This is a genomic window from Marinilabilia salmonicolor (genome assembly GCF_003003035.1).
GTDB classification, from domain to species: domain Bacteria; phylum Bacteroidota; class Bacteroidia; order Bacteroidales; family Marinilabiliaceae; genus Marinilabilia; species Marinilabilia salmonicolor_A.
On record NZ_PVTS01000013.1, the window covers coordinates 1 to 115,343 of the forward strand.

The window sequence follows — 115,343 nt, forward strand, 5'->3', positions numbered from 1 at the left end:
ATCCACATCACACCTGCCGAAAATTTCAAAGAACTTTTGCCGCAATTTATTGATAAAAAATTACTCCAGGAATAAGGTTTTGCTGGGGTGGATACGTTGAAGACTCTTCTGAAATCGATATTGATCTGATTTCCCAACGTAATTTATTGGAGGAAGATGATTTTCTGCTAAAAATCAAAAGACTCTCCTCTACTGGAAAACCAATGAACGCTTTAACAGTGAAAGAGTTGGTCTCTCAAGAAGAAATAAAACCTTCTGAAAATAAAAATTCTTCTGAATGTGTGACATCGGAGTATGTATCATCGAAAAATGTTCATACGTCTTCCCTCAGAGTATCTTCCGAAAAAATAGATGAATTAATTAACCTGGTGAGTGAACTGGTGATTTCTCAGGAGCGACTTGGGTTGATCTCTTCTCAAAACAATATTCCTGAACTGAACCTGGTAGCCAATACGATTCAGAACCTTACTGCCCAACTTAGGGACAGCACTTTTAGCATAAGTCTGCTTCCAATAGAAGCCCTTACGATGCGTTTTCGGAGAATGATCAGAGATCTCAGCAGTGAATTGGGAAAGGAGGTTGTCTTTATTGCGAATGGTGAGGATACGGAATTGGATAAGTCGATGATTGAAACATTGACAGATCCTCTGTTACATATTCTCCGGAATTGTATTGATCATGGAATTGAAACTCCGGAAGAGCGCGAACTGTCGGGAAAGCCAAGAGTTGGGACAATAACTTTGAAGGCTTTTTATTCCGGAGCTAATGTAACAATAGAGGTTGCCGACGATGGTCGTGGATTGAATGCTACAACCATTCGCCAAAAAGCGGTGGCCAAGGGATTAATTGATGGAAACGCCAGTCTGACAGATCGGGAAATTTTCGACCTGGTTTTTCTGCCCGGATTTTCTACCTGTGAACAGGTGAGTGAAATTTCCGGCAGAGGTGTAGGGATGGATGTGGTGAAGAAAAATATTGCCTCCATAAGGGGTAGTGTAACAATCGATTCTATACCCGGGAAAGGAACCACTATTTCTATTCATTTGCCAATGGTGCTGTCAATTATTGATGGTTTGCTGGTTTCTGTTGGAGATAACAAATTCGTATTCCCACTGGCTGTTGTTGAACGGATCTTCTCGCTTAAAAAGCAAGACGTGGAAGCCGTTTTCAATAATGTTATAGCTCTCGAAGGAACGCAATATCCCTTCTTTAATCTTCGCGATTGTTTTTCTGTTGAGTGTGAATTGCCCGGCAGAATGCAGGCTGTTTTGGTCAATAACAGTGATGGCCAGGCCCTATTCTCTATCGATAAAGTGGAAGGGAAAATTCAGGCTGTTCTCAAACCTCTCGGTAAGTTTTATCAGGATAATAAATTCTTGTCAGCTGCTACCATATTGGCGGATGGATCCATTGCTCTGGTGCTGGATCCCAATGCCATAATAAAAGAATGCTGATCAAGAGAAAAATAGGTGTTTTCAGAAATTAAAATAAGCTGTTTATGGACAAGAAAGACAATAAGAACATTTCTTATCTCTCTTTCCGGCTTGGGGATGAAGTTTTTGCCCTGCATGTCGGGAAAGTGTATAAGATTTTGGAGATGACTCCGGTTACGGAAGTACCTCGCTCCCCGGACTATATGAAGGGAGTTATCAACCTGCGGGGGAAAGTGCTTCCGGTTATCGATACCCGAATTAAGTTTGGCATGTCTCCGACAGAAACAACCAAATCTACCTGCCTGCTCGTCATTGATGCAGAAATTGGAGAGGAGACTGTAATGGTGAGTATGTTGGTGGATGCCGTGCAGGCGGTAATGAAAATTGAAGATGATAAAATTCTTCCGCCACCATCTATAGGGAACAGATATCAGTCAGATTTTATTTTGGGAATGACAAAGGTTGATGAAAAGTTTGTGATGGTATTGAATATTGATGCTGTGCTTACCTCCGACGATCTTATCGATCTTAAAGCAATAAATGCAGCCCGCCAAACAGCGGAGAAAGAAGAAGCAGCAACTAATTAAAAATAGTCTGAATATCAAAAATAACAAATTATGAATTTAAGAAATTTGAAAATAGGTCAGAAAATTGTTGCCGGTTTTTCTTTGGTGGCATTTATTGCTCTGGTGATAGGAATCACAGGTATTGTTGGGATGAATAGCATGGGCAACTCATTTAGAAAAGTAGCCAATGTAAAAATGTCGGCCGTCTATTATGTGGGAGAAATGGATGTTGCAGTGGAGCGGATCTACCAGAATTATGTACGGTTATTGGATCCTAAACTTAGTCGGAATCAACGGGAAGAAATTGTTGCCAAAATTGCTTTAAATCGGCAGAGTTTGGGGGAAGCAATGGCCAATTATAATAAATTAGATAAGACCGAGGAAGAGAGTCGGATTTACAGAGAATTGGAAAGTATAATTGCTCCATGGCGGACAATTAATCAGCAGATAGAACGCAAAAATGCCCGGTTTATTGAAATTGATCTGATGCATCCTTCCCAGTTGGTAGCGAAGATTGAGATGTTTATGAAAGATCATTATGAGCTTGAGCTAAAAGTGATCAATGGCATTCAGGATAGAGCAACTTTTGAGGGCGGAGAGGATTCAAAGAAGTGTAGTTTTGGTGAATGGTTCAAGGAATTTAGCTCTCAGAATGCGGCTTTTAATAACAATCTTCGCGAGATAAGACAAAATCATGATTTGTTCCATGAGTCAGTTCATACGATTAAGAGTTACATAAGTCAGGGGCATATTGATGCTGCACATAATCATTATGACCAGGTTTTAAACCCGGCTGCTAAAAAAGTGTTTGCAGTCTTTGATCTATTGCTTGAAGAAGCTGAACAAGCCCAGACACTTCTGGAAGATATGAGTGACGGAATTACAGTGGAATCGGCTGAGTATCATAAAGTATTTGGAGAAAAGTTTAGTCAGCTCAAAGAGTTAAACCAACAGGATGCTGTAGCTGAAAGAGAAAGTGGTGCTGCTACCTTTAGGAACAGTATAATTATGATCGTGTTTGTAATTCTTTTGGGAGTTGCTATTGCCATTGTTTTGGGAATAGTAATTACACGCAATATTACCAGAGGGCTAAATAACGGTGTCACTTTTGCCGAGAGAATTTCTAAGGGTGACCTTACGATGAATTTGGATGACGAGATTCTGCAACAAAAAGATGAGGTTGGGAAACTAGCCCGTGCTCTTCAACATATGGTAGAGCAGCTGAAAAATATTATTAGGGATGTGATGACGAGTACCGACAACATCAATGCTGCCAGTGAAGAGCTTAGTTCCGGTTCTCAGCAGGTATCTCAGGGGGCTAGTGAACAGGCATCGTCTGCGGAGGAGATTTCTTCCTCTATGGAAGAAATGGTTTCGAATGTTCAACAAAACACCGATAATGCACTGCAAACGGAGAAGATTGCAATCCAGGCGGCAGATGGAATTCGTAGAGTAAGCGAGAATGCGATTGCTTCTACAAAGGCAATAAAAGATATTGCGTCCAAAGTATCTATAATTGGGGATATCGCTTACAAGACAAATATTCTGGCGCTGAATGCTGCTGTGGAAGCGGCTCGTGCCGGTGAGCACGGTCATGGCTTTGCAGTTGTCGCTGATGAAGTTAGAAAGTTAGCAGAACAAAGCCAGGTTGCGGCAGATGAAATTGATGAGTTGTCGATCAATAGTGTAAATATGGCAGATCAAGCTGGCAAACAATTGATGGAAATTGCTCCTGAAATTGAAAAAACAGCCAATCTTGTTCAGGAAATCGCTGCTGCAAGTATGGAACAGAATTCCGGGGCAGAGCAGGTGAATAGTGCAGTGCAGCAGCTTAACCAGGTGGTTCAGCAGAATGCTGCTGCATCAGAAGAGATGGCTTCCAGTTCAGAAGAACTCTCCAGTCAGGCTGAGCAGATGAAAGAGGTTATTTCTTATTTTAAGGTAGGAGAGGGATCCCGCCGCGTTGAGAAAAGGAAAAGTGTCAAAAAGAAAATTTTAAATGAATTAGAATCTGAAGAGAAATCAAGATTCTCCGGCAATCCGGGCATAAAGTTGGATATGAATGGTGCTGGTGCGCATTTAGACGATTTTGAAAAGTTTTAAAGTATTCTGATTTTGGAAAGAGGTGGCTTGCTTGCAGGTCACCTCTTTTTTTCGCTATTAAATTAAGAAAAGTGTTACTTTTATGGATAATCATGCATGTGTAATCTATTGAATTTAATAATATTCCATGAAAAGTAATACCCACCCAACAAATATTCGCTTGCGGCCCTTTCGGGAAGAGGATGCCCCAGTGCTGGCCCGGCTTTTAAACAATAAAAAGATCTGGAATAACATCCGGGATTTTGTTCCTCATCCATATTCAGAGCAGGATGCACGTGATTTTATTGCCATTTGCCGAAAAGAGGATCCTCTTTATACCTTTGTGGTGGAGTATGAAGGACAGCTGGCAGGAGTTGTGGGGGTGGTGCCGCAAAAGGATGTGTATCGTATTTCGGCTGAGATTGGTTACTGGCTCGGAGAGCCTTTCTGGGGAAAGGGGATTATGACTGAAGCGGTTAAGCGGATGGTCGATTATGGCTTCAATGACCTGAATCTAATTCGAATATTCACGGGCGTTTTTGACTTTAATAAAGGGTCTCATCGCGTCCTTGAGAAAGCAGGGTTTCAGTTGGAATGTATATTTCGAAAAGCTCTGATAAAAAACGGGGTGGTTTGTGATGAATACCGATATGCTATTATTAACGAGGAATAGTGGTGATGAAATGAGCATCATATCGGTTTATTGGTCGCGTCGCGACCAATAAACCGCGGGGCTGGGGGGGACTGCAACCTCAGGGCGTTGCCCTGGGCTATTGCTTTCAGGCTTTCAGCTTGTTTCCGTACTGCCTGCTATATTGTTTTATGTATAAGGTAGATTAAATTAACCTGAAATGTGAAATATGCTTTTTTTAAGGAGGATTATTTTTATTGCATTTGTTATTTTCCTGTCTCATGAATTGATGGGACAGACTGCTGTTGGTGAATTCTATTCAAGTCACTTACAGACCCAAAGCAGAGGGATGATGATTCTGGGTTCATGGGCAGTAGGCAATATTGCTGTAGGCGCTTACGGTTGGAGTCGTTACAGTGGTGAAAAGAAATATTTTCATCAGATGAATCTGTTTTGGAATACCGTCAACCTTGGCATTGCCGGATTTGCTCTATATAACAATATGCAAACGGATCCGTTGATGTTTGGGGTAGAAGAAGCTTTGGGTGAAGCCCGGAAAATAGAAAAAATACTGTTGATCAACAGCGGGTTGGATGTGGCCTATATTGGCACCGGCTTTTTGCTCAGGCATCTTTCATCCAATTCCGACAAACGTAAAGATTTACTGAAAGGCTATGGAAACTCTTTAATTCTTCAGGGCAGCTTTTTGCTGGTGTTTGACCTGATCCTTTATGGAGTATTGCATTCATCTCGAATGGATTTTATGGAAGGAATCTCCTTTTCCATGGGAGAAAGTTATTGGGATGTTTCCTGGTGTTATCGATTTTGAATGAGGAGATTCCGGCACGTATTTTGGTTGTTTTTTGAATGAGAAACTAAAATAACAGGAAAGATATGAGGAGTTTAGTTACATTTTTTCTTGCAGGTGCTTTTATTTTCGGAGCTTTACCTTCTGTTGAAGCTCAACAGAAAATGACCACAGCTCAAAAGCGGCAACAGCAGTTTGAAGAAACAAAAAAGCTGGTAGAGAGCCGGAATTTTATTTTTGTGGCTGACCGTGCTTTTCCTTCAGGTGGAGCGTCTATTGATCTTACTACCAATTACGGATATCTTAAAGTAAAAGAAGACTCAACTGTTGTGGGTGATCTTCCTTTTTTCGGGCGGGCTTTTAGTGTTGATTACGGAGGAAATGGGGGTATTAAGTTTTCTGGTAAAATGGACGAACAAGAGTATAGCGTCAATGAGGAGAAACAAAATATCTCATATTCATTTAAGGTCAAGGATGATGATTATTTCCAGTTGAGGTTGGATGTTTACTACAATGGAGATGCCTCCCTGAATGTAATTAGTCACAATCGAAGTGCAATCAGGTATCAGGGGGATATATCCAGGATTGAGGAAAACTGATGTGCGTTTTTGTTTGGAATCTCTATCTGATGGATTTAAGGCACTGTTAATTAGGATGATCGTTTCCATTCTGAAAAGTCAGAATAAAATCAGTGAGATCGGTATCTGGTGAAAGATCCAGTTTTTTGCGTACCCTGTAGCGGTGGTTTTCTACCCCTCGCACCGAAATTCCAAGCAAGGGTGCAATCTCTTTGGAAGTGAGGTTGATGCGTAGAAAGGCGCATAGTCTCAGATCGCTGGGGGTAAGATCGGGGTATTCGCTTTTTAGTGATTGCAGGAAAGTCTCATGTGCCAGATTGAAATTGTACTCAAAGGTTTTCCAGTCATCATCGCCTGTAATGTTACTGTCAATTTTCTTAATCAATTCGTTGTAGTATTTGTCCGGATACCTTGTGCCCAGTTGCTCTTTGTGGCGTTTAAGCTTTTCTTTCAGAGAAATCAGGAATTCATTCTTTTTGATGATGCCCATGGTAGAGGTGGCCAATTCTCTGCTTTTGAATGAGAGTTCCGATTGCAGTTTCTCGTTTCTCAGTTGTATAAGTTCTTTTTCTTTTTCTTCATTTTTGTGTTTCTCGTTCATCTTCACCCTTTTGACCGTTATATATTTCCCAAGGAAAATCAACCCACTAAAGATGAGTGCATAAGCCATGATTGCCAGAGTGCTTCGGTACCACGGAGGGTTGACCGTAAACGAGAGCTCATGTGTTTGGGAGGTATTTCCCCAACTGTTGGTTGCCCTTACCCTGATGGTGTAGTCGCCGGCGGGGATACGGTTGATTACAAATTCAGGATATTTCACAGGTTCTGTCCATTCGTTATTCAGTCCTTCGATCTTGTATTGATAACTGATTTTTTCTGATGAATAAAGTGGAAAGGAGTAGCGTAGAGCGATGTTGTTTTTATTGTAAGGGATTCTCAGTCGGGAATTGAATGGCGATACAGCTTCAGCGTCTCCTTCCTGCCCTCTGATCTCAATTTTTCGAATGTGTAATTGTTTGTTTTCAATTTCGCTGCCACTTTCCGGAGATGTAGCGTCCAACAAAGCAAATCCGTTTTCAAGACATAGCAGACCTGTTTTCTGATTCAGCGGAATGAGATTTTCCTCTTTGGGAATCATTTCGCTGCGAAACAAACTCATAGGGAATTCTTTTATTTTTTCCACATCTGTTCCTAAAATCCTGAACAGAGCGATACCCGCTGAGTTCATAAACCAATAGTGGTGGTCCGGTCCGGAGGCAATAAAGAAAGCAGAAGAATATTCTCCCAGGTGATTATTCAGGAAGGTGTAGGGAACAATGGCATCTTTGAGGTCATCGTAGGTGTAGATGGAATCTTCATTGGTGAAAACCACCCTGTTCTCAACGGAGAAGGTTCGGATGCTTGCACCTTGTCTCCATATTTTGGACTCCTTACCAAAATGAGTTATCTGAACGGCAGAGTCAAGTGCCTCATTGAGCCTGATTTTATATATGCCCTGATATAAATGTGAGGCCCACAGATTGTTGCGGTGATCAAATTCAACAAACCGGATGAGGTCGCTGAAACCTTTTACCAAATGATCTGCCTGCCACCGGTTGTCTTTTCGTGAAAAAACTACCAGATCATTGTAGGTGCTCTGTAACAGATGGTTCGGATGGTCAGGGATTTTGGTGATAGAATACCCGCCGGCATGATTTGAAATCATCTGCGCTTCCTGGTCTTTAATCAGAAAGGTGCCAGAGTTGTGTCCCACCAGCAACTGGTTGTCGATTTTTTCGCAATCCCAGACCTGTCGCTGTGTACCGGGAACCAATTTAAAAGGTTCAGTGCGCTTTTCCCATTTGCGGTGAAATACTCCCTGATTTGTGCCTGCATACAAAACCCCGTCCAGAAGGGCTGCAGAGTAAACTGCTCCCAGCTCAGGATGTCGATAAATGGTATAGGATTCATTGGAAGAAAAGGAGAGGAAATCCACGCCTTTGTCGGATGCAACCCAGATGTTTCCCTGTTCGTCACATTTCATAGAATGGACGGTGTTGCTTTGAAGGCCGGATTGTATGTTGATGTTCTGAACAAGGGTTCCTTCTTTGTCTATTACTTTGATTCCATCCAGAATGGTTCCCACGATGGTGTGCCCGTCTTTGGTGCGAAGGGCATTGTTGATGTTGTTGCGAATGAAACTTTGATGAAGTTCGCCGGCCCAGATATTATGACCGGCTGTCTCTGAATCATAAATATAAAATCCGCTACTTTCGGTTCCCAGCAGAAAATTGTTGTTGGAAAGTTTTTCAATATATGTGATTGATTTACCTGTGAAGAATTCACCTTTTAAAACAGGACTGTAACCCTTTTCAGTTACTTTGTAAATCCCGTCGGAAACCAATGCGATCAACAATTCATTGTCAACCACCGCTGCACTGGTAATAAATCCGTTAACACGAACAACAGAGAATTTTCCGTCGGCATAAATGTAAATGCCCGAAAATGACTGAAAATACACTTTATTGCCGATAACGAAAACATGCCAGAATTCTTCATTCTTAGGAAAGTGATCCTCCACCATTGAAGTGAGGGAATTGTATTGCAGCTCGCCCAGGTCATTGCGTTCCCAAAATCCTAACTCCCGATAGCCTCCGGTGTAAATTTTGTTATCCTCATCCACTGCAATGCATCGGACAGCAAAACCATTGGGTGAGTTGTAGAGATGCCACGATACTCCGTCGAATTCTATCAGCCCGATGCTGTTACCAATATAGGTGTATCCATTATCGTCCATAGCGATGGACCAATTCTTGTTGGAGCCGCTGAACTGTTGTTTGTTAAAGTTTATTACATGTGGATTCCGAAAGTTGCCGGCATTGGCAACCCCTATGAGCGAGATGAGAAAGATGAGCAATTTCAGGGATTTCCTCATTTTTTCTTTATTAGATGTAATCGGTTTTTGTTTCTCGGGTGGAATTGTCCGGCGAATTTAATCCATATAATGCAAAAATGTGTTTCGGGCCAAGGGGTTTTACTCTACAAATTACCGTTTTTGGCCTTAAAACACTAAAATATACCTCATTTTTTTGATTAAAATTGATTTAATCTGTTGGGTTTTTTTACGTTGAGTTTTTTTTAACTTGCTAAAAAACAGGTATATGTTGTTTGTTTTTTTGTGACGATGAGGTGATTGTGAAAAAGAAAATCACATTTTTTAACAATGGGAGTTGTTGGTGTACCTGATTATTTCCATCAGGGATGATGTTGGCCGTAATTTTACATCAGCAAAAACAAAAAAAATCAAAGTCATGAGAAAAACTCTGTTGTTTATCTGTTTTTTATTTGTGTCTGTATTTGTCTTCGGTCAGGATGAAATATCCGTCAGTGGCAAAGTGACAGACTCGGATGGTCTTGGTATCCCCGGGGCTTCAATAGTAATTGAGGGAACCACTACAGGTACCATTACCGATATGGATGGGAATTACAATCTCTCTGTACCCCCTGATGCAACACTAACTTTTAGTTTTGTTGGGCTGCAAGCACAAACGGTACCGGTAGATGGGCGTACTATTATAAATGTGCAAATGACCGAATCCACGGTTGATCTGGAGGAGGTTGTAGTGGTTGGTTATGGAGAGATGAAAGTTAAAGATCTCACTTCATCGATTACCACTATAAAATCCGATGACCTGGCAAAAACTCCGACCGGACAAGCGATGCAGGCCATGCAGGGAAAAGTGGCCGGTATGCAGGTGGTGAGCAGCGGTGCTCCCGGTGATGCGCCAACCATCAGGGTGCGTGGTATCGGGTCCTATCCCGGTCAGGGGAATGAGTCTCCATTGTATGTAGTGGATGGGATGTTTTTTGATAACATCGATTTCCTGAACTCTTCAGATATTACCTCTATTTCTGTGTTGAAAGATGCCTCTGCTGCTGCCATATATGGTGTTCGTGCTGCCAACGGTGTTGTCCTGATAGAGACCAAATCGGGAAGTTACAACAAAGAAGCCGAAATTACTTATGATGGTTATTATGGGGTTCAGGTGGCTCAGGATATATTAAAGATGGCCAACGCAGAGCAGTTTACCACCATGGCAATGGAGTCCGGATCCGCTGCTGATGCGCAATACATCCAGAATGCAATGCAGCGTTATGGAAGGAGCCGTATTAATCCGAATGTTCCTGATGTGAATACCGACTGGTACGATGAGATCTTGAGGCCTGGAGCCATTCAGAATCATAGTGTGGGCGTTTCAGGCGGTGGAGAAAATACTACCTATTCACTGGGAGCCAACTATTTTGCCCAGGAGGGTATTCTGGATATGAAAAACGATTACGAACGTTTTAATTTGCGTTCAAAAATTGACTATAGAGCTACCGATCGTTTGACTGTCGGTGCCAATGTCATTTTCAGTAATTCGACTAAATACATGCAGGATGGAGCCGCTTGGTTTGAAGCTTATTACGCGGTGCCTGTAATGCCTGTATATGATGAACAAAATGAGGCTGCCTGGCCTGATAAGTTTGCCAGTGCTCAGACCCTTGGTTATCGGGGTGGTAAAAACCCTTTTACAGCCATGACCTATTCGAATAATCGTGACAAACTAAGGAAAACAATGGCCAGCTTTTATGCTGAACTGGACATTATCCCTGATATGCTGAGTTTTAAAACTACTTACAATCATGATTTTACATCTTCCGAGAAACGTGAGGTCAGATTGCCTTATTATTTGACAGAGAACGCACAACGAGAAAATTCTTCTGTCGCAAAAACAGCCGCCAATTGGTCCAATCAGAGTTGGGATAATGTGCTGACTTTCCAACAGGATTTTGGTCCGCATGATCTGACAGTGATGGTTGGTACCTCCTATCGTGACGAATCTTATCAGGGACTCTGGGCTACCGGACTGGATTTTCCGGTTGATCAGGAACAGGCCTGGTATCTCAATCAGTCAGAAACAAAACCTGAAAATTCTGTGAACGACAATGGCCTTCGTCAATACGGGATGTCTTATTTTGGAAGGATTTCGTATAACTACAATAACAGGTACCTGCTTTATGGAACAATGCGGGCTGACGGAAGTTCCAAATATCAGGAAACCTGGGGATATTTCCCTACCATTGGCGCAGGCTGGGTTGTTTCTGAAGAATCATTTATGGATGATGTTTCATTTATCAATTATTTGAAAATCCGTGGTAGCTGGGGAGAGCTTGGAAATGATAAAATTCAGGCCAGTGACGGAGCCCGTACCACTTCCGTAATTAATACGGCTATAAATGACAACCTTGTGGCCGGAACCATTGCCAGCAGTACATACAGTGAGTTGGAATGGGAACTTACAGAAGAGATAAATGTTGGTGTTACTTCAAGGTTTTTGAACAGTAACCTCTCTGTAGAGGCCGATTATTACATCAGAGATACCAAGAATGCAGCCATATATGTAAATATTCCCTCTGTGGGGCAGACTGTTTTACGTAATGTGGGTGTCATTCGAAACTCCGGATTTGAGTTGGCTCTTAATTATCGCAATTCTATCTCAGACGATTTGAGCTATTCTGTAGGTGCTAACATCTCTACCTTGGAAAATGAAGTTCGCGACCTTTACGGGCAGCCCTATATAGATGGTGGTTCGGCAGAGTTCCGTCAGCGTTCCATTGTCGGAGAGCCATTGCTGGCATTTTTTGGTCATGAGGTAACGGGAGTTTTTCAAAATGAGGAGCAGATTGCCAATAGCGGTCTTACAGAGCAATTTATAGATGAGAGTGGCATTGAACCCGGTGATTTCATTTACAAAGATCAGAATGGCGACAATGTAATTGACGACAAAGACCGGGTAGTGCTGGGATCCTATTTCCCTTCATTTATGTATGGAGCCAACCTGGGCGTCAACTACCGGAATTTTGACTTTTCATTAAGTCTTACCGGACAAACAGGAAACAAAATTCTGAATCGTAAACGGGGAGAGATTATCTGGACCAACGATGGAAATATGGATGCAGATCTTGCCATTAACAGATGGCATGGTGAAGGAACTTCCAATAAATATCCCTCATCTGCAGGATTGAGAAAAGGATACAACCAAAAAATGAGCGACTATTTTGTGGAGGATGGATCTTTCTTCCGCATTCAGAATGTGCAGTTGGGATATACTTTTGATACAGAAAACTGGTTGGGAGGACAACTTCCCGGGGCACGGATTTATGTGACTGCCGAGCGACCTTTGACTGTATTTGACTACAACGGCTTCAACCCCGAAGTTTCCGATGGTATCGACCGTCAGACTTATCCCATTCCTGCAGTTTATACTGTTGGTCTGAATTTGAAATTTTAATCTCAAAATGCATTGATTATGAAACCAGTTAAATATATTTTATTCACTTTTTCGGTTGCAGGAATGTTGTTTGCTACGGCATGTCACGACCTGCTTGATGAGCCTGCCGAAAACCGGGCTTTCACCGAAGAGACAGATTATACCATATCTGAAAATATGGTGTTGCCGCTTATCGGGGCTTATGCAGATTTCTACCAAAGGGGCTGGGAGGATATTCCGTTGCTTGCTGTGCGTGGAGATGATGTGAATCACGGAGGCGAAGGCGATCAGCAGGATTATGCCAACACAGATTATTTCAATTACAATCAGAATTTTTGGATGTTCAATTCGGTGTGGCAAAATATGTACAAGGATATCTTTACTGCTCACTCGGCCATGGAACAGATTGAACTTTATATTGCCAATGGGGCCTCTGCTTCGCGTGGTGATCAGTATATCGCAGAAGCGAAAGTACTTCGTGCATGGTTGATGCTTCAACTGTCCAGAATGTGGGGAGATGTCTTTATTACAGAAAGTTCTGATCCGGCTCAGCTGTACACATTGGCACCCTCTCCCAAAACTGAGGTGATGCAACATATTTCGGATCAGATGGATGAGGCTGTTCCCAATTTACCTGACATGCGTCCCAATGAGCGGACTGATATCCCGGGAGGTGTGACCCGTTATACAGCCCTGGCGATTAAAGCTATGGCTCACCTAGAGATGGAGAACTACCAAGGTGTAGCTGATGCTACCGGATCCATTATCTCTTCCGGGCTTTTCACTTTGGAACCGGACTTTTACAACCTCTTTAAAATCCCCGGAAAGCTGAATGATGAAAACCTGCTTGAATTGCAATACTCCGATTTCGGACAGGGCTCCGGAGATAATATCAGTCACTTGTTTGGTTTTTACGGTCCTCAAAACTGGACCCCTGCAGTCGATGGAGCAGGAGGTGGATGGGGATTCTTCGAACCCAGTCTGAAATGGATTAAGTTTATGCTGGACAGAGGGGAACAACTTCGACTGGAGACCAGTGTGCTTTTCACCAACCGGGGAATTGCCGAAATACAGGAAGACCCGGAGTACGCTGATCTTCCCGAATGGATTTCAAATACCACTCCTTCGGGCGATGTTATCAACGACTTTCCTCGTGGTCTGTTTTCCAGCGGTAAGCAATATCTGCCTTCCAATCAGCTTACAGAAGGTCGCACAGCCTATGGAACCAATAAAAATTATATCATTACCCGTTATGCAGAGATTTTGTTGATGCATGCTGAGGCGCTCACCAGAGGGGCCACCAGCTCAGTGATGACGGCCGATGAGGCAGTGAACGAGGTGCGTGATCGTGCCGGTTTGTCCCCACTTAGTGGTGTGACCACTCAGCAGGTGATGGATGAGAAATTTGCCGAACTGGCCATGGAACTGGGAATTCGTTACTACGATATGATCCGCATCGATAACTACAATGCATTGAGTTACGACGGGCGTCAGTTTACAGCCGACAAAGAATATCTGCCTTATCCTCAGGCCCAGGTTGATCTGCTGCCTGTTTTGGGAGAAGACGCAGAATAATTGTTTTTCAAATTATAAAAAGACAATCTCATGAAGGTTTTAAAGAATATATTGGTTTTTTCAATGCTGCTTCTTTTTGCTGCATCTTGTGAAGAGGGCATTGATTCCATTTCACGCGTTGAACCCGGAGCCGATGAAACAGCTCCGCAGATTACCCTTAATTATCCCAAAGAGGGCACCCGTATTCAGGTTACTGAAGCGGAAACCACCATTGTTATTGATTTTGAGGTCACCGATGATATCGAAATCGGCACGATAAAAGTTGTTCTTGATGGGACTGAAATCGGCACTTTCAATGATTTTATTGATTACCGCAGGTTTCTCCATGAGCTGACTTATGAAGGGTTAGGAAATGGTGAACATACACTTAAAATTACCGCGACAGATATAGACGGTAAGAGTACAGACCTGTCGGTAACCTTTGAAAAGGTACCTCCTTATGAACCCAAATTTGATGGGGAAATTTTCTATATGCCATTTAATGGTGATCTGATGGAGCTCATATCTCAGGAGATGGGCACCAAAGTTGGAGATCCCGGGTTTGTTGATGACGGAATATCCCTCAAAGCTTATCAGGGCGCTGAAAATTCTTATGTTTCTTATCCTGTTGATATTTTGAATACGGGTGCTTTCACTGCTGCTTTCTGGTACAAAGTGAATCCAGTGCCGGGCAATGCCGGTGTGATTTCCATCAGTCCTGAAGGAGAAGACCGCACTAAAGGTTTGCGCTTATTCCGTGAAGGAGATGCTGCCTCTCAACGGTTTAAGCTGAATGTGGGAACCGGAAGTGGTGAAGTCTGGAACGACGGAGATGTGATTGATGCCTCATCAGATCAGTGGGTGCACATCGCATTTACGATTTCCGAAGCTTCCACCATTATCTATTTCAACGGAGAACCGGTGAATTCTACCGATGGTGGTATTATCGACTGGACAGGGTGTGAAGGTATTTCCATTGCCTCAGGTGCACCTAATTTTAGTTACTGGGGGCATAATTCAGATGAAAGTTTGTATGATGAGTTGCGTATTTTCAACAGGGCCCTGTCTCAGGAAGAACTACATGCTGTAATGGCTGATGAGGGAGAAGTACCTCCCTATGAGCCGCAATACGAGAATGAAATATTTTATATGCCGTTTGATGGTACTTATGAGGAGAAAATCAGTGAAACGATGGCTGCTGAAGTTGGCACACCTGGGTTTGCCGGTGAGAGTGTAGAAGGGATCAATGCTTATGCAGGAGCGGCTGATTCTTACCTGACTTATCCTACTGAAGGGTTGACCTCCGGTGAATTCAGTGCTGCATTTTGGTACAAGTCAAACACCGAGGCTGCACGTGCCGGAATACTTGTGGCTGGTCCTGAAGATACCGACAACCCGGATGCACAGAATGTTCGCACCTCAGGGTTCCGTTTCTTCCGTGAAGGAAATGAAACAGAGCAGCGGTTTAAGTTGAACATCGGTACCGGAGATGGGGAAGTCTGGAATGACGGAGGTACGATTGATCCCACTCTAAACGAATGGGTACACCTTGCCTTTACGATATCCGATACTCAGACAATAATTTATATTAATGGAGTAGAGGCTATGGCCGTTGATTCCAGCCCTATCGACTGGACCGGTTGCGACATCATGTCCATTATGTCGGGAGCACCACGTTTTTCAGGTTGGGATCATCTCTCGGATTTGAGCTATATGGATGAGCTCTACCTCTTTGATAAGGCGCTCTCCGCAGAAGAGGTGGAGTCTTTGATGAATGATGCTTTGTAGATTACACAACCGATAAAACCTCTGTTGGCCCGCCGGAAGTTTCCGGTGGGCCATCATGTACTTTTGGGAAAAAGTAATACCGGATGGTCCTTAGTTTATTTGATATGCGTTACTTTCTGCTGCTTTTGTTATCAGGACTCATGTTCTTTCCGTCCTGCAAAGATGATGAACCGGAGTCTGAAGATAAACCGGAAAATCTTACAGTGACCTATGTGCGGGTAGGAGAACAGATTCTCTCTTCTTCAGGAGACAATCAGGATGTTTTAACTGATGAGCCTGTTGAAATAAGATTTAGTCACTCTGTGGATCCCGTTGAGGCAGAGAAGAATATTGAATTGTCAGGTGCTGCCGGTCAAATGGTTGACTTGACTTTTTCTTCGGTAAATGAAGATAAACTCTTTAGCATCAGTCACCCTGTTTTGGATGAGAATAGTAGTTACACGCTCAGTGTTTCCGGTTCTCTCAAAGGGGTAAATAATGAATCTTTTGAGGAACAGGTTTACAATTTTACCACATTTACCACTCCTTTGATTTTGGAAACTATCAAAATCAATGATGAGGAAATTAATCCTGCACAAAGAATTAAAGACGTTAATCGTAATCTGAAAGTCGATTTTTATTTTAATGGGGCCATTTCATCTGATGATCTTTCCGGATATACTTCGTTAAGAAATAATGGTTTTCCGGTGGAATATTCTTTAAGTCAGATTGATGACCATATCATTGCTCTTTCTCCGGATCAAACGCTGAATGATTACCAAAAATTTCGGTTGACTGTCTCTTCAGATATTGAAAACCGCATTGGCCGACCTTTCGAAGGCCTGGATCTGGAGTTTTATACCCAATTGGATTCTACACCTAAATTCCCTCAGATTCCTGATGAAGAACTACTGACCAAAATTCAGCAGCAAACATTCCGGTACTTCTGGGATTTTGCACATCCCGTTAGCGGGATGGCCAGGGAGCGGGATACTTCCGCTGAAATTGTAACAACAGGAGGCTCGGGCTTCGGTGTTATGGCGCTGATTGTCGGTATGGAACGCGGTTTTATTTCCCGTGAACAGGGTGTTGTCCGGCTGCACAAAATTATTGATTTTCTGGCATCTGCTGACCGGTTTCATGGCGCCTGGCCTCACTGGCTGAACGGCACTACAGGAGAAGTGCAACCCTTCAGTACTTATGATAATGGGGGCGATCTGGTGGAGACTTCTTTCATGGCTGCCGGACTTCTGGCTGCCCGTCAGTATCTGAATGCAACCGATCCGGATGAGAATACTCTGATCACCAAAATAAATCAGTTGGTGGAGACCATTGAATGGGACTGGTACACCCGGGATGGACAAAATGTACTTTACTGGCACTGGTCGCCAAATCACGGTTGGGAAATGGATATGAAAATCCAGGGATACAATGAAGGTCTGATCACTTACGTTATGGCAGCTTCATCTGATACTCACCCGGTTTCTGCTGATGTCTATCATGAGGGGTGGGCCCGTAACGGTGGCATCGTCAACGGGAAGGAGTTTTACGGGATTAATCTTCCTGTGGGATATGATTACGGAGGGCCATTGTTTTTTGCCCATTACTCATTTTTGGGGATTGATCCGCGGAACCTTTCCGATCAGTATGCCAACTATTGGGAGCAAAACCGCAATCATACGCTCATCAACCGGGCTCACTGTATCAGTAATCCAAATAACTATGTTGGCTATAGTGAGGAGTGCTGGGGGCTTACCGCCAGCGACAATCATAAAGGGTATTCCGCTCATTCACCAACCAACGACCTGGGCGTGATAACTCCGACGGCTGCCATTTCGTCCATTCCGTTTACACCTGACGAGTCGATGGCTGCCATCCGGTTCTTTTATTACCGGTTGGGAGACCGCCTCTGGGGTGAATATGGATTTTATGATGCGTTCAATGTTACGGAAGAGTGGACTGCAAACTCCTACCTGGCCATTGACCAGGGGCCAATCATTGTGATGATAGAGAACTACCGTACCGGACTGATATGGGATTTGCTGATGTCATCTCCCGAAGTTCAGACTGGGTTGTCGAAATTAGGTTTTAATTATTAATCTTATGAGAACTACCGCTATATATTTTTTGAAGCTGGCAGTCGTTTTTTCTTTTACGCTGCTTGCTGCCTGTAACTCCGGGAGGCAAAACAACGAAAAATATTCCACTGGCAATGTCAGTGAAATCTCAGATGATTCACTGCTTACACTTGTGCAGTACCGGACATTCCAATATTTCTGGGAGGGTGCCGAGCCTAACTCAGGGTTGGCAAGGGAACGACTGCATATGGATGACATTTATCCTCAGGATGACAAGCATATTGTAACCACAGGAGGCAGTGGTTTTGGTTTGATGGCCATTCTGGTGGGCGTAGAACGGGGATTTATCACTCGTGAAGAAGCTTTTCAACGCTTTCAAAAGATTGTAGATTTTCTGGAAAAAGCCGATCGTTTTCATGGTGCCTGGCCACATTGGTTGAATGGTGAAACGGGGAAAGTAAAGCCTTTTTCTCAATATGATGATGGTGGCGACCTTGTGGAAACAGCTTTCCTGGTTCAGGGATTACTGGCAGTGAAACAATATTTTGTTGATGGCAATGAGGAAGAGCAACAATTGGCACAAAAGATTGATCAGTTGTGGCGAGAGGTTGAGTGGGACTGGTACACCAAAGGAGGTGAAGATATTTTATACTGGCACTGGTCGCCCAAACATGAATGGAAAATGGATTTTGGTGTCACGGGTTACAACGAATGTATGGTGATGTATATTCTTGCAGCTTCATCGCCAACCCATCCCATCGATCCTGAAGTTTACCATAAGGGATGGGCTATGAACGGCGATATTTCAGGTGAATACACCACTTTTGGTCACACCCTGCCTTTGAAGCAGCACGTAGATCCCCGAAAGGGAGGCCCCCTGTTTTGGGCTCATTATTCCTGGCTGGGTCTCGATCCAAGAGGGTTGTCAGATCAGTATGCCAATTATTGGGATAATAATGTGGCACATACGCTGATCAATCGACAACATTGTATCAACAATCCAAATAATTATGCCGGTTATGGGGAAGATGCCTGGGGGCTTACTTCCAGTTACAGTGTTCCGGGAGCAGCTGCCTTTGTCCGGGGACAATCTGATGAGAAGCCTGAAAGCGGTAATTCGCAACAGACGAGTTATGCAGGTCATAGACCTTCTTTCGATCTGGGAGTTATAGCGCCCACCGCTGCTTTGTCTTCCATGCCTTATGCTCCGGAGAAAGTATTACCGGCCATACGTCATTATTACGAAGACCTGGGGGATAAAATCTGGGGGGGTTATGGGTTTTACGATGCCTTTAGCGAGGAATATGAATGGTATCCCAAACGTTATCTTGCCATTGATCAGGGGCCCATTCCGGTAATGATTGAGAACCATCGTACCGGATTGCTCTGGGAGCTTTTTATGCAGGAGGAGGATGTGCTCAATGGGCTAAAAAAACTTGAATTCTCAAGTCCGCACATAAGAAAGTAAAACTGAAATAATTGTTTTTGTTATGAAGAAATCGAAAATATTGATAGTTGTATTTGGGTTTGTGGTGACTCTGGGCGCCTGTAGTGAGGTTGGAATTGCCGGAAAAACGCCAGACTGGAAAAGTTACAGTGGGGATCCCGTTATTGAGAGAAAAGTGGATTCGGTATTGAATCTGATGACCCTGGAAGAGAAAATCGGACAGATGAATCAGTATTCCGGAAATTTTGCCACTACCGGTGAGGTTGCAGATACTAAATCGGGTGAATACCTGAAGAAAGGAATGATTGGAAGTACCTTTAATGTCTTTGGAGCCGACCATCTGCGAATGTTGCAGGAGCAAAACCTGAAGCACTCAAGGTTGAAAATCCCCATGCTTTTTGCTGCTGATGTGATACACGGGTTGGAGACAACTTTTCCCATCCCTTTGGCTGAGGCCTGTTCCTGGGATTTGGAGTTGATGGAGAAAAGTGCGCGAATTGCTGCCGAAGAGGCCACAGCCTCAGGTGTTGCCTGGAATTTTGCTCCCATGATTGATATCGGTCGCGATCCGCGCTGGGGACGTGTGATGGAAGGTGCCGGCGAAGATGTGTATCTGGGAACTCAAGTGGCCCGTGCCCGGGTGAGAGGCTTTCAGGGAATTGAAGATTACACCGATCTGTCCAAACCCAACACAATGATGGCCTGTGCCAAACACTTTGTAGGCTATGGCGCTGCTCAGGCCGGAAGAGATTATCACTCCGTGGACATGTCGGATCGCATGCTGCATGAAACTTACCTTCCTCCTTTTAAAGCTGCTGTTGAAGAGGGAGTGGCCTCATTTATGACTGCCTTTAACACTTTAAACGGCGTTCCCTGCACGGGCAATAAGTATCTTTTTAAAGAGATATTGCGGGATCGGTGGAATTTTGGAGGAATGGTGGTCACCGACTACACAGCCATTATGGAGATGGTGGCACATGCTTTTGCCAAAGATTTGAAACATGCTGCCGATCTGGCCATTGATGCCGGTATAGATATGGATATGATCAGCGAAGCTTTTGTGACTCATCTGAAAGAACTGGTTGAGGAAGGCGACGTTTCGGAAGAACAGATTGATGTGGCGGTTTCGCGTATCCTGGAGATGAAATTTCTGTTGGGACTTTTTGATGATCCTTTCAGATACTTTGATGCTGAACGTCAGCAGAAAGTTGTGATGAACCCTGAGCATCTGAAAATTGCCAGAGAAGCAGCTCAGCGATCGATTGTGTTGCTGAAAAATGAAGGTAATGTGTTGCCATTGACCAAAAACGAATCCAAAAGGGTGGCACTTATCGGGCCGTTTGTGAAAGAACGCGAAAGTCTTAATGGTGAATGGGCCATTAAAGGGGATCGCAATAAGTCTGTAACACTCCTGGAGGGGCTGGAGGCGAAATATGATGGCTCCCGGGTGAAATTCACTTATGCGCAGGGAACCACCTTGCCATTGATTGATCGCAGCACTCAGAAAGTTTCCGTGAGGGAGGTACCCGACCGAAGTGGTTTTGGCGAAGCGGTGAATGTTGCCCGCAACAGCGATGTGATACTGGTGGCGATGGGCGAGGATTACCACTGGTCAGGCGAGGCTGCCAGTCGCACAGATATTACTCTGCCCGGAAATCAGCGTGAACTGCTCAAAGAGTTGAAAAAAACAGGCAAACCAATCGTTCTGGTGTTATTTAACGGCCGCCCTTTGGATCTCTCCTGGGAAGAGGAGAATGTGGATGCCATTGTGGAAGCCTGGTATCCAGGAATGATGTCGGGACATGCCGTTTCCGATGTTTTATCGGGTGATTACAATCCGTCTGCCAAACTGGTAATGACCTTTCCGCGTAATGTGGGGCAGATTCCTGTTTTTTATAATATGAAAAATACCGGACGGCCTTTTGATGCTGAGCACCCAGCCGATTACCGTTCTTCCTATATTGACAGTCCCAATTCACCGCTCTATCCTTTTGGATATGGCTTGAGCTACACTACTTTTAAGTATGCCAATGCTAAAATAAGTTCTGACAAGTTGCAGGTGGGTGGTAGTCTAACAGCTTCAGTGGAGGTTACCAATACAGGTGATGTGAGTGGAGAAGAAGTGGTGCAACTGTACCTTCGTGACAGAGTGGGGTCGGTGGTTCGACCGGTAAAAGAACTCAAAGGTTTTAAGAAAATTCACCTCAAGGCAGGAGAGACCAAGATGGTTGAATTTTCCATCGATGAAGAGATGCTGAAGATGTACAACATTGACATGGAGTGGGTGGCCGAACCCGGTGAATTTGATCTCTGGATCGCGACAAGTTCTGCCGATGAAGCCAATCACCTGGAGTTTTCATTGGTGGAGTGAAGTTGTTGATTGGGCTTTTTATAAATGAGTTGCCCAAATTAAAGAGTATAGGCTGAAGGCCTAAAAGCAACAGCCTGGGCAACGCCCCAGGGAAAATGTAATAAATATCCCCCCCTCTCATAAATGGCCGCGTCGCGGCTATTTATGAGAGGGGGGATACCTCAAACCCCTGGGCTATTGCTCTCATGCTTTCAGTCTGTTTATGCATTACTTATATTGTGTGTCAGCAATTTAGGTGGCTTTGTGGAGATAGGCTGTTTTCCTAAAAACCTCTATTATGAATCGAATAAAATACCTCCTGGCTGTTGTCGTTTTGTCCATATGCGCGACATCCAGGGCGCAGGAAATAATTCCCAATACCTATTGCAATCCGTTGGATATCGATTATACCTACATGGTGTACAATTCGGCCAGGAATATTTCCTATCGTTCAGGAGCCGATCCTGCGGTGGTTGAATTCCGGGATGAGTATTATATGTTTGTAACGCGCTCTTTCGGTTACTGGCATTCTACCGATCTGGTAAACTGGGAGTTCATTGAGCCCGAAAAGTGGTTTTTTGAAGGATCTAATGCCCCGACGGCCTTTAATTACAAAGATTCGGTAATCTACTTTGCCGGCGATCCTGCCGGGTATGGGAGCATTCTCTATACCGTTAATCCCAAAAGCGGAAAGTGGAAACCTACGGCATCTATCACCAATAATATTCAGGATTCGGAGTTGTTTATCGACGATGATGGGAAGACCTATCTTTATTGGGGTTCCTCCAATGTGCATCCCATTCGGGTGAAAATGCTAAACAAAGATGACCGTTTTCTGGAGACCGGCGTACAAAAAGACCTGATCAACCTAGATGAGGAGAAGCATGGCTGGGAACGGTTTGGAGAGAACAATTTTCATCCAACCCTGAAAGTGGGGTATATGGAGGGAGCCTCCATGACCAAGCATAATGGGAAATACTACCTTCAGTATGCTGCTCCCGGAACTCAGTTTAATGTTTACGGGGATGGTGCCTATGTGGGAGATTCCCCGTTAGGACCGTTTGAGTATATGAAGAACAACCCCATGAGTTTCAAGCCCGGCGGGTTTACCAATGGGGCCGGACATGGAATTACCATGCAGCAAACCAACGGACAGTACTGGCATTTTGCCACTATGGCGCTGGCATCCAACTCACACTGGGAGCGCCGGCTTTGTTTGTTTCCCACCTATTTTGATGAGGAGGGATTGATGTATTCCAATACTCATTATGGTGATTATCCGCGCTTTGCTCCTGATCATCCTGCCAAAGCCGGACAGCATAACGGTTGGATGTTGTTGTCGTACAGAGGGAAAGCAACTGTTTCTTCATCTCAGTTACAAATCAGAAAAAGCACTTCTACCGATGACGAGTACGACATCACGGAGATGCCCCTGGAAAAAGATGCAGAAGGAAGAATATTATCGAAAGTTCTGACAGATGAAAGTCCCAAATCATTTTGGGTAGCTGAAGCCAATGATGCTAATCAGTGGGTCGAGATAGAGATGCACTCACCGGGGAAGGTATATGCTTTACAGTTGAATTATCACGATCACAACACCGGTATTTATACCCGGGTGGATGGTTTGCGTCACCGTTTTACAATAGAGATTTCTGAAGATGGTGAAAAGTGGGAAACAGTGGTGGACAGAAGCGATAGTTACAAGGATGCTCCCAATGCTTATATTGTACTTGATCAACCCGTTCGGGCAAAATATATCCGTTACAACAATGTGAAAGTACCGGGAAACAACCTGGGATTGTCTGAGGTCAGAGTTTTTGGAAAAGGCTATGGAGAGAAACCGTCAGAAGTAAAAGGATTTGAGGTGAACCGTCAGGAAGATCGCCGGGATGTGGCCTTTTCATGGAAACCGGTAAAAGCGGCACAGGGGTACAACATCCGATGGGGGATTGCACCGGATAAACTTTACCAGTCCTGGTTGATATATGATGTTAATGAGCATTTTATGCGCAATCTCGATCGCGATACAAAATATTATTTCACCATAGAAGCTTTTAATGAAAACGGAATTTCTGAGAAATCAGAAATTGTTGAAGTCAGGTAGTGTTGTTGCCATATTGGTCAAAGGCTTAAAGTTGGAGGAGGCTGGTCAAAAGGTGATAAGTTGACTTTGGCTCTTTATATTTCCTGTAGTATTAGAACTGAAAACTTAAGATACTATGAATTCCGGTAATTACGTAAAAGCAGCAACGGCATTGACCTTTGCAGCAACGCTCAGTCTGATGAGTTCCTGTAAAGAAGAACAACCCAAACCCGAAAGGCCAAACATTGTCTTTATTATGAGCGATGATCATGCTTATCAGGCCATCAGCGCGTACAGTGATAAGTTGATCAGGACACCTAATATTGACCGGCTTTACCGGGAGGGCATGCTTTTTACCAATGCATCGGTGACCAATTCAATATGTGCTCCATCACGGGCAACCATTCTGACAGGTAAGCATTCTCATATTCATGGGAAAATAGATAATATTTTTCCTTTTGATACCACCAATGTAACGTTTCCACAGATTCTGCATGATCAAGGTTATCAAACTGCTATGTTTGGCAAGCTTCATTTTGGAAATAACCCTAAAGGTTTTGATGAGTTTAAAATTCTTCCCGGGCAGGGAGATTATTACAATCCGCAATTTATTACCAACAAGGGAGATACCACTATTCAGGGGTATGTAACTGATATTATTACTGATCTGACGCTTGATTGGCTGGGGAATCGCCGCAGAGAGGAAGATCCGTTTATGTTGTTTTATCTGCACAAAGCTCCGCATCGTGAGTGGCTGCCTGCTCCGCGACATTACAAAGAGTTTACAAAACGCTCTTTTCCAGAACCGGAAACCCTTTTCGATGATTACAATGGGAGAGGAACTGCGGCTAAGGAAGCAGAGATGAATCTGTTGAAACACATGACCATTTCCGCGGATAATAAAATTTATCCTGAGGTGGCCAAAGAGCTTGGGATCGAAGAGATGAGTGAGTGGGGATTTAATGTGTTCAAAAGTAAGTACGACCGTTTTACTGAAAAGCAGCGGGAGGAGTGGGATGCCGTTTATGGTCCAATCAATGAGAAATTCAGGAAGTTATACCCCAATATGAATGATTCGGCATTTATGCGATGGAAATATCAGCGTTATATGCAGGATTACCTGGGATGTATTGCTTCGGTGGATGAGAATGTGGGACGGGTACTTGACTATCTGGATGAAAATGGGCTTAGTGAAAATACCATAGTTGTTTATACCTCAGATCAGGGTTTTTATTTGGGTGAACATGGGTGGTTCGACAAACGGTTTATTTACGATGAATCATTTAAAACTCCGCTCCTGATCAGGTGGCCCGAGAAGATAGACCCCGGGTCTGTAACCGATGAGATGGTTCAGAATCTTGATTTTGCACAGACCTTTTTGGAGGCTGCGGGAATAGAACCCCCGGAAGACATGCAGGGAGAAAGTCTGATGCCTTTACTGGAAGGAAGAGATGGAGAATGGGTCCGGGATGCCGTCTATTATCACTATTATGAATATCCGGGCTTCCATATGGTAAAGCGGCATTACGGAATCGTCAATAAGGACTATAAACTTGCGCATTTTTATTATGACATCGATGAGTGGGAACTCTACGACCGCAGAAAAGATCCACTGGAATTGAATAACCTCTATGATGACCCCAATTATCAGGAGGTTGTCAAGGAGCTGAAAAGGGAACTTCAGGAACTAAGAAGAAAATACAAGGATTCGAAAGAGCTGGACCGGCATTTTATTCAAAAATATAAAGAGCGGGGCTTGATTGAATAAACTTTTTAATTCCATTTTATAGTCAGTCAGGATTCTGAGGTGATGTAACAATTTTGGGTTAACATCCTATTTGTCAATCACTGGTTAGTTACAAAAGAAGCCGTTTTTCAAAAAGGGGAAACGGCTTCTTTTGTTTGTGACAGGTTATCTACATAACCATAGGTATTCTCTGAAGCTGAACGTAAAATCCATATCCATCCATGTCAGGGTTATAATTCGTAATTTTAAGAATCATTTTTTTATCATTAATGTACCAGACATCCATTACTTCAAAATAATCATAATTTTCCTGAATGTTTTCAAAGTCCTCTTCTTCTGTTCCAAACATGAGATAAAACTTGTTTTTGGGGCCCGGAGCAAACCTCCAGAAACCACTGAAGCCTCTATCCATGATTTGTTCATCCCCTTCCTCCCATGATCCTCTTTGTTCAATGCTCGTTCCATCTGGGTTGAGATGAAGAATTCGATCTCTTACATCGCCTAACAAATTTTCCGGTCTGTTTGTCGGGTCAAAATCTTCAATGGATGCAGGGAGATTGTCCGTAGTGATGCACATAAATCTCCAGGAGCCTGTGAGTAAATTTCTGATATCGTTTGGAGAATCCGGTTTCATACGGTTTTCCCCTTCGATCATGGGTTTTACCGATTCATCATATTCAAGATCAACGAATTTGAAATTTGACGCCCCATTGTTGCCTTTGGTGATCATTTTTAGGTTGTCCGTCAGGAAGTTGTGACCATTTAGGGCAAGGTTGTAAAAACCTCCGATCTCCTCACTTGCAGTGGTCTTAATCTCTTCTGCTTCTTCAAAATTTCCAAGGATAGCGAGGATCTGGATGACATTTTGATACAGCCCTTTGGTGACTGATTCGTTTATTCTGGCGTTTTTATCGGAAAGATCCTTTTCGTCCAGTGCAGCCATCCATTTGTTCAGTGCTTTTTCAAATTCTGGCTTTGCCTTCTCATATTCCTTGTTGTTATGCAGCTCAATGGCTCTTTTTGCATCTTCTACTGCAGAGTTAATGTCATCGTGGTTATCACTTTTTTTGATATAAAACAGTTTTATGTCAAACTTGGGCACATAATTGGGCGAAAAAAGGTAAGATAGTTCTCTGGCCTGATGTAACTGAACTGAAAGTTCTGATCTTAAGGTTCCATTGACAGGCTCTCCTGATTCGGCTTCAAAAACGCTATATACGCGGTGAAAAATGATGTTTCCATCTTTGTCCTTTACCGTGGTGGTGTAAGGTTGCGTATAGAAAGATTTGTCATACCGCTGACCTGCATCGATACTGGTTGGGTCTTCGAGCCACCAGTTGGAAAGTTTTGCAGCAGGATAAACATTGTTTAGGACAATTAAGTCCGGGCTGCTGTTTGTTCTTTCAAGCCCACCGAGGTTTAGGTGAAAAGCGTTTGATCCAAAAGTCTTGGGTTGTGTCTTAAGTTTTACCAAAGGTGTGGTTTCGAATTGAATTTCAACTTTTTCTTTTCTGACTTTTTGAGGTGTAGCAGCCATTAAAAATGCAGTTAGAAGCAGCAAAGAGGTAATAAGTCTTCTCATTGGTTTAGATTTTAATTATTGAGGTTTGATGAATTTGGCAGGCAGTAGTTTATGCATGTTCAATTGGTAAATAGTTGTTGTGATCGTACTGTAATTTAATATGTGTTTATCTTAAAGGATATTATCAGGAAGTATTTGGTTATTTTTCCTTTCGGGAAATAACCGAGAAAGGCATATGAACACCAAATCTCAGGCCGTTTTCCCAAAGATGTTGATCTTCCCCCATAAATGAAAGTAGTGCATGCATTCTGGCGTAATGGGTTATTGTGAGCATCCATCCTGAGTTCATCTCATACTGGATTCCGTATCCCAGTTCAACTCCAAGGCCTGCCTGACTGTCGATGCGCGCATCAGGGCCGGTATAAACATCTACGATTCCTCCTCCTTCTAAAAAGAGAAATTTCAGGAAGCGTGCTTTTAAAGTTACGGGAATAGTGATTAATGAGAAGTTGGAGTGGGTGATAGTCTTTTCAATTTCCGGACTATAGGGAGCCGATTCTGTCCTGATTTTTTGGTGCGAGTACTCCAGGCCGGTTTTAAATTTAAGCCAGTTTTTTGACAAGTTCTGCTGGTATGACAGGCCAATGGAAAAGAATCCCTCTCCGTAGGTGGAGCCTGCACCATCCAAAGCATTAGAGGTTGAAACATCATTGTCTCCAACCGCTGTGAAGGTAATTCCTAGTTTTTTGTTGGACGGATTCTGCTGTTGCGCAAACCCTGAGAACGTTAGCAAACTTAGGCTGAGGATTAGAATTAAAGGTCTCATAATTATTGGTTTGGGTTTTTATTGTGAGCCGTAATCTTTGATTGTAAAGATAGGTTTTTTTTGAAAAAGGGTTTCTAACCAGGTTAGATGACTTTGTCGAACTTCGTTTCATGAATTTTTATATGGTGAGGTTTCAATACCATTCAAAATAATGTCATTGAGAGTGTAGAGGTTCAATTTCAAATTTTACCTGGCATCAATGATTATTTATCAATCGTGTTCTAAATAAATAGTTTGAATGCACTTGCTGGCTTGATAGGGACTGACCTTGGCAGATAAGCCTAAAAATATTGCGATTAGTGAGAACAGTAGCCAAGCTTGCTTGGATAATGTCGAACGCAGCAATATTCATGAAATAAGTTTTTTGATTACTTTTTTGTATCAAGACAAAAAAGTAATTCAGGGTTTAAGGGATGAAATCCCTTTTGAAAAAATATTTAGGGTACTATTGATTATTTATCAATTAATCAGGTAAAACAACTTCAAAATGTTTATATTTGTTAAAGTGTTTAATTTACACTTTATTTGATTTTGAAAAATAAATTAATCTTATGAAGAAAAGATTCTCCTTTTTGTTCCTGATTATCCTGGTATTTGGCATGTCTGCATCAGCTCAGGATCATACCTTTTCCCGTATTTCGGTAGATGGTAAGAATTTTGTTAATGAACAAAATGAAGTCGTTGTTTTTGAAGGCTTGAATATTGCGGACCCCGACCGCCTGGTGAAGGAGGGGCAGTGGAAGGCCGATATTTTTAATGAGGTGGCTGCCTGGGGGGCAAATATTGTTCGTTTGCCGGTACATCCTGCTGCCTGGCGGGAAAGAGGACAGGAAGAATACCTCAAATTACTTGATCAGGGAGTCGAATGGGCTAAAGAAGCCGGATTGTACGTAATTATTGATTGGCACTCGATTGGGAATTTGCGCACCGGACTTTTCCAGAATGAAATGTATGATACTTCTATTCGGGAGACTTATCGTTTCTGGTACACCATCAGTCGCAGGTATAAAGATGAACCGGCTGTTGCCCTTTATGAAATATTTAATGAACCAACCACGTATAATGGTGAACTGGGAACATTAACCTGGGAGCAGTGGAGCGATATTTTGTTGGATATCATTGCTGTTGTTCGTGCCAATAATCCTGAGGCAGTGCCTTTGGTGGCCGGATTTAACTGGGCCTATGATCTGACTCCCGTTATGAACGACCCATTGCCTGTGGCAGGAATTGCCTATGTGAGTCATCCCTATCCTCAAAAACGGGAACAGCCCTGGGTTCCGCAGTGGGAGAGAGATTTCGGCTTTGTGGCAGACAACTATCCGGTGATTGCCACCGAGGTGGGGTATATGTATCCGGATCAGAAAGGCGCACACATTCCATGTCTGGGAGATGAAACCTACGGAGAGACCCTTACCGGATATTTTGATGAAAAAGGAATTTCCTATGTTGCCTGGGTTTTTGATCCTGGCTGGTCGCCACAATTGATTAAAGACTGGGACTTTACCCCTACACGGGCGGGTGAGTTCTTTAAGAGCGCAATGTCAGAGGATTAATAATATCTCTATTGTCTTTTTATAGATTCATTTGAAGCTGTCTTTTACCGTTCTATCAATGGGAAAAGACAGCTTTTTTATCGATTGGATCTTTTCTTTTTGAAATTTGTTACCTGTTGTAATTGAGTTGATTCCCTATTTGTAAAATTCTGATTCCCGCGGTTTATACGGGTTCTGCATAACGAATGAGAGTTTTGTAATAGAATGATTTTTCCTAACTTTGTTATCCTTTTGCCCATACCCGTTTGCACAAGTTATGTCTTTCTTAAATTGCTGGTTATTACAGTGTTTCTGTGATGAGGCGTTGGGGTTTATGCTCCGAAAGTTTTGTCATGCCTGTTTTATGCAATATTATGATATTACGGTTGCTAAGTAATTCGCAGTGCGCACGAGTTCAGATTTCTTATTACGGTAAAAGTTTTAACATTTGGTCATGGCCCAAAAAAGTAATTTTAAGAACAATAACAATCGGAGAACTCCGATTCAGGCTGATACTGAAATGGGCAGAATTCCCCCACAAGCAGTAGAAGTTGAAGAGGCAATTTTGGGTGCTTTGTTGTTGGAAAAGGATGCTTTCCTTATTGTTTCCGAACTTCTAAAGCCTGAGTGTTTTTATCGTGAAGCCCATCAGCATATTTTTCAGGCCATTTCCAATCTTTTCTTTCATGAGCAACCGGTTGATATCCTCACTGTTACTGAAGAGTTGAAGAAACTTGGAAAACTGGAAGAGGTGGGAGGTGCTTTTTTTGTGTCCCAACTAACCAGTCGCGTAGCTTCTGCTGCCCATATTGAGTATCATGCCCGAATTATCTGGCAGAAATATTTGCAGCGTGAGATGATCCATATTTCCAGTGATCTTCAAACCCGGTCATACGATGAATCTCTGGATGTGAACGACCTTCTGGATGAGGCTGAAAACAGCTTCTTCCTTTTGTCACAGGGCACCATGAAAAAGGATGTGACCCAGATTGATCCGGTTATTCAGGAATCCATAGAAAGGATTAAAGAGGCGGGGAAAAGGACTGACGGTTTAAGTGGTGTGCCTTCAGGCTTTACCGGACTGGACCGAATGACTTCCGGCTGGCAGGCATCTGACCTGGTTATTATTGCTGCTCGTCCGGCAATGGGAAAAACAGCTTTTGTACTTTCCATGGCCCGTAATATGGCCATTACTCATAAACAACCTGTAGCATTGTTTTCCCTTGAGATGGCAAACGTGCAGCTTGTGAATCGTTTGATTGTGTCGGAAACTGAGATTCCGGGTGAGAAAATTAAAAACGGAAACCTGTCTCCTCAGGAATGGGAGCAGTTGGATTCAAAAATTCATTCGCTGATGGGGGCCCCCATTTTTGTTGATGACACACCGGGATTGTCAGTTTTTGAGTTAAGAGCTAAATGTCGTCGTTTGAAAAAGCAGCACGACATCAAAATCATCATCATTGACTACCTTCAGTTGATGAGTGCTGCCGGAATGAACCCCGGTAGTCGTGAGCAGGAGGTGAGTATGATTTCCCGATCTCTTAAAGGGTTGGCCAAAGAATTGGATGTTCCCATCATTGCACTTTCCCAGCTGAACCGTGGGGTGGAGAATCGTACAGGTCTGGAAGGGAAACGTCCCCAGTTGGCCGATTTGCGTGAGTCGGGAGCGATTGAGCAGGATGCCGATATGGTGTGTTTTATTCACCGCCCTGAGTATTATGGACTGTTTGAAGATGCAGAAGGTTATTCTCTTGAGGGCATGGGCGAGGTGATTATTGCTAAGCACAGGAACGGTGCTACCGGTGATGTGCGTCTGCGCTTCCGTAAAGAGCTGGCTCGTTTCGAAGATCCGGATCTTCAGGGATTGCCAATGGCGGGTGACGGTTTTGATCCCGGAAACGGAGGTTCGGAGCCGATGACTTTAAAGTCTAAGATGAATGAGGATGAAGGTGTTCCGTCAGGAGGTTTTGCTCCCGGACAAGGAGGAGGTTTTGATGCACCACCGGCCGGATTTGACAAGGATGCACCGTTTTAATAAATCTTGCTGAATTCCGGTGGTATGCAGCGAGATGGCTCTCAACCCTTATCTTTCACCTCTTAGCTCTCATCTCTCACCTCTGCGCCCTTAAAGCCATTCCATCAACTCTTTCAGAGATGAAATTTCTTTTGAAATTGTCTCTTCGTGTGGAGTTTTCTCCGGATTAAAATAGACCTGATCGATCCCGAACTCCCGGGCTCCTTTAATATCGTTTTCCAAGCTGTCACCAATTACCAGACTCTCCTTTTTCCTGGCGTTGGCACTTTTTACTGCGTATTCAAAAAAAGCACGGTGGGGCTTGCTGACTCCGATATCTTCGGAAATGAAGATGCGTTCAAAAAAACGGGTCAAGCCACTTTTCTCCATTTTGGTGTGTTGGGCTTCCCTGAAACCGTTGGTGATGATGTAGAGGTGGTATTTTTTATGTTTTAGGTAATCAAGAACCTCCATTGCATGGGGAATTACCCCTGTTTGGAGTGAGTTTCCGGAAACAAAGTCATTGGCAAAGGCTTCGGCAACGGCAATGTCATCAAATCCAGCCTGAGAAAATGTTTGGTGGAAACGCCCCACTTTTACCTCCCGTTTGGGGATGCGACCATGTTGGTATTCATGCCAGAGACTTGTGTTGATGGGCATGTATTTGGCAAAGAAATCATCGAAGCTGTTGAAAAAACGATTCAGTTGATAGGTGTCGAAAAGTTTTTTCAGGGTTGTTATTTGATTGTTGTGGAAATCCCATAGGGTATGGTCGAGATCGAAAAATAGATGTTTGTACGGCATATCATATCTTAGCCTGATTAATTCATGAATTTTTGTGATGAGATGGTCAAACAGCAAGAAATATGGACAACCGCAGATGAAATTGATGAAGGAAATAGTGAACTATTTTCAAATCAATTTTATCGAGGACGTTCATATTTCGCAGTTGGTTGATCATCGTAATAAATTATTTATGAATTATTCAGGTTAGGTTAAAAATCCGGATCCCCGCAGAGTTTTACTGAGAGATCCGGATTTTGTATCTTATTGAGTTTCCTCTGCCGAGGGTTTATTTGGCTTGAACAACCAGATACCTTGAGATACTCCAAAAAGCATCCTTATCTTCTATTTTCAGAATCATATTGCCATTTTTATCCGTACTGAGGGAAAATGAATTTTCCGGATGCGAGGTGAGAACCTCAATATTGGGTTGAAACAATTCCAGGCTGTCTGTTACCCGGATGTCAATCTCAGCAAAGTATTCTTTTTCAAAATTCTCTTTCAGAAGTTCTGTTTTGCCAAAGAAAAGAAATCCTTCGCGGTTGATGATGTTTTTTTCTTTTAATTCAGTTTTTGTCCCGATGGCATAGTATGCAGTGTGCATATCATCACGGGTTGACTCCAGCTCTTTTTGTGTCTCTTCGTTTGCCGATTTAATGGAGTCAAGTGCGATCTCCATATCTGTAAGGGCGTAAAACATATCATCGATTTCTGCATTTTTCTTTTTGAGCAGATCGTTGAGTTGTTTGATCTCCACATTCTTTTGGCGCAGCTCATCATTCAGATTCGCCACCAACTTGTTCAAACGGCCTGTTTCAATACCTGACTGCTTCAGCTGTTGCTCAAGCGACTCGATGCGTTCTTTATTTTGAACCATCAAATCATAGATGAGCCTTATGTCTTCATTGATTTGGTCGGCCGACTCACCGGAAGTTTCTCCCTGACGAGCTTTTAAGGCAATGATTTGTTCTTTTTCTTTAATAACACGGAGGGTTGCTTCAATGTCGCCAATCGTATTTATCATTTGATTCATCTGGCTGTCTTTCTGAGCGGTAGCTCTGGCGAGAGAATCGTTTTGCTGTTTGAGTTCGGTGCGGCTTGGACCACTTTGACATTGCCAAAGGAGAGGCAGGACAAAAAATATAATTAATAGCTTTTTCATTTTACTAAGGTTTATGTTTTAAAATCTTTCCTGATTACCTGTATAGTACGTAGTTCAGGAGATATTTATTGTATTTATGACACAAAAATACCAATCAAAGTTATTAATCTTTTTGTCCGTTGACAATTAAAACAATTTCTCCTTTGGGTGGATGATCGGAAAAGTGAGCAACGAGTTCCTGTAATGAGCCTCTTACCGTTTCTTCATGGATTTTGCTGATCTCTCTGCAAACAGCGGCCTGTCGGGCGTCTCCGAAAAATTCGGAAAATTGACCGAGGGTTTTTAGCAACCGGTGGGGGGATTCATAAAAAACCATCGTTCTTTTTTCGTTCTGAAGAAATTCCAGCCTGGTTTTTCGTCCCTTTTTTACCGGTAGAAAACCTTCGAAGCAGAATTTATCATTGGGAAGTCCTGCTGTTACCAGAGCCGGGACAAAGGCGGTTGGTCCCGGGAGGCATTCCACGGAAATACCTGCTTCGATGCAATTTCGGACAACCAGATATCCCGGGTCTGAGATGGCCGGGGTTCCGGCATCTGATATCAGGGCGGCAGTTTCTCCATTGGCGAGACGGGAAATGACCTTCTCTACTGATGCATGCTCGTTGAATTTATGGTGGGCATACATTTTTGTGGTTATTTCCAGGTGCTTTAGGAGCTTTCCTGAAGTTCGGGTGTCTTCGGCGAGGATAAAATCCACCTCTTTGAGAATTCTGACAGCCCGGAAAGTGATGTCTTCCAGGTTACCTATGGGCGTGGGAATCACATATAGTTTACTCATGATAAAACTAAAGATAACGGCGTTCCACCAGTTCCATAAAACTCAGCACGGCTTCGTTTTCCGGATCCCAGTTGAAATTGGCAAGCAGGAAATTTTGAGCCTCATTAATTCCGTGCATGTCATTGAGTTGCTCCAGGGTTTGATTCATTACATCTGCGCTGCCTCCGAACAACTCTCTTTGAAAAAAGAACCGGTCGTTGATGCCCATTGCTTTTTTAAGGTCAGAAATGGGAGGAGCACTAAATGATCGTTGAGATGATGTGCTTTTCTGATGTTTTCCTATTTGCTCGTTGAAAGAAGATTTTTCGGATACCAGTTTCTCTCCCAGTACCTGGTTTTCCTTTTTCTTCTCCTGATCAGGTTTTTTTTCAGGTTCAGGGGAGGGAACGGGAATATCTTCTTTCGATACTGCCTTCTCGTCAGGAACATTAGTCACGGTCGGCTCCTGTTCAGTTTCTTTTTCCTGAGTTGTTTCATCCTGAGAAGGAACTGATTTATCCTCAGGAGTTTCATGTTCAGGAAAATCTTTTAGCTCGGTTTCTTTAGGTTTTGTGGCTTCTAGGTTGTTTTTTTCTTCTTTTTCCTGATCAATTACCGGGGAGTTCTCTTTATGGTCTTGAATTGCAGGTGTTTTTTTGCTTTCGGTGGCTTGTGTTTCGCTAACCGGAAGCGAAATTTCTTCCAGCATTTCAATTTCATCCAGAATGCTGTTTATCCTGTTTCTGGAAAGCTTGAAGTAAGCCTTTGACAGCTGTTTGTCACCTTTGGCATTTTCTGCCATTATCTCCACTTCCTTTAGATCGTGGATAATTATTTCTAGAAGAGCATCTTTTTCCATAATAGCTTGAGGCCCATTTTTGTTACATTTGCAAATGTAGTGAATGCAGTGCGAAAATAAATTATTCTTTAAATGTTTCTTGAAAATAAGGTTGATAAGTCTGAAAAACGAGGATGGATTGAAGTTATTGCCGGATCCATGTTTTCCGGAAAAACAGAAGAGTTGCTTCGACGTCTTCGGCGTGCCGGAATTGCCCGTCAGCGGGTGGAGATTTTTAAACCTCTGGTAGATAACCGATACAGCGAAGATGCGGTGGTGTCTCATGATTCCAACAGTATTCGTTCCACTCCTGTAGAGAGTTCCGGTAATATTTTGCTTCTGAGCAGCAATGTGGATGTAATTGGAATTGATGAAGCGCAGTTTTTTGACAACAACCTTTTGAGTGTCTGTAACCAGCTTGCAGGCCAGGGCGTGCGGGTCATTGTTGCCGGTTTGGATATGGATTTTAAAGGGATCCCCTTTGGTCCCATGCCTGCATTGATGGCATCAGCCGAGTATGTCACCAAGGTACATGCCATTTGTATGCGTTGTGGCGATCTGGCACAGTATTCATTACGAAAATCACAGAGTGACAAGCTGGTTGAACTTGGGGCATCTGACAACTATGAGGCAGTTTGTCGTGCCTGTTATCACAAATTTTACAAAAAATGATTACCTATTCTCCCGAGCAAATAGCAGAAGCCTGTGAAGGGCATTTGGTGAAAAACAATGATTCGGTGGTGGCGCGTTTGTTGATTGATAGTCGCTCCGTTTATGATGCTGCCGAGAGCTTGTTTATAGCGCTATCAGGAAATAAGCACGACGGACATCAGTTTTTGCATCAGTTGGTAAGGAAAGGGGTGCGCAATTTTGTGGTCAGGAAGGGGCGTATTCCGGCTGATGTTGCTGAAGAAGCCAATTGGATTGAAGTAAATAATCCGGTGCGGGCCCTTCAGCAAATTGGTGCGTGGCACAGATCCCGTTTTCAGATCCCTGTACTGGGAATTACCGGGAGTAACGGGAAAACCATAGTGAAAGAATGGATTACTCAGATGATGGGCAGCGATGTTTTCATTGCCCGCTCACCTCGTAGCTATAACAGTCAGATTGGAGTGCCTTTCTCGGTCTGGCACCTGAATGAAACGTCGGAATTGGGCATCTTTGAGGCCGGGATTTCCATGCCGGGAGAGATGCGGCTGTTGCAGGAGATTATCCGGCCAACTATAGGACTTTTTACCACTTTGGGACAGGCACATCAGGAGAATTTTTCCTCGTTGGAGGAGAAGCTCGAAGAAAAAATGGTGCTTTTTAAGGAGGTGGATACCATTTTATACGATTGTGATCAGGCGCTTGTGGATGAGAGGATGGGAACCATGTTTCCCGAGAAGGAATTGCTGACATGGGGCCGCGCAGAAAAAGCAACGCTTCAATTGCTGAGCGAGGATGAGGTTAATGATTGCAAGCATTTAATGCTTCGGTGGGGCGTGGACACCTTCGAGGTGGTCATTCCTTATACCGATCAGGTGAGTGTGGAAAATACGCTCCCGGTAGTTTTGTTCATGCTTTATCAGGGATATTCTCCCGAACAGATTATTGAGAAAATTGGCGGATTGGTTCCTGTGGCAATGCGTATGGAACAGAAGGTTGGGATTAATAACAACCTGGTCATTAATGACACCTACAATGCTGATTTTACCTCACTTGAGGTAGCTCTTGATTTCCTTGTTCAGCAAAGCCGTAAAAAGGGGGTGAAGCGTACAGTAATACTTTCAGATCTATTGCAAACCGGTATTCCTGACTATGATTTGTATCCGCTGGTGGCCACTCTGATAAATGAGAAGCAAATAGATCGATTGGTGGGCGTAGGTCCGGCCATGGTCCGTTATGCATCACACTTTCATTTGCCTTCATCATTTTATGAAACCACGGAAGAGATGCTTGAAGCTCTTTCTACTTTTCATTTCAGAGGAGAGGCCATTTTGGTGAAAGGATCCAGGAAATACAGTTTCGAGAGAATTGTATCGCGTCTTGAGTTACAGCGACATGCTACTGTGATGGAAATAAACCTGGACGCTATGGTGCATAACCTCAATCGTTACCGACGGTCGCTGGGGCCTGACACCAGGCTTCTGGCCATGGTAAAGGCTTTTTCTTACGGAAGCGGATCTTATGAAATCGCTGCAGCACTGCAATACCAGAACGTGGATTATCTGGGTGTCGCTTTTGCAGATGAGGGAGTAGAACTTCGGCGCGCAGGTATTGCAACTCCGATAATTGTGATGAATCCTGAAGAGAAGAGTTTCCTGCAAATGCTTGATTACAATCTGGAGCCTGAAATCTATGGGTTTAATGTGCTGGAGGCTTTTGATGCAGTGGCACGTGCCGAGGCATCCGCGGTGATACCCGTTCACATTAAAGTGGATACCGGAATGAACCGAATGGGCTTTCTGGAACATGAGATTGACGAATTGGCTGACCGTCTCAGACGTATGCCTTCGTTGCGTGTCAAATCCGTTTTTTCGCATCTGGCAGGCAGTGATGACCAGGCGCACGATGCTTTTACTTTTCAGCAGATCAAAAAATTTAAGACCATCTGCGACCGTTTAAAAAAAGAGTTGGATACTGAATTTATGATGCATATTCTGAACAGTGCGGGGATTGAACGTTTCCCGGAAGCACGATTCGATATGGCGCGACTGGGAATCGGACTCTATGGTTTTGGACCCGGTAAAATTGAAGATCTGCGCAATGTGGTCACCCTGAAATCATACATTTCTCACATAAAACCGGTTCCGGGATTTGAAACCATTGGATATGGCCGTGTGGGAATGGTAAAGAGAGACAGCCGGATTGGTGTGGTTCCGGTGGGGTATGCCGATGGGTTGAACCGTCACTTAAGCAACGGGGTGGGCAAGATGATGGTAAACGGCCGTTTGGCACCCATAGTCGGGAATATCTGTATGGATATGTGTATGATTGACCTGACTGACATCCAGGCCGAAGAGGGGGATGAAGTCATTGTTTTCGGAGATGACTATCCATTGACAAATCTGGCCCGTCAACTGGAAACCATTCCTTATGAGATTCTGACAAGTATCTCCCGGCGGGTTACAAGGGTCTATTACAAGGAATAGTCAGCTTCTTCGGTATAGTGCAGCTTCCGGTTTGCTACTGGCTACTTTTATCTAACTTGACTTGTAAGTTGCCTTATATCGAAATATGATTACATTCAGTTAGATTTTTGCTTTAAAGGCACAACTTTCTTTAGAATGTTGAAAGATGGCTTTTGTGTCAATATTTTTTCTTCTGCCTCTTAAACTTCTGCCTGTCGGGTCACTAACTACTGACTACTAACTACTAACTACTGACTACTGACTACTGACTACTGACTACTGACTACTGACTACTGACAAATTTGCCTCACCCTAGCCTCGAGATCCGTTCCAGTTTTTGCTCATCGAGAATTTTTATGATGCGCCCGTCAACAGTGAGTACTTTCTCTTTGACAAATGCGGTAAGTGTGCGTATGGCATTGGATGCTGTCATATTGGAAAAGTTGGCCAGATCCTCCCTGGAAAGGTAAATGCCGAGCGTGATACCATCTTCTTCGTAACCATAGATATCTCGCAATACCAAAATGCTCTCGGCCAGTCTTCCCCGGATGTGCTTTTGGGTAAGAGATACGGTTCGGAAGCGTGCAAAGCCCAATTCGGTGGCGAATGATTTGATGATGTTCATGCAGAGTGCATTGTTGGATCTCATCAGTTCCATAATCACATCTTTGGCCACATGGAAAATCACACAGGGTTCAAAAACCACCGCTGAAGCAATGTGGGCTTCATCTGCAAAAAGGGCACGATAACCGATAAACCCGGGGCCGCTGGCCATGCGCACAATTTGCTCACGACCGGTCATCCCTTCTTTATATATTTTCACCTTTCCGGAACCAATGCATGACAGTCCTGTTGGTTTTTCCCCTTCCTGATAGATGATCTGATTTTTTCTGTATCGGATGGTGGTGTGATTAGCCATCAGATACTCTTTCTCCTCAGGGGTTAATACATCATATAGTTGAGGAATGTCTTTAATGGTTGGTTCCTGTAATGTGCCCTTTTTGTTACCCATTTCTTATTTCTCTGCTTAACTTTTTTGTTGTCACGATTCATCCGGATACGGTGTTTGTTGGGAAGTCCGGAAAACCAAATCCGCATAAATGAATCGCTTTACGCTTAAATTGCGATTTGGTTTTTTCTGAATAATGATGTGAAATCATGTTGTATAACATGCAAAATTAAGAAAAAAAGTGCATTAAGTGCATTTACCGTTGGGTTATTGGTTTAGGAATCGAACGGCCAGCCAGGAGAGCATCTCTGTTGCTGTTTTCAGACTCTCTTCATTAATGTTGAGTCGGGGTGTATGGAGTGCTCCTGTTTTTCCATTTTTTTGTCCCACTCCAAAACGATAAAAAACAGAAGGGAATCGATGGGTATAGTAGCCAAAATCTTCAGCAGTCATACGAATGTCCATCTCTTCAACATTTTTGGGATCCAGAAATTCCCTTGCAAAAGTTAGTGCATCTTTTGTGGATTGTTCGTGATTATGTACCACAGGGTAGCCGTGCTTTATATCAACTTCGCATTCTGCTCCCATGGCTTTTGCTGTCCCTTCGGCGATCTCTTTTATTTTATTTTGGATGATGATTCGCCATTCTTCATTCATGGTTCGTAAGGTTCCGGCAATTTCCACCTTTTCCGGAATAATGTTGGTGGCACCCAACCCTTCAATTTTGCCGAACGAGAGTACCGTAGGGATGCTGGCAGGAACGATGCGTGATACTATCTGCTGTAATGCTACAATGATGCTGGAAGCAATCAGGATGGTGTCGTTGAGTGTGTGTGGCAAAGCTGCATGCCCGCCTTTTCCTTTTACGGTCAGATATACCTCGTCTCCTGATGCCATGTACATCCCCGGTTTGAAACCTACATGACCTGCAGGCATATCGGGTAATACATGCTGCCCGATAACCAGGTCGGGCTTCGGGTCATCCAGCGCTCCTTCTTTTAGCATCAGTCCGGCGCCCCCGGGGAACATCTCTTCTCCGGGTTGAAATATCAGTAATACAGTGCCTTTCCAGTGTTCTTTTAAAGTGGAGAGAATTTCTGCAGCACCCAGTAATGCCGAAGTGTGGGCATCGTGCCCGCAGGCGTGCATGACACCTTTGTTTACTGAAGCAAAGGGCAGTGATGTCTCTTCCTGAATGGGGAGCGCATCCATATCGGCACGCAACGCAACTGTTTTGCCTTTTCCGGTTCCCTCGATGGTGGCCACAATCCCTGTCCCTGCATATCCCTGCTTAAATGGAATACCTAGTTTTTTTAATTCATCTGCCACATAGTCCGAGGTTTTATGTTCCTGAAACGACAGTTCCGGATGTTGATGAATATGTCGTCTGTGACCGATGATTTTTTCAAACTTTTCATCGGTTAGAGATTGTATCAATTGTTTTAATTTATCCATAGTGCATTATTTGTAAGGTAATCCGGATAAGGAAAAAGAAATATTAATTAGTGTTTGTCTATAAAGTCCAACTTCTGCGTTGTTGCCACAAATCTAAATCCTCATCCCGATTGTGCTTTTTGTTGGTTTTTTGTTCAAAAAACCTTACAAAAGCTACTTCGGGACTGCAGTTTAGATTTTTTTACACACATTGAATTTGAACTTTCCGGTTCAAACACGTGATAAACGCTTAGTTTATGGACAGAAACTAATTACAAAGGTAGTGGTTTCAGCGGATATGGGAAAAATATGGAAATTTCCAAATTTAGAAGCTTGTTTTACGGGTTTGGCATGGTTTTGGAAAATTTTCGGAATTAAAATTATTATTAGCTTTGTGAGAATGTATTGAAAGAAATTGTGTTTAAGCAGATTTTTTTCTAGTTGATAAACAAAAACATATAATGATGCATAAGTTATTATTGTCTTTAGCTGTTCTGTTACTTGGATTTGGGCTGCAGGCACAGCAGTCAAAGCCCTCCATCTCTTTTGAGGAAGAAATTTACGATTTTGGAGAGGTTAAAGAAGATGGAGGAACCGTAACTCATACTTTCACATTTTCCAACGAGGGCGGGCAACCTCTGATTGTTCATAATGTTCGGGCTTCCTGTGGATGTACAAGTCCGGATTGGACTCGTCAGCCTATTCAGCCCGGGAAAAAGGGATTTATCAAGGTGACATTTGATCCCCGTAACCGGCCCGGCAACTTTAATAAGTCCGCAATTGTTTCAACCAATGGTACAGAGCCTACCAAGGTGCTCCGTATTACCGGAAAGGTGCTGCCGAAGGAGAAAACACTTGAGGATATTTATCCCAGGGAGATGGGGCCAATCAGACTGAAGACCTCTCATCTTTCTTTGACACGCATTGCTCCGGAGGAGGTTAAAACTGAAGAGTTGGAATTCATCAATTCATCTGACAGTGAGGTTGCCATCGATTTTGAAGGTGTTCCTTCTCATTTGAATGTAAGTGTGGATCCGGAGGTTGTGGCTCCCGGAAAAAAAGGAGTTATCACTGCTGTTTATGACGCAGGTGTAAAAAGCGACTGGGGGTTTGTGGTCGATCAAATTTATTTGAAAATAAACGGTGAGAGCAATCGTAGAAACAGGTTGAGTGTAAGTGCGACCATCGAAGAGGATTTTTCTGCCTGGACAGATGAACAGATTGCCAATGCTCCTGTTTTGGATGTTGACAACCGGGTTTTTGATTTTGGTGAGCTGAAGCAGGGAGAAAAAGTTTCTCACAATTTTGTAATCACCAATTCAGGGAAATCTAATCTGGTTTTGAGAAAAGTGCGTGCTTCTTGCGGATGTACTGCTATTCAGCCCGATAAAATGGTGATTGCCCCCGGAGAAAGTACCAATGTGGTGGCAGAATTTAACTCAAGAGGAATGAGTGGAAGACAAAATAAATCGGTAACCATCTATTCCAATGACCCAAAGAAAAGTACCATGTTGCTTCGGTTGACCGGAACAGTGGTGAAATAAAAGGAGGATAAGTTTTCAGCGTGAAAGAGGGCCGAGGAAACCAATTCAGAAACGATTTTCTGTATCTGGTTAATATTTTTCTCTGTTCCATGCCGAAAACTTTATCAGATATTCCGGGCCTTTTCCGGAGAGTAACATAATTTCCATCCCTTCTTACCTGCCGTTTGCATAGCAACTACCGGGTAAGAGCGATGAGCAAAAAACAATGGAGAATGGATGTCTGGGACGGACACAAACATGTGGAAAATGATCCAGCCTATAAGGGGTTGAACGTAAATAAAGGAGTGGAGAGCCTTCCATCGGTTAATCCTGATGCCGCGAAACGGTTTTTGGGACGAAAGCGGTCTAAATTGACTGTTGATCAGTATGTGGAAGGGATTCTGGAAGGGAATGTAACCATATTGAGCCGGGCTGTAACTATGATTGAGAGCAGTAAACCGGAACACCAGGAGGTAGCTCAGCAAATTATAGAGAAGTGTGTGCCCTATGCCGGTAAATCTGTAAGACTTGGTATTACCGGAGTGCCGGGTGCTGGTAAGAGTACTTTTATCGAAGCTTTAGGGATGCATATTCTGAAGCGGGGCGGAAAGCTGGCCGTGCTGGCCATTGATCCCAGTAGTGAGCGTTCCCGTGGAAGTATTTTGGGAGACAAAACCCGGATGGAAAAATTGTCGGCCGAAAAAAATGCTTACATTCGTCCCTCACCATCAGCCGGTTCGTTGGGTGGGGTAGCCCGAAAAACCAGAGAGACCATTATCCTTTGTGAAGCCGCCGGCTTTGATACGATTTTTATTGAGACGGTGGGAGTGGGACAGTCGGAAACGGCCGTGCACTCGATGGTAGATTTCTTTTTGCTTCTGATGCTCGCCGGTGCAGGTGATGAACTGCAGGGGATAAAAAGAGGAATAATGGAAATGGCCGATGCCATTGCGATTAACAAGGCAGACGGACAAAATATCCAGAAGGCCAAAATGGCCCGGACGGAATACAGGAATGCCTTGCATTTGTTTCCTCCTACGCAATCAGGCTGGACTCCCAGAGTGGAAATCTGCTCATCTCTTTTTGATGAAGGAGTGGAAGATGTTTGGGAGATGATCCTGGAATATGTAAAGATGACCCGGGAAAACGGTTATTTCAGCAATAATCGTCGGGAACAATCAAAATACTGGATGTTTGAAAGTATCAACGAACAGTTGAAAAATAATTTTTATCATCATCCGGAAATAAAAGGTGAGTTGAAACAATATGAAAAAAAGGTGCTGAATGCAGAAACCAGTTCATTTATTGCAGCTCGTGACTTATTGAATAAATACTTTGATAAACTATAATGATTATTTTATGAGAAAGATTGGTTTTTTATTATTGACTGGCCTTGTGGTTTTGGCTTCTTGTGGCAAAACTGACCAATATAAGGTAAGTGGAACTGTAGAGGGTGTGACAGAAGGACAAGCCGTGTTGCAGAAGATTGAAGCACAGGGCCCTGTTGCCGTTGATACTGCTGAGATTGTTGACGGTGCTTTTACTTTTACAGGTTCTGTTGAGCATCCTGAGCTTCACCTGATTTATGTGGACGATAATCAGGTACCTGTGGCATTCTTCCTGGAAAATGCTAACATCACCATCAATGCTGATGTTGAGAATATGCAGGATGCTGAAGTTGCAGGATCTGAAATTAACGCCAAATTTAAAGAGTTTAATGATGGTGTTCCTTCCAATGATCGTGCTCAAAGCCTTCAGCAGGAATTTATGGCTGCCCGTCAAAGCGGTGATCAGGAGAAAATGCAGGAACTGGCTGCCGAGTATCAGGGAATTATGCAGGAGCAACAGCAATATTACCGCGATTTTGTGATGGCAAATACCGATAATGTGGTTGGTGCATTTCTGGCAATGAATATGGCCGGATCTATGGAGCTTCCCGAACTTGAGGAGTTGGTGGCTTCTTTGCAGGAAAGCAATGCCGGACACCCGTATGTGCTTGAACTGGAAAAAATGCTGGAACCGATGAAAAAGCAACAGGCTGCTGAAACCGCTATTCAGGTGGGAAATGCTGCTCCTGACTTTACATTGACAGATCTGGAAGGTAACGAAGTGAGCCTTGCAGATTTCCAGGGAAAATATGTATTTCTGGATTTCTGGGCATCATGGTGCAGTCCCTGCCGCAACGAAAGCCCCAACATGGTTAAGGCTTATGAAGAGTTTGGTGGTGAAAACTTTGAAATCGTAGGTGTTTCACTTGATAAAACTGCTGAGCCCTGGCGAAAGGCTGTGGAAGAAGACAATATGACCTGGACACTGCTGCACGATCCTCAGGGAGATGTGGCAAATACTTATGGCGTTCAGTCTATTCCATTTACCTTGCTGCTCGATAAAGAAGGAAATATTATTGAGAAAAACCTCAGAGGCGAACAGCTTCAGAATAAATTGAAAGAACTTTTATAAGTCCGAGTCAAGACTTCTAAAAAAGAGCCGGTTTTCATCGCGAAGACCGGCTTACTTTTTTATAATATTGGCCTGTTTTCAACAAAGATTCAAATCGATTGTTTACTCTAAAATATCTCCGATATTTGGATTTGAATCAATCACATTATTATATCAAATAAAGTAATATAAAATTATGAGTTACGATCTCGTTGTTATAGGAAGTGGCCCGGGTGGCTATGTGGCTGCTATCAGGGCTTCCCAGCTTGGTATGAAAGTAGGCGTTGTGGAAAAGGCCGAACTGGGCGGTGTTTGCCTGAACTGGGGCTGTATTCCCACCAAGTCGCTGTTGAAGAGTGCTCAGGTTTTTGAATATCTGAACCATGCTAAGGACTATGGTATCAAAATTGATGGCAAGGCTTCCGCCGATTTTTCAGCCATGGTGAAACGAAGCCGTGAAGTGGCCGGTGGAATGAGTAATGGTATTCAGTTTCTGTTTAAGAAGAATAAGATTGAAGTAATTCAGGGGACCGGAAAACTTACCAAAGACAAAAAAGTTGAGGTTACCAACAGCGATGGTAAAAAAGATACCATTGAGGCAAAACATGTTTTGTTGGCCACAGGTGCCCGCAGTCGTCAGCTGCCTAATCTTCCACAGGACGGAGAAAAAATCATTGGTTATCGTAAAGCTTTGACACTGGAGAAACAACCGGAATCAATGGTAGTTGTAGGCTCAGGAGCTATCGGTAGTGAATTTGCTTATTTCTATAACTCTATTGGAACTAACGTTACCCTTGTGGAATATCTCGACAATGTGGTGCCTTTGGAGGACGAAGAGGTCTCTAAGCAGTTGGGACGTTCATTTAAGAAAGCCGGCATTAAAGTGATGACCAGCAGTGAAGTTACCAATGTGGACACTTCCGGTAAAAAGGTGAAAGTAACGGTGAAAACCAAAAAGGGCGAAGAGAGCATTGAGGCAGATATTGTGCTTTCTGCAGTTGGAATTGCGCCTAACATTGAAGATATCGGATTAGAGGAAGCCGGTGTGGAGGTTGAAAAAGGACGTGTTAAAGTTGACGAATTTTACCGGACTTCTGCCGAAGGTGTTTACGCCATCGGCGACATAGTCCCCGGACAAGCACTGGCACATACCGCATCAGCCGAAGGAATTATCTGTGTGGAGAAAATTGCCGGTAAAGATGTGGAGCCTCTCAATTATGGTAATATTCCTGCTTGTACTTATACAACTCCTGAAGTTGCTTCTGTGGGAATGACAGAAAAAGCTGCCAAAGAGGCCGGATATGAGCTTAAAGTTGGTAAGTTTCCGTTCTCAGCAAGTGGTAAGGCCAGTGCTGCAGGACACAAAGAGGGGTTTGTGAAACTCATCTTCGATGCCAAATACGGTGAATTGCTCGGCGCACACATGATTGGTGCAAATGTTACCGAGATGATTGCTGAGTTGGTGACTGCCCGTAAGTTAGAGACTACTGGTCACGAAATTATCAAAACAGTTCATCCGCACCCAACCATGTCGGAAGCTGTGATGGAGGCCGCTGCTGCTGCCTACGATGAGGTTATTCACATTTAGCATGAAATAGAGCTATCATTATAAAATGAAGGGGCTGCCCAATTCTTTTTGGACAGCCCCTTTAATTTATTTTGATGGTTGATGACTTCCGGATTTACTCGTATTTATTCAATGATCTCCACTCCAAATCCTGCTTTCACTAAATCGTCCCAGTAGTCGGGGTAAGATTTTGTGACAACCTCCGGATCTTCAATGAATATTTGGTCATTGGTAAGTGCTGCCGGAGCAAAGGCCATAGCCATCCGGTGGTCATGGTAGGTGCTGATGGTGGCCGGGCCGGAAACTTCTTCTCGTTGGCCTTCCCATTTCAAATCATCTACATCGTTGGTGGTGAAAATAAAGCCAAGCTTACGGGCTTCATTAATAAGGGCATTGATGCGGTCGGTCTCTTTTATTTTTAAGGTGTGAAGACCTTTTAAATGAAAGGGTACGTTGAGACACGCACAGGTTACGGCAAATGTCTGGGCTAAATCGGGCTGGTCAGTGAAATCGTAACTAAAGTGTCTGGTTGGGGTGCCCGATTTGGTAAGTTGCAGGCCTTTCTGAGAGAATTTATGTTTTACTCCCAATTGATCAAAGAGATTGGCCACTTCTGCGTCTCCCTGCAGACTGTACCTGTTAAGTCCGCCCAACGTAACCGTGTTGTTGTTTTTGGAAAGCGCCACGATCTGGAACCAGTAGGAGGCTGCGCTCCAGTCTCCCTCTGCTTTGGTTTCCACGGCTTTAAATGGCTGTTCGGGGACAATAATGGTGTTGTTGGTCCATGTGTATTGTATCCCGAATTGTTCCATGAGTTTAAGGGTGAGGTTGATATAGGGCCGTGAGGTGATGTCTCCTATAAGTTTCAGGGTAAGACCGTCGGTGACTGTCGGAGCAATCATCAGAAGGGCTGAGATATATTGGCTGCTGATGTTGCCGGGCAATTCGAGGGTTTTACCCTGCAGCGAACTGCCGAAGATTTTAAGGGGAGGATACCCCTCTTTTTCAGTATATTCAATTTTGGCTCCGATCTCTTGAAGGGCATCCACCAACACGCTGATTGGTCTCTCTTTCATTCGTGCACTTCCGGTAATAATCCATTCACCAACGATTCGGCTTAAAAAAGCGGTAAGAAAGCGCATTGTGGTGCCGGCAGCTCCCACATTGAACAGGCTGGCGTTGGAGGTCAACGCTGTAGCCAACGCTTTTGTGTCATCGCTGTCGGATAAGTTTTTTACCGGAAAAGGGCTGTACGACAAAGCATTTAAAATGAGTAAGCGGTTACTGATGCTTTTGGATGAAGGCAGGTTTATTTCTGTATTTTTGATTTCTTTGGGAGCGGTAACTTTTAGTTTTGCCATATTGTAAAATGATTTGCGGTTGCCGGTTGTTATGGCAAACGACTGACTGTTTTTAATCAAAGATTGCTGATTTGATTTCTTCCCTGCTGCAATGAATATCAATGACCGGTGTCCCCACATTGCTTAAAAGTGTGAAGTTGATGCGGTCTCCTTTGTTTTTTTTGTCGTGTTGCATCAGGGAGAATAGTGCATCAAAATCATCAGTGGTAAATTGGTGATGGCCGTAAAGCCGGTTGATGTAATTCTCCGTTTTTTTGGCGATCTCCATGGGGAATTTCTCTTTTGCAACGGCCAGTTTCAATTCGGGAATTAACCCCCAGGCAACAGCATATCCGTGTAGGGCCGGACGTTTTTTCTTCATGGCCAGACTTTCAAAAGCATGACCAATGGTATGTCCCAAATTGAGAGCTTTGCGAATGTTTTTTTCCAATGGATCCGCCTCCACATAACGGTCCTTTACCATGACCGAATCTGCAACGAGTTCTGCCAGAAATTCTGCTGAAATATTGTCCGGTTCAGTAATGAGTAACTTTTCAAGCGTTTCGGGGGCGTCGATGAGTGCATGTTTCAACATTTCGGCATATCCCGAAAGCAAGTTGTCTTTATCCAGTGTGTTTAGAAACGGCGTGTGAATCAGCACCATTTCGGCAATGCGAAAAGCACCGATTTCATTTTTAAAGCCGTTGAAATTAATGCCGGTTTTACCACCAACAGAGGCATCGACCATCGACAACAGGGTGGTGGGGAGGTTTATGAACGGAATTCCGCGTTTGTAGGTTGCTGCAGCAAATCCGCCCAGGTCACAGGGCATTCCGCCACCCAGGTTGATAAGCAGGGAGTGCCGGGAGGCTCCGCCATCAGACAACATTTGCCATACAGAAGCAAGCGCCCCGGTGTTTTTGTGATGATCACCGGCCTTGATGGTGATGGATTGACTGTCGGTGACTCCTTTAACCCCTTCTATTAGCGGGCGGCAAAGATATTGAGTGTGCTCATCAGTGAGCAGGAATATCTTGTCAGGCGATATTTTGTCAATCAGTTCATTTAGATCGGCTACCGGATCCCTGCTGATGGAAACGGGAGCAGATTTAGACGGTAATGGTTGCATTTGTTTTCTTTAATTAGGTAATTGCTGCAAAAATAAGCTTTTTTATTGAGTTCGAACTTTTATCTTTGCTTTGGGATTGTGCCAAAATAACCTGACACTTTAAACGTGTTCTTTTGCCCTTTAACTTCCTTGAAAATCCATTAAATAGCCCGCTATTTGCAGTGTTTTCAAGTTGATAAAGAACAAAATAACTTTGTTAAAGCTGTCAATTTATTTCATTACAAACCCTTTATGTATGATTCGAAATAAATGATGGTAAAATGATAGTAAACCAAAAGGAATCTGCACGGGCCCTGATGATTTTTTCCGGTATTTGGGCAGGGCTGGTCATTGTTTTTGCATTGTCCTTTTTTGAGCTTTTCTATTCGCCTATGTGGTTGCGAATCGGATTGGCTGTTGTGATCGGATTAATTGCCCTGTTTTTCTATATCGGAGGTTATTGTTATGTGCATGTGGAAGTGGAAAACAATGCAAATCTGATGGTGAAATATTACAACCTTTTCCCGGTGGGTCGAAAGTTTAAAGCCTTCAAGATTCCGCTTCAAAACTTTCATCATCATGAAATTCGTTTCGGTGCAGCCGGGATGGTTTCCAAGCTTGTTCTTTTTCAGCGGATGCAGGATGGAGTGGCCAAATATCCCCCGGTTGGATTGTCAGCAATGGGGAAAGCAGGACGGGAGAAATTGAGTGCATTTCTCCGGAAGCTGGAAAAGAGATAGCTCCCTGATTGAATCGTTGCTATAATGATTCTAACTCCCGGCATGAGACAGGGGGTAACCTTACAGCGACTTATCTCTACTGACTACAAACTATTCACTTTTCCCTGTTCCCTACTGACTATTTTTCCTCATCGCATCATCTGCATGATTTCGTGCGCCATTTTTTGGTTGTATTCGAAGGTAAGAGTTCGATGATTTACCAGATCCACAATGGTTCCGATAAAGCAAAGGCCTGCAGTGAAAAGGTAAAGGATTCCCATTCCTATCTGATTGAGCAGAAAACGATGCACTCCGGAGATGCCGAGAAAGCCAATGAGTGCGGTAAGCAGTGTCATTTGCGGATCCCGTCGCCGCGAACGGTAAACCATTAAGAAATCATTGACCTGTTGGTCGCTTTTCTCTTTGAGCAGATTGTCCAGGAAATATGCCTCTTCCATATCGGCTTCAGGCATCAGTTTGTAAATTCGTTCCATTGGTTTTTAGATTGGTTTTTTCGATAGATGGATGTCATGTTTTAGTAAATTGAAGCTTCTGGTCAGGAGGATAATCAAAGCGGGAATTCCAAGAGGATGACAATGAAATGAAGCATTGAAATCACCTTTGAAGATCCATGAAATGGAATGTCCCAGTCCGCATCCCGGACAGAAGTTGAATCCCATGTTTTTCACCGGACAAAGTGACAGATGTCCGGAGCCTTCCGGATTGGTAAATGCCAGCAGGATAATGGCCACAATCCAGAAAAATGCCTCGATATGTCTCTTATGAAATTGATATTTCATGAATGAAGCAGGCTAAAATCAACCGGAATTTTCAATCGTCGTGAAAATACAAACTATTTATCAATAAAGAAATAATTCAGTAAAATAATCTGCGAATGGTTTTCAACTTCTTTAATAGCTTTTAAGGCATAGTTTATTGCGGATAGGGCAGAACTGGTTCGTCCCCGCAGGGGGCAAATTTAAATAGCCCCGGGTGCCAAACCCGTGGGGTGAACTTAACATGAACCAGGTCCCTGAATGGGGGCCAACGATCAATTTGTTAACTCATTGATTGATTTTTGAATTTTGCAAAAAAATCATCAATGAGGGCGAGACGAATAAGGGAGCAATCAATAGGTAAAACTGCTGCCACCCAAAAACTCCCTCAATATGGATGTTGGCGGAATTTCCCTTGGTTGTATTGGTTTGAAATAGCTAAAAAACTTCAGCAGGCGACTCGCTTCTGAATATTCATCCTGATTGGGCTGTACTTCAAGCAGAATAGGTTCTGCATACGGCTTAAGCACTGCCAGTTCATAAAGCAGGGCAGAGTTAAACATTACATCTGCTTCTTCCTGATACGGGAAAATGTGCTTGTCTTCGCCTCTGCGTACGCTGTCCCAACGTGAAATGGTCTCCCGGGCCGAATAGTTGCGATACCGGTAATCCCGGATTATTCGTCTTACGAGACGGTTGTCGGTCGTCGGAATTCTGCTTTGGTTGTCGATGTTGATGTTGGTGAGGGCTGAAACGTAAACCTTAAACTTTTTGTCGTTCTCAATCAGGTGCGTTAATTCGGGGTTTAGTCCGTGAATACCTTCGATAATGAGGATGTTGTCACTCTTCATCTGTAGCTTGTCTCCGTTGAAAATTCTTTTTCCTGTTTCAAACGAAAACTTTGGCAATGTCACCTCTTTACCGGCAAGTAAATCAAGTAGTTGTTCATTAAATAGGTCAATATCCAACGCTTCTAATGCTTCGAAGTCGTATTCTCCGTTTTCATCCAGCGGAGTCTTTTCCCGGTCCACAAAATAGTTGTCCAGGGAAAGGTTAAGCGGACAAATACCATTTACCAGCAATTGAATGGCCAGTCGCTTGCTGAATGTAGTTTTACCACTGGAGGAGGGGCCGCTGATCAGGACAATTTTGAGCTCCTCTTTTCCGGAGGCTATCATATCTGCAATCTGGGCAATTTTCTTCTCGTGAAGTGCCTCACTCACTTTTATTAACCGTTCTGCAGCTCCATTGTGAGCAGCATCATTGAGGTCGCTGATATTGGTTACATTCAGCACGCGGTTCCAGTGGCTGAATTCACGGAAAATCTCAAACATTTTGTTTTGTTCCACCAACTCCTGCACCTCTTCAGGGTGTTGCTGGCTGGGAATTTGCAGCAGCATCCCGTTGTAATATTTATTGAGATCAAATACTTTTAGATAACCGGTGGAGGGTACCATGAACCCGTAAAATTTGCCGATGTGCTCTTTTAAGGTGTAATAGGTTGAATAGTATTGGCCGCGATGTTCAAGCAACTGAACTTTATCGTCCAAACCTTTCTCTTTGAAAAGAGCAACCACATCATCCGTTTCATCCTTGAACTGTAAAAACGGGATGTCCTCTTCCACCATTTCCCGCATTTTGCGGCCAATCTCGAAAATGTCATCAATGGATAATGGTTGTTTCAGTCCATGGAGCTCACAGTAAAAACCTTTACTGACCGAGTGATCGATTCGCAGTATGGCTTCTGGAAAAACTTCTTTGGCTGCAGCTGTCAGCAAAAAAGAGAGACTTCTGATGTACATTCTCATCCCGTCTTTATGCGTAATGTCGATGAACTCGATGGTTTTGGGATTGTATATCTCAAAGGACAATTCTCTGACCTGATTGTTTACCATTGCCCCGAGAATCGGGTGTTTGGTGGATAACTTCTGGGTTTTTGCAATTTCTTTGAGTGAGGTGCCCCTTTGGGTATTAAAGGCTTTGTTGTTGTTGAGGCATTTAATGCGTACTGTTTTATCCATATCAGGTCTTATATTGGTTTCTTTTACCCAAATCTACATATTCTCTTGCTAAGTGTGATCTTTTTTGAAGATTAAAGGCCTTCGTCTTTTTTCAAAAATTGTCCGGTAAAACTTTTTTTACATTGGGCTACCTTTTCAGGAGTTCCGCTGACTAGGAGTTCGCCTCCACGAGCTCCTCCTTCCGGGCCGATGTCAATGATGTGGTCGGCCGTTTTTATCACGTCCAGATTGTGTTCAATAACGATGACCGTATTGCCCCGAGATACCAGTTTGTTCAATACATCGAGCAATACCCGGATGTCTTCGAAATGCAGACCGGTGGTCGGTTCGTCGAGAATATATACTGTTTTTCCGGTGTCTTTTTTCGCCAGTTCCGTAGCCAGTTTTACCCGCTGTGATTCTCCACCCGATAAGGTTGTGGAAGGTTGTCCCAGTTTGATGTAACCCAGACCAACTTCCTGAAGAACTCTCAGGCGGGGGGTGAGTTTTGGAATGTTCTCAAAGAACTCAACAGCCTGATTGATGGTCATATCCAAAACATCGCTGATGGATTTCCCTTTGTATCTTACCTCCAGTGTTTCCCGGTTGTAGCGTTTTCCCCGACAGTCGGGACATTCTACCATGACATCGGGCAGGAAATTCATCTCAATGACCTGAACTCCTCCTCCTTTGCAGGTTTCACAGCGTCCTCCGGCGACATTGAACGAGAAGCGTCCCGGTTTATAGGCTCTGATTTTTGCCTCAGGCAGCCCTGCAAATAGTTTGCGGATGTCGTCAAACAACTTTGTATAGGTGGCAGGATTTGAGCGTGGCGTGCGCCCAAGTGGTGCCTGATCCACATCCACCACCTTGTCCACATATTCCAGTCCTTCCACCTTTTTGTAAGTCAGCGGATCTTTTACCGATTTGTAGATGTACTGATTGAGGATGGGGTAAAGTGTTTCATTGATAAGTGTTGATTTTCCGCTTCCGGAGACACCTGTAACACAAATGAAGGTCCCCAAAGGAAATGAGACAGTCAGGTTTTTAAGGTTGTTGCCTTTTGCCCCCTTAATGGTAAGGAGTGTACCATTTCCGGTTCTTCTTTCTTCGGGAATGGCGATCTCTTTTATCTTTTTGAGATAATCGGCGGTCAATGAATTGGAATTCAGTATCTCCTGAGGAGTTCCCTGTGCTACCACTTCTCCGCCGTGACGACCTGCATGCGGCCCCATATCAATAACATGGTCGGCAGCCATCATCATATCTTTGTCGTGCTCTACCACCAGGATGGAGTTGCCGGTGTCCCTCAGTTGTTTCAGAGACTCGATAAGCCGGTGATTGTCCCGTTGGTGCAGGCCAATGCTTGGCTCGTCCAGAATGTAAAGCACATTGACCAATTGAGAGCCGATTTGTGTAGCCAGGCGGATACGCTGACTCTCTCCGCCCGACAAAGTCATGGCGCTGCGGTCCAGAGCCAGGTACTCAAGTCCCACATCCAGCATAAAACCAAGTCTCGAACGTATCTCTTTCAATATTTCCGTTGCTATGGCTTGTTGCTTCCTGCTGAGACGCCCCTCCAACCCTTCGGTCCAATTGTAAAGTTCATTCAAATCCATTTTACTGATTTCGGCAATGTTCTTTCCGTCAATCATAAAATGAAGTGCCTCTTTGTTGAGGCGTTGTCCGTTACAGGTCGGGCACACTGTATTACGAATAAACTGGTTGGCCCATTTTCGGGCCTTCTGTGAAGTGTCGTTCGATTGTTGATTGTGAATGTAGCTGATTACTCCGTCAAAGCTCAGGGAGTAATTGGATGAAGTACCCAAAGGTGTATTCTTCAGCTTTAATGGTTCTGTGGTTCCGTGAAGAATTTCATCCAGAGCTTCTTCAGGGATATTTTTGATGGCACTCTTCAGTTTGAACCCGTGTCGTTCGGCCAGTGCTTCAAGTTGCCAAAAAATCAGGTTGTTTTTATACCGTCCCAGAGGCACAATACCTCCCGAGTAGATGGAAACCTTGTCGTCCGGAATAATTTTCTCGATGTCAATTTCATCCACAAACCCCAATCCTTTGCATTTGGGGCAGGCTCCCTGTGGCGAGTTAAAAGAAAAATTATGCGGAGCCGGTTCATTGTATGAGATTCCGGTGGTGGGACACATGAGCTGGCGACTGAAATACCGGGGCTGGTCGCTCTCTTTGTCCAGTACCATCATGATGTTTTTTCCCTGCTTCATCGCCAGAGCAACCGATTCTTCCAGCCGTTTCCTGTCTTTGTCCGAAACTTTAAGTTTGTCGATGACGACCTCCACAAAATGGTTTTTGTAGCGGTCCAGTTTCATTCCGTGCTTAATCTCCCTGATTTCTCCGTCCACACGAACGTTGAGAAATCCTTTCTTCCGGATTTGCTCGAAAAGCTCTTTATAATGACCTTTTCGGCCTTTTACCATCGGGGCCAGAATATATACGCCTTTTCCTTCAAACCGGGAAAGAATCAGATCGATGATCTGACGGTCGGTATATTTTACCATCTTTTCACCTGTCTCGTAGGAAATGGCTTCCCCGGCACGAGCATAAAGCAGGCGAAAAAAGTCGTAAATCTCAGTGGTTGTTCCCACGGTGGACCGCGGGTTTTTGCCGGTGGTTTTTTGTTCTATGGAGATGACAGGACTCAGTCCTGTAATTTTGTCCACATCGGGACGCTCCATTCCTCCCAGAAACTGGCGGGCATAGGCCGAAAAGGTCTCTATGTAACGTCGCTGGCCCTCGGCATATATGGTGTCGAAGGCCAGTGAAGATTTACCGCTCCCGCTGAGACCGGTAATGACTACCAGCTCATTCCGGGGGATGGTTATGTCGATGTTTTGAAGATTGTGTACACGGGCACCCAAAACTTCAATCTGCTCCAGGTCACTCTCTATGGGTAATGTGTCGTTTATTGCTGTCTTCACGTTTCAATTTTTTGGAACTTACAAAGATAGCAAAATCAAAATAGGGGAAAAAAGGTTTTTAATCTACCTTATACATAAAACAGACTTTCAGCCTGCATCGGTACGCCCTGCTATATTTTTTATATATAAGGCAGGTTCAATAGTCCGTTAAACTTTTTCAAATCTCTGGAAATTAGACCGTTAAATTTGAATGAGTGTTTTTAATAAAATGCAGAATGTCAATATCTTAAGATTTATTCTAATCTCTAACTTCTAAAGTCTAACGATCTATTGAGGTTAATTTGGTTGTAAAAACGATTATTGCTGGGTCTGCTCATCCAGTTCAGATGCAGAAGTTCCCGTTTTTTGAAAGTCTTTTCGTAAAAAAGCGCCCTCTTCGGGGATTTTTATCTCGTAAGTTTTTCCTCTGGAATTTGTGAGATGGTCGTCCCGAAGCCATGGATTGAGATCTTTCAATTCTTTGTATGAAAGTCCGAATTCCCGGGCAAAAGTGGCAAAGTTACTGACTGTGCTGTCCACTTCTACTGTGTAAGTGGGTTCCATGTGGTAAAGATCTCTTTCTTTAACATGGAAACCGTAACTAACGGGATCTTCAAGTATTTCTTTAATTGCAATTATCCGATAAACATAGCGTCCGGTTTCCTCGTTGAGGAGCAGGTCGTAGTAATTGTTGGTTTGCTGACGGTCCAGTTGTCTGATGACATGGCTTCTTCCGGCATTATATGCAGCTGCAGCCAGCGTCCAGCTGCCAAATTTCTCGTAGCTGCTTTTCAGGAATCTGCTTGCAGCTCTTGTGGCCTTTTCAAGATGGTATCTCTCATCCACCTGGCTGTTTATTTCCAGTCCGTAATCGTTGCCTGCCCCTTTCATAAACTGCCATGGGCCTGCAGCTCCGGCAGGCGATACAGCGCGGAGAATCAGAGCGCTTTCTGCCAGTGCCACGTATTTAAAATCTTCCGGAACACCTTCTTCTTTGAGAATGGGTTCTATGGTCGGAAAATATTTGGCTGCCCGTTTGATGAAAAGCAGTGTTTGTGACTGCCAGTATGTATTGACAAGCAATTCACGATCCAGGCTTTCGCGGATGTAAGTTCGCTCAATGGGAACCGCCTCACCTGCAAAAGTGGGGTTTTTAGGTACCGGCAAAGAGAATATATTGTATTCGCTCTGAAATTGTTCAAAATGCGTGGGATCCGGTTCTGTCGGCTGCTTTTCAGGCTCCGCTGAATAGGTAAACAGTCCCCATGCAAAAATAGCAGCGAGCAATAAAGCACTTCCCGATAAAAATTTAAATGTCTTGAGTTGATTCCTGGTAGTCATTCTCTTTCCCTTCTTATCTGTTTCGAAATTCTGAGTGTTTCCGCAAATTTACACCATTTTGCGTACAAAAAAAGCTTGCAGCAAAGTTTACGCTGCAAGCCTTTATATGTTTCTTAAAAAATCAGATTTTTTTAGTCTTTTCTGAAATTTGCAGATTATACCATTCCGGCAAATCCCATGAAAGCCATGGCCAGCAATCCTGCAACCACCAATGCAATGGGGGCTCCCTGCATTCCTTTTGGGATGTTTACCAGATCCAATTGTTCCCGAATACCTGCAAAAGTTACCAGCGCAAGTCCAAATCCCAATGCTGATGCTCCGGAGAAAATTACTGCTTCCACCAGGTTGTAATCGCGACTCACGGTCATTATGGCCACACCTAAGATGGCACAGTTGGTAGTGATCAGCGGAAGGAAAACCCCCAGCGCCTGATAAAGCGGAGGACTTACCTTTTTCAGAACTATTTCCACGAGCTGTACCAGTGCTGCGATGACCAGAATAAACGAGATGGTTTGCAGAAAGGTAATGTTGAATTGCTCAAGAATAAGTTCCTGGATAAAATAGGTAACGATGGTGGCAATTACCATTACAAAAGTTACCGCCCCGGTCATCCCGATTCCGGTGGATATTTTTTTGGAAACACCCAAAAAAGGACATATTCCCAGAAACTGACTCAGCACGATATTGTTGACAAATATGGCTGATATGATAATGATAAAATAAGTCATGATATATTCTTTTTATCAACTACTGACTAATAACTTGGTATTATTGACTTCTTCAGGTTTTGCGTACTTTATTGATGAAAGCGGTTAGATAACCTAACGCAATAAAAGCTCCCGGGGCGAGGACGAATATCAGCATCCCGTAACTTTCTGCAAAAAGAGAGAAACCAAAAATCTTACCGCTGCCTAAAAGTTCTCTGATGGCTCCCAGCATCGTAAGGGCCATAGAAAATCCCAGTCCCATCCCAAGGCCGTCAATGATGGAAGAGCCGACTGCATTTTTGGATGCAAAGGCTTCTGCCCGGCCCAGAACCAGACAGTTTACCACAATCAGTGGAATAAAAAGTCCCAACGCCTCAAAAAGAGCGGGAATGTAGGCCTGCATGACCATCTCCACAATGGTTACAAACGATGCGATGATGACGATAAAAGCCGGAATCCTGACCTTATCGGGAATAAAATCCTTAACCAAAGCTACCACGATGTTGGACATTACCAGCACAAACGTGGTGGCCAGTCCCATGCCCAGGCCGTTTACGGCTGATGACGTAACACCCAGAGTGGGGCACATACCCAGCAACATTACAAATACCGGGTTGTCTTTGAAGAATCCTTTTGTGAAATTTTTCCATTGATTCATTGGGCACCTCCTTCCTGAGCGTCATTACTTTTTGTGGTGGCAGAGCTGTATGCATCTGCATTTTTATTGTATGTGGCCCATGCTTTTTGCACGGCATCCAGAAAAGCTCTGGAACTGATGGTCGCTGCAGTAATAGCATCGATGTCTCCACCGTCTTTTGATACGGTAAGATTGGTTTCAGTTGGATCTACACCTACAATGCTGGTATTTCCTCCACCAGAATCACTTTTTATCCCGAAAAGCCAGTTGGCAAAAGCGTTGCCGGAAGCTCCTGCCTCTGCATCGTCAGATGGCTTAAACCAGGTAACCATTTTTGTTCCCAGACCCGGTGTTTCTTTATGCTCCAGGACGGCATAGTTGCTGATGGTCCCATCAGGAAGAATACCTACCATAATCTTTACATCACCGCTGAAGCCTTTGTGACTAACACTCTCAATGGCAACCCCCACGTTGATGCCGTCTTTTTTTGCCGGGAATACATTCAGTGAGTCACCGCCATCGGCAGCAATCTTATACATCTCCTGTGCCGGATTGTTGTCAAATTCCGGAACTACCAAACGGATAGCTTCCTGTTGTTTCTGTTCCTTGGCCACAGCAATAGGGCCTGAGGTCAGTTTGTATATGTACCCCAATGAGCCGCCTGCTATCATGGTGATGATAACCAGCGTTATTGCCATATTGGGGAGTGTTGATGCTTTCTTGCCCATACAATCGTCCTGTTTATTGTTGTTGAACTTTTGCTGTTTTTATTTTTTCGCCGAATCGTTTCGGTTTCATGTATCTGTCAATCAGCGGCACAAATGCATTCATGATAAGAATTGCAAATGAAACGCCTTCCGGATATGAACCATATACTCTGATGAGAACGGTAATTACGCCAATACCCACTCCGTAGAGCAACATTCCTCTTTTCGACATGGGGGAACTTACATAATCGGTTGCCATGAAGAAAGCGCCCAGTAAAACACCTCCGGTGAGGATGTGAAACAGAGGTCCTGCATATGCATCAGGACTGGCAAAGTGAAGAATGGCGGTGAAAACAGCAATGGATCCAATAACACTTACCGGGATATGCCAGGTGATGATTTTTCGTACCAAAAGATAAATGCCCCCGAGAACCAGTGCTATTCCGGCTACTTCTCCTGCACTTCCTCCCATGTTTCCCATGAAAAGATTCAGATAGGATGGAATCTCTGACATTATCTCAGAGAATGAAGCACCTGATGACAATCCTTCTTTCATTACTGACAGGGGGGTTGCACCGGTGGTGGCATCCAGATACTGAAAACGTGATGTTACCGGAACCGGCCAGCTCGTCATCTGTACCGGGAAGGAGATTAGGAGAAATACACGTCCTACAAGTGCCGGGTTAAAAGGATTGTTTCCCAATCCGCCAAAAGACATTTTTCCAATACCAATGGCAACTGCTGCACCAATAATGATGAGTCCTATCGGAATATTTGTTGGAAGGTTAAAAGCCAGAAGTAATCCTGTTAATGCCGCTGAGCCATCAGAAATTGACGGGGTGGTTTTCATCAGGTATTTCTGAATAATCCATTCAAAAAGAACACAGGCTACAATGGCAGTAAGTGTTACAATCAGGGCCCCGATGCCAAAATACCACAAAGATGCCAGCAATGCCGGAATGAGTGCGATAATTACTCCATACATGTTCTTTGATACAGAATCACCACTGTGAACATGCGGGGATGGAGATACAACTAATTTTTGGTTCATTTTATATGATGCTTTGTATTAGTTTCTGTTTCGGATGATTTGTCCCACTTTCCCTTTTCCCAGTCGGATGTAGTCCAGCAACGGTCGGTTGGCCGGGCAGGTAAAACTACATGATCCGCATTCGATACAGTCCATGATATTGTCGCCCTCGGCCCGGTCAAACAGCTCTTTTTCTGTTTCAATCATCAGGAGATAAGGCTCGAGACCCATTGGGCAAACAGATACGCATTTACCGCAGCGAATACAGTTCTCCATAGGTTTTCGGTGTGCCTCCTCTTGTGGAAATACCAAAATTCCTGAACTTCCTTTAGTTACCGGAACATCAAGACTGGCCAATGCTTTTCCCATCATGGGGCCCCCGCCGATTACTTTTCCGGTGTTGTTGGGCAGGCCCCCGGCCGCTTCAATGAGTTGACTCACGGGAGTTCCGATGCGTGCAAGGAAGTTGGATGGTTTGCTTATTCCCGGTCCGGTAACGGTTACTACCCGTTCTATCAGGGGCTTGTTCTTTTGAACAGCTTCATAAACGGCCAGTGTTGTTCCCACGTTATGAACAACCGCTCCTACTTCAATGGGAAGTTTACCGGAAGGTACCTGGCGGCCGGTAACGGCATCAATAAGTTGTTTCTCTCCCCCCTGAGGATATTGAACCTTTAGTGGTTGAACTTCGATGCCTTGTTCTTTTTTGGTTAGTTGCTCCAGGTGCTTGATGGCATCCGGCTTGTTGTTTTCGATTCCGATAACAGCCCGGTCAACGTGGAGGGCTTTCATCAGAATTTTGATGCCAACGATGAGTTCATCCCCTTTTTCCAGCATTACACGATGGTCGCTGGTCAGGAATGGTTCGCATTCCACACCGTTTATAATGAGTACCTTACATTTTTTCCCGGGAGGCGGGGCCAGTTTAACGTGGGCAGGGAAAGTAGCTCCTCCCATTCCAACGATTCCCATTTCTCCCACTTTTTTTACAATTTCTTCAGGAGAAAGAGTTATTTCAGTCTTTAATGTCTCAGAGCGATCAATAGATTCTTCCCACTCATCGCCTTCAACGTCAATGATAACTGCCGGTTTTCTGTAGCCCGATGCATCCACTACTTCATCGAGTTTGAATACTTTTCCTGACACAGGAGAGTGAATATTGGCAGATACAAAACCACCGGATTTGGCAATAACCTGTCCTGCTTTTACCAGATCCCCTTTTTTGACTTCGGTTTTGGCCGGAGCTCCGATGTGTTGAGCCACCGGCACTACCACTCGTTTGGGGAGAGGAAGCACCTCAATGCTCTTTTCGGCAGATATTTTGCGGTCGGCCGGATGGATTCCTCCTATAGAAAATGTTTTAAGCACGGTGATATTTCTTTTTAGTGAACATCCAGATTAATTACTGCTTGCGGGTGTGTTGGCCGGTTCCTCTTCTTTAGCCGGTTTGGGCTTCGGCGGAGGAAAGTTTATCTCATGAATGGCATTGGTAGGACAAACAGGAACACACTTCCGGCACAAACGACATTTGTCGTAATCTATGTATGCCAGATTGTTTTCGATGGTGATGGCATCGAACGGACAAACTTTCTCACATTTCCCGCATCCGATACAGGCAACGTCGCAGGCCTTTTTAGCTACTGCTCCCTTGTCCTGATTTACGCAACTGACAAAAATACGACGGCTCTTGGGACCTTTTTTGCGAAGTTCGATGATGTCTTTGGGGCAGGCATCCACACAAGCACCACACGCCACACAATTGTCTTCGATGATAACCGGAAGTCCGGTCTCTTCATCCATATACATGGCTTCAAAGTCACATGCTTCCACACAGTCACCCAGCCCGTAACACCCGAAGGAGCATCCGGTTTCTCCACCATACAATGCGGCAGCCACGGCACAGGAGGTTGCCCCTTCATACTCGTTGAGGCGCGGACGATGTTCGCATGTTCCGTTGCATCGGACAACTGCTACCATGGGGTCGGTTTTTCCCACTTCCTTTCCAAGAATTTCAGCAACGGTGGACATTACATCGGGTCCTCCCACCGGGCAGTTTAGATCCGATATGTCATCAGCCTTCACCAATGCCTCGGCGAACGCCCGACAGCCGGGGAATCCGCATCCACCACAATTGGCCGCAGGAAGGGCTTCTTCCACCTGGTCAATGCGGGGATCTTCGAAAACTTTAAATTTCTGGGAAGCCAGATAAAGTATCACTGCAGCCAATGCACCCAGGCCGGCCAGTGTCAATATGGTAATCAAAACAATACTCATAACACTACTCCGTAGATGGTTTTATGGTAAAAGAAAACGTTTTAAAAAACTTGTTGTTAAATAACCTGATGATAAGAAAATAAGGAATCAATATTCCCAGGGCCAGCAAGCCGGCCATATTTTCATTGTTGGTAAGTGTGAAGGTGGTAATAAGGGTGGCAAGGATCAGAAATAAAGGTAAAATATATGCCCACCAGGCTGCTTGTAACCCCAACTTGCTTTCTCCTACCAGCGTAACCCGGTCTCCGTGTTTAAAAGGACGGTCGCAGGAGGCATCAATCAGTTTTTCCTGGAGATCTGCTGCTGTGCAAACACCTTTGGCATGACATGAGGCACAGGCCGACTGGCTCAATATCCTCACAGTTGCGCGCCCGCCATTAGCTTGTTCTACAATGCCCTGATGTTCTATTTGTTTTTTTTCTGACATGTTTTATACCCCTTGTGCGGCACAAATGTATATAATTGGGAATGATTGGATAGTGAGTGGTTCTATTTTTTGTTTAGAACAAATTAAAATAACATTTAACATCTTGTAGGATTGTGTGATAGCAAGGGGTGGACAGGATAATTTAGACGATTTTATATTGAGGAATTTTTTCCGTATTCTTTCTCAACTGATCATCGCCCAGTTCATCTTTTGTTGTGCCAGCTTTTTCAATTGGCGACGCAGAATGGCATTGTTCTGTTTTTCCAAAAGAGGATCTTCCTTCAGGATGTCGGAAGCTATATTACGTGCCATTTGTAGTATGCGTGTGTCTTTGGCCAGATTGGCAATCTTCAATTCAAAGGGGAGGCCCGACTGTTGGGTTCCTTCCAGATCGCCCGGTCCGCGAAGCTTCATGTCGGCCTCTGCTATTTCAAAACCATCGTTTGTGGCTGTCATTATCTCCATGCGTTTTCTGGTCTCAGCCGACAGTTTATATCCGGTCATCAGTATGCAATAACTCTGTTCCGCTCCCCTGCCAACACGCCCACGGAGCTGATGCAGTTGCGACAGACCAAAACGTTCGGCACTTTCAATAACCATCACGGAAGCATTGGGAACGTTAACGCCCACTTCTATGACGGTTGTGGAAACCAGAATCTGAGATTTCCCTGAGGCGAATTCCTGCATGGCGGCATCTTTTTCAGCCGGCTTCATTTTACCATGAACCATCGAAACCTTGTTGTTTGGGAATACACTTTTGATGTATTCAAATCCGTCAGTCAGGTTTTGAAAATCCATTTTCTCGGATTCTTCAATCAGTGGATAGACAACATAAACCTGGCGGCCGGCATCAATTTGTTCCTTGACAAATTTGTTGATCCCCAGTCGTTTCTTGTGATAAGTGTGTGTGGTTTCCACCGGTTTTCGTCCGGGAGGTAATTCATCGATAACGGATACTTCCAGGTCCCCGTAGGTTGTCATTGCAAGTGTACGGGGGATGGGGGTTGCAGTCATTACCAACACATGAGGTGGAGATGTGTTTTTTTTCCACAACCTGGCCCGTTGAGCAACGCCAAAGCGGTGTTGTTCATCAATAACCACCAATCCCAGATTATGAAATCGGACTGTATCTTCGATAAGTGCATGGGTGCCGATAAGAATATTGAGTTCGCCGGATTGTAATCTGCTGTGCAACTCCTGTCTGGCAGCTTTTTTTGTGGATCCTGTCAGTATCCCTACCTGAATGTCCATTCCCTTAAGCATTTCGGTGATGCTTTCGAAGTGCTGTGTTGCGAGAATTTCGGTGGGTGCCATGATACAGGCCTGATAATTATTGTCGATGGCAATCAGCATTACCATGAGGGCAACCAGTGTTTTGCCACTTCCCACATCCCCCTGCAGAAGCCGGTTCATCTGGTGGCCGCTCCCCATATCCCGCCGAATCTCTTTAATTACACGCTTTTGTGCGTTGGTGAGCTCAAATGGGAGATTTTCGGAATAAAAACGATTCAGATGTTGCCCTACTGTGGAGAAGATGTGTCCTTTAAGGTTGAATGTGCGCTGGTTGCGTAACCTCAGTATATTGAGCTGAATGTAAAAAAGTTCCTCAAATTTCAGGCGAAATGATGCCTTCTGGAGTGTTTCCGCATCAGGAGGCATGTGTATGTGTCTGAGCGCCTGATTAAGATTCATCAGTTTGAGTTGCTCTGTAATGCGGGCAGGGAGTGTTTCGGGAATAACAGAGTTGTAGGTTTGAAAAGCATTTTGAACCAGCTTGAACATTGCCCGGGAGCCGAGATAACTGCTTTTCATTTTCTCGGTGGTGTTGTAAAAGGGCTGAAGACCGGCAAAGAACTGAACTTTCCCGTTCTGTTCCTTATCCAGTTCCGGGTGTACCACATTTATCGTGTGGTTGAATCTGGATGGTTTTCCAAATAGAATATAGTTTTCATTGGGCTTGATTTGCTCCTTGAGATACTTCAGACCTTTGAACCATACCAGCTCCAGTGTCCCGGTGCCGTCTGTGAAAGTTCCCACCATGCGCTTTCCTCTGCCGTCTCCTGCAAGTTTTAAAGAAGTGATCTTTCCCTTTACCTGAATGTAAGGCATATCTCCGGTTATTTCACGGATGCTGTAGAACCTGCTCCGGTCAACATAGCGATACGGGAAATGATAAAGCAAATCCTCAAAAGAAACTATTTTAAGTTCCCGTTTAAGAATCTCTGCTTTCTTGGGGCCTACCCCCGGCAGATACATGATATTATGTGTGGAGAGATCAGACATATTCAGAGCTCAAAAATAGGAGAAACCTCCATTTGAAACAAATGATGAGCTCAATTATGTAGTGCCCGTCTATAAATTAAGCAAAATTTGTTTCTGGTCATGTGTCTGATCATAAAATGCGAATTGCAAGGCCTGCGAAGCCACCAAATACGGAGTTTACTCAAGTAAATGAGCAATTTCCGCTAATGGCGTAACGCAGTAAACGGGACTTTATGGACAAGCACTAAATAATTTCTGTCCATAAACTAAACGGTTTTCACGTGTTTGAACTAGAAAGTTCAAATTCAAGGCGTGTGAAAGATTTAAACCGCAGTCCCGAAGTAGCTTTTGTAAGGTTTTTTGAACAAAAAACCAACAAAAAGCACAATTTGGATGAGGGGTTATATTTTGAGCAACAACGCAGAAGTTGGACTTTATAGACAAACACTAAATAAAGAAAAGAGGCTCCCGGTCAGGAAACCTCTTTAATTTTTGACTATTAGAGCGAGGAGGTTTTACAACTTCTCGGCTTCATCTTTAAGTTTGTCAGCTCCTTCTTCGGCTGCATCAGCAACGTCTTCTGCGCTTTCTTTTACAGCATCGGCGGCATCTTCAGCAGCGTCGGCAGCATCTTCAGCAACATCTTCTGCCTTGGCAGCAGCATCTTCAGCAACATCTTCTGCCTTGGCAGCAGCATCTTCGGCAGCTTCGGAAACCGTTTCGGTGGTCTCTTCTGCAGCTTCTTCAGCTTTGTTCTCTTTTCCCGATTGTCCGGCACATGACATAAGGCCAAACACGATAGCAATGAAAAATAACTTCTTCATAGTTTAAGTGAATTTTGGGTTTGAAATTTTGATAAATTGTAATGCGTAAACATCATATTGAGGGCAAGTTATAAAAAAAACAAGGATATTTGACGAAAAACCTTAAAAAAATATTTAAAAACACCAATGGTTTTGGTGCAGAGAGTAACAATAGATCGTTAGATTTTAGAAGTTAGAGATTAGAGAAAATCGTAAAATATTGACATTCTGCATTTTATCAAAAACACTCATTTAAACTTAAAGATTTAATTTCCAGAGCTTTGAAAAAGTTTAACGAACTATTGAGTAATGTAAATATTAATTATGATGCTTTATTGCTGTGCCTGTATGCTGCTTTTCTTAGTCTGTCCATAATGGCAATGCCGATTCCTGTTTCCGGGACGGTGTCTGCAACAATGAAATCTACGTCAGCTGCTTCCATTGTGTGGAGTGCATTGAATAGATTGATGGCAGCTTCTTCAGGGTTACGGTTTTTTGATAGGTATTCTACTTTCTTGAATTTGGATGCATATTCCGGTGTTCCCCACGCAATGAGGCCGGCCTTGCTTAACTTTGAGTTGCTGAAATTTGTATTTCCGAGAAACATTGATTTCTGCGGACTGTAATGTGATTTTATCTGGCCGGGAGAGTGAAAAGTATCTTCTTCGTCCTGAATAAATTTTGATTCGGGGATGATTTGTCTGATTTCATCGGCATTAATTGCTCCGGGTCTGAGCATGACAAAACCGTCGTCATGCAATCGTATTACACTCGACTCAATGCCCACAGTGGTGGGGCCGCCATCGATAATATACGGTACTTCGGGCAACTGACTGGCTACGTGAATGGCTCTGGTGGGACTGATTCTTCCAAATTTATTGGCACTCGGAGCTGCGATGGGCGTTTGCGCCTCAGAAATGAGCTGGAGAGCAAGCGGATGATCGGGCATACGTATCCCGACGGTGTTGAGACCTGATGTGACAATATCAGGTACCGATTCATTTTTTTCCACTACGATGGTGAGTGGTCCGGGCCAGAATTTTTCTGCCAAAAGACGAATGCGGTCATCGAAATGTTTGCATAATGAGACAGCCTGGTCCAGGTTGGCGATATGGACAATCAGCGGATCAAAAGCGGGACGCTCTTTTAAGCGAAATATGTTGGCCACGGCCTCGGGATTAAATGCATTGGCTCCCAGGCCATAAACTGTTTCGGTTGGAAAAGCAACAAGTTCTCCTTCACGGATTAATCTTGCTGCGTGTTGAATTGCTTTTCCTGTTTGCATAGTTGGTTCTGTTCAATATTGCCTTTGATAGAAAGCGTTAAAAACTTTTGAGGTGCAAAGGTAATACTTTCCTGAATGACTTGTAATCGGTCAGGTTTTATAAAAAACAAATCCATGAGGAAGGTCAGATATGCTGTATCTCAGACCTTGTCACTCATGGATGTTCTTTGATCCCGATTTAGTGCCTGTCTATAAACTAAGCGTTTTTCACGTGTTTGAGCTAGAAAGTTCAAATTCAAGGCGTGTGAAAAATCTAAACCGCAGTCCCGAAGTAGCTTTTGTAAGGTTTTTTGAACAAAAAACCAACAAAAAACACAATCAGGATGAGGATTTAGATTTTGAGCAACAACGCAGAGGTTGGACTTTATAGACAAACACTATTTAATCAGGAAAGAGAAGCATTGTCCTCTTTTAACTTTTGTCGCTGTTTTTCCTGAAATTCAACCACTTTTTGCCGGATGTTTTCATTGGAAATGCCGAATATTTTGGCTGTGGCCAGAGCTGCATTTTCCGGACTCAGAATTACCAGTGGAGCTACTCCTGAAGGCATTCTGAGACTCGAGTAAATGTCGGATCCCGCAAATGAACTGCTTGATGGAGGGCAGGCAATTACCGGGCAGTGTGTTTGAGCGTCACTGAACCCGCTAAGCGCGTTGCTCATTCCGGCAATGGTAATGAATACCGGATTGTTTTTCTCCTCCTCTTTTATGATGTTGTAGCACTCCAGCGGAACTTTATGTGCCGATGCAACATACAGCACTGATTCAACGTCGAACTTTGTCAGACTTTCAGAAATTCTTTGAGCCCATTCCAGGTCCCCTTTGGAACCCATTATGATTACTGCTTTACTCATGGCTTTCAATTTTATTAAAGGAATATCCATATTCAAAACTCATAGGCACAATCTCGTTGTACTCTTCTACGCTTGCATCATTCAAACAAGCTTCAATGATTTTACGACCGGTAGGGTGCAGATCTGGAGTCAGATACTTCTGAAGTTCTTCTTTGAAAAAGCTTTTCAATAACTCTGCACCGGCATCATATCCCTCAATTCCAACTTCAGGCTGATTGTAAACCTTCAGGAATCTGGAAGGAATTTTGGAACTTTCGATGGTCAGGTGATTTAATTCATATCCCAATAGCGGGCAACGTGCTTCCTGATATTGGTCCTCTCTGAAGCGGGCAGCTCCACGACGAGTCAGATATTCCCGCATTAGCAGCTGAGGCTTAAATCCAACTTCCCAGGCACCAATATTCTGGTTTGGCACTAAAGTGAAGGTGGTTCTTGGTGTATCCGTGATCTGTTTCAAAAGGAGGTTGGCATGTGTGACCATCCGACCGGTGGCAAAAGGCCAGTAGGATCCGACGCCTTCACTTTGCATTTTTCCGGTTCCCACAATACTGGGGTTCTTGAGACCCCGTGGAGCAACCAGACGCCAGAGCCATGCAATAGCAGGAGGTAATATATGGAACATACCTACGATGCCAATGCTTGGATCTTCCTTGGTACAACGTGTCGTTCTGAGACCGAAGCTGCGGATATCTACGGCTACCTCGCCGGGAATGGCATCTTCTACACTTTTACGCGGCAAGATGACTCTTGGATTGGGGCACTTGACACCCGGCTCATCCTCAATGTGGTCCCAGATTAATGCTGTAGATTCCGGTTTGGTGTCAATGTTTAAGAACAATAACGGCATTGATGGATTAATGGTTTTTTCTTCCAGAAATGGATCATCTCCGTATTTGTTTACACTGTCAACCCTTACAAACCAGGCATTCTCTGCATCTACAATCCTTAGTTTACCGTCATCTTCCTGAACGTCGGGATGGCAAAAAGCCATGTCGTCAGCCACGGGTGTGAAGGAACAGAATCTTGGAATGGAAATATATCTTTTCTCGCCGGTGATGGTATTTGTACCAATGAGCACACGTCCGTCATGTTCCCGCACGATGTGCTGGTGAAGTTCACTCTTTCCGCCCCCGCTGGCACCCTCGTGCATGAAAGTAGTGAGGTTGTCATAAGGACTGACAGATTGCACAGCTGAGCAGTGAGCGGTAACCCATCCCTCTTTTTCTCCCTGGGTCAGAAGAACACCGTACAATCCTTTTTTTGCACTCGGTCCCGGATACAGGTTGTATGAATAGAGTTCGTGTACTTTGTCGGTGCGGTTATGAACCACTACCTGCTTTCCGTCGAAATGGGTATGTCTGAAGACAGGAGCTACAAAGATGGAGGATTTTATCTCATCCCCGGACTTCAGCTCTTCCAGAGAGACATGCTCCTGTAACATGGCTAGTCCCAGTGCAAAGAACCCGGCATTGGCGGGAGCTATTGCAATACCGAGAGATCCAATTCCTGCGCGTCCGGCAAAGTAGAAAAATACAGCAAGTTCCTGTTCTTTGAGCCAGGCAAATGTTTCCTCCTGCAGGCCTGGGAAGTCATATCCGTATTTGTCCTTAAAACGTGTTTTGTCGGTAGGCTTGTCATCAGCGATAACCATGGTTCCGGGGTCCCGCCTTCTCATATAGGCCTCGGTGTAATTGGCAGAAATACCGTTCTTCACTTTCTGAACCACTGCCTCCACATATTCGCCCTTTCCGGGAATATCATACTTTACTTCGTATTCTTTCTGGCCATTGGTAGCGGCTTCCACAAGTTCATCTGTCGTATTGAAGAAATGTACGGCTTTGCAGTTTTCCAGAACATCCAGTACATTCTCCGGCAGATCAATCTTCTCCTTTAATTTTTTGATCAAGTCGCTCATATTTGTTTGTTTTTGGTTTCAATTTGTGAATGAATCATTAAACACTTTAGTTTTGAGTCTAAAGCTGAGTTTGTTTCAGGTTGATGGCTTCAACCGGAAACCATCTCTTTCACCTGTACTGTAAATTTAACTCTTTTTATTTCCGTGTTAAAGTCAAAAATAAACATTGAAACGAGCATGCCAGCGGATGCTATGACAGACGGTACATAAAACCCCTGAATAAAGCAGGTTTAGATATTAATCCTTAAATTTTGTACCGATGAAAACATCATCTGTTACGTTTCGATTGCAATAATATAAAAAAATATTGGTGATGAAATTTATTTAGTATATTTTAACTACGTATATTTAAAAAAAGTTGTTTATTTTAATTTTTGTGTAAATTAATTTATTGAAAAACAGTCTAATAAAACAGTAGAAAAAGTCGGGGTTGATCTGGTGTAAATTTTTTTGAGTTTTAGTATAGTTAAACTTTTAATGGTTGGATATGCAGTTTAATTGAAAAAACGCTTAATTTTGCCATTCGAATTAAAGTATTTTCTTATGGATAAACTGGGAAAGAGAATAAAACAGAGGAGGGAGGCCGTGGGCCTTACTCTTAGCGGACTGAGCAAGGCTTCCGGATCAAGTCTCAGCCTTTTGTCACAGATAGAGCACGGCAAAACCTATCCATCATTACATACATTAAAGAATATTGCGGTAGCATTGAATTCTTCTGTTGGAACCTTGATTGGTGAGCAGGAGAATCTTTCACACAATCCGTTTATGGGCTTCAACGAGAGAAAGCTTGTTAAGCAAACTGAGTGGGGGGCATCCCTGTTTATGCTTACGCATTACAGTCCTTCTCAAAGCATTGAGCCTTATATGGTCAGACTTGAGAACAGGGGTACTTGTCAGGGCCTTGTGGAAGGCTCGCGGAGAGCCCAGGAATTTTGTCATGTATTGGCCGGATCTATAGAGATTGATTTACGGGGGAGACCTTTTATTTTAAAGCAAGGTGACAGTCTTATATTTGACTCTTATGAACTGAACTCCATTGTTAATATTCATGATGGAATCAGTGACTTTCTCTGGATTTTTTCTCAGGAGAAAAGATAGATTGAAACAAAAGGTTGTTTGGTAAATATTTCATTAATTGCAATCTTTGGAGTCTTAATTTAATAGACATTTTAAGTTTAACCATTGAATATTCATCTTCTTTCTTACCGTTTAAAATCCTGGATGTTGTATTGGCTCAAAGCGCGATACTACAAGGGTTTTGGTATTCACTCTCCTTTTGTTTTTTATCTGGTGCGCGAACTGTTTTGGGAGTCCCATCCTTTCTATGCATTTGATAAGATAGATGCTGCACGAAAGATGTTATTGAGAAATAAACAAAGGGTCAAAGTGGATACACTGGGGCAGCCTTCTGTCGTTTCGGGTAACCAAAAGAGTATTCGTAACCTTGCAGGACAGGGGAGTATCCCCGATAAATATGGAAAGTTGATGTTTCGGTTGATCAATAAACTGGAATGTAAAAAGATCCTTGAACTGGGAACCGGCATAGGAATGTCAACCCTGTATATGGCTTTGCCGTCTTCCCGCGCAAAGGTTCTTAGCATTGATGGAAACAGATTCCTGCAACAGGTGGCTTCCGGTCTTTTTGAAATGACTGAAGTGAAGAATGTCCGACTATTCAATGGCTCATTTAAAGAACATCTTCCATTGATTCTAAATGAACCGGGATCCCTGGATTTTGTGTTTTTTGATGGTGATCATCAGTGTGATAGCACGTTGAATTATTTTGAGATGTGTTTGCAAAAGATCCACAACAACTCCGTTTTTGTTTTTGACGATATCCATTGGTCTCCGGAAATGGAGAAAGCATGGCTGGAAATAGCAAATCGTCCTGAGGTAACCGTATCAATGGATTTATACCGGATAGGAATTGTTTTCTTTCGGGAAGAATGTACAAAACAGCACTATGTGGTTCGATATTAACAGCCCCGGGCATTTGTTTTCCGGGCTTTGTTTATTGTTTTTTCCCTCTTTTGTTAAACCATTATGGTTTTAGCTTATCAAAGTATCTGATTGTATTGGTTGCAAACGGGGAGATAATCCCCCGGCTTGATCTGATTTTTTTGTATTGAAACTCTTTTATAATTGACTCATCCAATGGATACAGCTGTAATTCACATAGACGATCTGAAGAAACATTATGAGGTAGGCACCCAGGTGGTTAAAGCGCTAAATGGCGTGTCGCTTTCGATTGAGAAGGGAGAATATGTTGCGATTATGGGGCCGTCAGGATCCGGCAAATCTACCCTGATGAATTTGATTGGTGCGTTGGATACTCCCACGTCGGGGCGCTATATTCTAAATGGCACCGATGTGAGCCACATGAGCGATGATCAGTTGGCCGAAATCAGAAACCGTGAGATCGGGTTTGTTTTTCAGACTTTTAATCTTTTGCCTCGTTATTCTGCGTTGGATAACGTAGTTCTTCCATTGATTTATGCGGGGGTGAAAAAAGACGAACGTTATGACAAAGGACGTCAGGCATTGGAGAATGTGGGCCTGTCGGATAGAATGACACACAAGCCCAATGAATTGTCCGGTGGACAGCGGCAAAGGGTTGCCGTGGCCCGGGCATTGGTCAATAAACCGTCTCTTATTTTGGCCGATGAGCCAACCGGTAACCTGGACTCCAAAACTTCTGTGGATATCATGCGTCTGTTTGAGGATATTCACAATGCAGGCAATACCATTGTTTTGGTTACGCATGAAGAGGATATTGCCCAACATGCCAAAAGAATTATTCGGTTGCGCGATGGAGTTGTAGAAAGTGACGAGGCGGTGGAAAAAGTGCTGAGTTCGGAGGTTTGACTTCTGGGGTTTGAGTTGCAAGTTGCGGGCCGGTTGTTCCTGCTTAAGGGGGTAGTGTGCCGGGAGGATGAGTTCGGGGTTTTGAGTTGAGATTTGTCTGAATATGCCCTGCGAGAGTGCATTTCCATAACCTACCAATACAACGTTTCAGTTATAAGTCGTAATCTTCAATTTCTCTGTTTTCTTCTCAACTTCAACTTCAACTTCAACCTCTATTTCTATCTCAACCTTAACGTTAGCCTCAACCTCAATCTTATTCTTTGCCTCAAGTCTTAGGAACTCAGAATAAACGGCACCAATACCGGCACCAAAACGGAAAGAACAATTCCGCTAAAAATACTGATTACCGCATATTCTTTACCGGTGGCTTTCACAATAACCGGCAACGTGGTGTCCATGGCTGTGGCCCCTCCGGCAACAATAGCTCCGAGCTTCCCAAACCATTTGACCATGAGCGGTGCCGCCAGAAGGGTGATGACTTCCCTGAAAATATTGGCAAGTAAGGCTATTACGCCCATTTCGCTTCCGCTGATTTGTCCGATAAATATGGCTGACAGGGAATAGTAGCCAAAGCCTGCACCGATTGCCATTCCGTTTGTGGTATCCACACTGTCAATAAGAAAGGACGTAAGCAGGCTTCCGCCGAGACTGCCTGCAACAACAATGGCAGGAACCAGAAGTATTCTGATGCTTGTCCTTTTTAAAATTTCCAGTGCCCGGGGATCTGCTCCCAGTCCGGCTCCCACAAGTATCATCATAACATATAAAGTGGCTGTTGCCACGAGTGCATCGCCCCAAAATGCGGGGAAAAGTCCCCATCGGCCACCCAGTGTGCCGGCTACAAAGAATAGCAATATCCAAAGACTTTGATTTTTTAAAATCTGGATAAACCATCCTGAGGACAGTGGTTTGTGCCTTGATTTTTCCTTTTCTGGTTGTTTCTCCTTTCCATCGCGGAAAAATGAAGTAGCCAGACGTGCAAGAATCAGGCTGCCAAGAATGGCTCCACTGCTCAATAGGATGGCCTGCCATCCCAATGTTGTGATGTTTTGAACCACTCGCTCATCAGTCCCCACTGATATCCCCAGAAAAAACAGCAGGGCAAAAATGGCCACAGAAACAAGTGGCTCCGAGATCTTTAAAACAATCGGGTGTTTACGGAACAGCAGCCCTATTCCTATGCCAACGATGAATAATCCTATTACGGCAAGTGATATCATTCAGGTATTGGTTTCTTTATTAATGAACAGTCTGTTTGGGGTTTAGGTTAAGGATGAGACTGAGGTTAAGATTGGGATTTCAGGCCGGTTATTGCTTCTTTCTTTTTACCACTTTGGCCCATTTTCATTCGGAAAACTTTCATTGTATTCCTTCCAGAAGCTCTTTACCTCTTGCTTTACTTCTTTGTGAAGAAACAAAAGTCCAATGAGGTTGGGGATTGTCATCAGGGCAATGGTAATTCCCGAAAATATCCAGACAATGGTGGTGTCGGTAAAGGATGCCAGAAAGAACCCGATAATATAGATGCCTTTGTACCATAAAACACCTTTGATGCCAAAAAGGAATGTTACGGCTCTGCCACCGTAATAGCTCCAGGATATGGCGGTGGAGAAAGCAAACAGGAGCAGGCCGATGGAAACAATGTATTTCCCGTAATCTCCCAGCCAGCTTCTGGAAAAAGCAACTGTGGTAAGTGGGGCGCTGTGCAGAAGTGATTTTCCTTCTATGGTGTAACGATCGGGTGCTTTTAGCTGACCGTTAGTTATTTCGATGTCTCCGGTAAACAGGTTGCCATCCCGGTAAATCTTTATTTTCTCTGCTACAGAGCGGGCATGGAGAATGGTAACATTACCCTCCGGAGTTCCGTTTTCAGATTTCAGCTCACCGGTAAACAATGGCAGCGCCTTTTCTCCTGATAAATGCTCCTGCAAAATGCGCTGATCCGCATCGGTGTAATGCCCTTCAATAATTTCCATGTCGGTCATCTGAAACCGGTTTTCGAGTTTTTCGTTCCAAGCCCCTGAGGCCATGAGTGTTAGGCCGGTGAGCATGCAGATGATGATGGTGTCAATAAACGGTTCCAACAAGGCCACGAGTCCTTCAGATACGGGTTCGTGTGCTCTGGCTGCAGCGTGGGCAATGGGAGCCGATCCCTGACCTGCCTCGTTGGAAAACAATCCGCGGTTTACTCCCCGGTTGAAGGCAAAGGCTACCGATGCGCCTAAAAAACCACCTGTGGCCGAACTTCCTGTAAAGACTCCGGAGGCGATGGCCTGAAGTGACGGGATAATGTTTTCATAATTATAGATGATTACCAACAGGGCACCGGCAAAATAGATTACGGCCATAACAGGAACAAGTGTTTGGGTCACTTTGGCAATTCTTTTGATTCCTCCGAGAATTACAAAGGCCATCAGTACACTTAATACTGCTCCGGTAAGAATATGGGGGATCTCAAAAGCCTCGAAAAGAGAATTGGAGATACTGTTGATTTGAGGAAGATTGCCGGTTCCAAAAGAGGAGAAAATGGTAGCCACCGCAAATATTACGGCCAGCAGACTTCCTGTTTTTAGAATTTTTCCTGATGGTAGTTTCAGGTTCAGCCTTTTTTTCATGTAATACATCGGCCCTCCGCTGATAGACCCGTCGGAGGCTTTGTCTCTGTATTTGTGCGAAAGGGTAACTTCCACAAACTTGGTGGTCATACCGATCATCGCAGTTACCAGCATCCAAAACAGGGCTGCCGGACCACCCAGGTGAAGAGCCAGGGCCACGCCTGCAATGTTTCCCGTGCCTACAGTTCCGGAGAGTGCAGTGGTCAGTGCCTGAAAATGGCTGGTGTCGCCTTCGTCGCCTTCGCGGTCAAATTTTCCTTTGACAATCTTAATGGCATATTTAAAAAACCTTATTTGGGGAAATACCAGATAAATGGTAAAGAAAAGTCCTGTTCCCAATAACAGGTAAACAAACCAGGCCGATCCACCGATCATGCTGTCGATTTGTGTGAGAATATTCGTGAATTCCTGCATAAGTTTAGGTTGTTAATTGGTTGGTAATTGCAAATATAGCAATTGAAACCGGCTCAGGGTTTACCTGTGAAAGCTTTTTTGCTGCCTGTTGGCCAAGGACTGTCGTTCGTTGTCTGAAACTATGCGCTCAGAAAACAATGGTGGTTGTTCAGAAAGCGGATGGTTTACTGACTGGATATTGTGGTTCTCTTCAGGTAATTTTGTTGCGTTTTTAATGGAGGAGGTCAACAGCATTCTCTCCATTATCCGACAGATATCACAGTGTTGTTTCTTTTGTTTTCCCCGAAAAGAACTTTACAACCGAGGCACAAATGTTCAAGCGACTTTGTCGTGTTGTCTGTCTTTTGTTGAGTTAAAATAGAAAAATTGTCTAAACCTGGTTTATTCATGATTTTTCGTTATGAGATGGTTAAATATCAATAAATTCTGGTAACCGCAGATAAAATTGAGGTAGGAAATAGTGAACTATTTTCAAATCAATTTTATTGAGGACGCCTGAATTTAGAAGGTAGTTGAACATCGCAATAGATAATTAATGAATAATCCAGGTTCGAAACGTGAATTATAAATAATTCAGAATTGTTTTATCTGTGTTTAATTTTAATCAATTAGTTAAATGAAAAATTTAAAACTCCTAACCGGCACGGCTGTTTTGGCCGGACTACTACTTACTACCGGATGTGTAAAGAACGAAGAGGCTGACGGTGTAAAGGCTCTTAGACAAGCCCAGGCAGCTAAATTGAATGCCGAAGCTACCGCAACAACGCTGGCGGCTGAAGCTGAAGCTGCTTACAGAAACGCTGAAGCTGCGGTTAAGCAAGCCGAAGTAGCCATTAAAGAGGCGAAAGCCCGGGCAAAAGAAATACAAAATGCTTACAGTGAGGCTAACAATGCAATTTTAATTGCCAATGCTCAGATCGCTGCCGACCTGAATCAGGCTCAAACTCAGGCTTCCATTGACAAGGCTCTTATTACTGCTGAAAAAGAACTGGCTGAAGCCCAGAAAGAACTGGAGATTGCGCTTTCACAGTATGAATCCGAGATTGCTGCTGATGTTGCAAAAAACAAGAATCTTTCTGCTTATCTGACCGCCTACAAAAAAGCTATTTCAGAGGTTAATTCTTTGAGACAGGAGATTGTAGGACTTCAGAGAAATCTTGCAACAGCTCAATTGTATTTCCTCAATAATGACCTTACCGATTCTGGAAATCTTGCTGCTGCCAAAACCATTCAGCAGGAATATCTAAATATTAGACTTGGATATCTTCAGGGATGGGTAGAGCGTTATGAGGCTGTAATGGGCGACCTGGCAACCATTGCTGACGAACTGGTAGATGTGAAAGAAGATATCTACAATCTTAAATCTCAGATTGATGACAAAGAGGTGGAGCAGGAGCTCGCCGAACAAGCCCGCGAAGTTGCGCTTGAAGAGTACCAGACTGCTTACGATGCATGGGAAGAAGTTGTGAATAAGGATTTATTGATTGCAACTTTTTCTGATGAAGAAAATGTAAATCAGGAAATCATTCCTTACAGTTATCTTACCAATGTGGTTGACCCTGGCACTATTGAAGAAACCGGAGCGGGTGATTCTGATTTTGATACTGAAGGGATTTATTTCCGGTCATACAAATTTTACAATGATTGGATTGAAAGTTTTGAAACCGATATTACTAAAAATGAGGAGCTGATTTCCGAAAAAGAAGATGTGGTTGCTCTGCTGGAAGAGCTTCATGAGCAATATGCATCCCAACTGGCCGCTCTTGAACAGGATGTTATTACAGAATATGAAAAGATCGAACCTCTGTTGCATGAGGTAAATGTGGTTGAAATTGCCAATCAGGCAGAACAAACAACTGCAAGTCAGGATGCATTGGATGATGCATTGGATGCTCTTGAGGCTGTTACGGACAATCCCGGTGATCCGATGAACTCTACTTCAGGAACTTTCTACGATGCATATACCGCTTACGATGAATTTATTCAGGATGTCAATGATTCTGACATTGATCTTTCTTTCCTCTATATGGCCAACTATTCGGAAAGTCCTTTAGGTTCTGATGAGGAAGTAGTAAATATCCCTTATTTTATTGGAACATTTAATGCAGAAATTGAAAGTTGGGAGGCAGAAATCGATGGTTGGGATGATGATATGAATGAGTATGAAGCCAATCTGGAGATTGTTGAGGGTTATGTTGCTTATCTCGAAGGTCTTCAGTCAGGTAACCTGGCAGCTCTGGAAACTGCTTACCAGGATGCCAAAGCTGCATTTTATGCTGCAAGGGTTACCTATGATGAAGTTTCTTCCGAACTGGCCACTCTTAAAGCTGAGTTAGATCGTGCTGAAGATTATGAGTCGGTTCTTGAAGGAAATGGGGAGGATATTTCTGATGATCTTTATGAAAATGTAACCGGTCTTAAAGAGCAGATTGTTCAGACAGAGGCTGATATTGCTGAAATTGACAATGACTTTGCAAACTGGGAGGCTTTGATTGCCAGTCTGGAAGCAAAAATTGCCCAGAAACAAACCGAACTTGATATCTATCAGGCAGAAGCTGATCATTACAAAGAGTTAATTGACGCAGAATTAGGTACAGAGGAGTAGTTTAGGAGGAATAAATATTCTCCGGCCGGGGAGTTCCGTTTCCCGGCCACTTTTCAAAAATTACTATAATCCTTTAAAAAAAAGCCTGATTCTTATGAGAAAGATAAAAATGTCGTGGACACTGATGGTGACTATGTTCCTTCTTGCGGGAGGAGTAATGGCACAATCATTTGGTCCGCAGGCAGGCGATAAATCGATGGCCCTACGTTTTGGACGTGCTGTTTCGTTTGGTGATGTACAATACGCTGAGGTAAACAGTGCTGTTAATGAGTCTGAATATTGGAATTTTGATGGAGTTGCACCTTCTTTAAGTGCCCCATCATCATCCGGTTTTTCCACTCAATACAGCATGACCAATATGATTGGCGTAGAAGCCAAGTATTTTATCACCTCACAGATTGCTGCCCGTTTTAGTGGTGCCGGAGCTGTAATGAGTTCTCCCGCAGCCGATGCAGTAATGGTGACCGGGGAGGCTTCCGTGGACGGAGAGCCTGCATATCCCGGAACATACGTTCCCGGCTGGGAGATGATGGAGAGCCGCACCACCAAACAATTTTATGTGGATTTGGGTGCCGATTATTATTTCGCCAGTAACTATTCGAGAGTGAACCCTTACGGGGGTGTGCAAGTCAATGCTACCTACGGTCAGATGGAAATTGCTGATGGCTTCCGCGGTGTTGATGATAATGGAGAGGTGATTCCCACTCATGATACTCGTCGTGGAGAGGCTTATGGCCTTGGCGGTAGTGTTGTCGGGGGTATCGACTACTATCTGTCCGAAGGAATGTTCCTTGGGATTGAGATTAAAGCGTTTAATTATATGTACAATGCAAAACGTGTGTATCATCAGAGTGGTATGGAAGCACAGGATGCAGCTACACATAATACTGCAATCTTTTCACAACCGGTAATTAAACTTGGTTTCCGGTTCTGATTAGGAAAATGAATTATTGTTATTAAAAAAGGCGACCCGACGGGCCGCCTTTTTTTGCTGTATAGACGATTCATGTATAGACGATTCATGTATAGACGATTCATGAATCGTCTCTACATGTTTTTCATAGATAGCTGAATCCTTTTGCGGGCTACATCCACCTCCAGTACGCGCACTTCCACATGCTGATGTAACTTTACAACGTCATTGGGGTTTGAAATGAAACGGTCGGCCAATTGGGAAATGTGTACCAGTCCGTCCTGTTTGACGCCTACATCCACAAAGGCACCAAAATTGGTGATGTTGGTGACAATTCCGGGGACTGTCATGCCGGGTTTCAAATCTTCCATGCTGTGGACGTCTTTGGAGAATTCAAAAACTTTAATGGTTTGACGCGGATCGCGACCCGGCTTTTCCAGTTCCTGCATGATATCCTTCAATGTTGGTAATCCGGTATCATTCGTCACATAACGATTCAGATCTATTTTTTCTCTAAGCGACTTGTCTTTAATCAGGTCTGTTATCTCACATCCCAGGTCTGCAGCCATTTGTTTAACGATGGGGTATGATTCGGGGTGCACTGCCGTGCTGTCCAGCGGGTTTTTGGCATCCGATATTCGCAGGAATCCTGCCGCCTGTTCGAAAGCTTTGGCTCCAAGGCGCGGAACTTTCTTCAATGCTGCACGGCTGGCAAACGGGCCGTTTTCGTTTCGATAGGAAACAATGTTTTTGGCGAGTGCAGGCCCCAGACCGGAGATGTAGGTGAGCAGGTGATGGCTTGCGGTGTTGAGGTTGACACCCACGCTGTTCACTGACGACTCAACCACTCTGTCAAGGGCATCTTTTAGCTGATGTTGATCCACATCATGTTGGTATTGACCTACCCCGATGGATTTGGGGTCTATTTTCACCAGCTCTGCCAACGGGTCCATCAATCGACGGCCGATGGATACTGCCCCTCGGACAGTGACATCATACTGAGGAAACTCATCGCGTGCCACTTTGCTGGCACTGTAAACAGATGCTCCGTCTTCACTGACCACAAAAACCTGTACGTCACGATTGAACTTTGTTTTACGTACCAGATCCTCCGTCTCACGGGATGCTGTTCCGTTTCCAATGGCAATGGCTTCAATTTTGTAGGCATCTACCAGTGAATCAAGTTTCTTCATGGCTTTTCCGGTCTCTTTTTGCGGAGGATGGGGGTAAATGGCTTCATTGTGCAGCAATTCGCCCTGAGCATCCAGACATACCACTTTACAACCGGTGCGGTAGCCCGGGTCGATGGCCAGCACCCGTTTCTGACCAAGTGGCGGAGCCAGTAAAAGCTGTCTCAGGTTATCACTGAATACCCGGATGGCTTCTTCGTCGGCTTTTTCCTTGAAGAGTGCCATGGTCTCGTTTTCCAGCGAGGGGGCCAGTAATCTTTTGTAAGCATCTTCGGTGGCCATTTCCACCTGATCTGATGTGTCATTGTTTCCTTTCACAAAGAGGCGTTTGAGCCGGGGCAAAACATCTTCAGCGTCTGGGGCAGCTCCCAGTTTCAGAAATCCTTCTTTTTCTCCACGCTGCATAGCCAGGAAACGGTGGGAAGGACAGCGTTTAAGGGGTTCGTCCCATTCAAAATAATCACGGTATTTGGCTCCTTCCTCTTCTTTCCCTTTTACGAGTCGGGCAGATATTACCGAGTGATGCTGAAATCTGTTGCGGACAATTTCACGAGCAGTCTGGTTTTCATTGATCCATTCCGCAACAATGTCGCGGGCCCCTTGCAATGCAGCCTCAGTGTCCGTGACTTCATCGGTCAGAAAGGAAGCGGCCCGGGATTCCACATCCCGTTCATGCTGTTTCATGATGATTTTTGCCAGAGGTTCGAGCCCCAGCTCCCGGGCCTTGGTGGCACGTGTTTTCCTCTTGGGCTTGTAGGGGAGGTAGATGTCCTCCAGTTCTGTACTGTCGTAACAGTTTTCTATTCTTGATTTTAATTCATCGGTCAGCAATTCCTGTTCTTCGATGGTCTTCAGGATGGTTGCTTTTCTCTTTTCCAGTTCCTGAAGTTTGTCGTAGGCCTCCTTGATGTTGCCAATGGCTACTTCATCCAGACTTCCCGTGCGTTCTTTCCGGTATCGGCTGATAAATGGAATGGTAGCTCCTTCGTCAAGGAGTTCGATGGTGTTGTTGACCTGGGTTGCCGAAATGCCTGTCTTTTCAGCTATGAGTTTTGGAATGGTTTGCATAGTGAATGGTTTTATATATTTGTTTCGTTGTTACCTGTCTCTGCACCACCCTGATGCTGAAAAGCTGCATAAACAGGGGACTATCCCGGCTCACACAGCCTTTTGGTTTCTCAATGGTGCAAACTTAACCTGCATTTTTGCAATGCGATGGGAAAAGATGCTTTATGAAGTGACACTATTTTTTGTCCTTCCTGTATTTGCCTGACGGTTTTCCTCCCTTTTTGTTGAAACGCTTATACGGTTTCTTTCCTTTGTTGTATGATTTTGGGTTGTATTCCGGGCCTTCTCCAACCTCTTCAGGCAAAGGAATTTTTATGATGGTGGTTTCAATCAGTTCTTCAATTTTTTGAAAATCCTGTTGATCTTTTTCGGTGATGAATGTCAGTGCCACTCCTGTGGAGGAGGCTCTGGCGGTACGTCCTACCCGGTGTACGTAATCTTCTGCATCATTTGGCACATCAAAGTTTATGACCAGATCGATTCCTTCCACATCAATTCCTCTGGCAATGATGTCGGTGGCCACAAGGATTTGCACGTTGCGGTTCTTGAATTCGCGCATTACTTCAGTCCGGTCTTTTTGTTCCAGATCTGAATGAATTGCTTTTGCGGGGAATCCGTTTCGTTGCAATGATTGCTGAATCTCCTTTACTTTCTGTTTCGTGGAGGAGAAGATTACAATGCTCTTCAGGTCTTTCCCCTTCAGCAGACTGTTAATCAACGGCATTTTCTGGGTCTCATAAGTCATATAAGCTCCCTGAAGCACTCCCTCTGCCGGTTTTGACAAGGCGATGTTGACCTCTTCATATTCCGATAGAAGTTCCCGTGCCATGTCTCTGATTTTTTTCGGCATGGTAGCAGAAAACATGAGTGTTTGTCGCTCTTTGGGCAAAAAGGAGACAATTTGCATGATGTCTTCATAAAAACCCATATCGAGCATACGATCTGCTTCGTCGAGAATGAGGTGTTTCAACGTATCCATCTTCACATAGCCCATGCTCAGATGCTGAATAAGGCGACCCGGAGTAGCCACGATTACGTTGGCGCCGGTAGTTAGTGCATTTTTCTGGGCATTCCATAAGCCTGCATCATTACCTCCATATACGGCAATGGATGTGATGGGCAGAAAATATCCAAAACCCTCCATTTGCTGGTCAATTTGCATGGCCAGCTCTCTGGTTGGCACCAAAACTAAAGTATTGAGTCCCTCAGAATTGGATTGCACCTGTCGATCAAGCACCGGGAGCAGGTAAGCAGCAGTTTTTCCGGTACCGGTTTGTGCACAGGCAATCATATCTTTCCCGTTCATAATGGGAGGAATGGTAGCCTCCTGAACAGGGGTTGCTTTTTCAAATCTCATGGCTTCCAGTCCGTCAATTACTTCCTGTGAGAAGCCAAATTCTGTAAATTTCAAAATCTTTTCTTTTAAGTTACTGTTACTCCACAAAAAGAACCAACCCTTTCAGGTATTCACTTTCGGGATGATAAATGTTTACCGGATGGTCTGCCGGTTGTTCCAGTTGATGCAGGATTCGCACAAAACGACCGGTTTTGGCGGCAGCTGAAAATACTGCTTTTCGGAATGCATCTTTGCTGATGACCTGTGAACAGGAGAAGGTAAAGATAATGCCGCCGGGTTTAATCTTCTCAATGGCTTTGGCATTTAATTTCCGGTATCCCTGCAATGCGTTGGGCACCACATTCAAATGTTTGGCGAAAGCCGGAGGATCCAGAATCATCAGGTCGTAATCTTCTTTGGGGGCATTCAGGAATTTAAAGGCATCTTCGGCAAAAGCCTGATGCCGCTCATCTCCCGGAAAGTTGAGTTCCACATTTTCACGGGTCAGCTCAATGGCACGTTCGGAGCTGTCCACCGAATGTACCAGCGATGCTCCTCCCCGCAAGGCATAAAAGGAGAATCCTCCCGTATAACAAAACAGGTTGAGTACCTTTTTGTCTTTGCTGTACTTCTCCAGCAAAGCTCTGTTTTCGCGTTGGTCAACAAAAAAACCGGTTTTCTGGCCTTTTTCGTAGTCCACATTAAACCGTAACCCATTCTCAATGGCTGTTTTATCCTCTGTTTTACCATAAAGAAAGCCATTTTCGGCAGTGATATTGGCTTTGTAGGGAATGGTCCCCTCCGATTTGTTGTAAATGGCCTTAAGTTCCGGACCCATAGCATTTTGAAGCGCTTTGCACAATGTGTCTTTGATGAGGTACATTCCAACGGTATGGATTTGCATAACAGCTGTTTGGTTGTACATATCCACGATTAGTCCAGGCATGCCGTCTCCTTCTGCATGAATAAGGCGGTAGGCATCGGTTTCCGGGTTGTTGATAAGTCCTGATTTTTTCCGGACATCCAGGGCTTTTCTGATTTTCTCTTCCCAAAAATTTTCATCCGGTGTTACAGGAGTGAAAGAGAAGATTCTTACCGCAATGGAGCCAATCTGCGAGTGCCCAATAGCGAGAAAATTGTTGTTGGAGTCCAGAACTTCTACTATATCTCCTTCTTCAATTTCTCCGGAAACAGATTTGATGGCCCCGGAGAATATCCAGGGATGAAACCGTAAAATGCTTTGTTCTTTTCCCGGTTTTAGAATAATCTTAGCAAATTCCATATAAAGGTTGGCTGTTATGAGCTTTTTTCTTGTGGTTGAGTCTCTTTTGGTTTTTGGGGGACCGGCTTCAGCTCTTTTAATTTGAGGTAAATTTCAAGAGATACCCAGGCATCGGTAGCAGCATAAAGAATTTGTCCCTCCGACAGTTCCTGTGCTTCCCAGTTAGAGAGTCTTTGCCGCTTGGAGACTCTGAAACCCAGAAGCAAACCGGCAAGATTTTTCAGGCTAAGCACCTCTATTCCGTATTTGGGCGCCATTTCCTGAAGCTCCACAAATCCTTTGGGAACAAAATTGTTCAGATGCTTCAGGCCCCGGATGTCGTCCCGAATGCCAACGCCCACTTTTGCAACTTTGGGGTTGTTCATCAATTTGGTCAGGGCTCCGTTAAAACCTGTGTTGGGAAGACGAAACAGATAGGCTTCGTCTTTGGTGCTGAGTTGCAGGAGCGAAATGTCATGAGAAACACCTTTCTTGAAAGAGGGCTTGGTTTCGGTATCAAAACCAATGGCTTTTTCTTTTTGAAGCTTTTCCACGATTTCGGGAACGCGATCAGGATCTTCGATCACTGTCACTTTCCCTTCAAACTGTTTCAGGGGTAATTCGTTGATTGCGTCTTTGGATATTGTATGCTGCATTCAGTTAAAATGTTACGGTTGGCCCGCTTGTTTTTGCCGGCCCTATTTTGAGTCTGTCTATAAACTAAGCGTTTTTCAGTGTTTGAACTAGAAAGCTCAAATTCAAGGCGTTTGAAAAATCTAAGCCGCAGAATACTAGTGTATTTGAGGATTTAGATTTTGAGCAACAACGCAGAAGTTGGACTTTATAGACATACACTTAAATGTTGTTCCGATCTTCTTCGTGGTCATCCTGCCAGTTTTTTTGCATTTTCGAGATTAACCAGTCTTCGGTGTTTCTACGGTCTTCCGTCGGATCGGTTTCATCTTCTTCCTCATCAATGTTTTCTCCGTTGAAGGCAACCTCATGCATAGCCCTGAGTACGTTGACCAGTTTTTGTCCCCAATACTCCTCAAAACTATGAATCAGTTCGATGAGTGCTTCATTCATGATCTCAGTTACGGCTGTTCGGTAACTCATCAAAAAGTCTTTCACATCCTGATAGATGTCGGCAAGGTTTTCAGAAATTGTTGCAGTGAGCGGTTCTACACTTCGTTGCATATCTGCTGTAAATACCTCCAGGTAATCATTGTATGGGCCCATTTTGGTCAACACTGCATTGAGCACTTGCTGATATTCATCTTCATCCACAAACTTCTCCAGGAAGTCATCTTTCAGCATGGTTTCCGTCCTGGGCAACACGGATGCTTTCAGATACAATAGTGGCAGCATTTTGCGGCCTGTCTCCACAAAGTCTCTGCGTGGCAGCGAAAGGGTGCTTTCGAGCCATACACAGAATTCCTTGCCAACAGTTACAAACTCTACTACGTTTTTGGAATATACCGGATGTTCAAAATCTGTCTGCATAATTGGTGCAAAATTAGTGATAAATATTGATAATGTTGTGTTTAATCGGGGTAAAACCCTTTTTTTATGGTCTGTCTTTAATACATGGCAACAGCTGTATTATTTCAGCCACTCCATTTCCCCGGTTTCCATTTCGCCTATTATTTCATGATCTTCAAGCCATTTTAAAACATCCCAGGTGTGTTTTTTATCAAACCCGAGGGTGTCCACCAGCTTTTCTGCCTCCATGGGATGTTCTTTCAGAATGTTTTCCACGGATTTTTCAATGTCATTAAAGGTGGTGTCTGTCAGTCCGGTTTTCTTGCGGGAGAGGCAGACATCACAAATTCCGCAGTTTTCTGATTTGCTTTGTCCGAAATAGTTGAGCAGAAGACGGCTTCTGCAGATATGGTCCGACGATCCGTATTCAATGACGGCTCCTACCTGATCCATGTATTGTTGTTTCCTTTTCTCATAGACCTCAGGAGGCAGACGCAGATGCTGCAATTCTTCGCGTGATTGGAGGTAGGTGATTAAAGGTGTCTTTCGTCTTGGGATATAGTGTATGATGCCTGCCTTGGATAGCTTTTGGAGCGCTTTGTAAATGATCTGCGCATCAGTCCCTGTTTTTTTTGCCAGGTCTGCTTCGTAAATGGAGGCATATTCGGTGAACAGGCCGGTGTAGGTTCGTAACAGGATTTTTATAAACGGATCCATGTCTGCATGGGCTACCTGGTATTTGTAGAGATCGTTCCCTTCCACCAGAAACATTACTTTTGAGGGAATGTCCAACTCCTCGGTAAATGTGAGGTATCCGGCACGCTGGAGTATCTTCAGCGAATTGAAAACCTGAAGGATGTTGAGTTTGAAAGCACTGCAGAATTTTCCCATGTCAAAATCATACATCATCTGAAAACCTGCGCCAACAGGCAGCTGGAAGAAATTTCCCAGCGCTTCGTAAATTCTTTTTATTGCTTCAGGCTCCGGGAAAGTGGTTTTAACCTGCTTGTTTAACTTTGCTTTGTCGTTGTTGCTCCACAGCAAAACGGCAAAAGATTTTTTTCCGTCTCGTCCACCCCGGCCGGCTTCCTGGAAGTAGGCCTCCAGAGAGTCCGGCGCATCCATGTGTACGACCATCCGAACATCGGGTTTATCAATACCCATTCCAAAGGCATTGGTGGCAACCATCACACGGGTTTGGTTCTTTTTCCATTTGTCCTGACGGTCGTTTTTACTGATGTGAGTAAGACCTGCGTGAAAATAATCGGCACTTATGTTGTTCTGAATGAGTAATTGGGCATATTCACGAGTTTTTTTTCGGCTCCTGACATATACAATTGCTGATCCTTTTACGGCTTTTAAAATTTTTACCAGTTCTGTCTCTTTACTTTCGGTGGGGCGAACAACGTAAGCCAGATTGGACCGGGCAAAATCTTTTTTGAAAATATTTCTCGATCGGAACATCAGCCTTTCAACGATATCCTCCACCACCTGGGGGGTGGCGGTTGCGGTAAGAGCCAATACAGGCGTGTCCGGAATTATCTCCCTGATGGCGGCAATCTTCAGGTAGGAGGGTCTGAAATCGTATCCCCATTGTGAGATGCAGTGTGCCTCATCCACTGCAATAAGGTTGATGTTTAGAAAAGGCAGTTTTTGCAGGAAAAGTTCGGTGGACAGTCTTTCGGGTGAGACATATAAAAATTTGGTGCCACCAAAGGTCGCATTGTCAAAAGTGATTTTAATTTCGCGGTATGAAAGCCCTGAATGAATGGCTTCTGCCTTGATCCCAATTCGTTTGAGGTTTTCCACCTGATCCTTCATTAGGGCAATAAGGGGGGTAACCACCAGGCAGAGTCCCTCCCCGGCCAGTGCCGGAACCTGAAAAGTGATGGATTTTCCACCGCCTGTTGGCATCAGGGCTAATGTATCATTTCCTGCGCCAACAGATCGCACAATGTCCTCCTGTAGAGGCCTGAAGTTATCGAAGCCCCAGTATTTTTTTAACAGCTCATGATATTTGTCGGCCATACGGACAAAATTAATCAAATAATCTATCCAACAGGAACTGCAAAACAAAAGAGAATTTCTTACCTTTGCCAAAATTTTTTTTAACCTAAAAAGCATCAGCTCATGTCATTTCTCAACGACAAAATCGCATCAGACGGATTGACTTTTGATGACGTACTTCTGGTACCGGCCTATTCGGAAGTATTGCCTCGGGAGGTGGATCTGTCAACTCGTTTTTCACGGAATATTATTTTGAAAACACCTATTGTTTCGGCAGCGATGGATACCGTTACCGAATCGCACCTGGCCATTGCCATTGCCAGAGAGGGAGGTATTGGTGTAATTCATAAAAATATGACCATTCAAGAGCAGGCTAAGCAGGTGGAAATCGTGAAAAGAGCCGAGAACGGAATGATTTACGATCCGGTTACCATAAAAAGGGATAAAACAGTGGCAGATGCACTGGGCCTGATGAGTGAATATAAAATCGGAGGTATTCCTGTAGTGGATGATGAAGGTTATCTGGTGGGGATTGTTACCAACAGGGATTTGCGTTTTGAAAAGGACTTTGACCGCTCTGTGGAAGAGGTGATGACTTCTGAAAATGTCATTACCACCAATCAGACTACCGATCTTGAAAAGGCTGTGGATATTCTTCAGCGCCACAAGATTGAGAAGTTGCCTGTTGTGGATAACAACAACAAACTGATTGGTTTGGTTACATATAAAGATATTACCAAGGCCAAAGATAAACCGTTTGCCTGCAAAGATTCCAAAGGGCGGTTGAGAGTAGCTGCCGGTGTGGGTGTTACGGCCGATACGTTTGAGCGCATTCAGGCACTTGTTGATGCCAATGTTGATGCCATTGTTATTGATACTGCACATGGCCATTCAAAAGGTGTTTTGAATACTTTGCGCGAAACAAAAAAGAGATATCCCGACCTGGAGGTTGTTGTGGGAAACATTGCCACAGCTGAAGCAGCCAGGGATTTGGTTGATGCAGGAGCAGACGGAGTGAAAGTGGGTATTGGTCCCGGTTCTATTTGTACCACTCGTGTTATTGCAGGTGTGGGGGTTCCTCAGCTCTCCGCCATTTATGAGGTGCATAAAGCCCTTAAAGGAACAGGTGTGCCGCTCATTGCTGATGGTGGTTTGCGCTACAGTGGAGACATTGTAAAAGCCCTGGCCGCCGGAGCTCATTCGGTAATGGCAGGTTCCTTGTTTGCCGGGGTGGAAGAGTCCCCTGGGGAAACCATTATTTACAATGGTCGGAAATTTAAAACTTACCGGGGAATGGGATCCATTGAAGCGATGCAAAAAGGCTCCAAAGATCGTTATTTTCAGGATGTGGAAGATGATATTAAGAAATTGGTTCCCGAAGGAATTTCTGCCAGAGTACCGTATAAAGGTACTTTGTATGAAGTTATTTATCAGTTGATTGGTGGTCTCAGGGCCGGAATGGGTTACTGTGGTGCCGGTGATATTGAAGGATTGCATGGTGCACGGTTTACACGCATTACCAATGCCGGTGTGATGGAGAGTCATCCCCATGATGTGACCATTACCCGTGAGGCTCCAAACTATTCGCGATAGTCTGAAGTCTTTCATAGGAAAGTATTATACAAACCCGGAATAAACCTTCGCGTTATTCCGGGTTCTTTTTTGTATTTTTGAGGTTTGTTTATATTGTTGTTTGTCAACCACCAAACATTCCATTATTTTTGTGTGATTAATAAACTGCGGAAAAACATTACACCCCTTCATCTTTTATCGGTTAGGGGTAGGATCAAATGTCCTGAAGTTTTTAAAGCACCGATTACAAAATAATATTCGGATGAAGTTTAGAGTACTTACAATATTGATTTTATTTACCGGTTTTTCATTTTTGTTGCTAACCTGCCGGGATTCTTCGCCCGAAAATGTTGGAAACCCGGTTGTTCGTGTTGGGGATGAGGTGTTGACAGATAGTGATTTGAGGGAGGTGCTCCCTACTGATGTAAGCAAAGAAGACAGTGCTGCGCTTGCAGATGAGTATGTCAACAGATGGGTGCGAAGTAAACTGTTTCTCCGACAGGCCGAATCGAATCTGACAGAAGAAGAGAAAGATGTAAGTCAGATGCTGGATGAATACAGGACTTCGTTGCTGGTAAATAAGTATCAGCAGAAAATGCTTGAACAGAAGTATTCTCCATTGCTGAAGCATGAAGAGATTGAAAAATATTACAATGAGATGCAGGACAACTTTAAACTGCAGGAGAATATTGTCAAAGGACTAATGTTGAAAGTTCCGTTGGATGCTCCGGGACAGAACGATGTTCGCCGGTGGTGCAGGACTGCCGACCCGGAGAGTTTGGTTGAGCTGGAAAATTACAGCTTACAAAATGCACGTATGTATAAGATGTTTTTGGATACCTGGGTGCCTTTTCAACGAATAAATGCCAATTTGCCCGAGCCCGTTAGAAATGAGGAACGGTTTTTGAGATACAATCGTTATTATGAAACCACCGATGAGCAATTTCGGTATTTCTTTTTAGTGACAGATTATGAATTTATCGGAAGTATTGCCCCTATTAGTTTTGTGGAGGAGAGAATTAAAGCCATACTTTTGAATAAAAAACGTGGAGCATTCATTAAGAGTCTCGAAAAAGAGCTCTATAATGAAGCACTTCAAAAGAAAACTATAAATTTTTATTAATATTCTTTTGGCCCCAATTGCCCGGGCTGAATGTTCTTTCTTTTAAAATGAAAAAACTTTTTCAAATGCAGATAAATATTCATCGCGTCAGACTTCCTTTTTTGCTTATTCTGATTTTCTCATCATTATTGGCTCAAGGGCAAAAAAATGTGATAGATCAGGTTGTTGCCGTTGTGGGTGATGAGCCTGTACTCAGGTCAGATATCGAGTTTCAGCATCAGCAGGCTCTAATGGAAGGGGTTGACTTTCCCGGTGATATGAAATGTCACATTCTGGAGCAAATGATGGTTCAGAAGCTTCTGTTGGAGCAGGCTAAGATTGACAGTGTGGAGGTGAGTGAGAATCAGGTCCTGATGACGGTGGATCGTCAAATCAATGAGTTTATCAATCGTGCGGGATCGCGTGAAAAACTTGAGGAGTGGTTGAATAAGTCTATTCTTCGCATTAAGGAAGAGCAGCGTGAGCTGGTTCGCAATCAAATGCTTACACAGCAGATGAGGTCTCAGATTACCAAAGAAATTAATGTAACTCCAATGGAGATTCGTCGGTTTTTCCGGGAATCATCCGAAGACAGTCTTCCACGCATGCCCGCTCAGTTTGAGTACCAAAAAATTGCTATTACACCGAAAATAAGTCAGGAGGAGATTGACAGGGTAAAGGGGCGTTTGCGTGATTTTCAGCGCCAGGTGCGTGAAGGGCGTGATTTTGCCACACTGGCTGTTTTGTACTCTGAAGATCCCAATAGTGCTGCTCGCGGAGGTGAACTGGGCCTTACTCCGAGAGCCAATTTGGTTCCTGAGTTCTCGCAGGTGGCTTTCAATTTAAGAGACAAAAATAAAGTTTCCAAGATTGTGGAGACTGAGTTTGGTTTCCATATCATGCAATTGGTGGAGCGACAGGGAGACCGTATTAATGTGCGTCACATTTTGCTCAAGCCCAAGCCGTCGGCAGATGCTATTGAGGAGGCCAAAGAGGTGGCCGATTCTCTGGTTACTTTGATTCGGGCAGACAGCATATCCTTCGAGGATGCAGCTTTGCGATTCTCCATGGATAAAGATACACGGGCCAGCGGAGGGACTGTCATTAATCCTCAGAGTCAGTCCACCAAATTTGAACTTCAGCAAATCCCTCCCACGATAGCGCGGGTTATTGAAAATATGGATGAAGGTGCTGTATCCAATCCTTTTCTTATGAAAGATCAGCGATTGGGAACCGATCAATATACCATTGTTCGGCTACAGAAAAAGACCCCTCCGCATCGTGCCAATATGGTAGATGATTATCAGACTATTAAGCGAATGCTGGAGAACAAAAAACAGGAGGAAACGTTTAACGATTGGATTAAGAGAAAACAGGAGGAAACTTATATCTCAATTTCCGGTGATTGGAGAAATTGTGATTTTGAATTTGAGGGCTGGATTAAATAGAGTCCGTCTGCAAAGTCGGGAAAAATGGTAATTTGAGTTGTGTCGGTTCAGAAAGTTGCGTTTGCAAGGCTTGGCATTCCCGAAAATGCGGAGTTTACCTGAGTAAATGAGTACTTTTCGGGAATGGGGTAACGAAGCAAAGGTGACTTTATGGACAGATACAAAATAGGCTGGCAATTATGAGGCAGGTAACATTGATTTGGGGTGGTGTGGTTTTTATGATGCTTTTGCTGATGAGCGGATGCGTCAGGGAAGCGTATAACATCTCCTGGAAAGGTGTTGTGGTAGATGAAACGACAGGAAAACCTGTGAAACATGCGCGTATTCTTGCCTCATCTTCCTATCAGGCTAATATTGACGAAACGGAAGCTCTGAAAAACTATACGCTGAGTGATGAGTATGGTCGGTTTCGGATGTCATTTCGTCGCGGATTTGGAATTACAGTGCGGACCAGCGCTTCCGGATTTCTGAGTGGCCTCGATTACAAAGTTGTTAAAAAACCCGATATCAGTGACACTATTTTTTTGTCACCTTATCCGTTCAATGCCAGTCTGGTCGTTAGGAAAATGGATGAGGGGGCTTTTTCGGCTTCCATTCCATTTATTCGAGATAAGCATATTGTTGCAGGAAGCGGATCGGATGCAGGCAGTTTAATGAAGTGGGGCTTCGATTTTTTGGAAGGCACCAATACATTGAATCTCGACAGCGCTGATATATGGATTGAAGTAAATCCGAAAAACGGGAAGATGGTTTTGAATGCCTCGCCTAAAGGAGGTGTTTTCCCTGTTTTGCAGACAGAAAACAGTGACTTTATAACCAGTGTTACCAAGGCTCCCGAATCGGGATATCTGAAGAGTTACGTGTTGACAGGGGAAGAAGCCGGTTTTTTTGTGCTTTGCCGAAACGGGGTAAATGTGGCTAAGATGATTCCCGAAGATAAAATATGTATTCTCTCCTATGAGCAGCCGGATGGAAGTAAGGTTAAGGAGACAGGAATTCGTTTCGATTATTTGTTCCAGCCTGATTTGCAAAACCGTTTTTATTTTCCGGTTTCGGCATCTGCTGAAATGAGTGGACTTCCGGAGGATAGAAGTCCCGTTGATCTTGAATTTCAGGAATCAGGTTTGGACTAATGGGAGTCGGCGGTTAGGCTTTAGGGGAATTAGACGAAATGTGCAGTTTTTTTCTGGAATATAGGCATAAGTTTCTGTATGTGATAGCGAAGCGGTTCTGTTTTTTCTTGAGTTTTTTAAGTGGTTTTTTATCAGTTGGTTACGAAGTTTTAAACGAATGAATTTTACCAAAATATTTTTTATATTCATTTTTGTCTTTATCAGCATTCAGGAAGTCTTTCCCCAGGAGAGTCAGCGGGGAAACGGGACTATTTTAATTGAGTATGCAGATGTTTTGGAGGGGGCTGAAAAACGGTTGGGTAAAAATGTTCAGGCTCTTAAAGGAAATGTGAAAATGCGGCACCACAATACACGAATGTTCTGTGACAGTGCCATTATTTTTCGAGATTCCAATAAAGTTGAAGCTTTCGGGTCTATTCATATCATTCAGAATGATACCATTGATCTTTATGGAGATAAACTTTATTACGATGGTGATGAGGAGGTAGCGAAAGTTCGCGATAACGTTCGTTTGGTAAACCGAAATGTGGTTCTGACTACCAATCATCTGGATTACGACCGGCGTGACGATGTGGCCTATTATTTTAACGGAGGCCGCATTGTTGATGAAAGCAATGAGTTGGTCAGCAGACTCGGATTTTATTATCCACGCATTGGGGAAGTAAATTTTAAAGATAGTGTTGTGCTGACCAATCCGGATTATCTGATGTACAGTGACACCCTGAAATATTTTACCAGGACGGAGGTAGTGGAGATTCTGGGGCCTACCGATATTGTCAGTGATCAGAATACCATTTATTCCGAGTTGGGTTTTTATGATACTAAAAAGGATGAGGCCCGTCTTTTGAAGAATAATTACATAGATGGGGGGGAGCAAACTTTACGGGGTGATACCATCTATTATGACCGAAAAAACGGGCTTGGGGAGGTTTTTTCCTCTATGGAGCTGGAGGATACTGCCAACAATGTTATAATAACCGGGAATTACGGTTTCTACAATGAGCTAAGTGAGCGTGCCATGGCCACCCGGCGTGCTGTACTTAAGCAGGTTTATGGTGCAGACACCCTTTTTCTTCATGCCGACACCCTTCGCGCCGATCCGGTGGAGGATGATCCTGAGAATAAAATTGTCCGGGCATTTCATCATGTGCAATTTTACAGGACTGATTTACAGGGACGCTGTGATTCCATGGTGTACGATTTTCGGGACAGTACCAATACCTTTTACCACGATCCGGTTATTTGGGCTCAGGGGAATCAAATGACTGCCGGAACCATTAAGCTGTTCACCAAAGAACGTGCCCTCTATAAAGCAGAGATGATTGACAACGCCTTTTTGATAGCTCCCGAGGATACCATGCATTACAATCAGATCAAAGGTAAGTTGATGACGGGCTATTTTAGAGAAAATCAGTTGTATAAGATTGATGTCGATGGAAACGGTCAGACGGTCTATTATCCTAAAGACCGGGAGTATGTGATAGGGGTCAACCGGGCTGAGAGCAGCAATCTTACTATTTTTCTGGAAGATCGGAAGGTGAATACCATTGTTTTGCGAACTCAGCCGTCAGGAAATATGAATCCTCCTTTGGTTTTAGCTCCCGAGGATACCAAACTTGATGGTTTTGTCTGGCTCGAAGAGTATCGGCCCAAAAGCTATGAATCCATCTTTAACTTCCGGAAAATGGAGGTGGATGTTAAGCGTGCTGATTACAGCGGATATCAATTTGACCAGTAATGCCGGTAAAAAAATGGCCTGTCATTGTTGTTGTAACAATTCAGGCCACCTGATATTGCAAGGGGTTCTATTGGAACCCCTTGTTTGTTTTTTACACCTTCAGTTGCGGTATTTAGTATTCATCTTCATTAAAGAAGAAGTCATCTTTGCTCGGATAATCCGGCCAGATATCTTCAATACTTTCATACACTTCACCTTCATCTTCAATTTCCTGAAGGTTTTCAATTACTTCAAGCGGCGCACCCGACCGGATGGCAAAGTCAATCAACTCATCTTTAGTGGCAGGCCACGGAGCATCCTCAAGTTTAGAAGCTAATTCAAGAGTCCAATACATATCGTTAACAGTTTAACTCTTAATAATATTTTGTTTTTTACTATTGCTGATTTTCTGCGAAATTAGAAAAAAAAAACAATCTTACAACTTTGGACTCCATGGAATTTCATTATTCTCGTAAAAATTGGATAAATATCTGGATAACACGAAGAAATAATCCGATAATCTGTTGAGATACCTTATGACCCATGTGGCTACCTCTGTCTTTTCCGCCATTTCATTGACTCTTCTTTCGGCTCTTCGACAGACGGTTCGTGCAATGTGTGCGTATGTTGCCGCCGGATGGCCTCCGGGAAGAATAAAATTTTTCAGCGGGGGAAGTGTCTCCTCCATTTTATCCATTTCTGTTTCCAGTAAGGTGATTTCAGCTTCGTCGGAGTTCAATCTGGATCTTAAATCCGATACGGCATCATCGGTGGCGAGGTAGGCGCCAATCATAAACAACTGATCCTGAATGTGTAGTATGACGTTGTTGATGGATTCTTCATTGGGCCAGGAGCGAATCATCCCGATGTTTGCATTGAGTTCATCCACCGTGCCGTATGCTTCCAGTCGGTAATGGTGTTTGTCCACTCGTGTTCCCCCAATCAAACTTGTCTTTCCTTTGTCTCCTGTTTTGGTATATACCTGACTTTTTGCCATTCGTTAATTGTTTTTGGTTTTGTAGGGTAACAAAGATAGGTCGATAAGGATTATTTCAATGGAGATTTTAACCTTATTTAGAAGTGTTTGTCCATAAAGTGCCATTTACTGCGTTACGCTTGCCCGAAAATTACTCATTTACTCAAGTAAACTGCGAATTTTCGGGCTTCGCAAGCCCCCGAAGAAAAATCGGGGCAGGCTTTGTAACTGGCACTTTCTTGACAAACACATGACCAGAAATAAATTTTGCTTAGTTTATGGACAGGCACTATTTAGCCTGCTTTATTCATGAATTATCGTTATGAGATGTTCAAATATCAAGAAATACAATCACCCGCAGATAAAATGGATGCAGGAAATAATGGATTATTTTCAAATCCATTTTATTGAGGACGGTTGGATTTTGCAGATATTTGGACATCGGAATAGATTATTTGTGAATAATGCAGGTTAGTTTCGATCCTAAAAGTTTCATCTACGAATAGTGTTTCTCAAAATCCTCTTCTGCCTTCTGCCTTTTATTTTCTTCAATGCAGAGACGCTTTGTTATTTAGAATGAATATAAATTGCATTCTTTTTCAAAGTCGGCTATTCACTGGAGGCAAGAATTATCAATACATCTAAGTGTTGAAGTTACAATAAATATATTTTAAGGAATTAAAATACTTTTTTCTTCTTTGCAGTTAACGGATTCCTTTTTAATTTAGCGAAGCAAAATCAAAGTGTTTTTTCAACACTAAACAGGATGGTTCTTTGATGAAACGAGCATGGCAACGATTGCCTCAAAAGAGAATGTAAACAATCGACCATGCGATTTCCATCAGACCAATAACTTAGATAAATTATTTACTGATGAAATTACTAATATTTTTTTAATTCTAAAATGGTTCGGTAAAACATGATGAAAAAGGTGCTAAATAATACGATATCCGTTGACTGCGTAATATTCGGTTTTGATTTTGAGAAACTCAATGTTTTATTGGTGGACCGTGTTTTGGTGGATGAAAAAACAGGGAAAGAGTTGTTTTCTGATCTTACATTGACGGGTAATCACATTTTTGAAGATGAAAGTCTTGAGGATGCTGCTGCCCGGATCCTTTTTGATCTTACCGGCCTCGAGAATATCTACCTGAAACAGTTTGGTGCATTTGGAGATACCGAACGATTACTAAAGCCTAATGATCAGGCATGGCTCAGAGCCAGTGGAAGAGATCCGCACAGTCGAATTTTGTCGGTGGGGTACTATTCACTCCTTGCCACCGAAAAGGTGACCCTGAAGTGGAAAGGCCGAAACGTAAAATGGTATCCGGTGGCTGAAGTGACCGATCTGGCTTTTGATCATTACACCATTTTGCAATCTGCCTTGCAAGCCCTGCGCAGAGAATTGCTTTATGAGCCTATCGGGTTTGAACTGTTGCCCGAAAAGTTTACCCTTTCACAATTACAAAAATTGTATGAGGTGGTGCTGGGAGTTGAGTTGGATAAGCGGAATTTCCGAAAAAAAATAGCACGCATGAAGTACCTCATACCTTTGGATGAAAAACAAAAAGGGGTGGCCCATAAACCTGCACGCTTGTACATGTTCAGTCGGGAAGTTTATGAAAAGACCCGGAAAGAAGTTTTTGATTTTAATATTTAACAGGAACCCATGTCCAATATCATTCAGAAATTAAGTTTTAAAGAGAAAGTTGGTTATGCCCTGGGAGATGCTGCAGCCAATATAGCTTGGAGAGGGGTGGCCACTTTTCTGATTGTTTTTTATACCGATGTTTTCGGGCTTAATCCCGCGGCTGTTGGTTTGTTGATGTTGATTGCCCGTTCCAGCGACGGCATCAGTGATGTGTTGATGGGAATTGTGGGTGACCGCACCAACTCGAAATACGGAAAGTTCCGGCCCTGGATTCTCTGGACAGCAGTTCCCCTGGGAGTCATTCTTTCTATGTTGTTTACCACCCCTGATCTAAGTGATACCGGCAAAATCGTTTATGCCTATTCTACCTATATCTTATTTACCCTCATTTATACCGCCAATAATGTTCCTTACGGGGCGCTGATGGCGGTGATGACCGGCGATGACAAGGAACGCACCAGTATCGGGTCTTATCGCATGGTGGGAGCTTTTGCCGGAGGGATGCTGGTTCAGGGAGCACTGCTGCTGTTGGTTGCACACTTTGGAAATATCAACCCGTCCATCGAAGTAGCGCAAATCGAGAATCAGAAGTATGAAGTGGTTGTTTCCACCCCTGAGAATGTGGAAAACGTAAACATCAAAACTGAAGACGGAGTGGCGCTTTTTAGCTGGGCGGATGCAACACTGGCGGATAGTTCAAATATTCCTACCAAAGGAAAAAGTTTCTCAATGGAGGCCAACAAAGATTACGCGTTTATTGTGGAAGGAGAACCGGAATTGGAAGCCGCCAAAATTCGCATTGTTGATCAGAAACAGGGATACAGCAAGTCTATTTTTCTGATGTCCATTGTGCTGGTGATTTCATTGTTCATCACTTTTGCAGCTACCAAAGAGCGAGTGCTTCCCCCAAAAACTCAGGAGACTAATCTGTTGAAGGATCTGAAGGATCTGGTAAAAAATAAGCCCTGGCTGATTCTTTTGATAATTGGCTTGTTGTTTAATGTTTACAATTCCATAAAACAAGGAATCACAGTCATTTATTTCACCCATTATCTGCACGATCAGTTGCTGGCAGGGTCTTATATGGTGATGCTGATGATTGCTTCCATTCTTGGAGCCATGGCAACTTCGCCACTTGGACGCCGACTGGGTAAAAGAAAACTGTTTATCTATGCCCTGCTGTTTTCGGGTGGTGTGAATGCCCTGATTGCTTTCTGTGATCCGGAAGATACCACCGCCATATTTGCCATCGGTATCATATCTGAATTTGGTGCAGCCATATTTCCCACCTTGTTTTTTGCCATGCTGGGTGATGCTGCCGACTATTCTGAATTTAAGAATGGCCGCAGAGCCACCGGACTGGTTTATTCGGCCGGATCTTTTGCCACCAAATTTGGAGGTGGTCTGGCAGGTGCCATCATTGGCGCAGTCCTGGCTTTCTTCCATTACGACGGACAAAATGCTGTGGCGATTCAGGGGGCAGTGCCGGGTATCATAATGCTGATGAGTTGGATTCCAGCCGTGATTGCAGTTATTGCTGCTGTATTGATGCGATTCTATCCGCTTGATCAGGATGCTTTGGATGAAATAACGACAGAACTGAATGCACGAAGAGCTGCCGAACATGCTTAACAAAAACACATTAACTATTAGATACTATATATTTTACGAAGAACATTATGAAGTTTGGATTTTTTGATGATGAGCGGAGAGAGTATGTGATCAATACTCCTGAAACCCCCTGGCCATGGATTAATTATCTGGGAAATGAAGATTTCTTTTCCCTGATATCTAATACAGCGGGAGGCTATTCTTTTTACAAGGATGCCAAGTTTCGGAGGTTGACACGCTACCGGTACAACAATGTGCCCATGGATAACGGGGGACGTTACTTTTATATCAATGACGGAGGTACCGTGTGGTCGCCGGGTTGGAAACCGGTAAAAACAACGTTGGACAATTATGAATGTCGCCATGGACTGAGCTATACCAAGATTACAGGTGAAAAGGACGGGCTGGAAGCAGAAGTATTGTTTTTTGTGCCCCTGAAGTCATGGTGCGAAGTTCAAAAAATGAAGCTGACCAATAAAACCGGAGAAAAGAAAACTTTTAAACTTTTTTCTTTTCAGGAGTGGTGCTTGTGGAATGCGGAAGATGATCAAAATAACCTGCAGCGTAATCTGAACACCGGAGAAGTTGAAATTGATGATTCAACGATATACCATAAAACGGAATACAAAGAGCGTCGCAATCACTATGCATTTTACCATGTAAATGAGCCGGTACAGGGTTTTGATACCGACCGGGAAAGTTTTGTTGGGCTTTACAACGAATTTTCAGGTCCTCAAGCAGTGCTGGATGGGAAACCCCGAAATTCAAAGGCTCATGGATGGTCTCCCATCGCCTCTCATTATTTTGAGATCGAGCTGGCACCGGGTGAGAGTAAAGAGTTGGTGTTTCTTTTGGGATATATCGAAAATAAAGAGGAGGAAAAGTGGGAAGCCAAAAATATCATCAATAAAAAACCGGCAAAGGAAGTGATAGCCAGGTTTGATACCGTTGAAAAAGTCAATGCTGCTTTTGATGAGCTGAAGAAATACTGGGACAATCTGCTCGATGGATTCGTTTTGGATAGTGGTGATGAGAAGCTGGACCGTATGGTGAATATCTGGAATCAGTATCAGTGTATGGTTACCTTTAATATGTCTCGTTCAGCCTCTTTTTTTGAAGTGGGTATCGGACGTGGAATGGGATTCCGGGATTCCAATCAGGATCTGATTGGTTTTGTACATCAGATTCCCGAAAGGGCCAGGGAGCGGATTATTGATATTGCCTCTACCCAGTTTCAGGATGGTGGTGCATATCACCAGTATCAGCCTCTTACCAAGCGTGGAAATGATGCCATCGGTGGCAACTTCAACGACGATCCTTTGTGGCTGATTCTTTCCACCGCCGAATACATCAAAGAAACAGGTGATTATGGTATTCTTGATGAATTGGTGCCTTTCGACAATGATCTGTCGGTGGCCAAAAGTCATTTCGACCACCTGAAGGTTTCTTTTTACCATGTGGTAAATCACCTGGGGCCCCATGGATTGCCGCTTATCGGGCGGGCTGACTGGAACGATTGTCTGAACCTGAACTGTTTCTCGAAAGATCCCAATGAGTCGTTTCAGACCACTGAAAATAAATCGGGCGGAACTGCAGAGTCATTGATGATTGCCGGCCTTTTTGTAGTCTATGGAGGGGAATATGTGAAGCTCTGTCGTCAGATTGGTAAAGATGCCGAAGCTGATGAGGCTCAAAAGCACGTGGACAACATGGTGGAAGCCATCAAAAAACACGGCTGGGACGGTGAATGGTATCTGAGGGCATACGATTTTTATGGCAACAAAGTGGGAAGCAACGAGAATGAAGAGGGAAAAATATTTATTGAATCTCAGGGTTGGTGTGCTATGGCCGAAGTAGGTAAAGAAGAGGGCATGGTTAAAAAAGCTTTGGATTCAGTAAAAGAAAAACTCGACTCAAAATATGGCATTGTATTGAACAACCCCGCTTTTACAAAATATGTGATTGAGTACGGTGAGATATCTACTTATCCTGCCGGATACAAGGAGAACGCAGGGATTTTCTGCCACAACAATCCCTGGATAATGATTGGAGAGACCAATATCGGTCGGGGCGAAAGAGCCTGGGAGTATTACAAGAAAATTTGTCCGGCTTATCTGGAGGAGATTTCCGAATTGCATCGTACCGAACCTTATGTATATGCTCAAATGGTGGCCGGGAAAGATGCAGCAAAACCGGGTGAAGCCAAAAACAGCTGGCTCACAGGAACTGCAGCCTGGAACTATTATGCCATTACCCGCTATATTCTGGGAATTCGTCCCGATTATGACGGATTGGTGGTTGACCCATGTATTCCAGCCGACTGGAAAGGCTTTTCTGTGAAAAGAAGGCTGAGAGGAACTACTTTTAATATAAAAGTGGTTAACACGGGTTCTGTAAGCAAAGGGGTTGCAAGAATGACTGTGGATGGAAATGAGGTGAGGGGCAATGTGGTTTCCGTTTTCGACGGAAAAGAACACGATGTATTGGTAGAAATGGGATAAAAAAAAAGCTTATGATTATAATGGAGTAAATAAAAAAGGGATGTCATTCGGAAAAATTGGCGTTGGACCGAATGATCACCCCAGAGATTAGTTCTAACTATTGTTAAAACCTGTAAAACGGCAAATTTATGAAAAAGATTCGGTCTTTTTTAGAAGGCGACCTGTTAAAAAAGGTCAAATCCGGTGGGAGAAAGACACTTACCGGTATTGCGATCGCTCTTATGGCGACATTTTTAAGTGCCTCCGTCGCGTTGGCACAAGATGCTAAAACGGTCAACGGTACGGTGACCGATACTCAAAACGGCCCCCTCCCCGGGGTGAACGTAGTTATCAAAGGTACCATGCAAGGTACCATTACCGATGTGGATGGTAACTACGAACTCCAGGCCTCAGGGGAAGATGTTCTTCAATTCAGCTTTATTGGCTTTACCACAAAAGAAGTCCTTGTTGGAGACCAATCTACCATTGATGTGACTTTGGATGAGGAAACTTCTGACCTGGATGAGGTAATTGTAGTAGGCTATGGCGTTCAACAAAAATCTCTGGTTACAGGCGCTATTTCAAGTGTGGACGCTGAAGCTTTAGAGTCAACATCCAATACAGGTGTCGAACAAGCGATGCAGGGGCGCACTGCTGGTGTTACCGTTATGCCTACTTCTGGATCCCCGGGGGCAGGTGCACAGGTTCGTATTCGCGGTACCAATTCCAATCAGACATCCGAACCTTTGTATATTGTAGATGGGATGAAAGTTTCAGGAATTGAGAATATTGAGCCTGGAGACATCGAGTCTATTGAAGTTCTGAAGGATGCCGCTTCTTCCGCAATTTATGGATCAGAAGGTGGTAATGGTGTTGTAATTATAACTACTAAAACCGGGCGTGCAGGAAAAGGTGTTATTTCTTATGATATGCAGTATGCTATTCAGAGTGTTGATACCAAGATGGAGTTGATGAATGCTCAGGAATATGCACAGTATATGGAGGAACAGGGTGCTTCCGTAACTGTTCCATCAGGAGTAGGAACAGGTACGGACTGGCTTGATGAAATATTTGAATCTGCCCCGATGCAAAGACATCATTTAAGTTTTTCCGGTGGGGGCGAGAAATCAGCCTACCTGGCTTCCGTATCATACAACCAACAGGATGGTGTTGTTGGGGGCGATAAAGCTTCTTATGAACGGCTTTCTTTTCGATTCAATTCAGATCATAAGATTAAAGATTGGTTGAAAGTTGGAAATACATTGACTTATTCTCATTCCAACAGAAGTACTGTGGGAGAGGATGATGAGTATCGCGGTGTTTTAAACAATGCGTTATTGATTGATCCAACGACTCCTGTTCGTTATGAAATAGGTCAGGAAACTTCAATAGAGCAAGAGGCGCTGGATGCGGGTAATACATTACTAACAGACGAGCAGGGACGTTATTATGCATTGCCTTTAAATGTGTCGGGAGAGATTGGAAATCCCGTGGCAAAAATGCTCACCTACAATAACAAGAATACAATTGATAAGTTGTTAGGTACTTTATTTGCGAATATAACTCCAATAGAAGGATTGACTATTACCTCCCGGTTGGGGTTGGATTTGACGTATGATTATTATCATCAATGGAATAAGAAGTACTATTTCTCATCTGAGAGCCAAAATGGAACCAACACGATGAGTGATAACCTGGATAGATATTTTAATTGGTTGTGGGAAAACTTTGCGACTTTTGAGAAGCGTGTAAATGATCATGATTTTTCCGTATTGGTAGGTTACTCTGCTGAAAAGAGGTTACATCCCAGTTGGTATCTCTATTCCGGCCCCATGGCACGTGAGGGAGATCAGTTTGCTTACCACGATTATGCGACTTCACGCAAACAGGATGTGGTAGGTGGAGACTTACTGGAAGAAACAATGAATTCGGTTTTTGGGCGGTTTTCTTATAATTATTTGGGACGCTATATGTTTCAAGGTTCGGTAAGACGAGATGCTGCCAGTGTATTCTCAGAAGATGATAAAGCCGCAATCTTTCCGGCTGCATCATTGGGTTGGATTGTCTCTGAAGAGGATTTCTGGGGTGACGGTTTTATTGACTATTTTAAACTTCGTGGAAGTTGGGGACAGAATGGTAGTACTTCAATTCTGGCCGGCACTGCAGATAAAGAGTTATGGACTGCTTCAGGATTGTTCTATCCTACGGCATCTGAAGATGGATACTTTTCAGGTAGCCAGGTTGATAAGCTCGTTAATGAAGACCTGAAGTGGGAGCGTACCGAGCAGATGGCTTTCGGGATAGATATGAGAATGATTAATCGAAAAGTGAATCTCTCGGTTGATTATTACGATAAAACAACCAAAGATTTGATTGTTCTGGCCATGTTACCCTTATCCGGGGGTGTTAGTGTCCCTTATGTTAATGGTGGTGATGTTTCAAACTCGGGTTTTGAATTCGAGTTGGGATACAATAATCAATTTGGGGATTTAAACCTCTCGGTTAATGCCAATCTTTCTACTCTGAAGAACGAGGTAACTCGTCTGGATCAGGATGCCCCTATTGCCGGAGCTAATGTTCGGGGATATAACCTTACCTGGTTTGAAGAAGGCGAGCCTATCTGGTATTTTAACGGGTACAAGACTGATGGAATCAATGCGGAGACAGGCATGCCTAATGTGGTAGATGTGAGTGGAGATGGAGAAATTACTTCCGCAGATCTGACAAAAATTGGAGATCCTCACCCTGATTTCCTTTATGGAGCAAATATCAATGTGGATTATAAAGGTTTTGATTTTAAATTATTCCTGCAGGGATCAAAGGGGAATGACATTTATACGGCCTGGTATCGTCCTGATCGTGCCACCAGTAATAAACCCAAATATTTCTTTACTGATCGTTGGACGCCATCAAATAGAAATGCTTCTATGCCCAGGGCAAATGGAACCAGTGAGTATATTTATCGTAGCGATTTGATGGTTCAGGATGGTTCCTATATGAGGATTAAACAGTTACAGTTTGGGTATTCACTTCCCGAAAACCTTATCAATTCTTTAGGACTTTCTAAAGCCAGGGTTTTTATTTCTTTGGATGATTACTTTACAGTAACTGATTACAAAGGTCTCGATCCCGAGGCTGGTAGTACCAATAGTCAGAGTCAGGGGGTAGATCGTGGTGTTTACCCAATTCCCCGCAAAACGATGTTTGGACTGTCTGTTAAGTTTTAATTCTTAAAATCAGTTAATTATGAAACGAAATATATTGTTTATATGGCTGCCGGTCTTATTGATTCTTCTGACAACGGCATGCAGTGATGATTTTCTTAAGGTCGATCCGGCCGGAAAATGGGAAAATGAAAATTATCCCGAAAACAATGAAGAAGCATTTTCAGTCTTGATTGGTGCTTACGATTTGATGCAGTGGAACTATGGAAGAGACTGGAATAGTGCTTTTTTTGCTAAAAATCTTCCGGCTGATGACGTGAATGCCGGTTCTTTTGCCAGTGATCAGCTACCATATCAGAATATTGATGACTATGTGAATGAGGCTGATAATACTGTCACTACAGCCATCTGGGAAGGTTTCTATAAAACCATTAATCATTGTAATATCCTGCTTGCCCGATTGGAGGCTGATAATGAATATAAGGAACATATAGTTGCAGAAGCAAAGGCTATAAGAGCCTGGAACTATTTTGAACTGGTTACCATGTATGGAGATGTTCCATATACTACTGAACCGACTACTATGGAGAATATTCATAGGGCACGAACACCAAAATCAGATGTTTATGTGGAAATAGAGAATGATCTGAAAGAGGCTATTGATGTGTTGCCTATAAAAACTGCGTTGCCGGCGAATGAAAGGTTCCGGATATCCAAGGGGGCTGCTCAGGCTATGCTGGGTAAAGTTTATCTCTACCAGGAAAAGTGGCCGCTTGCACATGCAGTACTGAGTGAAGTGATTGCTACTGAAGGGGAGGTATATGATCTGGAAGAGGACTTTGGTGATGTGTGGAAAGAGGTTGCAGAACTTGGATCTGAGTCAGTTTTTGAGATCTTGTACACATCTCAGGAAGGGTATGACTGGGGTAACTTCCCATGGAGCCCGGGTCTGCATGAGTCTAATGTGCATATTGTATTGATGGGGCCACGTGGTGATCTTTTTGGAAATGTGGGTGCAATAGGTCTTATCGGTGGATGGGGTTTTAATTTGCCCGGTGAGAATATTGGAAAGGCTTTTGAGCAAATGGGAGACGATGGTCCCCGCTACAGAGGATCTTTGCTGAGTGAAGAGGATTTTTTGGCTGCCGGGGGCGAAATAACCGGAGAAACAGAGGATGACTTTCATGATTATGATAAGTATATTCGAATAAAATATTCGACACATGCCAGTGAGAGTAATCCCTCTGCCGCAGTAAAAGAATTGAATTTTACTACTAACTGGAGATTAATCCGTTATGCGGATGTTTTGCTAATGGCCGCGGAGGCTTACAATGAGGATAATGAGCCTGCTAAGGCATTGATCGAGCTCAATAAAGTACGGGAACGTGCCGGGTTGGATGAGTTGCCTGAGATGGGGAAAGATGCTCTTCGTGAAGCAATAAAGAGTGAAAGACAATTGGAGTTGGCTTTTGAAGGCAGTCGTTTTTGGGATTTGGTTCGCTGGGGGGATGCTGCAGATGTTCTGTCTGCAGATGGTTTTGTTGCCGGGAAACACGAACATTTTCCGATACCTCAATCAGAAATTTCAGCTAATAATGAGATAGAACAGGAAGATCAGAATCCCGGTTTCTAATCGTTAACTCTAAGAACCAGCCTATATGAAAACAGGGCCGGCTGAGCAATCAGCCGGCTTTTTTTATTTAATACAGATCCTCAAAATAACGTTCCTGTTCCTCCAGATTATTGGTGAAAGAGGCATCTTCAGGTTTTTCGCCCAACAAATTGAATGCTGCTCTTACGCCTTCTCCCATTTTTACAGATCCGCAGACATAAATTGCCGCTCCCTGATTTAGCCAGGTTTTGATATCATCTGTTTTTTCTTTGATTTTATCCTGAACATAAACTTTCTGGTTTTGATCTCTGGAGAACGCAAGATCCAGATGAGCAAGGATACCTTTCTTTTTCAGTTTTGTGAGGTATTCTCCATAGAGAAAATTCTGCTTTCGGTTTTTCTCCCCAAAAATGAGCCAGTTTTGAGTAGAGGCACTAAGGTTTCGCTCTTGCAAAAAACCAATGAATGGAGCAATTCCCGTTCCTGAGGCAATCATGATAATGGGCCGATCCGTTTTATGGGGCAGTCTGAAATTTTCATTGGGAATGACTCTGAACTGAATTTCTGACCCGGTTTTGAGAAATTGACTCAGGTGAGATGAACAGGCTCCGTAATAGGTTTTACTTTGGCTCTGATAGCTGATCTGTTTTACTGTAAGATGGATTTGTCCGGGAGTTACCATCTGGCTGGAGGCGATGGAATAATAACGTGGTTTTATCTTTCCGGCAACAGTAACCAACTCATCAGGAGATAGCTTTCCCGGAAAATCAATCAGCAGATTAAGCAGGTTGTTGTTCCGGATATAATCCTTCAGTCTTTTTTTTTGCTTAAGCAGCGATGCAAGCTGTTGGTTGCATGTAACCTCATTATATTCTCTGATTGATCTTTGTGATAAAGAGGTGATTTCAAGTCTTGATTGCAGCAAATCGCCGAGACTTTCATTTTTTTCGTGGTACTTTACTGATTGATTCCATTGGAATTGTGAAAGATGCAGTAAGTCATCTACCATTATTCCGGGATTCATCGGAACCACTGAAATACAATCGCCAGGATGATATTTTATATTTTCGGAGGAGGCGGCCACCACGATGTGGTATATTTCATCCTTTGAGTCCGGGTTAAGCCGGTGTCTGCTTTCGATGATTCCTGTGTACAACTGAACTTTCTCCCCGGTTGGTGAGACGGTTGAAAGTTGATTTGGTTCAATTGGTACCTCTTTGGGATTGTTTCTCTTCAGGTAATGAAGATAGCTTGTCTGAATCCAGTGAAGGGCAGTATCCCTAAATTCGGTGTCACAATCAGCTCTCTCGACGAGTGGTTGCGCTCCCAGGGCATTTAGTTTTCGCTCGATGTTCTTGCCTGCCTGACAGAAAAACTCATATTCGGAATCTCCCAATGCACATATTGAGTAGGACAGGTGGCGAAGGGAAAGGTCCGATGCCATTAACTGCTCATAGAAAGAAACAGCTGAAGGTGGGGGATCTCCTTCACCATGAGTGCTGACTACGATGAACAAATAGTTGATGGAGCCCATTTTCTCAGGCGTAAACCGCTTCATGTTTTGCACATCAGTAGTGATGTTTTGACTACTGAGGTATCTTGCTGTCTCTTCTGCCACAAACCTTGCATTCCCAGACTTGCTTCCATAAAGGATGGTTACATCGGCCGGAGCGTTTTTTTGCCCCTTTTGGAACAGACTCGTTATTTTGGTTTTGATCATCATGTAAGTTTTTGATGTAATTGAGATGCCAACGGTATTTCAGAACAGGGATTTCTTGCGTTTTTTTGTCCTTTTCCACCACATCATAAACCCGGTGACGGGCAAGGATGCAGCGATCAGACTCAATATAAATGCCAGAATCTTTCCGGGCATTCCTAAGATGGCTCCGGTATGGATGTCATAATTGGCAGTAATCAGTTTTTCTCCGGCATTCTTCTCCTCATGATTTCTTTTGGCAAGTAATTCCCCGGTATATCTGTCAAATTGAAGCTGATGAGATTGATAATACAATCCTTCTTTTTGCTGCACATATACATTAATTATTCCTGCGCTGTCCTGTGGTAGAGTAAATCTAAATGCTGCTGCATCGTCATGAAGCTTGAGCGATTCATGAAAGGCTTCGTTTAGAGGTTGCTCAATTTGCAGGGCCTGCGGATTCGATTCGGCCCTAAGCCTTTCGGGGGGCGTTGTTGTGCCGGATGCTGCCACATATACCAGTCCCTGAAACCATCCAAATGCCCATACCATTCCTGTAAGAGAGATAATCAGTAAGCCGGCAAGTCCCCATAAGCCCAAAACATTGTGCAGATCATAGAATTTCTTGTAAATCCCCGTGGTCTTCTTCCATTTGATCCGAAACAGGTTACGGGCACTTTTGAAGCTCTTGGGCCACCACAAAACCAGACCAGTGATCAAAAGCACTACAAAAATCAGGGTAGCCCACCCAACAATGGGTTGCCCTATCGAAGTTTTGAACAACAGGCTCCAATGAAGAAATTTAACCACATTGAAGAAGTCGGTCTTTTCGTTGTAAACCCCTTCTGTCTTGCCTGAATAGGGATTGATAAAAACAGCATTGTAATGATCAATGTTGGTGAAGTAGGTGAGACCTTCTGGGTTGTTTTTGTAACTATAAAACACCTGATTTTTTTCCGGATTGTTGTAAATGTTAAACCAGCTGATGACCTCACCTGGAGGAAATGCTTGCTGGGCTGTCTGCAGTAGTTTCTCCTGAGGGAGACGTTGGGTGCCAGCTTCTTTGTCGGCATAAATAGCATCTTTTCTGAGCCAGGTGGTAATCTCTTCATGAAAAACGTACAGACAGCCGGTTACCGAAACAATAAAAACGATGATGCCGGACAGCAGCCCCAACCAGAGATGTAGCTGAAAAATGATTTTTTTTACCATGATTCGGTCTTTTTATAAAAACCGGGAAATCCATCTCTCCGTGTGAACGAAAAGATGGACATCTTCTGTGTTTTCGTGTTTTTTACTATCAATCAGAACCTGTAGCTTACCCCCAGACGATAATTGATGCCTGGTTCGGTTTGCCAATAGTAGAAGCTTTGGTAACCGCTTCCGGAGTAGAGGTATTCATCCAGCAGGTTGTTGACATTCAGCCTGACTGCAAAACCATTGGATTGCCAGGAGAGTGCCCCGTCGAGACGGAAATAATCGGGAAGAACGGCCTGGTTGTCGGCGCCCCAGTTCCATGAAGCGCGATCAGCCTGGTATTGGTAGCCCAGCGCTACTCCCAATCCACTGAGAGAAGTGTTTCTGAAGGTGTATTTCAGCCATCCGTTACTGATGTGTTTGGCATGTCCGGCCAAACGGTTACCTACATTCTCGGGATTGGTGTCTTCAGTGATTTTTACATCGGTATTGGCATAATTGAGGATGAGATTTAATCCTCTTACGATTTGTCCTTGAATATCAACCTCAAGCCCTTTGGATTGTGCCTCTCCCAGCTGAATCTGGTAATTCACGTCTTCCGGATCCGTAGTTAGTACATTTTCTTTGGTGATTTGGTAAACGGTTAGCGATGAGTTCCATTTTCCGTTGGCCCATTTGCGTTTTATTCCGGCTTCCAGGTCTTTGGCTTCTACAGGATCAAAAGCATTGCCTTCCTTGTCTGTTCCCGATTCGGGAAGGAAAGACTGGTCGAAAAGTCCGTAGATGGAGGTGTTGTCATCAATAGAAAAGCTGATCCCGGCTCTTGGGGTGAAAACATCATCGTCGGTGTCGGCGCCGTAGATAGAAGTAGTAAAATGCGTATAGCGCCCTGCCAGTGTCAGTCTCAGCCGATCCTCAAAGATTCCGAGTTCATCCTGAAAATAGAATGCGGATGAACCTGTGATTTGAGCTGCCGGATAGCTGCCATTGTAGGCTCTCTGGCGAATGCTCAGTGAGCGGTCAAATTCCGGAAATTGGGAAGTGTGGACATAGTGTACCGGATTGTTGCTGTCCAGCGGATTGTTTGCACCGGCCAGTGGACCGCTCTGGAACCAATCGGCATAATAAGTCTTGTCACTCATATCGATCCCTGTCAGTATCCGGTGTCTTACAGGCCCGGTTTGTTCCTCACCGCTGACGTAGATTTGTCCCGATTTGGCTGTGCTGATGGCATCCCAGATGGAAAGAGAGCGGTAAATCAGTCCCTCATTGGAAACGGAATCGGCCCACAGTGAACTTCCTTCTAATTTATAGTCTAAGTACCCCAGTTGGGCGGTCAGTTTCCAGCGATTGTTGAATTGATGGTTCAGCGTTACAAAAGCATTGTGCTCCCGCATTTTTGTCGGGTCAATGTTCGGTTCTGCCAAAGTGAAATCGCGGGGTAGAGTTCCCATGTCATCGGCAGCAAAAACATAAGCTGCGCCCACCACCGAAAGTGTGGAGTGTTGGTAGATGTACTGGGCTGTCAGACTGGTCTTTTCACTGATGTCGTATTTGATGGACGGATGGATGGTATATCGGTTGTTGTATTCAAAGTCGCGGTGCGAATTCTGTGCTAAGCCCATGAGATTGAGCCGGTAACTCAGCCGTTGATTGTCATCAATTGCACCACCAATGTCAAGGGTGGCCCGCTTTGTGTTGAATGAACCAGCCATGATGGATACTTCCCGGTCTGCATCCTTGTCAGGCGTTTTGGTTACCACATTGTAAAAACCTCCGGGTTCGCCCGATGATAGCATAAAACCTGCCGGCCCTTTTACGAATTCTATTCGGTCCACAATTGACATGTCTTCAGTCAGAGGGCCCCAGGGTAAATCAACGTTCATTCCGTTTCGAAAAGCAGGCAGTTTAAATCCACGCATGTTTATCCGGGCAAATGTTCCCCAGTGCTCAATCATCTGAGCCCCGCTGGTGTTTCGGGTTACACTCTCAAGCATATTGGTGAGCTGCTGGTCAGCCAGTACTTCCTTACTGATGATCTGCACATTCTGGCTCATTTTCAGCAAAGGCGTTTGATAGCGCAGAGAAGAGGAGGTGTTGTCTGCAGTATAATCTGTCTGACGTTCACCCACAACTCTGACTTCGGCTATTTCCCTGTCGGCTTTTTGCATGCGAATGAGCGGTGCCCGGGTTATCTGTCCCGGCTTTACCGTTACATTTATTGTTTGAGATTCAAATCCGACATAAGATGCCTTCAGAGTATAATCGCCAGGCTGGATGTCTGATATATAATACTCTCCATGCTCGTTGGTGATTGTTCCCTTGTTTGTACTTGCGATTCCAATGCTCACCGGAGCATGTTCATCTTCGGGCATCAATACTTTCCCGGTAATGGAGCCGTACTGAGCTTGTATATTTGCATAAAAGAGCAATAGAAGTGATAGGATAAATAGTTTTTTCATGTGTAATAAGGTTTTATAGCGAAAAAATTGAATTAATAAATATCCGGGAGTTAATTGAGAGGTTTTTCTTTATTTCAATAACCGGAATTGATGTTGCAAAATTATCTGTTCCCCAAATGGCTGGCAATCCCCACAAATTGTCATTTGTTGATAATCGGAATCACCCATCCCGGATAAGTGATAAGAAAAGTTTTTCCTCTTGTTGATGGGTTTTAGTGTGTTGAAAATGGGTTTTTTAGAAAGATGAATTATTCATCAGTAAAATTCCCGATTTGTTATTTTATGGAAAAGTACCCTCCCCATATTTAGTGAGTTCTAGGCAGGCTCAATAAAAATGTATATTTTTTTCTCGGTCAAAAACGAAAGAATTTGTTTCTTTGAAATGGCAAAATCCTGATTGTACAATGATTACATTTCTCTCTTCTATCGCAGCTCTGGTTTTAGGGTTTTTCCTTTACGGAAAGTTTGTGGAACGTTTTTTTGGAGCTTCGGATGAACGAACCACTCCGGCCGTTCGGGTAAACAACGGGGTTGATTATGTTCCCATGCCTACCTGGAAGGTTTTTACCATAGAGTTTCTGAATATCGCCGGACTGGGCCCCATTTTTGGCGCTATTCTGGGAGCAATGTATGGCCCTATAGCTTATTTGTGGATTGTGTTGGGGTGTATCTTTATGGGAGCGGTACATGATTATTTTTCGGGTATGCTCTCCGTTAGGAGCAACGGTGCCAGCATTCCTGAAATTGTTGGAAAATATCTGGGGCCTGGGTTTCAGAATTTTATGCGTATTTTTTCTTTACTTCTTCTGATTTTTGTGGGGGTGGCTTTTGTCTCTGGTCCTGCCGGATTACTTGCCAATCTTACCGCTGGGGGACTTGAAATATGGCTTTACAGTATTTTTGCTTATTACCTGATCGCTACACTTTTGCCCATCAATAAGATTATTGGTCGAATTTATCCCGCTTTCGGAGCAGCGTTGCTGATAATGGCTCTTGGTATTGCCGGTGCGATGATTTATTACGGAATAACCGGTGACCTGGTTATTCATGAACTTCAACTGAGCAGTTTTCGTAATTGGCATCACAATCCAACAGAGAATTTGCTTTTTCCCATGATGTTTATTGTTATCTCGTGTGGCGCCTTAAGCGGATTTCATTCTACCCAGGCTCCTATGATGGCTCGTTGTATCCGAAAGGAGAGTCATGGACGTCATGTTTTTTACGGAGCTATGATAGCAGAGGGGGTTGTGGCTATTATCTGGGCAACTGCAGCCATGAATTTTTTCGGCAACGCCGGAAATCTGAATGAAACCATGATGGTGGACGGTCAAAATCCTGCATGGGTGGTGAATGAAATCAGTCGTTCGTGGTTGGGGCCTGTGGGGGCTGTTTTTGCTGTGATTGGTGTAATAGCCTGCCCGATTACCACCGGCGATACGGCTTTTCGAAGCGCCAGACTTACCATTGCCGATGTTTTTAAGTTTGATCAATCCTCTATTTACAAACGGTTGATTATTAGTATTCCCCTTTTTGCCGTTGGGTTTGTGCTTTCACGACTCGAATTTGCAACGATTTGGAAGTATCTTGGCCTGTCGAATCAAGTATTGGCAGTGGTGGTTTTATGGACAGGAGCCATGTATCTGGCCAAAGTGAAAAAGAGCCATTGGATGCTTTCTTTGCCTGCCACTTTTATGACCATTGTTTGTGCAGCTTATCTCCTGGTGGCACCGGTAAAAACAGGAGGTTTGTTCCTTGATCCTTTCTGGGGAACTTCAGCTGGTGTTTTGGTTGGTGTGGGCTCAATGGGATTTTTTCTTTTTAGTATCCGAAAGTTTCGGCGTTGAAGCCGTTCCTGGAACAAACCATTCCAGAAGCGCGATATTCAGGCCAATGAGTACAAACCCATAAGCTACATCTTCGATAGGAATGGTCCCAATCCGGATTGCTGAGTTCATGGAGTCATTGTACCAGACCACAGGCTCGTCTAAACCGAAGCCTGTTAATATTCCATTGGTGATCAGGAAAGGAAGCAGGGCAATCAGGTAGGTTCTGTAAAAATGCAACAAATAGTCTGTCCTCAGCAGCCATTCTGTAACCAAAACAAAGAGAGCCGCCAGAGAAAAAGTGACGACTGAATAAATCCGGTCGTAATACAACACTGTGGCAGTTGCAAATACGATGATGAGTGCATAGCTGATGGTTCGCTGCATCTCGGGGTGCTTTTTCATCGGCAGCCACACATTTAATACCCGGTAAGTAAAAACCACGGCATAAGGAACCGTGACAAAAAACAGCCACTCTTCCATGGGGAGGTTGACGATTTTTATTCCGTTGAGATGCACCTCATTGAAGCCCCAAACCCCGATATGGGTGAATAGAATGTCCCAGAGAATGAACCCTGCTCCAGTGATGAGCATTGCTGGGATAAAATATTTCCAGATACGGAAAAATGCTACCTTCTTGTCAAAACTGAACAGAAAAGGAATAATCACCACAAGAATATTTATAATCAGATAAGTTGACATACTCTTTTTGTTTAATTGTTTAACACGAACGCACGCATTCGGTTCATTTGCGGTAAGCCGAACTGTCTGGCAAATAATAGATGAGGGCCATTTCTTTCTTTTTTGTTCTCCAATAAGTCCGGATTCTGAAATTTTTACTTTAAATTTGCCGGCAATAAGACTGGTTCGTACTTTCTGATTTCAGGAATACGATTAAAAGGGAATCCGGTTCAATTCCGGAGCTGTCCCCGCAGCTGTAAGCTCTTAATATGGTTTGAATAATACTTTCGCCACTGGAATTTTACATTGATCAATGACCAATTATCAATTAAACATTGGTAACTGATCATTGCTAATTGATAACTGATCATTGTTAATTGATTCCGGGAAGGCCATTCAGACCTGAGTAAGCCAGAAGACCTGCCAGATGATTCAATTCGTAGCTTTCGGGTGGAAAAGCGAAGATATGAACGATTTTTTCTTGTTCTATTTTCACTAAGACCGGATGTTTCGAATGATTAAAATTGTATTTAATCATTTGTAACTATGTTTTTAAGGTTATCTGTTTTTTGTGTGTTGCTGCTTTCGGCAACCAATCTTTTGGCACAGGATTTTTTTCAGGAAGATCCGGTGAAACTGCGAGAAGTTCGCGTAACCTCACAACGGTTACACGATTATGCTGTAGGGGCTACCGTGTCGGAGCCTGATTCTGATCTGGTCAAGCTGCATCGCAGCGGTTCTTTATCTTCATTGCTGGCCAATACATCCGGCATTTCGTTAAAAACTTATGGGCCGGGAGGACTTGCCTCTGTCAGTATCCGGGGTGGGGGATCTTCGCATACGCCTGTGTTGTGGAACGGGCTTAATATTCAGAGCCCTATGAGTGGAGGGGTTAACCTTTCGGTAATGCCGGTACAGTTTTTTGATCATGTGGAGGTTCAGCACGGCGGATCGGGAACTTTATTTGGCAGTGGAGCCATAAGTGGAGTGATTCATTTGTCGGGGAACGATTTGCTTCGAAAAGAAAATGCTCTGAGCGCCTCGTTGACCAAAGGAAGCTTTGGGCTGGGATCTGCAAGTGCAGAAATAAAGACCGGAACCACCAGCTTTGCTTCCCGTCTTTCGGTGTTCGGGCAAAAGGCCGATAACGACTTTCGCTTTATCAATACTTCCCGAATCGGAAATCCTGAGGAGACACAAACCAATGCCGGGGTTGTACAATATGGTGTTTTGCAGGAAAACCAATGGCGTATGTCTGATAAATCACTCCTCACAACCGGTTTTTGGTATCAGGACTATGATAAGGATTTGCAGACCTTGATGACCAGCAGACAGCCGGGTGAAACCAGTCAAAGGGATAAAAATATTATGGCCTCGGTCAATTATAAATACTATGGATCAAAAGGTATCCTGAATGTAAAACAGGGACTCATCAGAAATAAAGTACTTTACAGTGATCCTGACCTGGCAGATCCCCAGGCCGATAACAACTCTTTTTCGTGGATAAATGAAGCCGAGTATAAACATCGGCTGGGGAGATATCATTCTGTGAATGCAGGAGTCAATTACACTTACGAACTTGCCCGTTCCGACGGATACGGTGGTGATGTTTCACGCAACCGGGTCGCTGCTTTTGCCTCCGGACGATATGGCCTTACAGCAGGTCGTGGTGCCATAGTGCTGAGTTTTAGGGAAGAAATGAGCGATGCTGACCTGCAGCCTGTTGTCTTTTCTTTGGGGGTGGAACATCCTTTGTGGAACAGGTTGCAACTGAAAGGGAATATATCCAGAAATTACCGGATTCCAAATCTGAATGATCTCTACTGGATGGAGGATGGTTATGCCATGGGGAATCCGGACCTGTCTGCCGAATCAGGCTGGTCAGGAGATGCGGGAGCAAATTTTTCATTTCAGAATGGCATTTTCGCAATCACATTGAGTGCTGCTTATTTTGCTTCGCGCACCGAGGATATTATTGTATGGCTTCCGGAAGATGGAGGTAAGTGGAAGCCACACAACAAGGAAATTGGCGAAACAAGTGGTGTTGAGGCTGGTGTGGAAGTGACGGCAGTCGCAGGTAAAAACAGGATAAGTTCCCGTATTTTTTATACCCGGGTGAAATCCACGCTCTTTTCCGATGATGAATACGACAACCGGCAAATGGTTTATACGCCTGAGCATAATATGAATGCCGTGTTTGGCTATTCACGGGGAGACTTTTATGCAACACTTGCCGGACGATTTACCGGTGAGCGCTATTACGACTATAAAA

The 115,343-nt window shown here is 43.8% G+C and carries 83 protein-coding genes and 1 riboswitch (1 of these 84 running past the window's edge); of the genes, 41 read left to right on the plus strand and 42 right to left on the minus strand.

From position 1 onward, the window contains the following. Window positions 1–203: 203 nt before the first annotated feature. The 6 genes from BY457_RS13135 to BY457_RS13160 all read left to right on the plus strand — a co-directional run bounded on the left by BY457_RS13135 (window position 204) and on the right by BY457_RS13160 (window position 6,119). The gene (locus BY457_RS13135; protein ID WP_106153788.1) at window positions 204–1,454 is read left to right on the plus strand and encodes a chemotaxis protein CheA; all 1,251 of its coding nucleotides are present in this window, start codon (window positions 204–206) and stop codon (window positions 1,452–1,454) included. Between the two features lie 44 nt (window positions 1,455–1,498). After that, complete coding sequence (locus BY457_RS13140; RefSeq protein ID WP_106153789.1) at window positions 1,499–2,020, plus strand: chemotaxis protein CheW; 522 nt, start codon at window positions 1,499–1,501, stop codon at window positions 2,018–2,020. Between the two features lie 30 nt (window positions 2,021–2,050). Continuing rightward, a complete protein-coding gene (locus BY457_RS13145) occupies window positions 2,051–4,102 on the plus strand; it encodes a methyl-accepting chemotaxis protein (RefSeq protein ID WP_106153790.1) in 2,052 nt (683 codons plus the stop codon). A 127-nt stretch (window positions 4,103–4,229) separates the two neighbouring features. Next, on the plus strand, window positions 4,230–4,754 hold the full coding sequence (locus BY457_RS13150) for a GNAT family N-acetyltransferase (protein WP_106153791.1): 525 nt from the start codon (window positions 4,230–4,232) through the stop codon (window positions 4,752–4,754). A 187-nt stretch (window positions 4,755–4,941) separates the two neighbouring features. Next, window positions 4,942–5,541 carry a DUF6992 family protein gene (locus tag BY457_RS13155; protein ID WP_106153792.1) on the plus strand — a complete coding sequence of 200 codons (600 nt, stop codon included), beginning with the start codon at window positions 4,942–4,944 and terminating at the stop codon, window positions 5,539–5,541. Window positions 5,542–5,606: 65 nt separating this feature from the next. Continuing rightward, a complete protein-coding gene (locus tag BY457_RS13160) occupies window positions 5,607–6,119 on the plus strand; it encodes a DUF4251 domain-containing protein (RefSeq protein ID WP_106153793.1) in 513 nt (170 codons plus the stop codon). A 46-nt stretch (window positions 6,120–6,165) separates the two neighbouring features. On the opposite strand, the gene BY457_RS13165 is transcribed toward BY457_RS13160, so the two are convergent. After that, entirely contained in the window at window positions 6,166–9,012 is a 2,847-nt protein-coding gene (locus tag BY457_RS13165; protein WP_106153794.1) for a triple tyrosine motif-containing protein, read from the minus strand. A gap of 376 nt (window positions 9,013–9,388) precedes the next feature. Between BY457_RS13165 and BY457_RS13170 the strand changes: the two genes are divergently transcribed. From BY457_RS13170 to BY457_RS13205, 8 genes are all read left to right on the plus strand, one after another. Continuing rightward, the gene (locus tag BY457_RS13170) at window positions 9,389–12,412 is read left to right on the plus strand and encodes a SusC/RagA family TonB-linked outer membrane protein (protein ID WP_106153884.1); all 3,024 of its coding nucleotides are present in this window, start codon (window positions 9,389–9,391) and stop codon (window positions 12,410–12,412) included. Between the two features lie 18 nt (window positions 12,413–12,430). Continuing rightward, window positions 12,431–13,966, plus strand: coding sequence for a RagB/SusD family nutrient uptake outer membrane protein (locus BY457_RS13175; RefSeq protein WP_106153795.1), 1,536 nt, complete (start codon window positions 12,431–12,433; stop codon window positions 13,964–13,966). Between the two features lie 30 nt (window positions 13,967–13,996). Next, window positions 13,997–15,733 (plus strand): LamG-like jellyroll fold domain-containing protein, encoded by a 1,737-nt coding sequence (locus tag BY457_RS13180; protein ID WP_106153796.1) that lies wholly within the window; start codon window positions 13,997–13,999, stop codon window positions 15,731–15,733. 83 nt (window positions 15,734–15,816) lie between these two features. Then, window positions 15,817–17,811 (plus strand): glucoamylase family protein, encoded by a 1,995-nt coding sequence (locus BY457_RS13185; protein ID WP_258176733.1) that lies wholly within the window; start codon window positions 15,817–15,819, stop codon window positions 17,809–17,811. Between the two features lie 4 nt (window positions 17,812–17,815). Beyond that, entirely contained in the window at window positions 17,816–19,258 is a 1,443-nt protein-coding gene (locus BY457_RS13190; RefSeq protein ID WP_106153797.1) for a glucoamylase family protein, read from the plus strand. 22 nt (window positions 19,259–19,280) lie between these two features. Next, a complete protein-coding gene (gene bglX / locus BY457_RS13195; protein WP_106153798.1) occupies window positions 19,281–21,608 on the plus strand; it encodes a beta-glucosidase BglX in 2,328 nt (775 codons plus the stop codon). A gap of 277 nt (window positions 21,609–21,885) precedes the next feature. Then, window positions 21,886–23,691, plus strand: a complete 1,806-nt coding sequence (locus BY457_RS13200; RefSeq protein ID WP_106153799.1) for a family 43 glycosylhydrolase — start codon at window positions 21,886–21,888, stop codon at window positions 23,689–23,691. 115 nt (window positions 23,692–23,806) lie between these two features. After that, complete coding sequence (locus tag BY457_RS13205) at window positions 23,807–25,438, plus strand: sulfatase family protein (protein WP_106153800.1); 1,632 nt, start codon at window positions 23,807–23,809, stop codon at window positions 25,436–25,438. 148 nt (window positions 25,439–25,586) lie between these two features. Here BY457_RS13205 and BY457_RS13210 read toward each other — a convergent pair whose 3' ends face one another. Next, window positions 25,587–26,999 carry a hypothetical protein gene (locus tag BY457_RS13210; protein WP_106153801.1) on the minus strand — a complete coding sequence of 471 codons (1,413 nt, stop codon included), beginning with the start codon at window positions 26,997–26,999 and terminating at the stop codon, window positions 25,587–25,589. Between the two features lie 139 nt (window positions 27,000–27,138). Beyond that, window positions 27,139–27,765, minus strand: coding sequence for an outer membrane beta-barrel protein (locus BY457_RS13215; protein WP_106153802.1), 627 nt, complete (start codon window positions 27,763–27,765; stop codon window positions 27,139–27,141). Between the two features lie 551 nt (window positions 27,766–28,316). Here BY457_RS13215 and BY457_RS13220 point away from each other — a divergent pair. Together BY457_RS13220 and dnaB are read left to right on the plus strand one after the other, a co-directional pair. Continuing rightward, complete coding sequence (locus BY457_RS13220; RefSeq protein ID WP_106153803.1) at window positions 28,317–29,318, plus strand: glycoside hydrolase family 5 protein; 1,002 nt, start codon at window positions 28,317–28,319, stop codon at window positions 29,316–29,318. A 433-nt stretch (window positions 29,319–29,751) separates the two neighbouring features. After that, window positions 29,752–31,332: a replicative DNA helicase gene (gene dnaB / locus BY457_RS13225; protein WP_106153804.1), complete on the plus strand. Its 1,581-nt coding sequence runs from the start codon at window positions 29,752–29,754 to the stop codon at window positions 31,330–31,332. A gap of 90 nt (window positions 31,333–31,422) precedes the next feature. On the opposite strand, the gene BY457_RS13230 is transcribed toward dnaB, so the two are convergent. The 4 genes from BY457_RS13230 to BY457_RS13245 form a co-directional block, all read right to left on the minus strand. After that, window positions 31,423–32,115 carry a YjjG family noncanonical pyrimidine nucleotidase gene (locus tag BY457_RS13230; RefSeq protein WP_106153805.1) on the minus strand — a complete coding sequence of 231 codons (693 nt, stop codon included), beginning with the start codon at window positions 32,113–32,115 and terminating at the stop codon, window positions 31,423–31,425. A 268-nt stretch (window positions 32,116–32,383) separates the two neighbouring features. After that, complete coding sequence (locus BY457_RS13235; protein ID WP_106153806.1) at window positions 32,384–33,256, minus strand: Cbp1 family collagen-binding glycoprotein adhesin; 873 nt, start codon at window positions 33,254–33,256, stop codon at window positions 32,384–32,386. Between the two features lie 103 nt (window positions 33,257–33,359). Beyond that, the gene (gene rsmI / locus BY457_RS13240; protein ID WP_106153807.1) at window positions 33,360–34,034 is read right to left on the minus strand and encodes a 16S rRNA (cytidine(1402)-2'-O)-methyltransferase; all 675 of its coding nucleotides are present in this window, start codon (window positions 34,032–34,034) and stop codon (window positions 33,360–33,362) included. A 7-nt stretch (window positions 34,035–34,041) separates the two neighbouring features. Then, window positions 34,042–34,872, minus strand: a complete 831-nt coding sequence (locus BY457_RS13245) for a hypothetical protein (protein ID WP_106153808.1) — start codon at window positions 34,870–34,872, stop codon at window positions 34,042–34,044. A gap of 72 nt (window positions 34,873–34,944) precedes the next feature. Here BY457_RS13245 and BY457_RS13250 point away from each other — a divergent pair, with 72 nt between their 5' ends. Together BY457_RS13250 and BY457_RS13255 are read left to right on the plus strand one after the other, a co-directional pair. Beyond that, window positions 34,945–35,523, plus strand: a complete 579-nt coding sequence (locus BY457_RS13250; RefSeq protein ID WP_106153809.1) for a thymidine kinase — start codon at window positions 34,945–34,947, stop codon at window positions 35,521–35,523. Next, entirely contained in the window at window positions 35,520–37,985 is a 2,466-nt protein-coding gene (locus BY457_RS13255) for a bifunctional UDP-N-acetylmuramoyl-tripeptide:D-alanyl-D-alanine ligase/alanine racemase (protein ID WP_106153810.1), read from the plus strand. The genes BY457_RS13250 and BY457_RS13255 overlap by 4 nt, the downstream gene beginning before the upstream one ends. A 286-nt stretch (window positions 37,986–38,271) precedes the next feature. On the opposite strand, the gene BY457_RS13260 is transcribed toward BY457_RS13255, so the two are convergent. Together BY457_RS13260 and BY457_RS13265 are read right to left on the minus strand one after the other, a co-directional pair. Further along, a complete protein-coding gene (locus BY457_RS13260) occupies window positions 38,272–38,976 on the minus strand; it encodes a Crp/Fnr family transcriptional regulator (RefSeq protein WP_106153811.1) in 705 nt (234 codons plus the stop codon). 204 nt (window positions 38,977–39,180) lie between these two features. Continuing rightward, window positions 39,181–40,368, minus strand: coding sequence for a M20 metallopeptidase family protein (locus BY457_RS13265; protein WP_106153812.1), 1,188 nt, complete (start codon window positions 40,366–40,368; stop codon window positions 39,181–39,183). A 443-nt stretch (window positions 40,369–40,811) separates the two neighbouring features. On the opposite strand from BY457_RS13265, the gene BY457_RS13270 reads away from it, so the two are divergent. From BY457_RS13270 to lpdA, 4 genes are all read left to right on the plus strand, one after another. Next, window positions 40,812–41,891, plus strand: coding sequence for a DUF1573 domain-containing protein (locus tag BY457_RS13270; protein ID WP_106153813.1), 1,080 nt, complete (start codon window positions 40,812–40,814; stop codon window positions 41,889–41,891). 191 nt (window positions 41,892–42,082) lie between these two features. Further along, window positions 42,083–43,219 carry a methylmalonyl Co-A mutase-associated GTPase MeaB gene (gene meaB / locus BY457_RS13275; protein ID WP_258176734.1) on the plus strand — a complete coding sequence of 379 codons (1,137 nt, stop codon included), beginning with the start codon at window positions 42,083–42,085 and terminating at the stop codon, window positions 43,217–43,219. A gap of 10 nt (window positions 43,220–43,229) precedes the next feature. Beyond that, window positions 43,230–44,330 carry a TlpA disulfide reductase family protein gene (locus tag BY457_RS13280; RefSeq protein WP_106153815.1) on the plus strand — a complete coding sequence of 367 codons (1,101 nt, stop codon included), beginning with the start codon at window positions 43,230–43,232 and terminating at the stop codon, window positions 44,328–44,330. Between the two features lie 175 nt (window positions 44,331–44,505). Beyond that, on the plus strand, window positions 44,506–45,897 hold the full coding sequence (gene lpdA / locus BY457_RS13285) for a dihydrolipoyl dehydrogenase (protein ID WP_106153816.1): 1,392 nt from the start codon (window positions 44,506–44,508) through the stop codon (window positions 45,895–45,897). A gap of 104 nt (window positions 45,898–46,001) precedes the next feature. Here the strand turns inward: lpdA and BY457_RS13290 are convergent, their stop codons facing one another. Together BY457_RS13290 and BY457_RS13295 are read right to left on the minus strand one after the other, a co-directional pair. After that, a complete protein-coding gene (locus BY457_RS13290; RefSeq protein WP_106153886.1) occupies window positions 46,002–47,237 on the minus strand; it encodes a 3-phosphoshikimate 1-carboxyvinyltransferase in 1,236 nt (411 codons plus the stop codon). Between the two features lie 52 nt (window positions 47,238–47,289). Beyond that, complete coding sequence (locus BY457_RS13295) at window positions 47,290–48,345, minus strand: 3-dehydroquinate synthase (RefSeq protein WP_106153817.1); 1,056 nt, start codon at window positions 48,343–48,345, stop codon at window positions 47,290–47,292. A gap of 260 nt (window positions 48,346–48,605) precedes the next feature. On the opposite strand from BY457_RS13295, the gene BY457_RS13300 reads away from it, so the two are divergent. Next, a complete protein-coding gene (locus BY457_RS13300; protein ID WP_106153818.1) occupies window positions 48,606–49,064 on the plus strand; it encodes a hypothetical protein in 459 nt (152 codons plus the stop codon). 128 nt (window positions 49,065–49,192) lie between these two features. Here the strand turns inward: BY457_RS13300 and BY457_RS13305 are convergent, their stop codons facing one another. From BY457_RS13305 to BY457_RS13375, 15 genes are all read right to left on the minus strand, one after another. Next, window positions 49,193–49,537 (minus strand): TM2 domain-containing protein, encoded by a 345-nt coding sequence (locus BY457_RS13305; protein WP_181256481.1) that lies wholly within the window; start codon window positions 49,535–49,537, stop codon window positions 49,193–49,195. 6 nt (window positions 49,538–49,543) lie between these two features. Then, complete coding sequence (locus BY457_RS13310; protein WP_106153819.1) at window positions 49,544–49,843, minus strand: DUF2752 domain-containing protein; 300 nt, start codon at window positions 49,841–49,843, stop codon at window positions 49,544–49,546. A 329-nt stretch (window positions 49,844–50,172) separates the two neighbouring features. After that, window positions 50,173–51,840: a nucleoside kinase gene (locus BY457_RS13315; RefSeq protein WP_106153820.1), complete on the minus strand. Its 1,668-nt coding sequence runs from the start codon at window positions 51,838–51,840 to the stop codon at window positions 50,173–50,175. 71 nt (window positions 51,841–51,911) lie between these two features. After that, window positions 51,912–54,770, minus strand: coding sequence for an excinuclease ABC subunit UvrA (gene uvrA, locus BY457_RS13320; RefSeq protein WP_181256482.1), 2,859 nt, complete (start codon window positions 54,768–54,770; stop codon window positions 51,912–51,914). 297 nt (window positions 54,771–55,067) lie between these two features. Then, on the minus strand, window positions 55,068–56,090 hold the full coding sequence (locus BY457_RS13325) for a lytic transglycosylase domain-containing protein (RefSeq protein ID WP_106153821.1): 1,023 nt from the start codon (window positions 56,088–56,090) through the stop codon (window positions 55,068–55,070). A gap of 155 nt (window positions 56,091–56,245) precedes the next feature. Next, window positions 56,246–56,818, minus strand: coding sequence for an electron transport complex protein RnfA (locus BY457_RS13330; protein WP_106153822.1), 573 nt, complete (start codon window positions 56,816–56,818; stop codon window positions 56,246–56,248). 52 nt (window positions 56,819–56,870) lie between these two features. Next, complete coding sequence (locus BY457_RS13335) at window positions 56,871–57,455, minus strand: RnfABCDGE type electron transport complex subunit E (protein ID WP_106153823.1); 585 nt, start codon at window positions 57,453–57,455, stop codon at window positions 56,871–56,873. Next, window positions 57,452–58,162 carry an RnfABCDGE type electron transport complex subunit G gene (locus tag BY457_RS13340; RefSeq protein WP_106153824.1) on the minus strand — a complete coding sequence of 237 codons (711 nt, stop codon included), beginning with the start codon at window positions 58,160–58,162 and terminating at the stop codon, window positions 57,452–57,454. Before BY457_RS13340 ends, BY457_RS13335 begins: the two co-directional genes overlap by 4 nt. 13 nt (window positions 58,163–58,175) lie before the next feature. Beyond that, window positions 58,176–59,192, minus strand: coding sequence for an RnfABCDGE type electron transport complex subunit D (locus tag BY457_RS13345; protein ID WP_106153825.1), 1,017 nt, complete (start codon window positions 59,190–59,192; stop codon window positions 58,176–58,178). Between the two features lie 18 nt (window positions 59,193–59,210). Beyond that, window positions 59,211–60,539, minus strand: coding sequence for an electron transport complex subunit RsxC (gene rsxC, locus BY457_RS13350; protein WP_106153826.1), 1,329 nt, complete (start codon window positions 60,537–60,539; stop codon window positions 59,211–59,213). Between the two features lie 30 nt (window positions 60,540–60,569). Then, window positions 60,570–61,445: a Fe-S cluster domain-containing protein gene (locus BY457_RS13355; RefSeq protein WP_106153827.1), complete on the minus strand. Its 876-nt coding sequence runs from the start codon at window positions 61,443–61,445 to the stop codon at window positions 60,570–60,572. 4 nt (window positions 61,446–61,449) lie between these two features. After that, window positions 61,450–61,872, minus strand: coding sequence for a SoxR reducing system RseC family protein (locus BY457_RS13360; protein ID WP_106153828.1), 423 nt, complete (start codon window positions 61,870–61,872; stop codon window positions 61,450–61,452). A gap of 183 nt (window positions 61,873–62,055) precedes the next feature. Next, window positions 62,056–64,155 (minus strand): ATP-dependent DNA helicase RecG, encoded by a 2,100-nt coding sequence (gene recG, locus BY457_RS13365; protein ID WP_106153829.1) that lies wholly within the window; start codon window positions 64,153–64,155, stop codon window positions 62,056–62,058. Window positions 64,156–64,649: 494 nt separating this feature from the next. Continuing rightward, a complete protein-coding gene (locus BY457_RS13370) occupies window positions 64,650–64,958 on the minus strand; it encodes a hypothetical protein (protein WP_106153830.1) in 309 nt (102 codons plus the stop codon). A 301-nt stretch (window positions 64,959–65,259) separates the two neighbouring features. Next, a complete protein-coding gene (locus BY457_RS13375) occupies window positions 65,260–66,222 on the minus strand; it encodes an L-threonylcarbamoyladenylate synthase (protein WP_106153831.1) in 963 nt (320 codons plus the stop codon). Window positions 66,223–66,466: 244 nt separating this feature from the next. On the opposite strand from BY457_RS13375, the gene BY457_RS19255 reads away from it, so the two are divergent. After that, entirely contained in the window at window positions 66,467–66,592 is a 126-nt protein-coding gene (locus BY457_RS19255; protein WP_258176735.1) for a hypothetical protein, read from the plus strand. 15 nt (window positions 66,593–66,607) lie between these two features. Here the strand turns inward: BY457_RS19255 and BY457_RS13385 are convergent, their stop codons facing one another. Further along, the gene (locus BY457_RS13385; RefSeq protein WP_106153833.1) at window positions 66,608–67,075 is read right to left on the minus strand and encodes an AIR carboxylase family protein; all 468 of its coding nucleotides are present in this window, start codon (window positions 67,073–67,075) and stop codon (window positions 66,608–66,610) included. Then, the gene (locus BY457_RS13390) at window positions 67,068–68,990 is read right to left on the minus strand and encodes a DUF4914 family protein (protein ID WP_181256483.1); all 1,923 of its coding nucleotides are present in this window, start codon (window positions 68,988–68,990) and stop codon (window positions 67,068–67,070) included. The genes BY457_RS13385 and BY457_RS13390 overlap by 8 nt, the downstream gene beginning before the upstream one ends. A 543-nt stretch (window positions 68,991–69,533) precedes the next feature. Here BY457_RS13390 and BY457_RS13395 point away from each other — a divergent pair. From BY457_RS13395 to BY457_RS13405, 3 genes are all read left to right on the plus strand, one after another. After that, window positions 69,534–70,088, plus strand: coding sequence for a helix-turn-helix domain-containing protein (locus BY457_RS13395; RefSeq protein ID WP_146130987.1), 555 nt, complete (start codon window positions 69,534–69,536; stop codon window positions 70,086–70,088). 123 nt (window positions 70,089–70,211) lie between these two features. Next, a complete protein-coding gene (locus BY457_RS13400) occupies window positions 70,212–70,970 on the plus strand; it encodes an O-methyltransferase (RefSeq protein WP_258176736.1) in 759 nt (252 codons plus the stop codon). A gap of 174 nt (window positions 70,971–71,144) precedes the next feature. Then, complete coding sequence (locus BY457_RS13405) at window positions 71,145–71,855, plus strand: ABC transporter ATP-binding protein (protein ID WP_106153835.1); 711 nt, start codon at window positions 71,145–71,147, stop codon at window positions 71,853–71,855. A 272-nt stretch (window positions 71,856–72,127) separates the two neighbouring features. Here the strand turns inward: BY457_RS13405 and BY457_RS13410 are convergent, their stop codons facing one another. Together BY457_RS13410 and BY457_RS13415 are read right to left on the minus strand one after the other, a co-directional pair. Further along, the gene (locus tag BY457_RS13410; protein WP_106153836.1) at window positions 72,128–73,075 is read right to left on the minus strand and encodes a lysine exporter LysO family protein; all 948 of its coding nucleotides are present in this window, start codon (window positions 73,073–73,075) and stop codon (window positions 72,128–72,130) included. Window positions 73,076–73,180: 105 nt separating this feature from the next. Further along, window positions 73,181–74,884, minus strand: coding sequence for an alanine/glycine:cation symporter family protein (locus BY457_RS13415; protein WP_106153837.1), 1,704 nt, complete (start codon window positions 74,882–74,884; stop codon window positions 73,181–73,183). Window positions 74,885–75,500: 616 nt separating this feature from the next. On the opposite strand from BY457_RS13415, the gene BY457_RS13425 reads away from it, so the two are divergent. Together BY457_RS13425 and BY457_RS13430 are read left to right on the plus strand one after the other, a co-directional pair. After that, a complete protein-coding gene (locus BY457_RS13425) occupies window positions 75,501–77,489 on the plus strand; it encodes a hypothetical protein (protein WP_106153839.1) in 1,989 nt (662 codons plus the stop codon). 94 nt (window positions 77,490–77,583) lie between these two features. After that, window positions 77,584–78,423 carry a BT1926 family outer membrane beta-barrel protein gene (locus tag BY457_RS13430; RefSeq protein WP_106153840.1) on the plus strand — a complete coding sequence of 280 codons (840 nt, stop codon included), beginning with the start codon at window positions 77,584–77,586 and terminating at the stop codon, window positions 78,421–78,423. 113 nt (window positions 78,424–78,536) lie between these two features. On the opposite strand, the gene BY457_RS13435 is transcribed toward BY457_RS13430, so the two are convergent. The 6 genes from BY457_RS13435 to BY457_RS13460 form a co-directional block, all read right to left on the minus strand. Further along, window positions 78,537–80,660, minus strand: coding sequence for a Tex family protein (locus BY457_RS13435; protein ID WP_106153841.1), 2,124 nt, complete (start codon window positions 80,658–80,660; stop codon window positions 78,537–78,539). Between the two features lie 175 nt (window positions 80,661–80,835). Further along, entirely contained in the window at window positions 80,836–82,071 is a 1,236-nt protein-coding gene (locus BY457_RS13440; RefSeq protein WP_106153891.1) for a DEAD/DEAH box helicase, read from the minus strand. Between the two features lie 22 nt (window positions 82,072–82,093). Beyond that, window positions 82,094–83,278, minus strand: a complete 1,185-nt coding sequence (locus BY457_RS13445; RefSeq protein WP_106153842.1) for a class I SAM-dependent rRNA methyltransferase — start codon at window positions 83,276–83,278, stop codon at window positions 82,094–82,096. 14 nt (window positions 83,279–83,292) lie between these two features. Next, window positions 83,293–83,913: a 3'-5' exonuclease gene (locus tag BY457_RS13450; protein ID WP_106153843.1), complete on the minus strand. Its 621-nt coding sequence runs from the start codon at window positions 83,911–83,913 to the stop codon at window positions 83,293–83,295. Window positions 83,914–84,112: 199 nt separating this feature from the next. Then, window positions 84,113–84,760 carry a DUF5063 domain-containing protein gene (locus BY457_RS13455; protein ID WP_106153844.1) on the minus strand — a complete coding sequence of 216 codons (648 nt, stop codon included), beginning with the start codon at window positions 84,758–84,760 and terminating at the stop codon, window positions 84,113–84,115. 99 nt (window positions 84,761–84,859) lie between these two features. Beyond that, window positions 84,860–86,767 carry a RecQ family ATP-dependent DNA helicase gene (locus BY457_RS13460; protein ID WP_106153892.1) on the minus strand — a complete coding sequence of 636 codons (1,908 nt, stop codon included), beginning with the start codon at window positions 86,765–86,767 and terminating at the stop codon, window positions 84,860–84,862. A gap of 102 nt (window positions 86,768–86,869) precedes the next feature. On the opposite strand from BY457_RS13460, the gene guaB reads away from it, so the two are divergent. The 5 genes from guaB (at window position 86,870) to BY457_RS13485 (ending at window position 93,739) form a co-directional block, all read left to right on the plus strand. Further along, on the plus strand, window positions 86,870–88,339 hold the full coding sequence (guaB, locus tag BY457_RS13465; RefSeq protein WP_106153845.1) for an IMP dehydrogenase: 1,470 nt from the start codon (window positions 86,870–86,872) through the stop codon (window positions 88,337–88,339). Window positions 88,340–88,580: 241 nt separating this feature from the next. Then, window positions 88,581–89,441 (plus strand): hypothetical protein, encoded by an 861-nt coding sequence (locus tag BY457_RS13470; protein ID WP_106153846.1) that lies wholly within the window; start codon window positions 88,581–88,583, stop codon window positions 89,439–89,441. Window positions 89,442–89,506: 65 nt separating this feature from the next. Next, window positions 89,507–90,868, plus strand: a complete 1,362-nt coding sequence (locus tag BY457_RS13475; RefSeq protein WP_106153847.1) for a peptidylprolyl isomerase — start codon at window positions 89,507–89,509, stop codon at window positions 90,866–90,868. A 179-nt stretch (window positions 90,869–91,047) separates the two neighbouring features. Next, complete coding sequence (locus BY457_RS13480) at window positions 91,048–92,001, plus strand: hypothetical protein (RefSeq protein WP_106153848.1); 954 nt, start codon at window positions 91,048–91,050, stop codon at window positions 91,999–92,001. A gap of 157 nt (window positions 92,002–92,158) precedes the next feature. Beyond that, window positions 92,159–93,739: an OstA-like protein gene (locus BY457_RS13485; RefSeq protein ID WP_106153849.1), complete on the plus strand. Its 1,581-nt coding sequence runs from the start codon at window positions 92,159–92,161 to the stop codon at window positions 93,737–93,739. 112 nt (window positions 93,740–93,851) lie between these two features. On the opposite strand, the gene BY457_RS13490 is transcribed toward BY457_RS13485, so the two are convergent. Both BY457_RS13490 and BY457_RS13495 read right to left on the minus strand, forming a co-directional pair. Beyond that, window positions 93,852–94,073, minus strand: coding sequence for a DUF2795 domain-containing protein (locus BY457_RS13490; protein WP_010425069.1), 222 nt, complete (start codon window positions 94,071–94,073; stop codon window positions 93,852–93,854). An 81-nt stretch (window positions 94,074–94,154) separates the two neighbouring features. Further along, window positions 94,155–94,715, minus strand: coding sequence for a cob(I)yrinic acid a,c-diamide adenosyltransferase (locus BY457_RS13495; RefSeq protein ID WP_106153850.1), 561 nt, complete (start codon window positions 94,713–94,715; stop codon window positions 94,155–94,157). An 898-nt stretch (window positions 94,716–95,613) separates the two neighbouring features. On the opposite strand from BY457_RS13495, the gene BY457_RS13505 reads away from it, so the two are divergent. The 5 genes from BY457_RS13505 (at window position 95,614) to BY457_RS13525 (ending at window position 105,233) form a co-directional block, all read left to right on the plus strand. Further along, window positions 95,614–96,354, plus strand: coding sequence for an NUDIX hydrolase (locus BY457_RS13505; protein ID WP_106153851.1), 741 nt, complete (start codon window positions 95,614–95,616; stop codon window positions 96,352–96,354). A 9-nt stretch (window positions 96,355–96,363) separates the two neighbouring features. Further along, window positions 96,364–97,977 (plus strand): MFS transporter, encoded by a 1,614-nt coding sequence (locus tag BY457_RS13510; protein WP_106153852.1) that lies wholly within the window; start codon window positions 96,364–96,366, stop codon window positions 97,975–97,977. Between the two features lie 47 nt (window positions 97,978–98,024). After that, the gene (locus BY457_RS13515; RefSeq protein ID WP_106153853.1) at window positions 98,025–100,457 is read left to right on the plus strand and encodes a GH36-type glycosyl hydrolase domain-containing protein; all 2,433 of its coding nucleotides are present in this window, start codon (window positions 98,025–98,027) and stop codon (window positions 100,455–100,457) included. Between the two features lie 128 nt (window positions 100,458–100,585). Beyond that, on the plus strand, window positions 100,586–103,663 hold the full coding sequence (locus BY457_RS13520) for a SusC/RagA family TonB-linked outer membrane protein (RefSeq protein ID WP_106153854.1): 3,078 nt from the start codon (window positions 100,586–100,588) through the stop codon (window positions 103,661–103,663). A 19-nt stretch (window positions 103,664–103,682) separates the two neighbouring features. Next, complete coding sequence (locus tag BY457_RS13525) at window positions 103,683–105,233, plus strand: RagB/SusD family nutrient uptake outer membrane protein (RefSeq protein ID WP_106153855.1); 1,551 nt, start codon at window positions 103,683–103,685, stop codon at window positions 105,231–105,233. 67 nt (window positions 105,234–105,300) lie between these two features. Here BY457_RS13525 and BY457_RS13530 read toward each other — a convergent pair whose 3' ends face one another. The 3 genes from BY457_RS13530 to BY457_RS13540 form a co-directional block, all read right to left on the minus strand. Further along, window positions 105,301–106,932, minus strand: coding sequence for a diflavin oxidoreductase (locus BY457_RS13530; RefSeq protein WP_181256484.1), 1,632 nt, complete (start codon window positions 106,930–106,932; stop codon window positions 105,301–105,303). 39 nt (window positions 106,933–106,971) lie between these two features. Further along, the gene (locus tag BY457_RS13535; RefSeq protein WP_106153857.1) at window positions 106,972–108,120 is read right to left on the minus strand and encodes a PepSY-associated TM helix domain-containing protein; all 1,149 of its coding nucleotides are present in this window, start codon (window positions 108,118–108,120) and stop codon (window positions 106,972–106,974) included. Between the two features lie 92 nt (window positions 108,121–108,212). After that, window positions 108,213–110,567 (minus strand): TonB-dependent receptor, encoded by a 2,355-nt coding sequence (locus BY457_RS13540; protein WP_106153858.1) that lies wholly within the window; start codon window positions 110,565–110,567, stop codon window positions 108,213–108,215. A gap of 404 nt (window positions 110,568–110,971) precedes the next feature. Here BY457_RS13540 and BY457_RS13545 point away from each other — a divergent pair, with 404 nt between their 5' ends. After that, window positions 110,972–112,411 (plus strand): carbon starvation CstA family protein, encoded by a 1,440-nt coding sequence (locus BY457_RS13545; RefSeq protein WP_106153859.1) that lies wholly within the window; start codon window positions 110,972–110,974, stop codon window positions 112,409–112,411. On the opposite strand, the gene BY457_RS13550 is transcribed toward BY457_RS13545, so the two are convergent. Next, window positions 112,367–113,092, minus strand: coding sequence for a lycopene cyclase domain-containing protein (locus BY457_RS13550; RefSeq protein WP_106153860.1), 726 nt, complete (start codon window positions 113,090–113,092; stop codon window positions 112,367–112,369). The two genes, BY457_RS13545 and BY457_RS13550, sit on opposite strands and share 45 nt — an antisense overlap. A 144-nt stretch (window positions 113,093–113,236) precedes the next feature. Beyond that, a riboswitch (cobalamin riboswitch) is annotated at window positions 113,237–113,513 on the plus strand. A 104-nt stretch (window positions 113,514–113,617) separates the two neighbouring features. On the opposite strand from BY457_RS13550, the gene BY457_RS13555 reads away from it, so the two are divergent. Next, window positions 113,618–115,343, plus strand: the 5' portion of a protein-coding gene (locus tag BY457_RS13555; RefSeq protein WP_106153861.1) for a TonB-dependent receptor plug domain-containing protein. 179 nt of this gene lie beyond the right edge of the window; 1,726 of the gene's 1,905 nt are visible here — the first part of the coding sequence; its start codon is at window positions 113,618–113,620; the stop codon falls past the right edge of the window.

Excerpts from the sequence above, each read along its gene's own strand:
- BY457_RS13250 (WP_106153809.1), top strand. The coding sequence starts at position 34,945 with ATGTTTCTTGAAAATAAGGTTGATAAGTCTGAAAAACGAGGATGGATT.
- BY457_RS13165 (WP_106153794.1), bottom strand. The coding sequence starts at position 9,012 with ATGAGGAAATCCCTGAAATTGCTCATCTTTCTCATCTCGCTCATAGGG.
- BY457_RS13530 (WP_181256484.1), bottom strand. The coding sequence starts at position 106,932 with ATGATCAAAACCAAAATAACGAGTCTGTTCCAAAAGGGGCAAAAAAAC.
- BY457_RS13425 (WP_106153839.1), top strand. The coding sequence starts at position 75,501 with ATGAAAAATTTAAAACTCCTAACCGGCACGGCTGTTTTGGCCGGACTA.
- BY457_RS13520 (WP_106153854.1), top strand. The coding sequence starts at position 100,586 with ATGAAAAAGATTCGGTCTTTTTTAGAAGGCGACCTGTTAAAAAAGGTC.
- BY457_RS13480 (WP_106153848.1), top strand. The coding sequence starts at position 91,048 with ATGAGGCAGGTAACATTGATTTGGGGTGGTGTGGTTTTTATGATGCTT.
- BY457_RS13185 (WP_258176733.1), top strand. The coding sequence starts at position 15,817 with ATGGTCCTTAGTTTATTTGATATGCGTTACTTTCTGCTGCTTTTGTTA.
- BY457_RS13375 (WP_106153831.1), bottom strand. The coding sequence starts at position 66,222 with ATGCAAACAGGAAAAGCAATTCAACACGCAGCAAGATTAATCCGTGAA.
- BY457_RS13205 (WP_106153800.1), top strand. The coding sequence starts at position 23,807 with ATGAATTCCGGTAATTACGTAAAAGCAGCAACGGCATTGACCTTTGCA.
- guaB (WP_106153845.1), top strand. The coding sequence starts at position 86,870 with ATGTCATTTCTCAACGACAAAATCGCATCAGACGGATTGACTTTTGAT.
- BY457_RS13230 (WP_106153805.1), bottom strand. The coding sequence starts at position 32,115 with ATGCCGTACAAACATCTATTTTTCGATCTCGACCATACCCTATGGGAT.
- BY457_RS13345 (WP_106153825.1), bottom strand. The coding sequence starts at position 59,192 with ATGAACCAAAAATTAGTTGTATCTCCATCCCCGCATGTTCACAGTGGT.
- BY457_RS13410 (WP_106153836.1), bottom strand. The coding sequence starts at position 73,075 with ATGATATCACTTGCCGTAATAGGATTATTCATCGTTGGCATAGGAATA.
- BY457_RS13315 (WP_106153820.1), bottom strand. The coding sequence starts at position 51,840 with ATGGATAAAACAGTACGCATTAAATGCCTCAACAACAACAAAGCCTTT.
- BY457_RS13470 (WP_106153846.1), top strand. The coding sequence starts at position 88,581 with ATGAAGTTTAGAGTACTTACAATATTGATTTTATTTACCGGTTTTTCA.
- BY457_RS13460 (WP_106153892.1), bottom strand. The coding sequence starts at position 86,767 with ATGGCCGACAAATATCATGAGCTGTTAAAAAAATACTGGGGCTTCGAT.
- BY457_RS13540 (WP_106153858.1), bottom strand. The coding sequence starts at position 110,567 with ATGAAAAAACTATTTATCCTATCACTTCTATTGCTCTTTTATGCAAAT.
- BY457_RS13370 (WP_106153830.1), bottom strand. The coding sequence starts at position 64,958 with ATGAAGAAGTTATTTTTCATTGCTATCGTGTTTGGCCTTATGTCATGT.
- BY457_RS13475 (WP_106153847.1), top strand. The coding sequence starts at position 89,507 with ATGCAGATAAATATTCATCGCGTCAGACTTCCTTTTTTGCTTATTCTG.
- BY457_RS13485 (WP_106153849.1), top strand. The coding sequence starts at position 92,159 with ATGAATTTTACCAAAATATTTTTTATATTCATTTTTGTCTTTATCAGC.
- BY457_RS13435 (WP_106153841.1), bottom strand. The coding sequence starts at position 80,660 with ATGCAAACCATTCCAAAACTCATAGCTGAAAAGACAGGCATTTCGGCA.
- BY457_RS13400 (WP_258176736.1), top strand. The coding sequence starts at position 70,212 with ATGTTGTATTGGCTCAAAGCGCGATACTACAAGGGTTTTGGTATTCAC.
- BY457_RS13180 (WP_106153796.1), top strand. The coding sequence starts at position 13,997 with ATGAAGGTTTTAAAGAATATATTGGTTTTTTCAATGCTGCTTCTTTTT.
- bglX (WP_106153798.1), top strand. The coding sequence starts at position 19,281 with ATGAAGAAATCGAAAATATTGATAGTTGTATTTGGGTTTGTGGTGACT.
- BY457_RS13360 (WP_106153828.1), bottom strand. The coding sequence starts at position 61,872 with ATGTCAGAAAAAAAACAAATAGAACATCAGGGCATTGTAGAACAAGCT.
- BY457_RS13390 (WP_181256483.1), bottom strand. The coding sequence starts at position 68,990 with ATGAGCGACTTGATCAAAAAATTAAAGGAGAAGATTGATCTGCCGGAG.
- BY457_RS13310 (WP_106153819.1), bottom strand. The coding sequence starts at position 49,843 with ATGAAATATCAATTTCATAAGAGACATATCGAGGCATTTTTCTGGATT.
- BY457_RS13515 (WP_106153853.1), top strand. The coding sequence starts at position 98,025 with ATGAAGTTTGGATTTTTTGATGATGAGCGGAGAGAGTATGTGATCAAT.
- BY457_RS13450 (WP_106153843.1), bottom strand. The coding sequence starts at position 83,913 with ATGCAGCATACAATATCCAAAGACGCAATCAACGAATTACCCCTGAAA.
- BY457_RS13430 (WP_106153840.1), top strand. The coding sequence starts at position 77,584 with ATGAGAAAGATAAAAATGTCGTGGACACTGATGGTGACTATGTTCCTT.
- BY457_RS13525 (WP_106153855.1), top strand. The coding sequence starts at position 103,683 with ATGAAACGAAATATATTGTTTATATGGCTGCCGGTCTTATTGATTCTT.
- meaB (WP_258176734.1), top strand. The coding sequence starts at position 42,083 with ATGAGCAAAAAACAATGGAGAATGGATGTCTGGGACGGACACAAACAT.
- BY457_RS13545 (WP_106153859.1), top strand. The coding sequence starts at position 110,972 with ATGATTACATTTCTCTCTTCTATCGCAGCTCTGGTTTTAGGGTTTTTC.
- BY457_RS13175 (WP_106153795.1), top strand. The coding sequence starts at position 12,431 with ATGAAACCAGTTAAATATATTTTATTCACTTTTTCGGTTGCAGGAATG.
- BY457_RS13210 (WP_106153801.1), bottom strand. The coding sequence starts at position 26,999 with ATGAGAAGACTTATTACCTCTTTGCTGCTTCTAACTGCATTTTTAATG.
- BY457_RS13510 (WP_106153852.1), top strand. The coding sequence starts at position 96,364 with ATGTCCAATATCATTCAGAAATTAAGTTTTAAAGAGAAAGTTGGTTAT.
- BY457_RS13170 (WP_106153884.1), top strand. The coding sequence starts at position 9,389 with ATGAGAAAAACTCTGTTGTTTATCTGTTTTTTATTTGTGTCTGTATTT.
- BY457_RS13330 (WP_106153822.1), bottom strand. The coding sequence starts at position 56,818 with ATGACTTATTTTATCATTATCATATCAGCCATATTTGTCAACAATATC.
- BY457_RS13385 (WP_106153833.1), bottom strand. The coding sequence starts at position 67,075 with ATGAGTAAAGCAGTAATCATAATGGGTTCCAAAGGGGACCTGGAATGG.
- BY457_RS13355 (WP_106153827.1), bottom strand. The coding sequence starts at position 61,445 with ATGAGTATTGTTTTGATTACCATATTGACACTGGCCGGCCTGGGTGCA.
- BY457_RS13295 (WP_106153817.1), bottom strand. The coding sequence starts at position 48,345 with ATGCAACCATTACCGTCTAAATCTGCTCCCGTTTCCATCAGCAGGGAT.
- BY457_RS13150 (WP_106153791.1), top strand. The coding sequence starts at position 4,230 with ATGAAAAGTAATACCCACCCAACAAATATTCGCTTGCGGCCCTTTCGG.
- rsmI (WP_106153807.1), bottom strand. The coding sequence starts at position 34,034 with ATGAGTAAACTATATGTGATTCCCACGCCCATAGGTAACCTGGAAGAC.
- BY457_RS13535 (WP_106153857.1), bottom strand. The coding sequence starts at position 108,120 with ATGGTAAAAAAAATCATTTTTCAGCTACATCTCTGGTTGGGGCTGCTG.
- BY457_RS13550 (WP_106153860.1), bottom strand. The coding sequence starts at position 113,092 with ATGTCAACTTATCTGATTATAAATATTCTTGTGGTGATTATTCCTTTT.
- BY457_RS13455 (WP_106153844.1), bottom strand. The coding sequence starts at position 84,760 with ATGCAGACAGATTTTGAACATCCGGTATATTCCAAAAACGTAGTAGAG.
- BY457_RS13325 (WP_106153821.1), bottom strand. The coding sequence starts at position 56,090 with ATGACTACCAGGAATCAACTCAAGACATTTAAATTTTTATCGGGAAGT.
- BY457_RS13445 (WP_106153842.1), bottom strand. The coding sequence starts at position 83,278 with ATGGAATTTGCTAAGATTATTCTAAAACCGGGAAAAGAACAAAGCATT.
- BY457_RS13255 (WP_106153810.1), top strand. The coding sequence starts at position 35,520 with ATGATTACCTATTCTCCCGAGCAAATAGCAGAAGCCTGTGAAGGGCAT.
- dnaB (WP_106153804.1), top strand. The coding sequence starts at position 29,752 with ATGGCCCAAAAAAGTAATTTTAAGAACAATAACAATCGGAGAACTCCG.
- BY457_RS13140 (WP_106153789.1), top strand. The coding sequence starts at position 1,499 with ATGGACAAGAAAGACAATAAGAACATTTCTTATCTCTCTTTCCGGCTT.
- BY457_RS13235 (WP_106153806.1), bottom strand. The coding sequence starts at position 33,256 with ATGAAAAAGCTATTAATTATATTTTTTGTCCTGCCTCTCCTTTGGCAA.
- BY457_RS13490 (WP_010425069.1), bottom strand. The coding sequence starts at position 94,073 with ATGTATTGGACTCTTGAATTAGCTTCTAAACTTGAGGATGCTCCGTGG.
- BY457_RS13200 (WP_106153799.1), top strand. The coding sequence starts at position 21,886 with ATGAATCGAATAAAATACCTCCTGGCTGTTGTCGTTTTGTCCATATGC.
- BY457_RS13505 (WP_106153851.1), top strand. The coding sequence starts at position 95,614 with ATGATGAAAAAGGTGCTAAATAATACGATATCCGTTGACTGCGTAATA.
- BY457_RS13215 (WP_106153802.1), bottom strand. The coding sequence starts at position 27,765 with ATGAGACCTTTAATTCTAATCCTCAGCCTAAGTTTGCTAACGTTCTCA.
- BY457_RS13495 (WP_106153850.1), bottom strand. The coding sequence starts at position 94,715 with ATGGCAAAAAGTCAGGTATATACCAAAACAGGAGACAAAGGAAAGACA.
- BY457_RS13395 (WP_146130987.1), top strand. The coding sequence starts at position 69,534 with ATGGATAAACTGGGAAAGAGAATAAAACAGAGGAGGGAGGCCGTGGGC.
- BY457_RS13160 (WP_106153793.1), top strand. The coding sequence starts at position 5,607 with ATGAGGAGTTTAGTTACATTTTTTCTTGCAGGTGCTTTTATTTTCGGA.
- recG (WP_106153829.1), bottom strand. The coding sequence starts at position 64,155 with ATGTCTGATCTCTCCACACATAATATCATGTATCTGCCGGGGGTAGGC.
- BY457_RS13145 (WP_106153790.1), top strand. The coding sequence starts at position 2,051 with ATGAATTTAAGAAATTTGAAAATAGGTCAGAAAATTGTTGCCGGTTTT.
- BY457_RS13190 (WP_106153797.1), top strand. The coding sequence starts at position 17,816 with ATGAGAACTACCGCTATATATTTTTTGAAGCTGGCAGTCGTTTTTTCT.
- BY457_RS13305 (WP_181256481.1), bottom strand. The coding sequence starts at position 49,537 with ATGGAACGAATTTACAAACTGATGCCTGAAGCCGATATGGAAGAGGCA.
- BY457_RS13245 (WP_106153808.1), bottom strand. The coding sequence starts at position 34,872 with ATGGAAAAAGATGCTCTTCTAGAAATAATTATCCACGATCTAAAGGAA.
- BY457_RS13340 (WP_106153824.1), bottom strand. The coding sequence starts at position 58,162 with ATGGGCAAGAAAGCATCAACACTCCCCAATATGGCAATAACGCTGGTT.
- BY457_RS13265 (WP_106153812.1), bottom strand. The coding sequence starts at position 40,368 with ATGGATAAATTAAAACAATTGATACAATCTCTAACCGATGAAAAGTTT.
- BY457_RS13280 (WP_106153815.1), top strand. The coding sequence starts at position 43,230 with ATGAGAAAGATTGGTTTTTTATTATTGACTGGCCTTGTGGTTTTGGCT.
- BY457_RS13220 (WP_106153803.1), top strand. The coding sequence starts at position 28,317 with ATGAAGAAAAGATTCTCCTTTTTGTTCCTGATTATCCTGGTATTTGGC.
- lpdA (WP_106153816.1), top strand. The coding sequence starts at position 44,506 with ATGAGTTACGATCTCGTTGTTATAGGAAGTGGCCCGGGTGGCTATGTG.
- BY457_RS13290 (WP_106153886.1), bottom strand. The coding sequence starts at position 47,237 with ATGGCAAAACTAAAAGTTACCGCTCCCAAAGAAATCAAAAATACAGAA.
- BY457_RS13135 (WP_106153788.1), top strand. The coding sequence starts at position 204 with ATGAACGCTTTAACAGTGAAAGAGTTGGTCTCTCAAGAAGAAATAAAA.
- BY457_RS13300 (WP_106153818.1), top strand. The coding sequence starts at position 48,606 with ATGATAGTAAACCAAAAGGAATCTGCACGGGCCCTGATGATTTTTTCC.
- BY457_RS13260 (WP_106153811.1), bottom strand. The coding sequence starts at position 38,976 with ATGGGTAACAAAAAGGGCACATTACAGGAACCAACCATTAAAGACATT.
- BY457_RS13270 (WP_106153813.1), top strand. The coding sequence starts at position 40,812 with ATGCATAAGTTATTATTGTCTTTAGCTGTTCTGTTACTTGGATTTGGG.
- BY457_RS13415 (WP_106153837.1), bottom strand. The coding sequence starts at position 74,884 with ATGCAGGAATTCACGAATATTCTCACACAAATCGACAGCATGATCGGT.
- BY457_RS13155 (WP_106153792.1), top strand. The coding sequence starts at position 4,942 with ATGCTTTTTTTAAGGAGGATTATTTTTATTGCATTTGTTATTTTCCTG.
- BY457_RS13405 (WP_106153835.1), top strand. The coding sequence starts at position 71,145 with ATGGATACAGCTGTAATTCACATAGACGATCTGAAGAAACATTATGAG.
- BY457_RS13335 (WP_106153823.1), bottom strand. The coding sequence starts at position 57,455 with ATGAATCAATGGAAAAATTTCACAAAAGGATTCTTCAAAGACAACCCG.